We start from the raw sequence: 112352 nt of genomic DNA, 5'->3' as shown, positions 1-112352 counted from the left end.
CGGTGACCTCGCCGACGACGCGGGCCCAGTCGGTGTCGCTGGAGACGTCGAGCCGGTGGTACTCGACGCCGTCGGCGAAGCCGTTCGCCTCGCTGCGGCCGGTGGCGATCACGGTGGCGCCTTCGCGGGCGAAGGTGTCGGCGATGGTGCGGCCGATCCCGCGGCCGGCGCCGGTGACGAGGGCGACCTTGCCCTGCAGTCGGTTCATGGTTCCTCGCTCGAAGCTCGAATGGTGTTCGCCCAGCTTCGCCCGTCGCGGGGGCCGCCCGGTCGCTCAGTGTGAGACGGGGATGTGTCATTTTGCGACACCGCGTGGCAGGGGCCGCCGCCGTGGTGATGCTGGGGGAACCGGCGGCCGGACAGGTGCCGGAAACCCCTGCGACCTCGCTGCTGAAGCGGGAATCCCCTCCAGGAGAGCCCATGACGTTGCACGAGCCGACGGACCTGCTCAGCGAGATCTACGCCGGGTGGGCGGTCGAGATGAACCGCCACCCGGACATGTCGGTGGAGCTGCTGCGGATCGTCTTCGACGACTGGCAGCGCGCGACCGCGGAGCCCGAAGGCGTGACCTACGCCCACACCGAGCTCGGCGGCGTGCCGGGTGTGTTCGTGACCCCCGAGGGCGCCGACAGCGACCAGGTGCTGCTGTTCTTCCACGGCGGCGGGTTCGCCCTCGGTTCCTCGGCCAGCCACCGGAAACTCGCCGGCCACCTCGCGAAAGCCTGTGGTGCCACCGCGTTCGTCGCCGACTTCCGCCTCGCGCCCGAGCACCCATACCCCGCGGCGCTCGAGGACGGCGTGCGGGCCTTCGACGCGCTGGTGGCCCGCGGCCACCGCGTGCAGGACATCACGCCGGTCGGCGACAGCGCCGGCGGCAACCTCGCCGTGGCCACCGTGCTGAAGCTGCGTGACCTCGGCCGCGAGCTGCCTTCGCAGGTCATCACGCTCTCGCCGTGGCTCGACATGGAGAACACCGGCACCACGATCGAAACCAACGACGCCACCGACTTCCTCATCGCCCGCGAGGGCCTGCAGGCCAACATCGACCGCTACCTCAGCGGCGGCGCCGACCCCACCGACCCGCTCGTGAACCCGCTCCACGCCGACCTCTCCGGCTTCCCGCGCCTGTACCTCAGCGCCGCGGACACCGAATCGCTCTACGAGGACAGCGTGCGGTTCCACGCACTGGCGACCAAGTGCGGCGTGGACGTCACGTTCGTCGTCGGCGAGGGCATGCAGCACGTCTACCCGTTCCTGGCGGGCCGCCACCCGCGGGCGGACCAGGAGATCCGGACCATCGCGGACTGGTACCGCGCGGGCCGCTGACCTTTTTCCACCACGCTAGAAGGGACCACCATGCCGTCCACACAGGACACCAGCTTCGACGCCATCGTGATCGGCGCCGGTTTCTCGGGCCTCGCGATGCTGCACCACTTCACCCAGCTCGGCCTGCGCACGGTCGTGCTCGACTCCGCGGACGGCGTCGGCGGCACCTGGTACTGGAACACCTACCCGGGTGCCCGCACGGACAGCGAGTTCTACTACTACTCGTTCTCCTTCTCCAAGGAGGTCCGCGAGGAGTGGACCTGGAAGGAGCGCTACCCGGCGCAGCCGGAGGTGAAGGCGTACCTGGAGTTCGTCGCGCGCCGCCTCGACCTGTACAAGGACATCCGGTTCGGCACCACCGTCGAGAAGGCGGTGTACGACGAGGCGGCCAACACCTGGACGGTCACCACCGCCGACGGGCCGGCGCTCACCGCGAAGTACCTGGTCAGTGGCATGGGTGTGCTGTCGGCGCCGAACCTGCCCGACATCCCGGGTGCGAGCACGTTCGCCGGCGAGAGCTACCACACCTCGCGCTGGCCGCGGGATCGCGAGGTCGACCTGCGGGGCAAGCGCGTGGGCGTGATCGGGCTCGGCGCGTCCGGTGTGCAGCTCGTGCCGGTGGTCGCCGAGACCGCGGGTGAGCTGTTCGTGTTCCAGCGCACGCCGAACTACGTCGTCGCGAGCTCCAACCGCGTGGTCGACGAGGAGTGGATGGCCGAGGTCAAGGAGAACTACGACGAGAGCTTCGAGCGGGCCTTCGACCACGGGTTCGCCGTGCCGTTCGTGAAGCCCGAACTCGGCGCGAAGGACGCGAGCCCCGAAGAGCGCGAGCGGGTGTTCGAGCAGGGCTGGGCCGAGGGCGGCTTCCACTTCATGCTCGAAACGTTCAACGACCTCGCCGTGGACCAGGAGTCCAACGACCACGCGTCGGACTTCATCCGGCGCAAGATCCGCGAGACCGTCACCGACCCGGCGACCGCGGAACTGCTGTGCCCCAAGGACTACCCGTTCAACGGCAAGCGCCCGCCGGGCGGCCACGGCTACTACGAGGCCTACAACCGCGAAAACGTCCACCTGATCGACATCAAGTCCGCGCCGATCGACGAGATCACGCCGCGGGGCATCGTCGTCGGCGGGCGGCCCTACGAACTGGACGTGCTCATCTTCGCCACCGGCTTCGACGCGATGACCGGCACGCTGACGCGCATCGACATCGTCGGCCGCGGCGGCGAGGTCCTGCGCGAGCACTGGGCCGACGGCCTCAAGACCAACCTCGGTGTCTCCGTGCACGGGTTCCCGAACTTCTTCATGATCCTCGGTCCGCAGACGCCCTACGCGAACCTCCCGGTGGCCATCCAGGCCGGGGTCGGCTGGATCGCCGACGCCGTCGAGTACGCCCGCGAGCACGGCATCGAGCGGCTCGAGTCCACGGCCGAGGCCGAGCGCGAGTGGGCCGACGAGGTCCGGCGCGCGGGCTCGGCGACGATCATGGCCAGCGGCGCCAAGGCCAACGCGTGGTTCATCGGCGCGAACATCCCGGGCAAACCGCTGGAGTTCAACGTCTACATGGGAGGGGCGGACGCGTACTTCCGCCGCTGCGCGGAGGTCGCCGACGCCGGTTACCCCGGGTTCGTGTCCGAGACCGCCAACGCCTGACCAGGAGGGATTCCCATGCCCCGCTTGGCGGGCAAGACGGCGATCGTCACCGGCGCTTCGTCCGGGATGGGCCGGGCGACGGCGGAGCTGTTCGCCGCGGAGGGCGCGCAGGTCGCCCTCACCGACGTCGATGCGGCCAACGGCGCGGCGGCCGCGGCCGGAATCGGGGCCGCCGCGCGCTTCTGGCAGGTCGACGTGCGCGACGAGAGCTCCATCGAGCGCGCGTACGACGAGATCGCGGCGCACTTCGGCAAGCTCGACGTGCTCGTCAACTGCGCCGGCGTGATCGGCGTGGACAAGCCGACGCACGAGGTGACCGAGGCCGAGTGGGACCAGCTCTTCGCGGTCGACGTGAAGGGCGTGTTCTTCTCGACCAAACACGCCGTGCCGCACCTCATCGCGAACGGCGGCGGCAGCATCGTCAACTACTCCTCGATCTACGGCCTGGTGGGCAACGACGAGTTCACGCCCTACCACGTGGCCAAGGGCGCGGTGACGATGCAGACCAAACAGGACGCGGCGATGTACGGCAAGTACGACATCCGCGTGAACTCCGTGCACCCGAGCACCGTGCTCACGCCGCTGGTGGAGGGTATCGCCGCCGCGTACGAGGGCGGGCTGCCTGCGTACGAGCGCATGATGACCGCCAACCAGTCCCTGCGCCGGCTCGGCCGCCCGATCGACGTCGCCTACGCCGTGCTCTACCTCGCCTCCGACGAAGCCTCCTGGGTCACCGGGGTGAACCTCCCCGTCGACGGCGGCTACACCGCGCGCTGAGCGCGCCGAGAAAGGACGACAACCATGACCGCACTGGCCGAATCCCCGGCCGGGGTCTTCGCCGGGCACGAGGTCCCGCTCGGGCTGTACCTGAACGGCGAGTGGACCCACCCGGGCCGCACGTTCGAGGTGCTCAACCCGAGCACCGGCCAGGTGCTGGCCGAGGTCGCCGACGGTGGCCCGGACCACGCGCTCGCCGCGCTGGAGCACGCGGTCGCCGCACAGGACGCGTGGCGGCACTGGTCGCCGCGCCGGCGCGCGACGCTGCTCCACCGGGCCCACGCGCTGCTGCTCGAGCGGGCCGACGCGTTCACGGACGTGATGGTGCTCGAGAGCGGCAAGCCGCGCGCCGAAGCGGCGGGGGAGTTCGCGCTGTCGGCGGGCTTCTTCCTCTGGTACGCCGAGCAGATCGCGCACCTGCACGGCACCTTCGCCCCCGGTTCGCCGGGCGGCTACCGCGTGGTGACCACCCACCAGCCGGTGGGCCCGAGCTTCCTCGTGACGCCGTGGAACTTCCCGCTGCTGATGGTGGCGCGCAAGGGCGGCGCGGCGCTCGCGGCCGGGTGCACGGCCGTGGTCAAGTCGGCGAAGGAGACCCCGCTCACCGCGGCCCTGTTCGTGCGGACGCTGCACGACGCCGGGTTCCCGCCCGGCGTGGTGAACCTCGTGCACACCACCGACTCCGCGGCCGTGTCCGACGCGGTGCTCGCCGACCCGCGGCTGCGCAAGATCAGCTTCACCGGCTCGACCGGCGTCGGCAGCCTGCTGCTGGCCAAGGCGGCCAAGCACATCGTGAACTCCTCGATGGAACTCGGCGGCGACGGCCCGTTCGTGGTGCTCGACGACGCCGACGTGGACCTGGCCGTGCGCGAGGCCATCGCGTGCAAGTTCCGCAACGCGGGCCAGGCGTGCGTGGCGGCGAACCGGATCATCCTGCACCGCGCCATCGCCGAGGAGTTCACCGAGAAGTTCGTGGCCGCCACGAAGACGCTGAAGATCGGCGACGGGTTCGAAGACGGCGTCGACGTCGGCCCGATCATCACGCCGGTGCAGCTGGAGCGCGTGCAGTCGCTCGTGGACACGTTCACCGCGGCCGGCGCCGAACTGCTCGCCGGCGGCCGGCGCGTGGAGTCGGCGGGCAACTTCTACGAGCCGACCGTGCTGCGGCTGGGCGAAGCGGATCCCGCGCTGTGCAACCAGGAGCTGTTCGCGCCGGTCGCCGCGCTGTTCACCGTGGACTCCGTGCGCGAGGCGCTGGCCTTCGCCAACGACACGACCTACGGGCTCGCGTCGTACCTGTTCACCCGGGACCTGTCGCGCGCGTTCGCGATCGCCGAACGGCTCGACTTCGGCATGGTCGGCATCAACCGCGGCATCATGGCCGACCCGGCCGCCGCGTTCGGCGGGGTCAAGGAGTCGGGGCTGGGCCGCGAGGGCGGGCACGACGGCATCTACGAGTTCCTGGAGCCGAAGTACCTGGCCGTGACCGTGAACGAAGAGGAGGCAGGCGAATGAGCACCGGAGCACTGGGGCTGCTGCGCCAGCCGAAGACGGTCCTGTTCGGACCCGGGCGCCGCGCCCAGCTGCCGTACCTGCTGGAACCGCTGGGCAGCACCGTGCTCGTGTGCACGGACGAGCGGATGGCCGGCAGCGCCGAGTTCGCCGGCATCCGCGACTCGCTGAGCGCCCAGGGGCTCGACGTGCGGGTGTTCTCGCGCGTCGAACCGGACCTGCCGCGCGAGAACGTCGAAGCGCTGCTCGCCGAAGTCGACGGCGGTGAGATCGACGTGGTGCTCGGCGTGGGCGGCGGCAGCTGCCTCGACTTCGCCAAGGTCGCGTCGATCATGCTGCGGCGCGGCGGGAACGTCGCCGACCTCTACGGGGAGAACCTCGTCGAAGGCCCGGGCTTGCCGCTCGTGACCGTGCCGACCACGGGCGGCACCGGCGCCGAAGTCACCTGCATCGCGGTGGTCTACGACGCGGACAAGGGCATGAAGGTCGGCGTCGCGAGCCCGTACCTCGAGCCCTGCGCCGCGGTCGTCGACCCCGAGCTCACGCTCACCTGCCCGCCCGGCCTGACCGCGGCGACGGGCGCGGACGCGTTGTCGCACCTGGTCGAATCGTTCACCGGCCGGGAGAAGCACCCGGACCCCGGGCACCTGGACCGGCACCTCTACGCCGGCAAGAACGTGCTCACGGACATGTACGCGCTGCGCGGGTTCACGCTGCTCAACAGCTCGCTGGAGCGCGTGGCGAAGGACCCTTCGGACCTGGCCGCGCGCACCGACACGATGCTGGGCGCGCTGAGCGCGGGCATGGCCATCAACACCGCGGGCACGGCGGGCGCGCACGCGATCCAGTCACCGATCGGCGCGCTCACGCACACCGCGCACGGCTTCGGCGTCGGCGCGCTGCTGCCGTACGTGATGCGCTTCAACCTGCCGGTGCGGGAGGCGGAGTTCGCCGAGATCGGCGTGGCGTTCGGGATCACCGATCCGGCGCTGTCGCAGACCGCGCGGGCGCACGCGGCCATCGAGCGGATGGAGGAGATCCTCGGTGTCCTCGGTGTGCCGCTGAACCTGCGCGACCTGGGTCTCGAACCCGACCAGTTCACCTACGTGGCCGAGCAGGCGATGCTGGCCACGCGGCTGACGGCCAACAACCCGCGCGACCTCAGCGAGGCCGCGATCGTCGAGATCCTCAAACGCGGGTACGCCGACGACCGCACGTGGTGGGAGCTGTGACGGACCGGCCCGTCGCGGTGGTCGGCACCGGGGCGATCGGCGTGGGGTTCCTGGTGCTCTTCGCCCTCGCCGGCGTCCCGGTCCGAGCGTGGGACGCCGACGCGGCGGCGTTCGACCGCGCCCGCGCGGCCGTCGACGACCGCGTGGCGCTGCTCGGAAAACACGGCCTGCTGCCCGAGAAGCTCGGGGAGATCTCGTACCACGAGGACCTCGCCGACGCGGTCGCCGGCGCGGCGCTGGTGCAGGAGTGCGCGCCCGAGGACGTGGCCGTGAAACGGGCGCTGTTCGCGGAGCTCGCCGCGCGCACCGGCCCGGAGACGGTGCTCGCCAGCTCCAGTTCGGCCCTGGTCCCGAGCTCGTTCGGCACGGGCCTGGGTGGGCGCGTGCTCGGCGCCCACCCGGGCAACCCGCCGTACCTGCTGCCCGTGGTCGAGCTGATCCCCGCGCCCGACACGCGCCCGGAGATCCTCGCCCGCGCCCGCGAGGTGTACGAGCGGGCCGGGCTGAAACCCGTGCTGGTGCGCCGGGAGGTCGAGGGGTTCGTCTTCAACCGCCTGCAGGGCGCGCTGCTGCGGGAGGCGTACTGCCTGCTGCGCGACGGCGTCGCGTCGGTCGACGACATCGACGAGGTGGTGCGCAGCGGGCTCGGCCTGCGCTGGAGCGTGCTCGGGCCCTTCGAGACCGTCGATCTCAACACCCGCGGCGGCATCGAGGCGCACGCGGCGCGGATGGGCCCGGCGTACGCGCGCATGGGTGCGGAACGCGGCCAGCACGACCCGTGGACCGACGACCTCGTCGCGCTCGCGACGGAGCAGCGGCGGGCCCTCGTGCCACTGTCCGAATGGGACGCTCGCGTGAGCTGGCGCGACGAGCGGCTGATGCGGTTGCGGGCCGCGCTGCGCCGGGAGGGCTGACGTCCGGCGGCCGGTCAGGGCCCGGCGCCGGGGTCGGTGGTGGTGTGCGGCAGGTCGACGAGCGTGAGCACGTGGTGCGCGACGCTGCCGGCCGGAGCGTAGAGCCGCACGGCGCCGCCGGCGCTCGCGTCGCCCGGTGACCGCCCGTCCGCGGCGGCCCGGTGCAGGACCGCCACCGCAGCGCTGGCCAGGTGGCTCACCGAGGTCAGGTCGACGGTGAGCTCGTGGGTGCCGCCGAGGGTGAGCCGGTGCAGTTCGCCGGCGAGCCGGCCGCAGCTGGTCGCGTCGAGCGGGCCGTGGACGGCGACGCGGTTGCCCGCGGCGTGGGGCTGGTCGAGCAGGACCAGCACCTCGGGCGCCGGCTCGGGCCGGCGCGGCTCGCCGTGGTGGATCTCGTCGGTGGTGATCAGCCGCGCCGGGTGCGCCAGCCGGCGGTGCACGGTCGCGGTGGTGCCGTGCTCGCCGCGATCGATCACGAGCTCGTCGACGAGGGTGCGGGTCATGGCGAGCCCGAGGCCGTGGTCGCGGCGGAACTCTTCACTGCCGGGGCGCGCCCGCTCGCGCCAGCGGCCGTCGTCGGCCACACCCAACCGCGCGACGCCGTCGGTCCCGAGTTCGGCGGTGATGGTCACGGTGCCGTCGAGCGTGTCGGGGTGGCTGTGCTCGGCGGCGTTGGTGACCAGTTCCACGATCGCGTGCGCGAGCGCTTCGACGTCCGCGTGACCCGCGTCGTGTTCGTGGAGCCATTTCGCGACGGCCTCCCGGGCGGGGCGCAGAGCGCCCAGGTCGGCCGCCAGCGACAGCCGCAGCGGCGCCGGCGGGCTCACGCGCTGCGCGGCGAGCAGGGTGATGTCGTCGCTGTGCCCGGTCTCGCGCACGAGCAGTTCGAGGGTCTGCGTGCAGAGTCTCTCCACAGTGGACAGGTCCGGGTGTTCGAAGGCCCGGCCGGCCACGCTGTGCGTGGCGACCTGCGCCAGCTCGACCGTGGCCGCGGCCGGGGCGCGCCCGGGACGCTCGACGATGCCGTCGCTGTAGAGCAGCACCACCTCGCCGGGTCCGAGGCGGTCCGTGGTGACGGTGTAGCCGGCCCCCGTGCCCAGCGGGCCGCTGCGTCCCGCCGGCAGGTAGCGACCGGCGTCCCCGTTCACGGCGAGCGGCGGCGGGTGGCCGGCCGAGCAGACCGACAGCGTGCCGTCGGCGGGGTCGAGCACGACCACGCACACGGTCGCGGCGTGCGCGCGGCGTTCGCGGCGGGCCATCCGTTCGGCCGCGCCGATCGCGGCCAGGACGTCGCCGGTTTCGTCGAGCCGGTCGTGCAGCAGCGCCCGCAGCTGGCCCATGGCCGCCGACGCCGCCACGCCGTGCCCGACGACGTCGCCGACGACCAGCGCGACCCGGCCGCCGGAAAGCGGGACCGCGTCGAACCAGTCGCCGCCCGCGCCGGTCTCGCTGTCGGCCGGCAGGTAGCTGCCCGCGATGCGGACCGCGGGCAGCACCGGCAGTCCGGGCGGGAGCAACTGCTACTGCAACGCGGTGATCACGTCACGCGCCCGCTCGTAGCGCTGTTCGGCCTCCGCTGCCTGCCGCTGCATCCGCCGCTGCTCGAGGACCTGCTCCGTCGTGTCGACGCTGTAGCACGTGAGACCGACGACGGTGCCGTGCTCGTCCACCCGCGGTGACACCGTGAAGTCGAAGTACGCCTCGTCGAGCACGCCGGAACCGGGTTCGCGCTCGTACTGGAACCGCCAGGCCCGGGCCACCTGCGGGACGCCGGTCGCGTACACCCGGTCGAGCATCTCGAACAGGTGCTGGCCGACCACTTCGGGGAAGGCGTCGTACACCGACGTGCCCACCAGCCGGTCGCGGCCCATCGTCGTGCGGTAGGCGGCGTTCACCGCGATCACCTCGTGGCGGGGCCCGGCCATACCGATCAGCAGGATCGGGATCTCCTCGAAGACCCCGCGGACGTCGCCGGCCTCGCCGGTGACGACGGCGGGATCGTCGTCGGTTTCTCGCTGCACCGGTCCTCCCCGGTTGTCGGGCGACGGCGGCCGCCGGGTTCGCGGACACGAGGAGACTACGCCGGAAGCGGTGGGGTGAAATCGGACGAGCCGCGTGCGCATTCGGTGGGAAAAGAACCGGATGTGTCAAATTGACACGCCGGAGTCTCAGAGTGACCGGCGCCGGCACACCTGTGGTGACTGACACTTTTGCCGACTCGGGGGCGGAAAATCGGGAAGGCGAACAATGGCGATCAAGAAGAGGAACGCGCTGGTGGCGCTTTCGGCGGCACTGCTGCTCGGCGGCTGTGCCACGGGTGCGCCCGCGGGCTCCGGCAGCGGCGACGCGAGCAACGCGGCGCAGCAGCAAAAGGTCGGGGTGGTGGGCACCCAGGACCAGATCCAGGACGTGAAGAAGTTCTGCGGCACCAAACCGCTGACCGTCGCGTTCGCCGACGGGTTCGGCGGCAACTCGTGGCGCAAGATCACGCGCAAACTGTTCGAAGAAGAAGCCGCGAAGTGCCCGAACATCACCAAGGTGCTCTACACCGACGCGCAAGGTGACACGCAGAAGGCGATTTCGGATCTCAATTCCCTCGTCGCGCAGAAGGTGGACGTGATCGTCACCTTCGTCGACGGCGGCGAAGCGCTGCTGCCGACGATCAAGAAGGCGACCGCGGCCGGCGTGAAGGTCGTGCCGTTCGTCGGCTCACCCGGGGGCACGCCGGGCAAGGACTACGTGGACTTCGTGTCCGAGGACATCAAGACCTACGGCTCGGCGCTCGCGGAGTGGACCGTGAACGCCATGCACGGCAAGGGGAACCTGGTGATGCTCGGCGGTATCGCCGGCAACTCCTACTCCCAGGGCGTGTACCAGGGCGTGCTCGACGCGGTGAAGAAGCACCCGGACGTGAAGCTGCTCAACACCGACGGTCCCGTGGCCACCGACTGGGAACCGGGCAAGACCCAGCAGGTCGTGGCCGGGCTCATCACCAAGTACGGCCCCATCGACGGGATCGTCTCGGACTACGGCGGCGGCTCCGTCGGCGGGGTGCGCGCCTTCATCGCGGCCGGCAAGCCGCTGCCGGTGTGGTCGGCCAACGACTCCAACGAGTTCGGCTGCCTCTGGTACCAGTACAAGGCGAGCCAGCCGAGCTACCAGATCGCCACGGAGTCCTCGCGCAACTGGATCGTGACCGTCGCCCTCCACAAGGGACTCGCGGCCGCCAACGGCATCGCGGACGACGAACCGTCCACTTACGACCTCAAGATCATCGAGGACTCGACCGACCCGGCCAAGCAGCCGAAGTGCGAGAAGTCGCTGCCGCCGGACGCGATCCTTTCCTCGGGGCTGTCGGTCTCGGACCTGCAGGCGCTGTTCAAGTGACCACCCGGCCGCCGGCAGGAGCGAGGGACGCAACACCATGACGAAGTTCGAAGCACCGCTGGTCGAAGATCCCGCCGTGGCCGTGGCGGCGCCCGCCGCACTGGCCCTGACCTCGATCTCGAAGTCGTTCGGCCCGGTCAAGGCGCTGACCGGCGTCGACCTGGAGATCCGGCCCGGTGAGGTCCACGCGCTGGTCGGTGAGAACGGTGCGGGCAAGTCCACGCTGATGGCCGTCGCGTCGGGGGTGCTGGCCCCCGACGCGGGCACGGTCGTCATCGGCGGCGAGGCGCTCGCGTCGGCCTCGCCGCAGCGGGCCCGGGAGCTGGGCCTGGGCATCGTGCGCCAGGAACCCGCGCTGCTGCCCGACCTGACGGTCGCGGAGAACATGGCCGTGGCGGTCGGTTACGGGCGCGTCGGCGGGCTGCGCCGGGCTCCGGCGTGGGCGCAGGACCAGCTCGACCCGTGGGGCATGGGCATCCGCGCCCGCAGCCGCGTGGCGGAGCTGAGCGTGGAGCAGCGGTTCGTGGTCGAGATCGCGAAGGCGCTCGCGCTCGGGCCGAAGGTGCTGATCCTCGACGAACCGACCGAGCACCTCAGCCTCGACGAGGTCGAGACGCTGTTCGACCGGGTCCGCGAATGCGTGCGCGCCGGCGCGGCCGTCGTGTACATCTCGCACCGGATCCCCGAGGTGAAGCTCATCGCCGACCGGATCACGGTGCTGCGCGACGGCGCCGTGCGCGGCACGTTCGCGGCGTCCGAAGTGGACGAACAGCAGATCGTGGAGCGCGTGATCGGCCGGGCGCTGGAAACGGTGTTCCCGCCCAAGGGCGGCGGCACCGGCGACACCGAGCTGCTGCGCGTGGCGGGCCTGTCCGGCGCGGACTTCTCCGAAGTGGCGTTCACGGTGCGGCCGGGGGAGATCGTCGGATTGGCCGGGGTGCAGGGCAACGGGCAGAGCTCGGTCCTGCGCGCGCTGGCCGGGCTCGGACCGGCCACCGGGACGGTGCGCGTCGCCGGCCGGCCCGTGCGGCTGGGCAGCAACGCCTCGGCCGCCCGGGCCGGTGCGGTCTACGTCCCGGCCGACCGGCACGGCGAAGGTGTCTTCGGCCCGCTCGGGGTCGGGGAGAACACCGTGCTGGCCACGCTCGAGGACGTCGCCACCGCGGGACTGGTGTCGAGCCGGCGCGTCGAAGCGGTCGCGCGCGCCGAAGTCGACCGGCTCGGCGTGAAGACCCCCGGGGTCGCGACGCCGATCTCCGCGCTTTCGGGCGGCAACCAGCAGAAAGTCGTGCTGGCGCGGGCGTTGCTCGCGCAGCCGCGCTTGCTGCTGGCCGAGGAGCCGACGCAGGGGGTCGACGCGGGTGCGCGCGTGGACATCTACCGCATCCTGCGCGAAGCGGCCGACGCCGGTGCGGCCGTGGTGCTGCTGTCGTCGGACGGCGTCGAGCTGGAAGGGCTCTGCGATCGCGTGCTCATCATGTCCCGCGGCTCGATCGTCGCTGAGCTGGCGGGCGACGAGGTTCAGGAGGCCGCGATCACGCAGGCGGCGCTGACGGCCACCACGGTCCGGGCGCGCGTCGCGGCGCGGGCGGGCCGGTGGCTCACCGCGCACCGGTGGCTGCGCGGCGACCACACCCCGGCCGCGGTGCTGACGCTGGTGTTCCTCCTGCTCGGGCTCGTCGTCGGCAGCGGGAGCGCGAGCTACTTCTCGGAGTTCAACCTGTACAACCTGTTGTTCGCCGCGGCCCCGCTGATCCTCGTCGGCACGGCGCAGCACGTGGTGGTGCTCGGCGCGGGCATCGACCTGTCGGTCGGGCCGCTCATCGGGCTCCTGGTGGTGATCGCGTCGTTCTGGGTCGTCGCCGGGGGACCGGCGGGGATCGGTTACGCGCTGATGTTCGGCGCCGCGCTGCTCGTCGGCGTGGTCAACGGCGTGCTCGTCACCAAGTTCCGCGTCAACGCCGTGGTCGCCACCCTGGCGACCTACATGGCACTGCAAGGGGTGTACCTCACGCTGCGCAGCACCCCCGGCGGCGTGTTCCCCGACGGCGTCACCGCGCAGATCTCCCTGCGCGTCGGTGTCCTGCCGGTCGTCACGATCGGCGCGGTGGTGCTGATCGTGGCACTGGAGTGGGCGCTGCGGCGCTCGCGCTGGGGCGTGGAACTGCGGGCGGCCGGATCGAACCGCACGGCCGCCGAACAGCTCGGCATCCGCGTGGGCCGCACGCAGCTGCTGTCCTACGTGGCCTCGGCCCTGCTGTGCTTCCCGGCGGCGGTGATCGTGATGGCGCAGATCGGCATCGGCGACGGGCGTCCGAGCCTCACCTACACGCTCTCGTCGATCACGATCGTCGTGCTCGCCGGGGCGAGCGTGTTCGGCGGGCGCGGGTCGTTCCTCGGCGTGCTGGCGGCGGCGCTGCTCGTGCAGCAGCTGGTGACGGCGTCGCCGTTCCTCGGGCTCTCGCAGGCCTGGTCGTACTGGCTGCCGGGGCTCATCACGCTGGGCGCGGCCCTGCTGTACGCCCGGCTGCGCGGCGGAAGGAGCCGGGTGTGAGCACACCGTCCGGAGTGGACCGGTTCCGGACCCGCCTGGTCGGCGGCCGGTCCACCGCGATCTGGGTCGCGTGCGTGGTCCTGTTCGCGATCAGCCCGCTCGTGGCCCCCGGCAGCCTCGGTGCGGCGCCGATCCTGAGCATGCTGCCGTTCGCGGCGGTCCTCGCGATCGCCGCGGCCGGGCAGACGCTCGTGGTGCAGCAGCGCGGGCTCGACCTGTCGGTACCGGGCATGATCGCGCTCGCCGCGGCGCTCGGCACCGGGCTGCCGCAGAACCACGGCTGGCCCGTGTTCGCGGCCGTCGTCGCCGGCGTGCTGGGCCCGGCGCTGGCGGGCCTGGTCAACGGCTTGCTGGTGACCGTGTTCCGGGTGATGCCGCTCGTCGTCACGCTCGGCATGAACGCCGTGCTGCTCGGCACGGTGTTCGCGCTGGCCGGCGGAACCCCGGCGGGCGCGCCGCAGTCGCTCAACCAGTTCGCGCTCGACCGTACGGGCGGCGTCCCGAACACGGCGCTCATCGCGATCGTGGTCGTCGGCGTCACCGGGGTCCTCGCGCAGCGCTCGACGTTCGGCCGGCGCCTCACCGCCGTCGGCGTCAGCGAACGCGCGGCCGCCGCGACCGGCATCCGCGTGCCGGCGCTGCAACTGCTCGCCTACGGGTTCGCCGGTCTCTGCTACGGCCTGGCCGGCGTCCTGTTGGCCGGCTACACGAAAACGCCACCGCTGTTCCTCGGCGACTCGTACCTCCTGCCCACGGTCGCGGCCGTGGTGCTAGGCGGCACGGCGCTCACGGGCGGGCTCGCGAGCGTGGTCGCCTCAGGCGCCGCGGCGCTGTTCCTGACGCAGCTCGGCCAGCTGCTGCGCGCGGTCGGCTGGCCCGACTCGACGCAGCTGGTGGCGCAGTCCGTGGTGCTCGTGGCGGTGGTGCTGGCCCGCGAGCTCGTGCCCGTGCTGGTGCGCCGGCTGCGCCGGCCCCGGCCCGTGGCCGCGGCGGTCTGACGGTGAACCGGGCCCTGCCGGCTCGCGGCCGACTCCGGTCAGGCCGTGAGCCGGTAGGCCTTCATCTTGCGGTACACGGTCGCGCGCGAGATGCCGAGGATCTCGGCCGCCTTGCCGCGGTTGCCGCCCGCCTCCTGCAGCGCCCGCTGGATCGCCTCCAGCTCCATGCGCTCGATCATGGTGAGCGGCTGCGCCTTCTGCAGGGCGCGCGGCAGGTCGGCCGGCTCGACCGGGCCCTTGCCGCGGCTCTTGACCGCCTGCGTGAACACCGTCTTCAGCTCGCGGACGTTGCCGGGCCAGTGGTAGGCGCGCATCAGCTCGAGCGTCTCGCGGCTCGGCGCGAGCCCCGTGCCGGGCGCGGCCGCGAGTGCGAACGCGTGCCACAGCACGGAAATGTCCTGCGGCCGCTCGCGCAGCGGCGGGACCCACAGGTGCGCGATGCCGAGCTTCAACGCGAACGCCTCGGCCGCCGCCTCGTCGGCCCCGGTCAGCGTCAGCACCACGGGCCCGCTCGCCGGCGTCGACTCGACCACCGACCGCAGCCCGGCGAGCACCTTCTCCTCGAGCGTCCCGACACCCCGGATCACCAGGGGCTCGGCCCCGGCGAGCCGGCCGGCCACGTGCTGCAGCCAGGCCTGCGCGCCGGACACGTGCGCCTCGGCGGCGTCGACGATCCGGCCGCCGCGCGCGTGCACCTCGGGCCGGAACGGCGCGCCGAGCGCGAGCGACGTCTTCCCGGATCCCGGCTCGCCCGCGACGATCAGCGGCGTGCCCGCGTCGCGGTGCGCCGCCACCTCACGCGCGACCCGCAGCCAGCCGGACGAATGCCCGGCGAGCTCGTCGCGCCGCGGCCGCTCGGGCGCCGGTGCGGTGCGGGGCGCCGGTGTCTCGCGGGGGAGCAGCACCACGATGCGGTTGCCGGGGTCGAGGTTGGTCACGGAAATCGTGGCCGGGCCGTTCGACAGCGGCACGGAGTGCTGGCCGTCGCGCACCCCGTCGTCGCACAGCTCGCGGATCAGCCCGATGTCCTGAGTGGACAGGCTGCCCGCGGGCGGGTTCTGGATCAGCAGGCCCTCGGGCCCGAACGCGAGCACCGGCGCGGACTGCGCGCGGGTCGCGGTGAGGAAGGCGTTGAACGTGTGCCGGGCCGAAGGCTGCTCGACGTCGAGCACGTGCTGCTCCAGCTGCGTCGTCACGGACCGCAGCAGCGGGCGCAGGAAGTCGGTGCCCGGGCGGACGTCGCACGAGATCGTGACGACGGCGAGCAGCTTCCCGGTCGCCGGGTGCAGCACGGGCGCACCGGTGCAGACGGCGTTGCGGTACAAGTCGGCGAAGTGCTCGGCCCCGCGGATCTGCACGCTCTTGCCCGTGACCGCCACCGTGCCGACGCCGTTGGTGCCCACGGCGTTCTCCGCCAGCACCGCACCGCGCGACGTGCCGATCCGGTCGAGGTGGGCGGCCGCGGACGTGTCGTGGCACCAGCGCTGCAGGATCCGGCCGCTGGAGTCGGCGAGCAGCACGGCCAGGCCCGTGCCGTCGAGGCTGTCGGAGAACCGGGCCAGCGGGGCGCGGAAGACCTCGAGCAGATGCGCGTCGAGCAGGTCTTCGCCGACGTGCGGAACGTCGGTGACCATGTCGGGGGTGCCGATGGCGAGCTGTGAGCGCTGCCAGGAGCTCATGAGCTCGACGTCGTGCCACCGTTCGGGCGCCGGCGAGGCGAAGAACTCGTCCTTGGCGCGCTGGATGCGGCTGTCTTCGTCGTCGTGGGCCACGGTCGGACTCCCTGGGGATGGCCGTCGCGTCCGGGCTCGGCGCACGGCTCACGCCGGCGCCCCGACCCTGGTGGTGCTGGCGACGTCGGCAGTAAGGTGGGTGGCGGGGATCGTAATACGATCAGACAATCATACGAGGGGGCGGGCGTGAACACAAAGGTAACTGTTCCGAAACCGGGATGTCACTCACCGAACGGGAACGAGGTCTGCTGCTCATGAGCGTCGAGCGGCACGCCGCTCCGCTGCGCCAGCAGGTCGTCCGGCAGCTGCGGAGCGAGATCCTGGACGGGGTGCGCAAGCCGGGGGAGCGGCTCGTCGAGACCGCGCTGTGCGAGGCGTACGACGTGTCCCGCACGGTGGTGCGCGAGGCCCTGCGCCAGCTGGAGTCCGAAAGCCTCATCACCCTGCGGCCCAATCGCGGGCCGATCGTCACGGTCCTCACGCCCGAGGACATCGAGGCGCTCTACGAGGTGCGCCAGAACCTCGAGGGCCTCGCGGGCGAGAAGTTCGCCCAGCGGGCGTCGGACGACGACGCCAAGGCGCTGGTCGAGCAGCTCGACCGGATGGAGGCCGCGTTCCCCGCCGGCGACGTGGTCTCCCGGGGCCGGGAGAAGGACGAGTTCTACCGCCTGCTGCTCGAAGGCGCCCACAACCCGGTGCTGGCCGACCAGCTGCGCGGCATCCACTCGCGGATCAGCATCTTCCGGCACTTCGCGTTCGTGGACGACCGGCGCGCCGAGCTTTCGCTGCGCGAGGTGCGCGCGATCGTCACGGCCGCCGCGGTGCACCGCGATCCCGTCGAGGCGCGCCGCGCGTGCGAGGAGCACATCCGGGTGGCCGGCGAGCTCGCCATCGTCGAGTACGAGGCCCGGCGCGAAGGCGGCTCGGTCGCGGTCTGAGGCCTCCGCCGTGGCATCATGGCCTGAACGGAACACTGTTCCGTTCAGGAGGGAGAGCTGCCGGTGAACGAGGCGCGCGCCAAACGGGCGGACGCCCGGCGCAACGAGGCGTCGCTGCTGGACGCGGCGGCCGCCGTGTTCGTCGCGTCGGGGGTCGACGCGCCCGTGCGCGACATCGCCGCCAAGGCGGGCGTCGGCATGGGCACGATCTACCGTCATTTCCCGACGCGCGCGGACCTGATCATCGCCGTCTACCGCCACCAGATCGAGGCGTGCGCCGAGGCGGGTCCGGCGCTGCTGGCCGGCAGTCCTTCGCCGCACGCCGCGCTGGGCCGCTGGATCGAGCTGTTCGTCGACTTCCTGGTCACCAAACACGGCCTCGCCGCCGTCCTGCAGTCCGACGAGGCCGGTTTCGAGGCCCTGCACACCTACTTCCTCGACCGCCTGCTGCCGGTGTGCGCGGCGTTGCTCACCGCGGCGGCCGAGTCCGGCGAGATCCGCGCCGACGTGCAGGCCTACGAACTCCTGCGCGGCGTCGGCAACCTCTGCATCGGCGCCGAAAACGACGAGCGCTACGACGCGCGCCGGCTGGTGTCCCTGCTCGTCGCCGGCCTGCGGCGGGCGGCGTGACCGGGCCACTGGACCGGCTCGTCTAGACTCGGCCGTCATGACCGGGTCGACGACCATCCCGCACCGCGAGAAGCTGCTGCGTGAAGGGATGCGCCAGCTCTACGCCCACGGCTTCCACGGGACCACGATCGACGGGATCCTCGAGGGTTCCGGCGTGCCGAAGGGCTCGTTCTACCACCACTTCGGGTCGAAAGAAGCCTTCGCCAAGCAGGTGCTCGCCCGGTACATGCAGTTCCAGCTCGACCAGCTCGGCGAGTGGAGCGGCCGCGCCGACCTCGCGACCCCCGCGCTGCTGTCGGGCTACTTCCGCGCGATGGCCGAGCGGTTCGTCGGTTCGCGCCACGAGCGCGCCTGCCTGGCGGGCAAGCTCTCGACGGAGCTGGCCGCGGGGCACGAGGCGTTCCGCGCGCAGCTCGCCGAGGACCTGGGTGTCTGGAAAGGACGGATCGTCGAGCTGCTGCGCACCGGCCAGCGCCGCCACGACGTCCGCGAGGACCAGCCGGCCGAGGTGCTCGCCGACGCCGTGCTCGCCTTGGTGCAAGGCGCTTTCGTCGTCGCCCTGGCCTCGCGCGACGACGCCTCGCTGGCGTCGGTCGCCACGGCGCTGGAACTCCTGGTCGCGGCCGGCTGAGTCCACAGTGGACTCCTCTGCGGTCAGAACACGAGCACACTCTGTGGGGCCGGCTGGAGCGTGCCGACCCGCACGGACTTGATCGGGAACTGCGGCACCGGCACCTTCTGCCCGTCGGTGCCGATCAGGTCGACGGTGATCGTGCCCGCGGTCCCGGGTGGGGTCAGCTCGAAGTTGTTCGCGACCAGCGCGTCGGGGTCGGCCTTGTCGCCGAGGGTCCACTGGACGCCGGCGAACGCGGCGGTGCCGGGCTTGAGCGTGACACCCGTCGGCGGGCCGGGGATGTCGACCTCGCGGATCGGGAGGTCCAGCGGTGAGCCGTCGCCGCCGAGGAACCGCAGCTCGGGCGAGCCCGACAGCTGATCGTGGACGTGCCGCGGTTCTCGAGCGTGAGCAGGGCGACGCTCTGATCGGGCTGCAGGGTGAGCTCCGCGTGGAAGTCGGCGGCGGTCGCGGGCTTGGCCGTCTTCGTAACCTGCGCAGGCGGTTTCGCGGTCGTCGCAGTGGTGGTGCTGGCCGGTGCGGACGCCGGCGCGGTGGCGTTGCGGGCCACGAGCTGGTCGGGGGAAGCCGAACCGCCGGTGGTGCCGGCACACGCCGTGAGGGACACGGCGAGCGCGGCGAAGGAGACGACGGTGGCCACGGTCGTGACGCGCATGGGGGAAGCCTTTCTCGAGCTGCCGGATCGTGCCGTCCGGTTCACCGCCCATCACGGACTCCGCCGGAAAACGGTTCACCGCAACGGTTTCCGCAGGTCACCGGGCGCGGGTGCGCCGCTCGCCCGGCCGGAGGACAGCGCACGGGCGCGACCAGGTGCGACGCGCCGGTGGACCGGGCCCACGCGGTGAACTCTCGCGAAGGGGCCTACGCTGAGCGCCATGGCGGATCGCGCGCTGTGCCTGGAGCCACTGGAGCTTTCCGGGCGGGAACGATCGGTCCTGCGGAGCGTTGCGGTCCGCGGGGCGAAGTCGTCGTTGTACTGCGAGCTGCAGGCAGGGCACGGCCAGGAGCACGTGGCGGGCGTCCGCGGTGACACCGGCGCCGGCCCGGCGTGGTGGCTGCGCTGGTGGCCCGGCCGTCGCGTGCTGGAGACCCGGGCGGAGTGCGGGGCCGTCGCCGAAGACGGTGCGGCGTGCCGTGTGCCCGGTGGCCACGAGGGCGGGCACACCTTCGACCTCGCCGACGTCGCCGCCGCCGAAGAGCTGGCCGACGCCGGGTGGCCCGGCGGGTCTCGGTAGAGTCGCCGGTCATGCGTGAAGGCTTCCAGGACGACCTCGACCTGCTCGACGATCGGCTCGCTCGCATGGGTGAGGCCGCGGCCGAGGCGATGCGCCGGGCCACGCGCGCGTTGCTCACCGCCGACTTGCAGCTGGCCGAGCAGGTCATCGGCGCCGACACCGCCCTCGACGACCAGCGCGCGGCGTGCGAAGAAGACGCCTACGCCCTGCTCGCGCTGCAGGCCCCGGTGGCCGGCGACCTGCGCGGCGTGCTCGCGGTCGTGTACTGCGCCGAGAAGATCGAGCGCATGGGCGACCTCGCCGCGCACATCGCGAACACCGCCCGGCGCAGCCACCCCGACCGCACCGTGCCCGCCGACCTCGAGCCCGTCTTCGCCGAACTCGGCGACGTCACCGCACGCATGGCCGATCGCCTCGTCGAACTCATCCGCAGCGGCGGCGAAGAGGGCGGGTACCGCGAACTCAGCCGCACCGACGAAACCGTCGACGCCCTGCACGCCAAGGTGCTGGCGACCATCACGTCGGCGGACTGGGAGCACGGCCAGCGCACCGCTGTCGCCGCCACGCTGCTGACGCGGTTCTTCGAACGGTTCGCCGACCAGACGGTCTCGGTGTCGAAGCGGCTGGAATTCGCGGCTACGGGCGCTCTGCCGCACTGACTTTCGCTACGACTGTCCTTTGTGGATGGACGCGACGTCGCTTTCGTCGACCGCACGCCGGCGAATCGGCGCACCGCCGCCCGGCCTCGGCTTTCCGCGCACGATCGAAGTGGCGAGCCCGGGCTCCGTACCTCGGGATGTGCCGACCCCGTTGTAGGCGAGCTGTCGCGGCCAGGCGAGCCACGCGCGCGACTGTCCGGTGTGGACGATCAGCGCCCGTGAGGTGGCCGCCGGGGCTGGCCGGGGTGGGGGCGCCTCGGGCGGCGCGGGGTCGGTGGCTGGTGCGGGCCCGGCTGGCCCGAGGTGGGCCGCGGTACGGGCGGGAACTGCCGGGTCGGGGTGGTGGCGCCGGGCTGGCGGCGGGGCAGGCCCGGAGCCGGGCGGGGGCCGCGGGCGGCCGGGCGGCGGTCGGCCGACGGGCGGGTGCGCGTGAGGACGGTCGGCGCGGGGGCGGGGCGCGGGATCACGTCGGTGGGGTCGTCGGGCCGAGGGGTGGCGCCCGGACCGAGGAGGCGCGCCGGGACTCGACCGGCGAGCCGGGTGACCAGGTCGGTCACGGGGGCGAGCGCGTAGCGGTGCAGCAGAGCCGCGACGCCGGCGCCGAGGCAGAGGCCGACGAGGACGTCGTGCGGGTAGTGCGCGCCGACGAAGGTGCGGGAGAAGCCCATGGCCGCGGCGAGGGCGCCGAGCCAGGGCCACACGTGGCGCCAGGCGAACACGACCCCGACGACGGCCGCGGCGGCGATCGTGGAGTGGTTGCTCGGGAAGGACCAGTCGCCGGGTGGCGGGCACTCGCCGGCGATCGCCGAAGCGGGCAGGCCTCGGCAAGGGCGTTCTTCGTGCACGAAGCTCTTCACGACCTCGCTGACGACGTACGCCACCACGGTGCCGATGGGCGCCAGCAGCGCGAGCGCCATCCGCTCCGCGCCGCCCTCGGCGCGGGCGCGCCACCAGACCCAGGCGAACAACGGCACCACGAGGGCCAGCCCGTAGCCCGTGTACGCCAGCACCAGGCCCTGCACCCAGCCGGGCGTCGAGACCCCGAACGCCGTGATCGCGTCGTACAACCCGCTGCCCGAGCCGGTGGGGCGCAGCGCGATCGGCATCCAGCTCTCCTTACCCGGCACGTCAGCTGCCGGTAACCTCGTGTTCACCTTGATCTTGAGGTTACCGATGCGCCGACCCGCCGTGGCAATGCCCTCGGCGTCGTCCGCTTCAGTCCGCTGTGGACCGTCCGGTGCGCGGGAAACGCCGAGGTAGCCGCGGTTCCGGGGTCAGCCCAGGCACGCGCGCACGGCGGTGACGAGCCGCGTGGCCCGGGCGTCGCCGTGGCCGACCATGCGGTTGGCGACGTAGGCGAAGGCCACGCCGTGCTCGTCGTCGCCGAAGGCGAACTGGCCGCCGGCGCCGTCGTTGCCGAAACTGCGGGCGCCGAGCATCGGGCGGAACGCCGAATCGAGCAGGAAGCCCGAACCCCAGCGGGCGCCCGCGTCGAACCCGAACCAGTCCGGCCCGGCCGACACCTCGCGCACCGCGTCGGTGACCGTCTCCCGGGTCAGCAGACGCGGGCTGCCGTCGATCCCCGTCACCGCCGCCGCGTACACGCCCGCCAGCCCGGTCGCCGACGCCGTCGCGCCCGCGCCCGGCAGCTCCATGCCCAGCAGGGCCGGGTCGTTCCAGCCGCGGGGTTCGTCGAGGCCCGGGAACGCGAACGCCCCGTTCATCGTGACGATCCGGGTCAGGATGTGCTCGGGCGGCGGCATCGGGGGCCGGCCTTCGGCCTCGACGAGCAGCGCGCGCTGTGCCAGCTCGGCCGGGGGCAGGCCCAGCCACACCCGGAGCCCCAGCGGTTCGCCCACGGCGTCGCGGAAGTACCCGCCCACGGTCCGCCCGGTGATCCGGCGGACGACCTCGCCGAGCAGGAACCCGAAGACGTGCCCGTGGTAGGCGTAGGTGGATCCCGGCTCCCACAACGGTTTCTGCTCTTCGATCGCGCGGATCACGGGCGTCCACCCGGCGATCTCCCCGAACGGCACGGTCCGGTCGAGCACCGGCAGCCCGGCTCGGTGCCCGAGCACCATCCGCGCGGTGATGCCCGCCTTGCCGTGCTCCGCGAACTCCGGCCAGTAGCGGCTGACCGGTGCGTCGAGGTCGAGCCGCCCCTCCTGCGCGAGCAGGTGCGCGGCGAGGCTCACGATGCCCTTGGCACACGAGAAGACCGGCACCACCGTGTCGCGCTCCCACGCCCGGGCGGTGGCGGGGTCGGCGACCCCGCCCCACAGCTCGACGACCTTGCGCCCGCCCGCGAAGACCGTGACCGCGGCGCCCAGTTCGGGAAAGTCGGCGAAGTTCCGGTCGAACGCGTCGGCGACGGCGCCGAACCGTTCGCCGGCTTCCCCGTGGTAGGTCGTGCTCACCGTGTGCTCCTCGATCCCTCGAACGCCGCGCCGGACAGTACGGGCCGCGTCACCGGGCCGACCACCGAATTTGCCGCCGGTCACCCGGCGGTGCCAGGATCCGCGCATGCCGACCTTCGCCGCTGCCGACGGGACCGCGCTCGCCTATCGGGTACTCGGCGCAGGCATCGGCGATCCGGTCGTCTGCCTGCCCGGCGGCCCGATGCGCGCCGGCGCGTACCTCGGTGACCTCGGCGGGCTCGCGGCGCACCGGCCGCTGCTCGCGCTCGACCTGCGCGGCACCGGGGAGTCGGCGGAACCCGCGGACCCGGCCACGTACCGCTGCGACCGCCAGGTGGCCGACGTCGAAGCCCTGCGCGCGCACCTCGGCGCGGACCGGCTGGAGCTGCTCGGCCACTCCGCGGGCGCGAGCCTGGCGGTGAAGTACGCGGCCGCGCACCCGCACCGCATCGGGCGGCTCGCGCTGATCACCCCGAGCGCACGGTCGCTCGCCCTCGACCCGTCACCCGGTGAACGCCGCCTCGCGGTCGCCCGCCGGTCGGCGGAATCGTGGTTCCCGGAGGTTTCCCTGGCGTACGAAGCGATCGCGAACCGCCACGCCACGAGCGCCGACTGGGCCGCCGTCGCGCCGCTGTACTACGGCCGCTGGGACGCGGCGGCGAAGGCGCACCACGCCACGGAAGCCGTGCAGCGCAACGGAAAGGCGGCCCGGGTGTACAACTCCGAGGGCGCGTTCGATCCGCTGCGCACCCGTGCCGGACTGGCCGGGGTCACCGCCCCGGTGCTGGTCCTCGCGGGCGCGCTCGACTGGATCACCCCGCCCGGCGTCGCGTCCGCGGTCGCCGCGCTGTTCCCCGACGCCGCCCTCGAGGTGCAGCCGGGCGCGAGCCACTACCCGTGGGTGGACGACCCGGCGGCCTTCACTGCGACCGTCGCGAAATTCCTCGCCTGAGCGCTACTTGTCGGTGGTCTTGCTGCAGGTCACCGGCTTGCCCGGCGCGGGCGCGCTGGCCTTCGCGAGCACCTTCGACCCGTCGAGCAGGATCCGGCACGACAGCGTGGCGTCGCCGGTCGGCGTGGCCGTGACCTTGGCGTCGCGGCCCGCGCTGATGATCACGTCCTGCTTCCACGGCAGCCCGAGCGGTCCCGTGAGCTGGTGGTCCGACGAGTCGTCCTGGTAGCGGTCGACCGACTGGGAGTACGTGATCCCGGTCGTCGTGCCGCTGCCGGTGACCTCGTAGCTGATGGCCCAGGACTTCCCCGTGGGATTGCTGCAGCCGGCGAGACCGAACGCCGCGGCGAGCGCGACCGCGGCGGTGAGTGCCTTCTTGATCACGCGGCGAGCGTACTGGTGGTCCGGCTCGCCCGCTGGTGGGCGGAAAGGGCAGGATCGGGGGTATGACGGAGTCGAGTGAGCTCGCGCGGACGCGGCGTTCGCTGCACGGCGTGGCCGAGTTACTGCTGGCCGGACCACAGTTCCGCACTTCCGGGCGGATCGAGCTGCGCGTGGCGGGGGAGGGGTTCGCGACGATCGCCGAGCCCGCGCTGACCGTCGACGGGCCGCGGGTGGTTACGCCTTCCGGGGCAGTCGATCTGCCCGGCCGTACTTATCGCGACGTGGCGGCGGAGATCGGCGTCGAGGCCGGCGACCTCGCCGACGTCTACTCCGACGGGCCCGGCGTGCGGCCCGGCGAGACGATCGAGCTCGACGCCGCCGCACTGGCCACCCTGCTGCGGGCGTTCGCCGCCGGGGACCGTGCGCTGCGGGAGTTCGCGCCCGAGGAGACCCCGGTGCTGTGGCCGGAGCACTTCGACGTCGCGATCACCGTCGGGCAGGTCAACTACGGCGTCTCGCCCGGCGACGGTTTCCTGTCCGAGCCGTACGCGTACGTCGGCCCGCACGAGCCGCGGCGGGGCGAGTTCTGGAACGCGCCCTTCGGCGCCGCGCACCCGGTGCGCGAGGTGCCGGACCTGGCGGCGTTCTTCCGCGAGGGCCAGGCGCTCGCGGGGTGAGGGCGTGTCGCTGACGTCCGAGCTGGCCGATCCGGCGAGCGTCCTCACGCGGTGGTGCGACCGCGTTTTCACCGGCACGCCGGCCGTGGCGGCGCACGTCGAGGCGGCTGTGCAGGACGTCCGGCCGGTGCGCCCCTCGGCGGCGCAGGTGCCGCGCCGGCACTGGGCCGAGATCGGCGGGGCGTTCGGGCAGCGGGTCGCCGACCTCGTCCAGCCCGCGCCGCCGTACTACTCGCTGCTGGGCTTGGTGAACGCCCAGTGGGCCACCGGCGCGTGGGCGCACCGCCAAGCCGCCGAGTACCCGACGCACCGCGGCCTGCCCGCGGAGTTCCGCGCCCGCGCGCTCGGCGTGCGGCCCGCCGCGACGACCTGGCTGGACCTCGGGGAACAGCTCGGCGGCGCGGTCGCCGAGCCGGTGCCCGGCGCCGCCGGGGTGTGGGCGGAGCTGTTCGGCCGCGCCCGCGCGTACCAGGAGCGGCACGCGCCGCCGGGCACGCTCGGGACACCGGGTGTCGAAGCCGGTCTCGCGCGGACGAACTGGGTCCTCTCGGCGTGTGAGGACGTCTACCGCTCGGGCGCGATCGACCCGCGGCTCGCGCGGGCCGTCGACGGTGGCGCGATGAGCGTCGACGCGTTGCGCGGCCTGGCCACCGCGGACCAGGTCACGGAGCTGGCCGAGCTCGCGAAGCGCCTGCACGACCGCGGCGCCCTGTGGGAGCTGCGGCGGCTGGGCGGCAACCCGCCCGAGGGTGAGCAGCTGGGCATCGCCGGGCCGACGATCGTCCCCGGCTGGGCCGACGGCGACGTGCTGCTGGGCGCCATCGACCCGGCGCGCGGGATCGGCGATGGCACCGCGACGCTGCTCGACGTGAAGACCGTGGCCGGCCTCCGCGACCCCGCGCGGGTCGGCCGGTGGCTGTGGCAGCTGCTGCTCTACGCGTGGCTGGACGTCGGTGACCTCTACCGGATCCGCGACGTCGGGCTGCTGCTCGCGCGCCACGGCACCGTCGTCACCTGGTCCGTCGACGAGCTGGCCGAGGACCTGCTCGGGTCACCGGACGTCATCGAGTTCCGGTGCGACGAGCTGCGCGAGCTCGCAGGCGGAATCCTCGCTTCGGCGGGATTGGCGTTTCCGGAGAGCTGACGTCGCGCGGAGCCCGCCCGGCGAAGCACACCGCCGCGACGACGATCACGCACCCGGCCAGCTGCAGCACCGTCGGGTCCTCGCCCAGCAGCATGATGCCGTAGACCACGGCGCCGATCGGCTGCAGCAGCATCAGCGTCGAGCCCGTCGCCGCCGACATCCGCGGCAGCCCGGCCGCGATGAGCAGCCAGCCGACGACCTGGCCCACGAGGGCGAGCGCGACCAGCCAGCCGAACACGGGCCACCCCGGCGTGAAATCCAGGCGGTGGAACGGCAGGCCGAGGACCACGGCGACGGTGCCGGCCGAAACCGTCGCGAGCAGCAGGGACCGGATCTGGGTGGCCGGGCCGCTGCTGAGGCGGATGAACAGCAGGTAGCACGAGTAACCGGCGCCGGCGGCGAGCGCGAGCAGGGCGCCCGACAGGGGATCGGAGCCGACGGCGGACTCGCCGAGGAACCCGCCGCTGAGCACGATGCCGACGAGCAGCACCGGCGCCGTGCGCAGGAACTGCCGGCCCGGGCGTTCGGCGAGGAACAGCAGCGCGAGCAGGGGCACGATGACGACCTGGACGCCGAGCAGGACCGTCGCGATCCCGGCGCCGACGCGCGGGATCGATTCGCCCCACAGCACGAAGTCGAGCCCCAGGCCCAGTCCGCCGAGCAGCGGGAACAGGACCTTCGAGCGAACGCCGGTGCGCCGCCACTCCCAGTAGGCGAGCACGCCCAGCACCGGCAGTGAGAACAGGCACCGCCAGAACGAGCTCGTCGCCCCGCTAGCCCCCGACACCTTGATGAACACCGACGACAGCGCGATGCAGAGACTGCCGGCCGCGGCGAGCAGCCGCGGGTCGACGCGTCCGGTGAGCACGGTGATGGGGCCGGCCACGGGGGGACGGGAGGGGAGCTCGGTCGTGGTCACCCGTCAAGCGTGGGGTGCGCAACTGTCAAGGACAAGCGAATGTTCCTGCGGGAAAATCAGTAGTATTCCTACTGTGTTCAGCCTGGACCGGATGCGCGCGTTGCACGCCGTCGCACAGCACGGCTCGGTCGCCGCCGCGGCCGCGGCGCTGCACGTCACGCCGTCGGGCGTGTCGCAGCAGCTGGCGAAGCTGGAGCGCGAGGCCGGCCAGGCGCTGCTGGAGCCGCGCGGCCGCAGTGTCCGGCTCACCCGCGCGGGCCGCGTCCTGGCCGCCCACGCCGAACGCGTGCTGGCCCAGCTCGCCCAGGCGCGGTCGGACCTGGAGCTGCTCAACGAGGAAGTGCTGGGGCCGCTGCGCATCGGCGCGATCCCGACGACCGTCCACGCGCTGCTGCCGCCGGCCCTCGCGACGCTGGCCTCCCAGCACCCGCGGCTGGAGGTGACGCTGCGCGAAGGGGAAGCCGAGCAGACCATCCCGCAGATCGTGACGGGCGAGCTGGACATCGCCGTCGCCGAGAGCTGGGCCGACCGCCCGACGGTGCTCCCGCCGACCGTCAGCGCGATCACGCTGTTCTCCGACGTCGCCGACCTGGTGCTGCCCGCGGGGCACCGCCTGGCCCACCGCCGCACCGTCGACCTCGCCGAGGTCGACGACGTGCCGTGGATCGCCTGGACGGCCGGCTCGGGCTGCTACGAGTGGCTCGTGCACGTGCTGCGGGCGCAGCAGCTGGAACCGAAGATCAGCTGCACCGTCGGCGGGTACCCGACGCAACTGGCGCTGGTCGCGGGAAACGCCGGGGCGGCACTGGTGCCCCGGCTCGCGCGCGGTGCGCCTCCGGCCGGCGTCCGCATCCTGACGACGCGGCCGGCGTTGTCGCGCACGATCATCGCGATCTGCCGCGCGGGCGAAGAGCAGCAACGCGGAGTGCAAGCGGCGCTGGACGCGTTGCGCGCGGCGTCGGCCCGGTTCGGGGCGGAGGTGCAGCCGGTGCGCTGAGGCCCTCCGGCCGTTCAGGCTTCCCGGCCGGGGTCGTTGGGGTGCGGTTCGAGCGGGGTGACGGCGAAGCTCATCCAGTCGTGCAAGGGAAGGGTGCCGAGGACGTTGCGGCGAAGGTCGGCTTCGTCGTCGGCTCGCCAGAGGCCGACGCTGCGCAGTTCGCTGACCGGGCGCCACAGCCGGCCGAGGTGGCTGGTGGCCGCGAGTTGCCCGGCCCGCACGGCTTCCGCGGCGCGGCGGCGGTCGACCTCGGCCGGGTCCGTGCCGTCGGGGATGGTGGTGGTGATCTCGACCAGGAATTCCTTCACGGCCGCCTCCTCTGTCCGGTGGCCTCGATCGTGCGCCGCCGCGCGGGCGGTGCGCCACGTCCGGATCGCTCCCACGTCGGAGGCCGCGCCTCACCCGGGGTCGGCCGCGAACGGGTCGGTCGAGGGGACCCAGGCCGCGGGGCCGGCGAGGTCCGGGAGATCGAGACCGGCCGTGAGGGCGGTGGCGACGGCGTGGACGGAGGCGCGAGCGTCGTCGCGGCGGGTGACGAGGGACCAGGTCCAGTAGGGCGCGGGCTCGGTGATCGGGCGGCGCACCAGATCGGGTGGCAGCGGGAGCGCCTGGCCCTTCGGCGAGTTGACCACGGGCCGCCGCAGGCGGCGGACGTGGTCGAAGAACGCGGGGCCGGTCACGCCGCCGTCGTCGGTCTCGGCCACCGCGGCGCCGGTGGCGCGGGCGAACTGGCCGGCGTAGAGGTTCCAGGACGACCAACTGAGCGTGTCGGAGTCCACGAGGACCACCGTGTCCCCGGCGGTCACCGGGGCCGGGTCGCCGGCGGGCGCGACCGCGTACAGGCGGTCCGCGCCGAGGAGGCGCGCGCCGAGGTCCTGCGCGAGAAGATCGGGCGACTGGATCCAGCACACGGCGAGATCGATGCTGCCGTCGGCGACGCGGCCGGCCTGGGCGTGGGACGGCAGCACCCACGTGTCGACCTGCACGTGGGCGACGCCGGCAGTGCGTTCGGCGAGGTCGGCCGGCAGCCAGTTCACGTACCCCAGCCGCAGTTTCTCGGTGCTCGCCAGCCCGGCGGCCCGTCGCCGGAGATCGTCGGCTTGCGCCAGCAGGGCTCGGGCACGGGGCAGGAGTGACTCACCGATCGTTGTGAGGGAGACCGAGCGGCGGTCGCGGTCGAACAGCCGCACGCCGAGATCGCGTTCGAGCGCCTTGATCTGCTGCGACAGCGACGGCCCGGCGATGTGCAGCCGTTCGGCGGCGCGGCCGAAGTTCATCTCCTCGGCGACGGCGACGAAGTACCGCAGCTGGCGCAGTTCCACCTCGGCATCGTAGTCACCCGGCGCTCAGGAACACCGGCGTGAGGGACACCTCCAGCCGCACCCGGCCGGCGTCGACGCGCGTCGCGACCGGTTCGCCGAGCGCGTCGACCGCGGTGGCGGCCGGCGCCGGCCACGGAAGGGTCACCGGCACGGGCGGGTCCTGCTCACCGTCGACCGGGTCGCGGTCGTCCCACAGCACGAACAGGGGCGCGCGGCTCGTGCGTTCGACCCGGAAGACGGAGGTGTCCACTTGCGACACCCGCTCGACGCCGGCCAGGTGCTCGGCGGTGCGGGCGAAGGCTTCGGCGGCGGGGTGCCGGACCTCCAGCGAGCGTTCGCGGTAACCGAGCAGGGGGAGTTTGCCGAAGAGCAGGTGCATCACCTGCAGCGGGTCGACGGGGCCGGGGACCTCGGGCGCGAGGTTCCAGTACGCCGTGCGCCGGATGCCGGCGGCCAGCGCGAGGACGGTCCGCATCACCAGCTGGCGGCACGCGATCCGGTCGCGCAGCGCGTCGAGCTCCGGCGGGCAGCCGTCGAGGAACATCTGCAGCCGCGGGGACAGCTCGGGCATGCGGGCGTACAGGGCGCGCATCGCGGCGCGTTCGGGGGTTTCCCGCGCCAGGCGTTCCTGCAGTTCGCCGGTGCTCTGCGTCGCGGGCGCTTCGGCGAACGCCGTCGCGAACGCCTGCTGCATCGCCGGCTCGAGCTCGGGGAATTCGAACGGCACCGGTCCGCCGTGCTCACCCGCCACGATCGGCTTGGGCTCGCCGTGGCGGGCCATCATGGCCGTCGCCTGATCCACAAAGGACGGCACGGCGCGCGGATCACCGTACAGGTGCGCGCTGAACAGGTCGAAGTGATCGCGCCCGGCGTCGACGAGGTGCTCGAAGAACGCCCGCGGCTCGCTGCCCTCGGCGCTGCTGAAGACGTCGTAACCGCAGCCGCCGAGGACGACGAGCGCGGCCGGGTCGGTTTCGCACACCGCCGCGTGGAACGCTTTCAGCTGCATCACGTACTCCTCGGCGCTGCCGGCCCACAGGAGCCCGGTGTTGCTGGGTTCGTTGTCGCACTGCCAGAACTTCACGCGGCCACCGCAGCGCTGCACGAGCCGGCGGACGAAATCGCCGTACGCGGCGGCGTCCAGCGCGGGCGAGGGCGGCAGGAAGTCGGTGGCGACCTTCGTGGCCCACGGGGAGCTGGAGCAGACGGTGAGCCACACCTCTTCGTCCCCGTCGAGCTGGGCCAGCAGGGCGTCGACGGCCGTCCAGTCGTGCTCGCCGGGCCGCGGCTCGACCTGGCTCCAGAAGACGTACGCGCGGACGAGGCCGGCCCCGAGCTTGCGCGCCTGCGGGACGAACTCGTCCGGCTCACCGAACAAGCCGTAGCTGATGCCCCGGACGACACCGAGGCGGATACCGGGCAGTGTCATGGGATCCCCCGTCAAAGTTTTGCTGATAAACTCGACTATATGAGATAAACTTCGAGTATGCCAGCAGAGCCGTCGATCTGGACGTTGCCCCCGCCGCCACCCCGCCAGCGCGCCCTCGGCCGCGACGAGATCGTGGCCGCCGCGATCGCGCTGGCCGACGAAGGCGGGATGGCCGCGGTCACGATGAAAGCCGTGGCCACGAGCCTGGGCCCGTACACCGCGATGGCGCTCTACCGCTACGTCCACAGCCGCGAAGGCCTCACCGACCTGATGCTCGACGCGGTCGTCGCCGAGGTCCCCGTCCCCGTTTCCCCGGGCGCCGACTGGCGCACCGACCTGCACGCCCTCGCGCTCGCCACGCGCCGGATGCTCGGCCGCCACCCGTGGTGCGCGCTGCTCACCCACACCCGCCCGCCGCTCGGCCCGCACCTCATGCGGCGCCTGGAGTTCACCCTCGCCGTCCTCACCACGCGCGGCGCCTCCCTCGCGGACGCCATGGCCTACGCCGCGCTCCTCGACCGCCACGTCCTCGGCAGCGGCGCGCAGGAGGCCGAAGAGGCCCGCCACGAACCCACCGGCGCGGCCTTCACCGCGGCCCTGGCGTCCGCCCGCGACCTCGCCGCCGCCGACGGCACCGTCCCCCTGCTGACCGAGTGGCTCACCCACCCGTCGGGCCCACCCCGCGACGCCCAGTTCGAACTCGGCCTGGGCTTCCTGCTGGACGGCATCGAAAGCCGGCTCCCCGCGCGGTGAAAGTCCGTGGCCGCCAGGCTCAGCTGCACCCCGTGGTGAACCGGACGCCACGCCGGCGAACACCGGGCGGTGGCGCGAGCCGGCTCCCTGCCTGGTGAAGCTCAGTTCCGGCGTTCGGCCGCCGGGCCGCGCCGGAGCGCGCGCCGGGCCGACCGGGCGGCGCCACCGCGCGGCGACGAGGTCCGCTGACGGCGGCTCCGTCCGCGGTTGCGGCGCGGGGCAATGCGCCCACTGCAGTGAAATCTGTCGGCGGCAGGAGCGCGCGAGCGGGCTGGGGGAGCGCGGTCAGGTTGATCGCCGGTGCGTTGCGCTACACCTGCGGCAATGAGAGTCGCTCGCCGAAGGCGACCGAGCCGCGGCTCTGGGGCGAAAAATGCGCCTCCCGCGGTGAAAATCCGTGGCCTCCCCGGCCGTGCGGCGGCTCGATCGCGATCGGACCGCCGCACGGCCGGGGAGGCCGCACCCCGTGGTGAACCGGACGCCACGCCGGCGAACACCGGGCGGTGGCGCGAGCCGGCTCCCCGTGCGGTGAAGCTCAGTTCCGGCGTTCGGCCAGCCATCCCGGGATCCGGCTGCGGGAGCTGAACCCCAGCTTCCCCAGGATGTGGTCCACATGCGACTCCACCGTGCGCCGGCTGATGACGAGCCGCTGGGCGATCTCCTTGTTGGTCAGGCCCTCGGCCACGAGTTCGGCGACCTCGAGTTCCCGCATGGTCAGCTCGGGCTCCGACGGTTCCCGCCCGACGGGCGCGGCGGGGGTCGGGGCGGCGACGTTTTCGCCCAGGAGGTGGGTCAGCGCGGGTTCGAAACCGGTCGCGGCTTCGGCGCCGCGTTTGAAGGCGGTGCGGTAGCGGGCGTCGCCGAGGGCTTCGCGGGTTTCGTGTTCGCAGGTGGCGTGCTGGGCGAGCGCGCGGGGCTGGCCGAGCAGCGCCTTGCCGCCCACCAGGGGCCACACGCGGTCGGAAACCCCGAGCCGTTCGGCGGCCAGTTCGGTGCGGCCGGTGGCTGCCGCGGTCCACGACAGCAGCTCTACGCACATCGCGGCGCCGAGGATGTCGTTGAACAGCCGGGCCGTGCGGACTCCGCGCAGCAGGTCCGATTCGGCGGCGTCGTGGTCGCCGAGCATCCACTCGGCCAGCGAACGCGCGTACAGCAAGTGGGTGCGGGCGCGCAGCTCGCCGGTGGAATCGCAGATGGAGAGTCCCCGATCCGCCACCTTCACCGCCGTGGCGGGGTCGCCGCCCCAGGACTCGGACTGGCTGACCGTCGCGAGGCTCAGCACCTTGATGCTGGTGAACCCGGGGATGGCCGCGAACCGTTCGCTCGCCTCGCGGAACAGCGCGGTCGCGTTGGCGAAGTCGCCCTGCAGGAAGTGGCACGCGGCGGTGATCATCTCGGTGTGGCCGAGCACGACGGCGTCGTCGTGGCGGCGGCCCCACTCGCCCGCCTCCTGGACGAGCGGCAGCGCCGCGCGCGGCTCGCCCATCAGGCACGCCGCGTACCCGCTGATCCACAGCGCCCGCGAGCGGTTCCGGCTCGGCCGTTCGTTGACGCCGAGTGCCCGCGCGAGCCACAGCCGCCCTTCGGTGAGGTGCCCGCAGTGCAGCCAGAAGAAGTGCAGCGTCACCACGAGGTCGAGGCCCGCGGTGTACCGGCCGGGAGTGCTGAGGTCGTGTTCGAGCGCGGTCCGCAGGTTCGCGTGGTCGCGCCGGGTGATCGTGTACACCTGCACCTGGTGCGCGCCGATGTCCCAGTCGCGCTCCGCGTTCGCTGCCAGGCGGTGGAAGTACTCGCTGTGCCGGTCGCGCATCGCGGCTTCGTCGCCGGCCTCGGCCAGCTTCTGCCGCCCGTACTCGCGGATCGTCTGCAACAGCCGGAACCGCGTCGGCGCGCGGTCGTGCGCCGTCTGCACGAGGGACTTGTCCACGAGCGCCGCCACCAGCGCGAGCACGTCGGTGCGCTCGATGCCGTCGCCCGCGCACACCTCCTCGGCCGCGTCGAGGTGGAACCCGCCCGCGAACACCGAAAGCCGCGACCACAGCAGACGCTGTCGCGGCGTGCACAGCAAGTAGCTCCAGTCGATCGTGCCCACCAGCGACTTCTGCCGCTCCGGCGCGACGGGGTTGCGGCTCAGCAGCTGGAACGTGTCGTCCAGCCGGTCGAGCAGCTCGTCGATCGACAGCGTGCGCACCCACACCGCCGCGAGTTCGATGGCCAGCGGCAGCCCGTCCAGGCGACGGCACACCTCGACGACCCCGGCCCAATTGTCGGCGTCGAGCGAGAAGCCGTTCGAGACGGCGGTCGCGCGTTCGGTGAACAACGTCACCGCGTCGAGGCTCGCGGCGTCGGCGAGGTCGCGCACTGGCGGCACCGCGAGCGGTTCCACGGAGTACACGCGCTCGCCTTCGATGGCGAGCACGTGCCGGCTCGTGGCGAGGATCCGGATGTCCGGCGAAGCCGCGAGGAGGTCGCGCGCGAGCCGGGCGCACGCCCCGGCCAGGTGCTCGCAGTTGTCGAGCACGAGCAGCACGCTCTTGCCGCGCAAGTACTCCGTGAGCCGCGCGGGCGGGTCGTCGTCGGCGTCGCGGATCCCGAACGCCGCGCTGACGGTCTGCGCGAGCAGGTCCGGGTCGTGGAGGTCGCCGAGTTCGATGAGCCAGGCACCGTCGGTGAACGTGTGCCGCACCTGATCCGCGACGCGCACGGCCAGCCGCGTCTTCCCGACGCCCCCGGCGCCGGCGAGCGTGACGAGCCGACTCGCGGAGAGCAGCCGGCGGATCTCGGTCAATTCCCGCTGGCGGCCGATGAAGCTGGTCAGCTCTGCTGGCAGCGTCCCCATCGAGACCACCTCCACGCGTCGGAGTGAGCGTACGTCGCGAGGTCGCCGATGTCAGGTTTCTCCGGTTGATCCGGGCAGCACCGAACCCCGTACCACGTCTTGTCTCCGTGGTACGGGGTTCAGCCGGGGCTCACTCGGTCGGGGGGAGAGCGAGCACCTCCTTTTTCCGCGGGATCGTCGGCTTTCTCCTTTCAGGCAGCCAGATCCGGTGCGGGCGGTCTGGTGTCCGGTGCGGGGGAGTGAAATGCTTCCCGGTCGCGTCCGGCCGGCTCGCAGCCGGGGCGCCAGGTACCGACGTGTGTCCACTGCCGGCCCCACCAGTGGCTGATCAGGACCGTGGACCGGAAGCAGACCGGGCACGGCTGGCGAGGAGTGTCTATCGCCATCGGGGACCTCCGTGTCGGGTTTGCTTCGGTTCTCAGACTGACGCACAGCCGCGGCCCGCACATCGGGAGACCTACGGAGAAACTACGTACGCAGGCGAGTGCGGCGGGGGTTCGGCAGAGGTTCACCGGCGCTCCAGCCGGCCGACAGGTCCGGGTCCACGAGACGGGGTGAAATCTCCCGGATCCGTTGAGGCAAGGGAGAAACCCACAGTGTCCACTTCTTCGCGTCCCCGCCGGGCGCTGGTGGCGGCCGTCGTCGCCGCAGGCGCGGCGGCGGCGGTGCTGTCGCCCGCCGCCGAAGCCGCGGCGGTGCCCGGTCCGGCCGGCTACACCTGGACCACCGACGCCGTCGCGCCCGGTGTCACCGTCCGCACCGGCCTGCTGACGCCGCAGCACAACAGTCCGTTCTGGACGGTCACGATCACCGCGCCGGCGAAGAACGTGCTCACGGGCGCCGCCACCACGGCCGAACTCGGCGACGCGCAGTGGGCCGGCGACACCGCAGCGCGGCTCACGGCGGCAGGCTACCCGGCGCGGCAGGACACCGTCCGCTGGCCTGGGTTCGCCGACACCCCGCACGGCGTCGAAGGGGTCCGCGTGCGCACTGGTTCCTACGCCACGCAGACGGACGCGACCGCCACCGCGGCGAAGCTCAAGGCGGCCGGCTTCAGCGCCGTCGCCGAGTGGACCGGGTACGACGCCGACCAGGCCCCGGACGCCGAACGCGTCCACGTCGCCGTGATCGACCGGAACCGCTTCCACGGCACCGTCGAAGCGACGCACGACGGCACCGTCGCCCAGCGTGAGACGACCTCGTCGATCGCCGCGAAGGCGGGCGCGTTCATCGCCGTGAACGGCGGGTTCTTCGTCACCGCCGACGCCGACGGGTTCCAGGGCGTGCCCGCGGGCCTGGCCGCCTACGACGGCAAGGTCGAATCGCTGTCCTCGGGCGCCCGCGCGGCACTCGTGCTCGGCCGCCACGGCGACGCGGCCATCGAGAACCTGACGTCGGCCGTCACGCTTCGCTCCGGCGCGGCGGCGCACGCGGTGAACGGTGTCAACCGCAAGCCCGGGGTGGTGCGCGACTGCGGCCGCCCCGGCCTGACCCCGACCACGCAGCCGCGGCAGGACTTCACCTGCACCACCGCCGACGAGCTCGTGCTCTTCACCACCGAGTTCGGGGCCGCGCTGCCGGCCGGCGCCGGTACCCAGGTCACGCTCGACCGCACCGGCCGGGTGCTGTCGGTCGGCGCCCGCGGCGGCGCGGTGCCGGCCGGCGGCTCGGCGGTGCAGGGCATCGGCGCGTCGGCCGGCTGGCTCACGGCCCACGCGGTCGCCGGTCGCCGGCTGACCGTCGACGAGCGCGTGCGCACCGCGGCGGGCAAACCGGTCGAGCTGCGGGCCGGTGACGGCATCGTCAGCGCCGCGCCGGTGCTGCTGCGCGACGGCCGCCAGGCCATCGACGCGGCCACGGAAGGCGTGCTCGACCCAAAGGACCTGTCGTTCGGCTACGCGTGGGCCGAGCAGCGCCAGCCGCGCACGATGGCCGGTCTCGACGCGCAGGGCCGGCTGCTGCTGGTCACCGTCGACGGCCGCCAGCCGGGCGTGAGCGAGGGCGTGACCCTCGAGGAGGGCGCGCAGCTGATGCGCAGCCTCGGCGCCGTCGACGCGCTCAACCTCGACGGCGGCGGCTCCACCGCCATGGCGGTGAACGGCGCGCTCGTCAACCACCCGTCCGACGCCACCGGTGAGCGGCCGATCGGCGACGCCGTGCTGGTGCGCTGACCCGCGGTCGCCGGGGCTCGGCCGCTGCCCATGGCCAGGCCCCGGCGCCTGAGTCCGCTTGACCGATCCGGTCGCCGACATCGATGTCAGCGTGGCCGATTCTTGTCTCACTTGTCTTCTTGACGGTCGGGTGCACGGCCGGGAAGCTTCCTGGCAACGTTGTCACCCGTCGACGTCGACGCCCCCGGCCCCGCGTCACGTGACGGACTCTGTCTCGAAGAGCGGGAGATCCCATGACGTTGGACCAGAGCGGCGCGCCCGGCGCGGAGTCGTCGCTGTCGAGACGGCACGTGCTGGCCGCCGGAACCGGGTTGCTGGCCGGGTTCGGGCTCACAGCCGTGCTGCCGGGCGTGGCGTCCGCGGCGTCGGCCGCCCCGGCGGCGACCGACGCGCGCACCCCGGCGGACCTCGCGCTCTTCCGGCCCGTGCAGGTGTCGTCCACCGACTACGCGGCCACGCCCGCCGAGTTCGCCGTGGACGGCCTCGCGCAGGTCGGCGTACAGGGTTCCGGCTGGCGCGCGGCCAAGGGCGATTCCCAGTGGATCATCGTCGACCTGCAGGCCCGCTGCGACATCACGTCCGTGGTCCTCACGTTCGAAGCCCGCCCGGGCGACCCGGCGTTCGACGCCGCGGGCTCACGCAGCCACACCACCGGCGCCGAGGTGCAGTCGAGCTACCCCGTGGTCTTCGACCTGGACGTCTCCGCCGACGGGCAGGCCTGGCGCACGGTGCACTCGAGCGACGCCGGGACCGGCGGCGTGGTGACCGTCGCGCTGGACAAACCGGTCAGCGCGCGCTGGGTGCGGCTGACCTCCGGCAAGCTCTCGACCACGAACCCGTTGGGCCTCAACGGGTTCCAGGTCTTCGGCACGAGCCAAGGCGCCCGCCCCGCGGTGCAGGGCTGGACGTCGTGGCCGGTGCGCAACCACGACAACCCGCCGGCGCTCGCCGTGGCGGCCGACGGCACCGTGCCGCTGGAGTCCGGGTGGGCGCTGACCATGCAGGACTGGGCGCCGAGCACCGACGGCGCCGTGCTGTCGGGTCCGTCGGTCGACACGCGCGGCTGGCTGCCGGCCACCGTGCCGGGCACGGTCCTGGGCTCGCTCGTCGAGCAGGGCCACCTGCCCGACCCGGTGTCGGGCATGAACAACATGCACATCCCCGAGGCGCTGTCGCGGCACTCGTGGTGGTACCGCCGTTCGTTCGGTGTGCCGCGCGGGCTCGACACGCGCGCCGGCCGCTACGTGTGGCTGGAGTTCGACGGCATCAACCACGCGGCCGACATCTGGCTCAACGGCAAGCACGTCGGCTCGGCGTCGAACCCGTTCGGCCGGGCCGTCTTCGACATCACGTCGGCGCTGAGCGGTGCCGGTGACCAGAACCTGGCCGTGAAGATCACGCCGATGCCGTTCCCGGGCAGCCCCGGGGACAAGGGCCCGGCCGGGCTGTCGTTCGTCGACGCGGACAGCACGATGTTCACCAACTCGCCGACCTACCTCGCGGTGTCCGGCTGGGACTGGATGCCCGCGGTGCGCGACCGCGCGTCCGGCCTGTGGGACCACGTGCGCCTGCGCTCCACCGGCGCCGTCGTCGTCGGGGACGCCCGCGTGGACACCAAGCTGCCCAACCTGCCCGACACGAACGCGGCGGAACTCACCATCACCGTTCCGGTGCGCAACGCCAGCGGCGTCACGCAACGCGCCAAGGTCACCGCCGAATTCGACGGCGTGAGCGTCTCGGCCACGGTCACCCTCGCCGCCGGCGAGGCGGGCGCCGCGACGTTCGCCCCGGCCGACTTCCCGCAGCTGCGGCTGAAGAACCCGGAGCTGTGGTGGCCCAACGGCTACGGCGACCCGGCCCTGCACGACCTCACCCTCACCGCCGCGATCGGCGCGGCCGTGAGCGACCGCCGGGCGGTGAAGTTCGGCATCCGCAAGATCGACTACCAGTACGACGTGCCGATCGTGCCCGTGAACGGCGTCGCCGAGCAGACCGTGGACTTCGCCCCGCAGACGGCCCGGTACGTGCGGCTGCAGTGCGACCGCCGCGCCACCGGCTGGGGCTTCTCGTGCTGGACGCTGTCCGTTGTGGACAGTGCGACACCCGGCACGGACCTCGCGCAGGGCAAGCTCGCGACCAGCTCGTCGGTCGCGGACGGCAACCCGCCCGAGAACGCGGTGGACGGCAACCCGGGTACGCGCTGGACGTCGGAGTACGCGGACGACCAGTACCTCCAGGTCGACTTCGGCTCGGCGGTCACCTTCGACCGCGTGCAGATCGCGTGGGAGACCGCCTATGCCCAGACGTTCCGCATCCAGGTGTCGCAGGACGGGACGACCTGGACCGACGTCACCTCGGTCGACAACTCCGCCAAGCCGCTGACGATCATCGTCAACGGCGTCAAGGTGTTCATCCGCGGGGGCAGCTGGGGCTGGGACGAACTGCTGCGCCGCATGCCGGCCGAGCGGGCCGACGCCGTGGTCGCGATGCACCGCGACATGAACTTCACGCTGATCCGCAACTGGGTCGGCTCCTCCTACCGCGAAGAGCTGTTCGCCGCCTGCGACAAGTACGGCATCCTGCTGTGGAACGAGTTCTGGGACGGCTGGTCGACCGACCCGGCCAACCACGACGTCTTCCTCGCTCAGGCGAAGGACACCGTGCTGCGCTACCGCCACCACGCGTGCGCCACGGTGTGGTTCGGCTGCAACGAGGGCTCCCCGCCGGCCGCGCTCGACCAGGCGCTGCGCGAGATCGTCACGGGCAACACCGACCTGCTGTACCAGAGCAACTCCGCGGGCGGCGTGATCACCGGCGACGGTCCGTACCGCTGGCTGGACCCGGAGCAGTACTTCACCGGCGAGGCCACGGGCGGCAAGTCCGGGTTCTGGAGCGAGATCGGCATCCCGACGGTGTCGGTGGTCGAGAGCATGCGCAACCTGGTCGGCGAAGGCGACCCGGGCTGGCCGATCGGCGCGCCGTGGTTCCTGCACGACTGGTCGACGCAGGGCAACCAGTCGCCGCAGGGCTACCTGGCGGCGATCGACGCGCGGCTCGCGCCGTCGTCGAGCCTGGAGGAGTTCTGCCGCAAGGCGCAGTTCGTCAACTACGAGAGCATGCGCTCGATCTTCGAGGCGTGGAACTCGAAGCTGTGGAACGACGCCACCGGCGTGCTGCTGTGGATGTCGCACCCGGCGTGGCACAGCACGGTGTGGCAGACCTACGACTACGACCTCGACGTCAACGGCAGCTACTACGGCTCCCGCAAGGGCTGCGAGTCCCGCCACGTGCAGGCCGACCTCTCGACGTGGCAGGTGCGGGCGGTCAACCACACGCCCGCGGCGCTGACCGGCCTCACCGTCACCGCGCGGCTGCACGGGCTCGACGGCACGGCGCTCGGCGCGCCGCAGCAGCAGAAGCTCGACGTGGGCCCGATTTCGGCGACGCCGGCGTTCACGGTGCCGTTCGGCGCGGACCTGCCGGCCCTGCACCTGCTGCGGCTCACGCTCACCGACGCCAAGGGCGCGGTCGTCTCGGAGAACACCTACTGGCGTTACCGGACGGACACCGCGATGCGCGCGCTCAACCAGCTCGGGCGCACGCAGCTGGACACGAGCCTGCGCGCGGCCGGAAAGGACGGCTACACCGCGACGATCCGCAACACCGGCAAGACCGTGGCCGCGATGGTGCGGCTGTCGCTGCGCGAGAGCAACGGCAAGGACCGCGTGCTCCCGACGCTCTACGGCGACAACTACTTCTGGCTGCTGCCGGGGGAGTCGCGCACGGTCACCGTGGCCCCGCGGAAGTCGGTCAAGTCGCCCCGCCTGCAGGTGGAGGCGTACAACGTGCCGGCGAAGCTGAGCTGACTCCCCGGTGCCGGAGCCTGTCCGCGAGGTGGCTCCGGCACCGGGCTTCACGTAACGCGGGCTTCAGGAAACTGCCGCCCGCAGCCGTTCGGTGAACGTCTCCGTGTCGAGCCCGTCGGTGAGGTGCGTGGTGTACTCGCCGTCGGGGTTCAGCACGTAGGTGATGGCGGTGTGCGGCACGGCGTAACCGTCGGGATCCGCCGGATCGTCCTTGCGCCGCGCGAAAACGCGGAACGAGCGCTTCGCGGCGTCGATCTGCTCCGGCGTGCCCGTGAGCCCGGTGAACCGCGGGTGGCCGGTTTCGAGGTAGGCGCGCATGACCTCGGGCGTGTCGCGGTCCGGGTCGACGGTGATGTACAGCGGCCGGATCTGCTCCGCGAGCGGACCGAGGCCGTCGAGCACGGCCGAGAGCCGCCCGAGCGCGCGGGGGCAGACCACGCGGCAGTGCGTGAAGCCGAAGAACACCGTGATCCACCGGCCCCGGTAGGACTTTTCGGTCACCGGCGCGCCGTGGTGGTCGACGAGGCTGAAGGTGGCGTCGATCGGTGTCACGGCGGGGCCTCCTCGTCGCGGGTCTCGGCTGTCCGGTGTGGACAGCCGCGGCCGGCCCGCCGATCACCACGGTACTCCGGCGGGTGACTCGGGTCCGGTGCGAGCGGGTGCTGATCGTGCTGCGCCGCCGCCGGCGAGGTTTCGTCAGCCGAGACTGTGCAGCACGGGCAGGATGCGGAAGTCGACGGTGTCGTGGTCGATCGTGGTGTGGACGGGGGAGTTCGCCAGCTCGGACACGAGCCCGAGGGTGCTCGCCCGAGCGTGCTCTTCGCTGTCCCACGCGACTACGTCGATCACGGCGCCTTCCTCGTCCTGCGTGATTCGCCGCCACCGGAAGCCGGGGCGGGTTGTGAGGTAGGTGTCCACATCAGCGTTGGCGGCGACGAAGTCGTCGCCGGTCAGGTCTCCGGCGAGGCGGAACCTCGTGATCTCGAGCGCTTCGGTCATCGGTCCAGGTTGCGGCGCGGCGCGGCGACGGAAAAGGAGCCGGCTTCCTGGGTGCGGCACACCCCGGGCTGATTCAAGCACTTGACTTAACTCGCGCCCGTCCGGTTGACTGATCACGAACCGGTCCGGGGGTGCGGGGAGGAGCAACGGTGGGCGCAGCGGTCGGGAGGGTGGCGAGGGCCGGGCCGACGCGGGAGCGGATCCTCGCGACGGCCGAGCGGCTGTTCGCCGAGCACGGGGTGTACGCCGTGTCGAACCGGCAGATCAGCGAGGCCGCGGGGCAGGGCAACAACGCCGCGGTGGGGTACCACTTCGGCGCGAAGGCCGATCTGGTGCGGGCGATCGCGCGCAAGCACGCCGGGTGCATCGAGCTCACGCGCACGCGCATGGTCGAACGGGTGGGTGCGGACGCGATCGCCCGTGACTGGGTCGAGTGCCTCGTGCGGCCGGTCACCGACCACCTCGCCCAGCTGCCGGGCCCGACGTGGTTCGCACGCTTCGCCGCGCAGGTCATGACCGATCCGGCGCTGCGCGGGATCCTGATCGAGGAAGCGCTGAGCGCCCCCGCGCTGCACCGCATCCTCCACGGGCTCGACACCTGCCTGCCGCACCTGCCCGCCGACGTTCGCGCCGAACGCGACGACATGGCGCGCCAGCTCATGGTCCACACCTGCGCCGAACGCGAACGCGCGGTGGCCGAAGGCGCGCCGACCCCGCGTTCCGATTGGCACGCCGCCGGCACCGGCCTCGTCGACGCCATCGTCGGGGTCTGGCTCGCACCGTCCACATCAGACTGACGAAAACCGTTGCGGAGGAACGCATGACGAGCACCCTGGACCCCGCCGGCCCCGAAGCGGACGGGATCCCGGACTTCCCGATGGCGCGCGCGGCCGGCTGCCCGTTCGACCCGCCGCCGCGGGCGCGGGAGCTGCAGGACGAGGCGCGGCTCGCTCGAGTGCGCCTGTGGGACGGCAGCACGCCGTGGCTCGTCACCCGTTACGCCGACCAACGGGAGCTGCTCGCGGACCCGCGGGTGAGCGCGGACATCACGCGGCCCGGTTACCCGAGCCCCGCGCCGCTGCCGCCGGGCGGGCCGGCGGTGAGCTTCATCCTGATGGACAACCCCGAGCACGGGCGGCTGCGCCGGATGGTGACGGCGCCGTTCACCGTGCGCCGCATCGAAGGGCTGCGCCCGGCGGTGCAGAAGATCGTCGACGACACGCTCGACGAGATGCTCGCCGGGCCGAACCCGGTGGACCTCGTCGAGGCCTTCGCGCTGCCGGTGCCGTCGCTGGTGATCTGCGAACTGCTCGGCGTGCCCTACCGCGACCACGACTTCTTCCAGGCCAACAGCAAGGTCATCATCAAGCGCGACGCCGAGCCGGCCGAGCGCGCGGCCGGGCACCGGGCGCTGCTGGACTACCTCGACGAGCTGATGGGGGAGAAGCTCGCGCGCCGCGGGGACGACCTGCTCTCCGGCCTCGCCGACCGCGTCGAAGCGGGAGAACTGACGCGGAACGAGGCCGCGCAGATGGGCGTGCTGCTGCTGATCGCCGGCCACGAGACCACGGCCAACATGATCGCGCTCGGCACGCTGACGCTGCTGAACCACCCGGACCAGCTCGCCGTGCTCCGCGAGACCGACGACCCGAAGGTGATCGCCGGCGCCGTCGAGGAACTGCTGCGGTACCTGACGATCACGCACAACGGCCGCCGCCGCGTCGCGCTGGAGGACATCGAGCTCGCCGGGCGGACGATCCGCGCCGGCGAAGGCCTGATCATGGCCAACGACATCGCCAACCGCGACGCCGCCGTGTTCCCGGACCCCGACGGGCTCGACCTGCGCCGCCCGGATTCGCGCCGGCACGTCGCGTTCGGCTTCGGGGTGCACCAGTGCCTCGGGCAGCCGCTCGCGCGGGTCGAGCTGCAAGTCGTGTACCGCACGCTCTACCGGCGCGTGCCGACGCTCGCCCTGGCCGGTGATCCGGCAGGAATCCCGTTCAAGCACAACGGATCCGTGTACGGCGTGTACGAGCTGCCCGTCACGTGGTGATCCGCAGGCCCTCCAGCACCACGTCGAGGTAGGGCTTCGCGGTCCGGCCCGTTTCCGGGTCCTTCGGCAGCGCGCCCACGAGCGTCAGCACTTGCGCCGCCGTGACGTCGGGCCGGACGTGGCCCTCGGCGCGGGCGCGGGCCAGCAGCCGGGCGAAGCTCGCCTTCATGGGCGCGCACGTGACGGCGACGGGTGAGCCGTCGTCCGTCACGTGGCCCGTCAGGCCGGGGTACTCGGTGGCGGCGCGGTCGTAGCGGCGCAGCCACTCCGGCAGCCGCGCGCCGCCGTCGGGGGCGTCGAGCAGTTCGCGGGCGTGGGCGTCGAGGACGTCCGCGCTGTCGCGCATGATCGCGGCGAACACGTGCTCGCGCGAGGGGAAGTGCCGGTACAGCGTGCCGCGGCCCACGCCGGCCTCCTGCGCGACGACCTCCAGCGGCGCGTCCGTGCCCAGCCGCGTGAACACGTCCTTCGCGGCCGCGAGCAGCACGTCGTAGTTGCGCCGCGCGTCCGCGCGCTGCCGCTTCTCCGGGGTGACCACGGCCCGAGTCTAGCCACTATCCGGACGCCGTGTCCGCTATCACCGTGACAATCGGACATGGTGTCCATATCGTCGGGAGCAGGAAACGGACACGACGTCCGGATGGAGAGGAGATCCGATGGCTCCCACGATTGCCGTCGTCACCGGCGCCAGCCGCGGCGCGGGCAAGGGCATCGCCGTGGCGCTGGGCGCGACCGGCGCCACGGTCTACGTCACCGGCCGCAGCACCCGTCCCGGCGACTCACCGCACGGCGGCACCATCGCCGAAACCGCCGCGCTCGTCGACGCGGCCGGCGGGACGGGTGTGCCGGTGGCCGTCGACCACGCCGACGACTCGGCCGTCGCCGCCTTGTTCGCCCGGATCACCGGCGAGCACGGCCGGCTCGACATCCTGGTCAACAACGCCGCCAAGGTCCCGGCCCCGAGCACCCCGGGTGGTTTCTGGGAGAACCCGATCGGCGCGGCCGACCTGATCACCGTCGGCCTGCGCTCGCACTTCATCGCGGCCTACCACGCGGCTCCGTTGCTGATCGCGAACGGCCGGGGCCTGCTCGTCACCACCGGCCACTACGGCGCGGTGTCCTACCACCAGGGCCCCGCGTACGGCGCGCAGAAAGCCGGCGCGGACAAGATGGCCGCGGACATGGCGAAGGACCTGCGCCCGCACCACGTCGCCGCCGTGTCGATCTGGATGGGCGGTTTGCGCACCGAACGCGCCGAAGCCCACCTCGCCACGCTGCCGCCGGGGGCGCGAACGGCACCGCGAGAGTCGCCGCAGTTCACCGGCCGCGTCATCGCCGCGCTCTACGCGTCGCCCGATCTGCCGGCCTACTCGGGCCGCGCCCTCATCGGCGCGGAGCTCGGCGCCGAACTCGGGGTGACCGACGTGGACGGCACGGTCCCGCTCAGCCGCCGCGCGGAACTGGGTGCGCCGCCCGAGCTGCACCCGTCCCTGCTCGGCTGACGAGCATGCCAGACTCGCCCGGTGACTTCGGACGTGATCGGCGCCGGTACCTGGCAGCTGGGTGATCTCACGGTGAACCGCATCGGCTTCGGGGCCATGCGGCTGCCGCAGTACGGGCAGGCGTTCGCCCCCGACGCCGTGCCGCGGGACCGGGACGAGGCGATCGCCGTGCTGCGCCGCGCCGTCGAGCTCGGGGTGAACCACATCGACACCGCGGCCTTCTACTTCTCCCGGCTGCGCTCGGCCAACGAGCTGATCGCCCGCGCGCTGGCGCCGTACCCGGCGGACCTGATCATCGCGACGAAGGTCGGGCCGGGCCGCGACCCCGGCGGCGAATGGCTGCCGATGGCCCGTCCCGAGCAGCTGCGCGGCCAGGTCGAGGAGAACCTGCGCCAGCTGGGCCGCGACCACCTCGACCTGGTGAACCTGCGGACGTCGGGCGCCGGGTCGATCACCGAGCACTTCGGCGCGCTGGCCGAACTGCGTGCCGCGGGCCTGATCCGGCACCTCGGGATCTCCAACGGCCGGCCCGAGCACCTCGCCCAGGCGCGGGCCGTGGCGCCGGTCGTGTGCGTGCAGAACGCGTACGGGCTCGGTTACCGGCCCGGGCAGGACGCGGTGGTCGACGTCTGTGGTGAGCAGGGGGTCGCGTTCGTGCCCTTCTTCGCGATCGCCGGCGCCGGCCGGGAGGCGGGGACCGGTGGCGCGGAAGACGGGGAGGTGCTCGCGATCGCGCGGGCGCACGAGGTGAGCCCCGCGCAGATCCGCCTGGCGTGGGCGTTGCACCGGGGCCCGCACGTGCTGGTCATCCCGGGCACCGGCACCACCGCCCACCTGGAGGACAACGTCGCCGCGGGTGGCGTCCGGCTCGGCGTGACCGAGCTGGCGCGCCTCGACGCCGTCCACCGCACCGGGGCGTGACCCGGAAATTTCCGAAAGCCGCGGCGCGGCTGTCGAGTTACGGTCAGGCTGTTCGTCATCCTCTTCGACCGACCTCGAGCAGGTGACTGGAGGACACGTGCAGTACATGCTGTTGATCTACAACTGCGAACGCCCGGAACCCGGCGACCCCGGGTTCGAGGACGCGGTCGCGCGGGTGAACGCCTTCGCCGACGAGTGCCGTCGGCGCGGGGTGTGGGTGGACGGTAAGCCGCTGCACGGGGAGGCGACGGCGACGACCGTCAGCGTCCGCGACGGGCGCACGCTCATCACCGACGGCCCGTTCGTCGAGACCCACGAGCACCTCGGCGGCTACTACGTGCTCGACTGCCGCAACCTCGACGAAGCGATCGAGCTGGCGGCGCTGTGCCCGATGGCGGCCGACGGTTCGATCGAGGTGCGCCCGATCGTCGGGGTACCCGGGGTGGACCACGCGCCGGTCGAGGCCGGTCAGCCCGGCGTCTCCGCCGAATGACCCGCCCATGACGGTGGCCGCTGCGGCGGACGCGGTCGAACGGGTCTACCGCGCCGACCGAGCCCGCATGCTCGCCGCGCTGATCCGCGTGCTCGGCGACTTCGAGCTCGCGGAGGACGCGTTGCAGGACGCGTGCGCGCAGGCGCTGCGCAAGTGGGAGGCGGTGCCCGACGACCCGGTGGCGTGGCTGCTCACCGCCGCGCGCAACAGCGCGATCGATCGGCTCCGCCGGGCCCGGCTCGGCCGGGAGAAGCTCGCGGCGCGCGGACCGGACCCGGAGGTGGTGCCGATGGCCGGCTTCGGCGAACACCGCCTGCTCGAGATCGGTGACGAGCGGCTGAGCCTGATCTTCACCTGCTGCCACCCGGCGCTCGCCGAGCAGGCGCGCGTGGCGCTCACGCTCAACGCCGTCGTCGGGCTCACGGCCGGGCAGATCGCGCGGACGTTCCTCGTCGGCGAAGCGACGCTCGCGCAGCGGCTGGTGCGGGCCAAGCGGAAGATCCGCGACGCCGGCATCACGTTCGAGGTCCCGCCCGACCACCTGCTGCCCGAACGGCTCTCCGGTGTGCTCGCGGTGCTGTACCTGATCTTCACCCAGGGCTACACCGCGGCGGCCGGCTCGCCGGAGCACAGCGCGCTGCGGCGGGAGGCGATCCGGCTCGCCAAAGTCGTCGCCGCGCTGATGCCGGACGAACCCGAGGCCCTCGGGCTCGTCGCGGTCCTGCTGCTGCACGATTCGCGGGCAGCGGCGCGGCACAGCGCGACCGGCGACGTCGTGCTGCTGGAGGACCAGGACCGCTCGAGGTGGGACCGCGCCGAAATCGCGGAGGCACTGGGGTTGCTGGATCGCGCGCTGCGCTTCGGTGAGCCCGGCCCGTACCAGCTGCAGGCCGCGATCGCCGCCTTGCACGCGCAGGCGCCGTCGACGGACGAGACCGACTGGGCCGGCATCGCCGCGCTCTACGCCCGGTTGCTCGCCGTCACGCCGTCGCCGGTGGTGGCGCTCAACCACGCCGTCGCCGTCGCGATGGCCACCGGGCCGGCCGACGGGCTCGCGCTGATCGACGGCATCGACGGGCTCGAGCAGTACCACCTGCTGCACGCCGCGCGGGCCGACCTCCTGCGCCGGCTCGGCCGGCGCGCGGAGGCGGCCGCCGCGTACCGGCGGGCGCACGAACTCGCCCACACCCCCGCGGACCGGCGGTTCCTCGCCGGCCGCCTGCTGGAACTCGACCGCGCCGGCACCGAACCCGGCGCCGAACCCGACACCGAGGAGCACCGGTGAGACTGTCCATCCTGGACCACGGCCACCGCCGCCGCGCGAAGCTGTTCCTGTCCGCCACGTCCGCGATGTCGCGAGTGGACAGTCCCGACATCGTGCTGACGCTGTTGTACCGCCCGGACTTCATGTCGCGGGCGCTGCTGGACCTCACGGCTCCGGCGATGCGCGGCCCGTCGCACTGGACCGCGGGGGAGCGCGAGTTCCTGGCGATGGGTACCGCGAAGCTGCACGAGTGCCCGTTCTGCGCCGTCACGCACGAGGAGCTCGTCCGCATCGCCGGCGTCGGCGAGATCGACCCGGAGCGCCCGGAGTCCGCGCGGCCGGAGCTGCGGGCGGTGCGCGCGTTCCTCGACACCGTTTCGGGACCGGGCGGCGAGCCGGACGCGACGCTCGTCGCCGGCGTGCCGAAGGACGCGGTGCTGGAGGCGTTGCGGGTCAACCTGGTCTGGGACGTCGTCAACCGCTTGGCCAACGCGTTCGGCTTCGTCCTGCGCGACGGGCAGCTGCACAGCGGCACGCGGTCGCTGCACCGGTTCGGCTACCGCTTCCCGGGCTTCCTGCTCGCCGGCGGCACCGCCGCGGATCACGGTGACGTGGTCGAGAACCTGCGCCACAGCGTCCTCGACGCGGCCGGGGTCACCGACCGGGCGCTCCGGGTGGCGCTGGTGGCCGGCGACCCCGTCGGCGAGCCCTGGCAGAGCTACGCGGAGCAGGTGCGCGGCGCGTCCTACCGCGTGACCGACGAGGAGATCGCCGCACTGGTCGCCGCGGGGCACAGCGAGGACGAGATCTTCGAGGTCACGGAGGCGGCGGCCGTCGGCGCGGCGCTGCGCGCGTACGACGCGGGCCGCAAGGCGATCGACGGCTAGCGGGGTGTCTGATAAAGCCTTGGCCCAGGTGATCGCGGCGTGAAGGATGGCTGCGGAGCGGTCGACGATGGTCAACTTGTCATTGCGAGTGGCTAGGCCGCGCCACTGGTTGAGCAGGTTGAAGCGCCGTTCGACCATGTTGCGACCGCGGTCGTCGACCGGGTCGGACACCGGCGGACGACCACCACGGGAACGGCCGATCGCGTGGTCAGGCGGCTCGGCGAGCAGATCCAGCCGACCACGCTTGCCGGTCCGGACCGGCAACAAGTCCTCGATCAACGCCCACTGCCCATCCGACAACAGCTGAAACCACGACACACCCACACAAATCTCAGCAACCAACCACAACTCTTGTCAGACACGCCCTGGCGGGGTGCGTCCGCTGTGGCCACAGCGTCGACTGCGTCCACTCTGTCCACTTCGGACGTACCCCGCTCCCGGTCAGGCGGCCACCGGCTGCCAGGCCGCCCGGCCGAGGAACGCCAGCAGGCGGGTCTGCTCGCCGGCGCCGGCGGGCGGGGTGAGCTCCGGGCCGAAGAACCCGGGCCGCCGGACGGCGTGGGCGCGGGCCCAGTCGAAGGCCGCCGCGATCGTGTCCGGGTGCAGCCGCACGTCGGCGCCGAGCGCGTGGCCGATGTCCCAGGCGTGCGCGACGAGGTCGGTGGTCAGCAGGCTCACGATGCCCGCGATCGGGACCTCGCCCAGGCCGGGCAACGTGGTGGTGCGGGCCAGCGCCTCCGGCGTCAGCGCGGCGAGGGCCGTCTCGCGCGCCTCGCGCCACGTCGTCAGCGGGTCGTCGCCGGCCAGCGGCGCGGGGTGCGGCGAGCCGGGCGCGCCGGAGTGTTCGGCGTAGTCCTCGCCGAGCGCCCAGGCGCGCAGCTGGCGCTGGCCCCACACCGCGTGGCCCGCGACGTCGCGCACCGTCCACTCGGTGCACGCCGAGCGTGCGGTCCAGCGGTCGGCCGGCACTGCGGCGAGCACGGCGTCGAAGTCGTCCTGGGCCTGGCGGTAGAGCTGCATGGTGTCCATCGTCCGTCCTTTCGAGGCGGGGTTGTCACCCCGAGGACGAACGGGCCCGGCCCGGCTCGACACCACCTCACGGCGAGGCGGCGAGGAACACGAACGCCGCCAGCAGCACCAAGTGCACGCAGGCCTGCAGGCGCGTCGCGCGCCCCGGGACGATCGTGAAGCCGCCGATCACGACGGTGATCACGAGCAGCACGATCTGCGTCGGGTCCAGGCCCAGCACGAGCGGGCCGCTGAGCCAGATCGACGCGAGGGCGATCGCCGGGATCGTCAGCCCGATGCTGGCCATCGCGGAGCCCAGCGCGAGGTTGAGGCTCACCTGCACCCGGTCGCGGCGCGCGGCGTTGGCGGCGGCGATCGTTTCGGGCAGCAGCACGAGCAGCGCGATCACCACGCCGACGAACGACTGCGGGAACCCGAGCGCGGCGACCCCGGCCTCGATCGCCGGTGACTCGACCTTCGCGAGCCCGACCACGGCGACCAACGCCACCAGCAGCAGGACGAGGCTGAGCGCGGTTTCGCGGCCGCTCGGGCGGCCCGAGTGCTCGTCGGCGTCGTCGAGCACCCTGCCGTCTTCGCCGACCGGCAGGAAGAAGTCGCGGTGGCGCACGGTCTGCGTGACCACGAAGACCCCGTACAGGATCAGCGACGCGATGGCCGCGAACCCCAGCTGCGCCGGGGAGAACTCCGGGCCGCGGCGCGACGTCGTGAACGTCGGCAGCACGAGGCTGAGCGTGGCGAGTGTCCCGACGGTCGCGAGGGCCGAGCCCGTGCCTTCGGCGTTGAACACCGCCGTCTTGCGCCGCAGCGTGCCCAGCAGCAGCGACAGGCCGAAGATGCCGTTGGCCGTGATCATCACGGCGGCGAACACCGTGTCCCGCGCGAGCGACGCCGTTTTCGCCCCGCCCGACACCATGAGCGTGACGATGAGGGCCACCTCGATCACCGTCACGGCGACCGCGAGCACCAGCGAACCGAACGGCTCGCCGACCCGGTGCGCCACCACCTCCGCGTGGTGCACCGCGGCGAGCACGGCCGCCGCGAGCACGACGGCCACGACGATCACCGGCACCGTCCCGAGCACGAGGCCCCACGTGATCACGAGCGTCACCACCGCCACCACCGGGGCGATCGTGGTCCAGCGCAACCAGGGCGAACGCGTCGGGACAGCCATGGAGCGAGCTTCGCAGATCCGCCGGTTGACCGCTTCCGGAACGCGTGCCGGGGGTCGCCGACCGCGCGGACGGGCTCCCGAACCAGGCACCGTATCGGCCGTCGATCCCGGATCGCAAGGCCTTTCACCTGCTGAGTCCTGTTAAAAAACCGCTTCTTGACACCTGGTGAGCCACTCTGTTCAACGCAGCGAGTTGGAAAAACAAATCCACTGGGAGAACCGATGGCCTACGTGTCCGACAGCGCCCCCACCCTGCGCGTGGAGGGGAAGCTCGCCACCTACGCGTACCGCGATTTCGGGCAGCGGACGGCGAGTCCGCCACTCGTGCTGCTGCAGCGCTTCCGCGGCACGCTCGACCACTGGGACCCGGCGTTCCTCGAGCCGCTGGCCGCCCGGCGCCGGGTGGTGCTCTTCGACAGCGCCGGCGTCAACGAGAGCTCGGGCACGGTGCCGGACACGATCGAGGGCATGGCCGCGGCCGCCGCCGACTTCCTCGAGGCGCTCGGGTTCACCGAGGCCGACCTGTTCGGCTGGTCGATGGGCGGGTTCGTCGCGCAGCTCGTGGCGCTCGAACACCCCGGGCTGGTGCGCCGCCTCGCCGTGACCGGCAGCGGCCCTGGCGGTGGTGTGCCCGGTGTGCCGGATCTCGACCCGCGCGTGCCCGCGATGATGACGGCCGAGACCAACACCGACGACGAGTTCCTCTACCTCTTCTTCGGCCTGGGCGAAGCCGCGCAGCAGGTCGGCCGCGAGTCGCTCGCCCGGCTCGAACCGCGGCTGAACGAGTCGAAGGCCGACGTCTCGGCCGAGGCGTGGGGCAACCAGCTCCGGGCGATCCTGCGCTGGGGCAGTGGTGAAGGCGCCGCGTGGCCACGGCTGCGGGAGCTCGAAATCCCGGTGCTCGTGGCCAACGGCGCGCACGACGTGATGGTGCCGTCGGTGAACTCGTTCGCCATGGCGCAGCGACTGACCGACGCGACCACCGTGTTCAACAGCGACGCCGGGCACGCCTTTCTCTTCCAGCACCCGGACGAGTTCGCCCGCGTGGTACTCGACTTCCTCGGCTGAACTCCGCCCCCACCAATCCCGGAAAGACAATCCCCGACAGACGAAGGAGTCCTGACATGACCTCACCCCGGGTCGCCCTGGTGACCGGTGCCGCGCAGGGCATCGGCCGCGCGATCGCACTGCGGCTCGCGAGCGACGGGTTCGACGTCGCCGTGAGCGACCTCCCGCACGCCGAGGAAGCGCTTACCCGCGTCCGCAAGGAGGTCGAAGCGCGGGGCCGCCGCGCGGCTGTCGCGTTCGCCGACGTCTCCGACGCCGCCCAGGTCGCGCGGGTCGTGGAGACGGCGGTCGCCGAGCTGGGCCGCCTCGACGTCACGGTCGCCAACGCGGGCGTCGCGAAGCTCGAGTCCATCCTGGACACCACGCCGGAGTCGTGGGACCTGACGTTCGCGGTGAACACGCGTGGGGTGTTCCTCACGTGGCAGGCGGCCGCGCGCCAGTACCTCGCTCAGGGCGGGGGCGGCAAGCTGATCGGCGCCGCGTCGCAGGCCGCCCACCGGGCGGCCGCCGCGCTCCCGGCGTACTCCGCGAGCAAATGGGCCGTGCGCGGCCTCACGCAGGCCGCGGCGCAGGAGTTCGCGCCGCACGGCATCACGGTCAACTCGTACGCGCCCGGCATCGTCAACACTCCACTGTGGAGGGAGGTGCCGGAGGTGTTCCAGGCGCTCGTCGACACCATCCCCCTCGGCCGGGCCCAGGAACCCGAGGACGTCGCCGACCTCGTGTCGTTCTTCGCCTCGCCGGCCGCCGGCTACCTGACGGGCCAGACCGTGATCGCCGACGGCGGCATGATCTTCTCCTGAACCGTTTCCGCTGACGTCCACAAAGGAGTGGCACGGTGACCATCGCACCGTCCGCGGCCGACCTGCTCGACCAGGTGGCCGCGCTGCAGACCGAAGAGGGCTACGCCGAAAACGGCGACGTGCGGATCCACTACCGCACCTACGGCTCCGGGCCCGCGATCGTGTTCCAGCACGGGTTCCCCGACACCGAGCTGAGCTACCTGCACCAGATCGCCGAGTTCGCGCGCGACCACCGCGTGATCACGCCGACCCTGCGCGGGTTCCCGCCCAGCTCCGTGCCGGCCTCGCCCGAGCGCTACCCGATCCCGGAGCTCGTGTCCGACGTCGGGGCCGTGCTGGACCACCTCGGGGTCGAGCGGGCCGTGCTGGCCGGGCACGACTGGGGCGGCGTCGTGCTGCAGGCCTTCGCGCTCACGCACGCCGAGCGCGTGACCGGCCTGGTGATCCTGAACTCGCCGGTGCTGCAGCCGTTCCTGCAGCTGGTGCACAGCGACGCGGAGCAGCAGCGGCTGTCGGAGTACACGATTCCGTACCTGGCCTACGAAGAAGGCGACGACAAGAACATCGACCACGTCGTGCGCCACATCCGGGATCCGTGGTGGCGGTCGCGGATCGCCGCGTACCTGGCGGCGTCGCCGATGCACGGCATGCTCAGCTACTACAAGATGGGCTACCCGGCCCCGCCGTACGGCCGGCCGGTGCCGGAAGACGTATCCGCGTTCGTCTACCGCGTGCCGGCGCTGATCGTGTGGGGCCTGGCGGACCCGTACTTCTCGCTCAAGCACCTCGCCGGGCTGTGGGACTGGTTCGCGCAGTCGTACCGGTTCGTTTCCGTGCCTGGCGCGGGTCATTGGGTCCACCAGGACGCGCCGGCGAAGGTCAACCGCGAGATCCGCTCCTGGCTCGAGCACGGCCTGTCCTGAGGCGTGTTTCCGGCACTGGGGTCGCGGGTTACCCCGGCGGGGAAAGGGTGAGCCCCGGGTTCACCGACCCGCGACCCCAGGGGAGCGCGCATGCGCATCGGCTACACGTTGATGACCGAACAGGCCGGGCCGAAGGACCTGGTCGGCCACGCCGCCTCGGCCGAGCGGGCCGGGTTCGACTTCGAGGTCTGCAGCGACCACTTCTCGCCATGGCTCGCCGAGCAGGGGCACGCGCCGTACGCGTGGAGCGTGCTCGGCGCGGTGGCGCAGGTGACCGAGCGGGTCGACCTGATGACGTTCGTGACCTGCCCGATCATGCGCTACCACCCGGCCGTGGTGGCGCAGAAGGCCGCGACCGTCCAGCTCCTGTCCGACGACCGGTTCACCCTCGGCCTCGGCGCGGGGGAGAACCTCAACGAGCACGTGACCGGACAGGGCTGGCCGCCGGTCAACGTGCGCCACGACATGCTCGCCGAAGCCCTGCAGATCATCGGCGGCCTGTTCGACGGTGGTTCGTTCAGCTACGAGGGCAAGCACTTCCGCGTCGACTCGGCCCGGTTGTGGGACCTCTCGCCGCGCCGCGTGCCGATCGGCGTCGCGGTGTCGGGGAAGCAGTCCGTGCACCGCTTCGCCCCGCAGGCCGACGCGATGATCGCCGTCGAACCCGATCCGGGCCTGTGCGGCGAGTGGGACGCGACGCGCCTCGGCCCGCCGATGCGCAAGATCGCTCAGCTGCCGGTGGCCTGGGACCCCGACCGCGGTGCGGCGATCCGCCGCGCGCACAGCCAGTTCCGCTGGTTCGCCGGCGGCTGGAAGGTCAACTCCGAGCTGCCCGGCCCGGCCGGGTTCGCGGGCGCCACGCAGTTCGTGCGCGAGGAGGACGTCGCCGGGAGCATTCCGTGCGGTCCCGACGTGGAGCCCATCCGGGAGGCCGTGCGGCAGTTCGCCGATTCGGGCTTCACGGACCTGGCGCTCGTCCAGATCGGCGGCGAGCACCAGGACGGCTTCTTCGAGTTCGCGGAGCGGGAACTGTTGCCGGCACTGCGCGCGGGTTAGCTCTAAGACTGACTGAGGTTGTTGACAGTCTTGGGCTCCTGATCTAGGGAGGCCTATGGCTGAGCGAGTGTGGAGTGAGAAGGACCTGGTCAGGCGCGCGAACCGGCGTCTGGCCGTTCTTCGTCACGCCGAGGAGGTCAGCGGGAATGTGGCGGCGACGTGCCGGTACTTCGGGATCAGCCGCACCATCTTCTCTCGGTGGAAACGCCGGTGGGAGGATGAGGGCGTGGACGGGCTGAAGGACCGCTCGAGCGCCCCGTTGCACTGCCCGACCATCACCCACCCCGAGGTGGTTGAGAAGATTATCCATCTGCGGCAGCACTACCACTTCGGCCCGCTGAAGATCGAGATGTATCTGCGTCGCTACCACGACGTCGAGATCGCTGCCTCGACGATCTACCGCATCCTCAAACGCCTGGGCATGAACCGCTTGCCCGCTTCGCAGCGCTACCAGCGCCACCAGAAGCGGTGGAAGCGCTACGAGAAACAACGTCCGGGCCACCAGCTGCAGATCGACGTCACGTTCGTCGAGCCGATCACCACCAGCACCGACCAGCGCAGGCGGAAGTTCCACCAGTACACCGCGATCGACGACTGCACCCGCCTGCGCATCCTGCGGATCTACCCGCGCTCGGACCAGAAGACCGCGATCCAGTTCCTCGACTACGTCCTGTCCCGGCTGCCGTTCCAGGTCGAGAAGATCCACACCGACAACGGTGCGCCAGTTCCAGACCGCTTTCCACTGGCACGTCCTGGACCAGGGCATCGGCCATGTCTACATCCGGCCCGCAACGCCACGGTTGAACGCCAAAGTGGAACGCTCCCACCGCATCGACGCCGAAGAGTTCTACCGCCCGCTCGACGGCGTCCTCCTCGGCGACATCGGTGCCTTCAACGAGAAACTCAAGGAATGGGAGGACTACTACAACTTCCACCGCCCTCACGGCGGCCTCGCCGGCCAGACCCCGTATGAGAGGCTGCTACAGAAGACCCAACCCCACGCCCAACCTGTCAACCACCAACGACAGCAGCACAGCTAGCGGCTACAGCGAGGGGCGGTGCACCGCGGGCAGTTTCGCCAGCGCGGTGCGCACGCCCTCGGCCACGCGCGGGTGCCCGAGCGGCAGCGGGGCCGGGATGCGGTCGTCCGGGGTGTCGGTGGTGTGCGCGACCAGCTCGACGTCGATGCCGGCGTCCCGCAGCCGCGCGATCTCGTTGCCGTGCGCGGCGAGCCAGCCTTCGTCGGCCGCGAGCGCATCACCCGGACTGACCACGCCCTCGGCGGCCGGGTCGACCAGCAGCACCGAGCGCACGTGGTCGCGGTGCTCGTGCGCGAGGCGCAGGGCTTCGCCGGCGTCCGGGCCACTCGCGACCACGTCGGCGAGGTGCCGCGCGTCCGCCGGTGCGGCCAGCGCCAGCGCGGCCTCCCGGGCGCCGCTCTCGACCGGCAGGCGGCACCAGAAGATCTCGTGGTCGGCGGCGAGCGGACGCCAGGTGGGCGGGAGGTCGTCGTGCTTGGCCTCGCCGGCGGGGTCGAGCACGACGAGCCGCCGCGCGCCGGGCGTGCCACCGGTGACCAGCGCCGGGCCCTCGGCGCGAACCGGGTCCACCGTCGGGTTCTCGGGCATGGGGCACTCCTTCCTGTCCGTTCTGGCGGGTACCCGTCGCCGGCCGTGAAAAACGCGGCGATTTCCGCGTCGCGGCCTGGGGTATCCGCCGGTCATGAGCCGAAGTCGTGGAAAGATCGAGGTCTCGGCCCGGGTACGGCTCGAAGGCCCGCAGGACCTCGCGGAGCAGTACACCCCCGGGGTGGCGGAAGTCGCGAAGCGCGTGGCCGAGGACCCGTCGGCCCTCACCCGCGAAACGGTGAAGGCCAACTCGGTCGCGATCGTGTCCGACGGGTCCGCGCTGCTGGGCCTCGGCGACCGCGGCCCGGCGGCGGCGCTGCCCGTGATGGAGGGCAAGGCCGCCCTGCTGAAGCGCTTCGCCGACGTCGACGCGTGGCCGATCTGCCCGGTCAGCCGCGACCCCGACGACCTGGTGCGGACCGTGAAGGACCTCGCGACGTCGTTCGGCGCGATCAACCTCGAGGACATCGCCGCGCCGCGCTGCTTCACCGTGGAGCGGCGGCTGCACGACGAGCTCGACATCCCGGTCTTCCACGACGACCAGCACGGCACCGCCGTCGTCGTGCTGGCCGCCCTGCACAACGCGCTCAAGCTGACGGACCGCGAACCCGGCGACACGTCGGTGGTGATCTCGGGCGCGGGCGCGGCGGGCAGCGCCACCGCGCGCTTGCTGCACGAGGCCGGCTACCGGCGCCTCGTCGTCTGCGACAGCGAAGGCGTGCTCCACCCCGGGCGGGACCTGGTCGGGGAGAAGCGGTGGCTCGCGGAGAACACCAACGCCGGCGGCGAAGCCCGCGGCAGCCTGCGCGACGCGGTGGCCGGGGCCGACGTGTTCGTCGGGGTGAGTGCCGGTGGCCTGCTCAGCGAAGAGGACGTGGCCGGCATGGCCGGCCGCGCCGTCGTGTTCGCGCTGGCCAACCCCGACCCCGAGATCGACCCCGGCGTGGCCGGGCGGCACGCGGAGATCGTCGCCACCGGGCGCAGCGACCACCCGAACCAGATCAACAACGTGCTCGTGTTCCCCGGCGTGTTCCGCGGGCTGCTCGACTCCGGCGCGCCGCGCGTGACGTCCCGCATGCTGCTGGCGGCGGCCCGGGCGCTGGCCGACGTCACCGAACCCGAACTCGACGCGCGGCGGATCGTGCCGAGCGTGTTCGACGAAGGGGTGGTCGAGGCGATCGCCGAAGCCGTGGCGGGGGCCGCGAAGGAAGACTGACGTCAGCCGGACGGAAATCCGGCGAAGGGGGCGGCCGCACTCCTGCCGCCCCCTTCGCCGGGCCGGGCGGGCGGACGCACCCCACCGCGTGTCCGCCTGCCCGGTTCTCAGGGGTGGCGGAGCAGGGCGGCGAACCCGTCGGGGAGGTCGATCCGCTCGTCCATCACCACCACGTCGGCGCCGACGGCCACCGCCGCGTACGGCAGCGCTTCGTCGGCGCGGTGCTTGGCCGGGTGCTCGGCGCCCAGCGCGGCGAGCCGGGGCTTGGCCACGCCGACCTGGGTCGGTTCGGTCCCGGTGAGCACCTCGGTGTCGCCCGGCTCGCCGACCAGCAACGTGGCGACGTTCGCCTCGGCCAGCGCCGCCGTCACAGCCTGGAGCCCGCTGACCGCGAGGCCGGACCCGCGTCCGACCTCCGCGCGGAACCGCTCGGCCAGGTCGTCCAGCTCGACGAGGTGGCGGCCGGTGAGCAGTTCGTGGACGCGTTCGTCGAGCTCGTCGCGGTCCGAGCCGGCCGCGCGGCCGCCCGTTTCGGTCTCCTGGGTGATCGAGCGCACCGGTTCCGGCAGCTGCTCCCGCAGTTCGGCTCGGGCCTGGACCTCACCGGCGAGCACGACGAGCCCCGCGCCGGTCCGTTCGACGGTCTTCGCGACGTGCGTGGCGACGTCTTCGAGGTTGCGCCGCACGGTTTCGTCGCTGTGCGCCTGGATCGACCGGTGCGCCGGCCCGCCGCCGCGGACCTTGTGCACGTCGTCGTCGCGGCCCCGCACGGTTTCGGACCGCGTGGTGCCGTCCGCGTGGTGCACCTCGACCTCGGCACCCACGCGGTCCACGAGCACCAGGACGTAGTCGGGGACGTCTTCGGTGTGGGTGACCACGGGCAGGAAGTAGGGCAGGTCCGAGTACCGGGCGTCCTGGCCGGCGGGCGGCGCCGCGAGCCGGCGGTCGGCGACGATCTTCCCGTTCGCCGCGATCAGGCTCCGGCCGGCGCGGCCGACGGGCGGGGGACCGGCCTCGGCGGTGCGCAGGACGACGTCGACGGTCTCGGGGTCGGCGTTCTGCTCCGACAGCGCCGCCTCGATCTCCTTGAGCCGCAGGCGCAGCTGCTTGCCGGCGTCCTCCGTGTCGTGCGAGTCGTCGAAGTGCACGGACACGAACGGCCCCGTGGTGTCGGTCAGGGGGCGCAGGGCACGGGTGTCCACAGGGGACTCCTTTCAGTTCCTCGACGGCAGGAGCTCCTGGACCTTCGTCTTGAGGCCCTGGGCGACCAGGTGCCAGGCGTTCGGATCGCCCTTGAGCACCGATTCGGTCATGGACTTGAGCTGTTCGACGGTCGCGTGCGGCGGGATCGGCGGCACTTCGGGATCGCAGCGCACGTCGAGCACGGTCGGCACGTCGGCGGCGAGTGCCGCGGCCCAGGCGTCACCGAGCTGCGCGGGGTCCTCGACCGCCACGCCGCCGAGCCCGATGCCGCGTGCGAAGTCCGCATAGGACACTTCGGGCAGCGACTGCGACGGCTCGAACTTCGGCGCGCCGCCCATCGCGCGCAGTTCCCACGTGACCTGGTTGAGGTCGCCGTTGTGGAACACGCAGATCACGCACCGCTGGTCGCGCCACAGCTCGCGGTAGCGGGCGATCGTCAGCAGCTCCGCGAGGCCGTTCATCTGCATGGCGCCGTCACCGACGAGGGCGACCACCGGGCGGTCGGGGTGCGCGAACTTCGCGCCGATCGCGTAGGGCACCGCGGGCCCCATCGTCGCGAGCGTGCCCGACAGCGAGCCGCGGATCCGGCCGCGGATGCGGAGGTTGCGCGCGTACCAGTTGGCCGTCGACCCCGAATCGGTGGTGACGATGGCGTCCTCGGGGATGCGCTCGGACAGCTCGTGCACGATGCGCATCGGGTTGATCGGCGACGCTTCGAGCATCGCCTGGCGGGTGACGGTGTCCGTCCACTCGGTCACGTTCTTCTCGACGCGCTCGCGCCACGCGCGGCCGGTTTTGCGCTCCAGCAACGGGATGAGCTGCTCCAGGGTGCTCTTCGCGTCGCCCAGGAGCGTGACCTCGGTGGGGTAGCGCAGCCCGAGGAACCGCGCGTCCAGGTCGATCTGCACCGCGCGCGCCTGCCCGAACGGCGGCAGGAACTGGCTGTAGGGGAAACCGGAGCCGACGATCAGCAGGGTGTCGCAATCGCGCATCAGCTCGTAGCTCGGGCGCGTGCCGAGCAAGCCGATGGCGCCGGTGACGTAGGGCAGGTCGTCGGGCAGCACGTCCTTGCCCAGCAACGCTTTCGCCACGCCCGCGCCGGTCAGCTCGGCGACCTCGCGCACCTCGGTGACGGCGTTGCGCGCGCCCTGGCCGACGAGGATCGCGACCTTCTCGCCGGCGTTGAGCACTTCGGCGGCTCGCGTCAGTTCCTCGTCGGGCGGGACGACCTTCGCGTGCGGGTGGCCTGGCGGGCTGGAGGGCACGTGCTTGAACTCGTGTTCCGGTGGCTCGTAAGGCAGTTCCTGCACGTCGGCCGGGATGATGACGGCCGTGGGGGCGCGCTGGGCGAGCGCGGTGCGGATCGCGCGGTCCAGGGCGTTGGGCAGCTGCTCCGGCACGTTGACCTCGACGAGGTATTCGCTCGCGACGTCCTTGAACAGCGCTTGCAGGTCCACTTCCTGCTGGTAGCTGCCGCCCATCGCGCTGCGCGCCGTCTGCCCGACGATCGCCACCACCGGCACGTGGTCCAGCTTCGCGTCGTAGAGCCCGTTGAGCAGGTGGATCGCACCGGGCCCGGACGTCGCCGCGCACACCCCGACCCGCCCGCTGAACTTCGCGTACCCGACGGCCTCGAACGCGGCCATCTCCTCGTGCCGCGCCTGCACGAACCGCGGCTCGTTCTCCGCGGCCCCGAACGCGGTGACGAGTCCGTTGATCCCGTCACCGGGATAGCCGAAGACCTGTTCGACGTCCCATTCGCGCAGCCTGGCCAGCACGTAGTCCGCAACGCTTTGACTCATGCGGCCCGGGTACCGCGGTGCCCGTGCCGGCAAACATCGTCCTGGCGCCGGATTTTGCCTTACGCGCAACAGATCCGCGCGGTGCCCGGTGGCGCACACCAGCCCGGTCTCGACCACGCCCGCGCTCACCGCGGCAGCAGTCTCGTTCGTGGCGAACGCGGTGCCGTGACCGCTCAGCTTTCGTCGTGCGAGCGCCGGCGCAGGATGAGCCGCAGTACGATGATCAGCCCGAGCACGCCGGCGAACACCGGCACCGGGTTGGCGCGCACGGTGTCGGCTCCGTGGCGGAACTTCGCCGCCGCGGGTTCGCCGACCACGCCGCCGACCTTGGCCTCGGCCTGGTCGAGCCGCGCGTCGATGCCGTGGGCGATCTTCGGGCGCACGTCGAGCTTCTGCTCGAGAGTGTCGAGCGTCTGGGCCAGCTCGGCGCGTGTCGCGTCGCGATCGACGCGGACTTCCTCCGGCGTCTCCGGGAACTCGCGGTTCACGAGCGCACCTCCTGCCGCACGACCTCGACGTCCTCGCGGACGCCCTCGATGGCTTCCTCCGGCACCGGTGGGGCCCCGCGTTTGAGCTGCGTGCGCCCGACCAGAGCCGTCACCCCGGCCACCACGAACAGCACCCCGGCGACGACGAGCGCGGCCGCCCAGCCGGGCAGCACCAGCGCGAGCGCCATGATCGCAGCGGCCACGAGCGCACCGCCACCGAACAGCGCCACCAGTCCGGCCGCGCCGAACAGCCCCGCGCCGACACCCATCCGTGTGCTCTTCTCGCGCACCTCGAACACGCCGAGGCGGACCTCGTCGCGCACGAGCCGTTTGATCTGCTCGGTGAGGTCGGACACCAGTTCCCCGAACGACCGCTCCTCCGGCGGCTTCGCGGGCACTTCCTCGATCACCACACACCTCCCAGGTCGCAAGGTCGCCTCGAGCCCCGGGTTCCCGTTGTGCCCGCGGCTCAATCGGACGTCGCGCGGTTCGTTTCGAGCGCGGCCCACACGCCGTCGAGGTCGTCGTAGCGCGCGTCGGCGGGCAGTCCGCCGAGCGGGCCGAGGACGTCGTCGCCACCGCCGGAGGCGGTGACGTGCCGGAGGAGCTCCTCGCGGCCGCACGGGTACGGCGCGCCGTCGAGGTAGCCGGCGAGCGTCTTGTGGTCCGGAAAGGACATTCGCACCTCCTTGGTCGTCCGCGCCGGGTACCCCCGGGCCGGGCCGGGATAACCGGAAGGCCCGGCGGTGCTGTGGCGGGCGCCGGGTGGTTGGTGAGTTGCCGCGACGGCGCGTCGTTCGTGCCGGGCAGACGCTCAGCCGACCACGACGGTGTGCTCACCCGCGGGCAGCAGCTCTCCGATCACCGGATACCCGGGCACCTCGCCGGCCACCAGCAGGCCGCCGGACGTCTGGGCGTCGGCCAGGAGGAGGGCTTCGGTTTCGTCGATGCGGTTGGCGTCGAGGTGCGGGCGGACCCAGTCGAGGTTGCGCCGGGTGCCGCCGCTGACGTGGCCGGCGGCGAGGGCTTCGCGGGCACCGTCGAGGTAGGGGACGGTGGCCGGGTCGACGCGGGCGGTGACGTGGCTCGCGCGGGCCAGCTTGTGGAGGTGCCCCAGCAACCCGAAGCCCGTCACGTCGGTCGCGCACACCGCGCCCGCGGCCAGCGCCGCGCGGGAGGCGTCCGCGTTGAGGGTCGTCATGGTGGCGATGGCGTGCTCGAAGCGTTCACCGGTGGCCTTGTGGCGGGAGTTGAGGACACCGGTGCCGAGCGGTTTGGTCAGCGTGAGCGGCACGCCCGGGCGGCCGGCGTCGTTGCGCAGCAAACGGTCCGGGTCCGCGACGCCGGTGACGGCGAGGCCGTACTTGGGTTCCGGGTCGTCGACGCTGTGCCCGCCCGCGAGGTGGCAGCCCGCGGGGCCGCAGACGTCGAGGCCGCCTCGCAGGACCTCCGTGGCGAGTTCGAACGGCAGCACGCCGCGCGGCCAGCCGAGCAGGTTCACCGCGACGACGGGCGTGCCGCCCATGGCGTACACGTCGGACAGGGCGTTGGCGGCGGCGATGCGGCCCCAGTCGTACGGGTCGTCGACGACGGGCGTGAAGAAGTCGGTCGTCGCGATGAGCGCGGTGCCGCCGGAGAGGCGGACGGCCGCCGCGTCGTCCCCGTCGTCGAGGCCGACGAGCAGCTCTCCGGCCGGGTTATCCGGGGATTTGCCCGTGAGGCCGCGCACGACGTCTTCCAGTTCGCCGGGCGGGATCTTGCACGCACAGCCGCCGCCGTGCGCGTACTGGGTCAGCCGGTGCTCCACCCGCCCCATCGTGCCCGGGCTGCGCGCGGGCCGCGACCTTGGCAGGATGACGGCATGCTCCAGGGAGGCGTCTCCGGCCTGGTGGCCGGCGCGGTCTTCAAAACCGCCGGGTGGCAGACGCTGTCGCCGGCGGGTTCGATTCCCGTCCGCCTCCGCCAGGAGCTCCTCCGGTGACTGATCCGCGCCGGGCCGTTCCCCGCACCGACGCGCTGCTCGCCGACCCCCGCATCGCCAAGGCCGCCGAGACGCTCGGGCGCGGCCTCGTGAAGTCCGTCGTCACCGCCGCGCAGCAGCGAGCGCGCGAGGGTCGGCTCGCGCCGGCCGACGTCGTCGACGACGTGCTCGCGCACCTGCCGGGGCAGGCGTCTTCGCTGCGGCCGGTCCTGAACGCCACCGGCGTCGTCGTGCACACCAACCTCGGCCGGGCGCCGCTGTCGGCCGCGGCGGTCGAGGCGGTGACCGCCGCGGCGGGGTTCACCGACGTCGAGTTCGACCTCGAGACCGGCCGCCGCGCCCGCCGCGGCCGGGGTGCGCTGGCCGCGCTGGCCGACGCGGTGCCGTCGGCCGGCGGTGTGCACGTGGTGAACAACAACGCGGCCGCGTTGCTGCTGTGCGCGCTGGCGCTCGCGCCCGGCCGCGAGATCGTGGTCAGCCGCGGCGAACTGGTCGAGATCGGCGACGGCTTCCGGATCCCCGACCTGCTGGCCTCGACGGGCGCGCGCCTGCGCGAAGTCGGCACGACGAACCGCACCCACGCCGCCGACTACGCCGCCGCGATCGGCCCGGAAACCGGGTTCGTGCTCAAGGTGCACCCCTCGAACTACCGCGTCACCGGCTTCACGGCGGAAGCCTCCGTCGCCGAGCTGGCGGAGCTGGGCGTGCCGCTGGTCGTCGACATCGGTTCCGGCCTGCTCGCGCCCGAGCCCCTGCTGCCGGGCGAACCCGACGCGGCCACCGCGCTGGCCCAGGGCGCCGACCTGGTCACGGCGAGCGGGGACAAGCTCCTCGGCGGCCCGCAGGCCGGGTTGCTGCTCGGGGACGCCGCGCTGGTGGAACGGCTGCGCCGGCACCCGGCGGCGCGCGCGGTGCGCGTGGACAAGCTGACGCTCGCGGCCCTGGAAGCGACCGTGCGAGGCCCCCGACCGCCGGTTCAGGCTGCCCTGCGCGCCGCGCTGCCGGAGTTGCGCCGCCGCGCGGAGGAGCTCACCGCCGCACTGCGGTCCGCCGGGATCGACGCGGAGGTGGTCGACTCGACGGCGGCGGTCGGTGGCGGGGGCGCACCCGGGGTCGAACTGCCGAGCGTCGCGGTCGCCCTGCCCGCGCGCTACGCCGAGGCGCTGCGCGCCGGACAGCCCCCGGTCGTGGGCCGCGTCGGGCGGGACCGGTGCCTGCTGGACCTGCGCACCGTGGTGCCCGCCGACGACGCGAAACTCGCGGAAGCGGTGCGCCGGTGCGGGTGATCGCCACGGCCGGCCACGTGGACCACGGCAAGTCCACCCTGGTGCGGCGGCTCACCGGGATGGAGCCGGACCGCTGGGCGGAGGAACGCCGCCGCGGCCTGACGATCGACCTCGGCTTCGGGTGGACCCGCATCGGCGCCGAGGACGTCGCGTTCGTCGACGTGCCCGGCCACGAGCGGTTCGTGCCCACCATGCTCGCCGGCGCCGGTCCGGTGCCGGCCGTCGTGTTCGTCGTCGCCGCGGACGAGGGCTGGAAACCGCAGTCGGCCGAGCACCTGGCGGCGCTGCACGCGTTCGGCGTGGACCGCGGGCTGCTCGTGGTCACCAAAGCGGACCGGGCGGATCCGGGACCGGCGACGGCCCAGGCGCTGCACGAGCTCGCGGCGACTTCGCTGGGCACGGTGCCCGCCGTCGCGTGTTCGGGGACCACCGGCGAAGGGCTGGGCGACGTGCGGGCCGCGGTGGGAGAGCTCGTCACGGGGCTGCCGGTACCGCCCGCGGACGCCGACGTCCGGCTGTGGCTCGACCGCGTCTTCACCATCCGCGGCGCCGGCACGGTCGTCACGGGGACTCTCGCCGCGGGCACCATCACCGCCGGTGACGACCTCGACCTCGGCGGGACGACGGTGACCGTCCGGGGCATCGAGTCACTCGGCGCGGAGCGCACCACCGTCAGCGGCGTCGCGCGGGTCGCGCTGAACCTCCGTGGCGTCGCCCGCGAACAGGCCCGCCGCGGCCACGCGCTGCTGACCCCGGGCGCGTGGCTCACCACCTCCGAGGTCGACGTCCGCCTCCGCGGCGCCGCCTCGGCGGACCTGCACCGCGAACTCGTGCTGCACTTCGGGACGGCGGCGGTGCCGGTGCGGGTCCGTCCACTCGGGACGGACACCGTGCGGCTGACCTTGCGCAGTCCGCTGCCCCTGCGCGTCGGCGACCGCGGCTTGCTGCGCGACCCGGGTGCCCACCTCATCCCGGCCGGCGCCGACGTGCTCGACGTCCGCCCGCCGGAGCTCCGCCGGCGGGGTGCCGCCCGCGCCCGCGGTGCCGAACTGTCCGGCGACCTGGCCCTGGCGTACCTGCGGCGCCACGGTTTCGTGCGGGCCGCGGACTTCCGCGCCATGGGCCTGCCCCCGGCCGGCGATCGCGTCGGCGACTGGCTGGTCGACCCCGACCACTTCGCCGGCCTGCGGTCCACGGTCCGCGACGAAGTCGCCGCCTGGACCCGCGCGCACCCCGTCGCCGCGGGCATCCCGGAAGAGGCCTTGCGCCACCGGCTGGGCCTGCCGTCCGCCGACCTCCTGGCCCCGCTCGTGGCCGGGCTGGAGACGTCCGCCGGACTCGTCCGCCTGCCCGGCACGGGTCTCGACCCCGCCGTCGCGTCCGCGCTCGCCCTGCTCGACAAGGACTTCGCGGCACACCCCTTCCGCGCGCCGGAAACCGACCACCTGCGCGAACTGGGGCTGGGCCGCCGCGAACTCGCCGCCGCCGTGCGCCACGGCCGGCTCACCCCGATCGCCGACGGCGTCTACCTCGCTCCCGGCACCGAATCCCGCGCCGCGGAAGCGCTCGCCGGCCTCGAGCTGCCCTTCACCGTCTCCGCCGCCCGCCGCGCGCTGGATTCCACCCGCCGGGTGATGGTGCCGCTGCTGGAACACCTCGACGCGGCCGGCGTCACCGAGCCCCTGGGTGACGGAACCCGACGGCTGCGCTGACGAACCCGAAAGTGGTTGACCGGTCGCCGCGGTGGGTAGCCGCGCGCGGAGGGGTCCACCGGAAGCGGACCTGCGCCCCGCTCGCGAAGGGTTTATGTTGGCACGCATGGGTGTCCGGCAGTGGCTCGAGGGCTGGCCCGTCTACCGGCAGCTGACCGGTCCCGACCGGCTGGCGCGCGGCGCGGCGGCCAAGTCCCGCGGGTCCGAGGAGTGGCACGCGCGCACCGGCGACGCCGATCGCGTCGTGAAGTCCATCTGTCCCTTTTGCGCGGTCGGGTGCGGCCAGAACGTCTACGTGAAGGACGGCCGGGTCACGCAGATCGAGGGTGACCCGGACTCGCCGATCTCGCGCGGCCGCCTGTGCCCCAAGGGTTCGGCCAGCAAACAGCTCGTCACCAGCCCGAGCCGGGTCACCGAGGTGCTCTACCGGCGGCCCCACGGCACCGAATGGGAACGCCTGCCGCTCGGCGAGGCGATGGAGATGATCACCGAGCGGGTCCTGCGCACGCGCGCCGAAACGTGGGAGGAGACGGACGAAAAGGGCGTGCAGCTCAAGCGCACGCTCGGGCTGGCCAGTCTCGGCGGCGCGACGCTGGACAACGAAGAGAACTACTTGATGAAGAAGCTCTACACGGCGCTCGGCGCGATCCAGATCGAGAACCAGGCCCGTATTTGACACTCCGCCACGGTTCCCGGTCTGGGGACCTCCTTCGGTCGTGGTGGCGCCACGACGTTCCTGCAAGACCTGGTCAACGCCGACTGCATCGTCATCCAGGGTTCGAACATGGCCGAGGCCCACCCCGTGGGTTTCCAGTGGGTGATGGAGGCGAAGGCCCGCGGGGCGAAGATCATCCACGTCGACCCGCGGTTCACGCGCACGAGCGCGGTCGCGCACACCCACGCGGCGCTGCGCGCGGGCTCGGACATCGCGTTCCTCGGCGGGCTGATCAAGTACGTCCTCGACCACGAGCTGGACTTCCGCGAGTACGTGCTCGCCTACACCAACGCCGCGGCGATCCTGCGCGAGGACTTCCGCGACACCGAGGACCTCGACGGCCTGTTCTCGGGTTACGACCCGGAGCACAAGCAGTACGACGTGTCGAGCTGGGCCTACGAAGGTGTGCAGACCGTGCCCGCGGCGGGCACCGGGGAGGCGGAGCTCCCGGGTGAACAGCAGCACGGCGGCGAAAACCACCAGACCTCGGCCCGCGCCGAGTCGTACGGCAGCGGCGGCGCGGCCGTCGGCGGGAAGCCGCACCTGGACGAGACGCTGCAGCACCCCCGCTGCGTCTACCAGGTCCTCAAGCGCCACTTCTCGCGGTACACGCCGGAAGCCGTCGCGGACATCTGCGGTATCCCGGTGCGCCAGTTCCTCGAGATCGCCGACGCGGTCACGAAGAATTCGACCCGCGAGCGCACCACAGCGTGGGTGTACTCCGTCGGGTGGACGCACCACACGGTCGGCGCGCAGTACATCCGCACGGCGTCGATCCTGCAGACCCTGCTGGGCAACATCGGCCGTCCGGGCGGCGGGATCCTCGCGCTGCGCGGGCACGCGAGCATCCAGGGCTCCACCGACATCCCGACGCTGTTCAACATCCTGCCCGGGTACCTGCCGATGCCCCACGCGCACCAGCACTTCGGGCTCGCCGACTACGTCGCGACCGACGCCGGCGCCACCGGGTTCTGGGGCAACATGGACTCATACATGGTCAGCCTGCTCAAGGCGTACTGGGGCGACGCCGCCCAGCCGCACAACGAGTTCTGCTTCGGCTACCTGCCGAGGCTGACCGGTGAGCACGGCACGTACGCCACGGTCCGCAACCAGCTCGAAGGCACGTGCAAGGGCTACTTCCTCGTGGGCGAGAACCCGGCCGTCGGGTCGGCCAACGGGAAGATGCAGCGGCTGGGCCTCGCGAACCTCGACTGGCTGGTGGTGCGCGACCTGCAGATGATCGAGTCGGCGACGTTCTGGAAGGATGGCCCGGAGATCGAGACCGGTGAGCTCTCGAGCACCGAGATCGGCACCGAGGTGTTCTTCCTGCCCGCCGCCGCGCACACGGAGAAGGACGGCAGCTTCACCAACACGCAGCGGCTGCTGCAGTGGCACCACAAGGCCGTCGAACCGCCCGGCGAGGCGCGCAGCGACCTGTGGTTCTACTACCACCTCGGCCGCCTGATCCGCGAAAAGCTGGCGGACAGCACGGATCCGCGGGACCGTCCGGTGCAGGACCTGACGTGGAGCTACCCGACGGAGGGCCCCACCGCCGATCCCTCGGCCGAATCCGTGCTGGCTGAGATCAACGGCCACGGTCCGGACGGCCCGCTCTCGTCGTACACGCAGCTGACCGACGACGGGTCCACCGCCTGCGGGTGCTGGATCTACTGCGGCGTGCGCGCCGGCGGGCACAACCACGCCGCCGACCGGAAACCCGGTTCCGAACAGGACTGGGTGGCGAGCGAGTGGGCGTGGGCGTGGCCGGCGAACCGGCGCACGCTCTACAACCGCGCGTCCGCCGATCCGGCCGGGAAACCCTGGAGCGAACGCAAGAAGTACGTGTACTGGGATCCGGAGCAGGGCCGCTGGACCGGGCCGGACGTCCCCGACTTCGAGGTGACGAAACCGCCGGATTACGAGCCGCCCGCGGGCGCGAAGGCCCAGGACGCGATCGGCGGCACCGACCCGTTCATCATGCAGACCGATGGCCGCGCGTGGCTCTACGTGCCCGCCGGGCTCGCCGACGGTCCGCTGCCCGCGCACTACGAACCGTTCGAATCGCCGGTGGACAACCCGCTGTACGCGCAGCAGGAGAACCCGGCGCGCCAGACGCTCGACGCGCCCTCGAACCCGTACAACCCCGCACGCAGCCCGGCCTACCCGTACGTGTTCACCACCTACCGGCTCACCGAGCACCACACCGCCGGCGGGATGAGCCGCACCCTGCCGTACCTGTCGGAGCTGCAGCCGGAGTTCTTCTGCGAAGTCTCCCCGGAGCTCGCCGCCGAACGCGGGCTGGAGCACGGCGGCTGGGCCACGCTCATCTCGGCCCGCACGGCGATCGAGGCGCGGGTGCTGGTGACCGCGCGGATGAAACCGCTCAAGGTCCGCGGCCGCACGATCCACCAGGTCGGGCTGCCCTACCACTGGGGCCCGAACGGGCTCTCGCGCGGCGACGCGGCCAACGACCTGCTGAGCGTCGTGATGGACCCGAACGTGCACATCCAGGAGGCGAAGGCGGCGACGTGCGACATCGTGCCCGGGCGGCGCCCGCGCGGGCCGGCGCTGCTGGAACTCGTCGAGAAGTACCGCAGGAGGGCGGATGGCTGAGTACGGCACGCAGCCGCGGATGGGCTTCTTCACCGACACCACGGTGTGCATCGGCTGCAAAGCGTGCGAAGTCGCGTGCAAGGAGTGGAACGACGTGCCCGGCCGGGAGCTCGACCTGCTCGGCACGTCCTACGACAACACCGGCGACCTGGGTGCCAACGCCTGGCGGCACGTCGCGTTCGTCGAGCAGCCCACGAAACCCGCCGTGGACCTCGGCATGCCGACGGTGGGCGCGCCTTCGCAGGACGGCGATTCCGAAGAACCGGGCGTGCGCTGGCTGATGTCGAGCGACGTGTGCAAGCACTGCACCCACGCCGGCTGCCTCGACGTGTGCCCGACGGGCGCGCTGTTCCGCACCGAGTTCGACACGGTCGTGGTGCAGCAGGACATCTGCAACGGCTGCGGTTACTGCGTGCCCGCCTGCCCGTACGGCGTGATCGAGCGGCGCGAATCCGACGGCCGTGCGTTCAAGTGCACGCTCTGCTACGACCGGCTCGGCGCGGGCCTGGAACCGGCGTGCGCCAAGGCCTGCCCGACCGACTCGATCCAGTTCGGCGAGCTCGACGAGCTGCGGACGCGGGCCGACGCCCGGGTGACCGAGCTCCACGAATCCGGCGTGGGCGAGGCCCGGCTCTACGGCCGCGACCCCGACGACGGCGTCGGCGGAAACGGCGCGTTCTTCCTGCTCCTGGACGAACCGGAGGTCTACGGCTTCCCGCCGGACCCGGTCGTGCCGACGAAGCACCTGCCGCAGATGTGGAAACGCGCGGCGGCCGCGGCGCTCGGCGTCGCGGGCACGCTCGTGGTCTCGTTCCTGGGGCGGCGCCGATGAGCCCGCGCGCCGAACGGACGATGGTCGACCCGGTCGAGTTCACGTCGTACTACGGCCGGCCGATCCTCAAGGAGCCGGCGTGGAAGCAGCCGGACGTGCCGCTGTACCTGTTCCTCGGCGGCGCCGCGGGTTCGTCGGCGACGATCGCGAGCCTCGCCGGCCTGACCGGCCGGCCGGGCCTCGCGCGCGTCGGCCGGCTCGTCGCGGCCGCCGGTGCGGGGGCGAGCGTCGTGGCGCTGATCCACGACCTCGGCCGGCCGGCGCGGTTCCTGCACATGCTGCGCGTGCTGAAGCCGACGTCGCCGCTTTCGGTGGGGTCGTGGATCCTCGCGCCGTTCTCGGGCCTGGCCGCCGCGTCGGCGGGCTCGGCGGAAACGGGGCTGCTGCGGCCGATCGGGAAACTCGCGGGTGCCGCGGCGGGCGTCGCCGGACCCGCGATGTGCACGTACACGGCGGTGCTGCTGGCCGACACGGCCACCCCCTCGTGGCACGAAGCGCGGGGGCACCTGCCGTTCCTGTTCGCCGGCAGCGCGCTGACGAGCGGTGCGGGCGCGGCGTTGATCGCGGCCCCGCGGGACGAGATCGGGCCGGTGGTGAGCGCGGGCCTCGTCGGCGCGGCGGCCGAGCTGGTGGTGGCGCGGCAGCTCGAGCACGGGCTCGGGGTGGTTTCCGAGCCGTACCGGCTGGGCCGGGCCGGGAAACTGCTGAAGGCCGCTCGCGGCCTGACCGCGGCGGGGGCCGCGTTGTCGCTGGGCGCGCGGCGCAGCAAGGTCGCTGCGGTGGCGAGCGGGGCGGCGTACCTGGCCGCGGGGCTGTGCACGCGGTTCGGCGTCTACCAGGCCGGGGTGGCGTCGGCGAAGGACCCGAAGTACGTCGTGGTGCCGCAGCGGGAGCGGATGGCCGAGCGCGGGTAGCGGCAAGGGCCGGTGGGTACCCGGGCGGCCAGGAGGTGATTCCCGTGCCCGACTACCACCACAGCGCCACCGTCGACCTGCCGGCCGACGAGCTGTTCGCGTACCTGCGCGAACCCCGCAACCTGCCGCACTACTTCACCCAGATGACCGAGGCCGAACCCGAGGGCGGCGGGACCGTCCACGTCGAGGCCGACATCCACGGCGAGCACGTCGAGGGCGAGGCCTGGCTGCGGGTCGACGAAGGCACCCGCACGCTGTCGTGGGGCGCCGAAGGCCCGCACGACTACCGGGGCGAGCTGAGCATCGCCGAGGCCGGCCCCGCCGCGAGCCGCGTGAAGGTGACGCTGCGCAGCGTCCGCGAGGGCTCCGCGGCCGAGATCCAGCGCGGCCTGGAGGAGACGGTCGCGGCGCTGGCCCACACCGCGGTGGCCGACTCGGACGTCTCGGCGAGTGAACACGAGGGCGGCTGGACCCCTTAGCCGTGCTCCGGCCGCGGACACCACCTGGGAACAGAAGGGATTCGGCGATGACAGTCGCGCGCGACATCATGACTTCGGACGTCACCTGCGCCCGCGAATCGGACACGGTCTTCGAGGCGGCGGGCGTGCTGGCGCGCCTGGGGGTCGGCGCCCTGCCGGTGTGCGGCGAGGACGAGCGCCTCAAAGGGATGCTCACCGACCGCGACATCGTGGTGAAGGTCCTCGCGCAGGGCAAGGACCCCCGCGCCGTGCACGTCGGCGAGCTCGCCCAGGGCGAGGCCGTCACCATCGGCGCGGACGACGACCTCGAAGACGTGCTGCGGACCATGTCCGAGCACCGCGTCCGCCGGCTGCCGGTGATCGACGGCCACGATCTGGTCGGCGTGCTCGCCCAGGCCGACGTCGCCCGCGCGATGCCCCACCTCGCGGCGGGTGAACTGGTCGAGGCCCTGTCCTACGACTGACTGACGTGGCGAAGTGCCGGGTCCACCCCGGGCCCGGCACTTCACTCATCGGATGTCGTCATCGGACGGCACGTCGGGAGCGCGCAGATTCCATTGCACCGCTTCGGCTGCCGCGTCCGGACGTTCCTCCGCGAGCCGCTCGCCCAGGGGCCGCGGTTCGGCTTGCTCGCGGGGCGTCATGCCGTACTCGTCCACGCCGCTCCAGTGCTCCGGCGGGTCCATGCCCGCTTCGAGCGGGTCGGCCCGCAGTTCGTCCTCGTCGAGATCCGGCGCGGCGCTCAGAGCGGCCGGGTCGGACTCGGCGGCGGGCCGGTCGGGTTCGCTCACCGGGGACCTCCGTTCCTCCGTCGAGGAATTCCCGGTGGCGCACGGCCGAAACTCGCCGGATCAGCGCTTCTTGGTGTGGAAGTTCACCTGCACCAGCGCCGCGGCCAGCCGGGCCACGTCCGAGCCGGGCACGAGAGCGGAGAGTTCGTCCGGATCGGCGGGCAGCCCGGCCTTTTCGGCGCCGGTGAGAGCCCGCTTGTCGAAGTACGGGCGAACCCACGGCCACACCGCCTGGACCTCCTGGCAGAAGATCTGCGCGCCCGTCGGGCCGATGCGCGGGAACTCCGTGAGCAGCTTCTCGAGCTTCTTCACGGTCCCGCCCGCGGCTTCGGCGAGACCGCGCAGGTCGTCGCGGTAGCGCTCGCGCAGGAATTCCGCGCTGTCGACCAGGTAGCGGGCCGTGCTCTCGTCGTAGCGGACGTAGTGGCCGCGGCCCAGCGCGTGCACGCGGTCGAGCCACTCGGAGTCCCGCATGGCCTGCGGCGTCTTCCAGCCGGCCTGCCACAGCTCCTTCGCCGCCGCGACGGCGATGTCCGTGCCGATGCGCGCCGACATCAGCGTGGTCAGCACCAGCAGCTGGTACAGCGGCTGTGGTTTGTCGGCGAGCTTGATGCCGGCCTGGTTCGCGTGCGTGGTGCCGTACTCGGCCAGGACGTCGTCGACCTTGCTCATGCGGTGGCTCCTACTTCGGCACGCCGCGGCGCGCGCGCCGGGCGACGTGCTTGTCTTCGGTGATCCGGTCGATCATCACAGGGTAGTGCAGCTCGAACGCCGGCCGCTCGGACCGGATGCGCGGCAGCTCGTGGAAGTTGTGCCGCGGCGGTGGGCACGCCGTCGCCCATTCGAGCGAGTTCCCGAAGCCCCACGGATCGTCCACCTCGACGACCTCACCGAAGCGGTAGCTCTTCACCACGTTCCAGATGAACGGCAGCATCGACGCGCCGAGCACGAACGACCCGATGGTGGACACCGTGTTGAGCGTGGTGAACACGATCGTGCCGAACAGCACGTAGTGGAAGTGCGCGACGACGAAGTACGTGTCGTGCGCGTGGAAGTCCAGCGCGGGCGCGGCGAGGATGACGTCGGTGAGCCCGCCGAGCAGGAACGTGACCATGAACCCCGTGGACCACAGCATCGACGTCTCGAACGAGAGTGTGCCCTTCCACATCGTGCCGATCCGGTTGAAGAACTTGATCCCGGTCGGCGCGGCGATCAGGAACGTCAGGATCGAGAAGAACGGCAGCAGCACTGCACCGGTCGCGGACAGCGCGAAGAGCGCGGCGGTGAGGATGGGGAACGCAAGCAGGATGAGGATCCCGGTGAAGAAGATGTTCCAGGTGAACAGGGGCAGCCGGAACATCGTCATGCCGGGCGCGCGCAGGCGCAGGATCGTGGTGATCATGTTGACCGCGCCGAGGATCGTGCCCAGCCCGGACACGATCAGCCCCATGATCCACAGGACGCCGCCGACGCCGGGGGAGTGCACCGCGTCCGAGAGCGGCGTGTAGGCGGCCCAGCCCGATCTTCTTGGGATCGGTCGTGCGCACCAGGGCGAGGAAAACCGCGCCGCGAGGGGAGCGGCGCGGGCTGAGTTTGATCGGTTCCGCCCTGGTCCTCACCTCGGTCACGGCCGGCCTCCCGGGTTGGCGCACTGCACCCGCGACGGCTACCCGCCGGGACGCGGCACTACACACCTCACAGCTGGTTCCGGACCCCCGCTTCGTGCGGCAGCCGGGCGGTTTGCCGGGAAAGGTCACCTTCGAGCGCTTGCCGGGCGGTGGACCGGCGAAGGATCGGGAGCGTGGTGCGCTGCCGGACGTCCTCGATGAGAAACGCTGTGCCCGCGTACAGCGCCAGAGCGAAGATCGCGAACGCGACCCATCCGCCCGCCCGCTCGACGACCGCCGGCGCGCCGAACTGGTACGCCGCCGAGAGGGCGGCGCGGAGCGCGGACACGGTGAGCACGATCCCGAGCAGCGCCTTGCCCAGGAACGCGACGGCGATCAGCGGCACGAGCGCGATCGCGAACGCGCCGAGGTAGAACCCCAGTGCGACGCTGGTGTGCTGCTGCGGCGCCACGACGTACACGACACCCAGGCCGAGCCACGACGTCGCGAAGAGCCCGAGGGCGGCCGCCGCGCCGGTGTCGCGGGCGAGGAACGCCATCACGGCGGCGAGGAACTCGAGCGGGAAGACGAAGGCGGCGAGCAAGATGCCGGCCGTGCGCAGCTGGTCGCCGTCCACGAGGCCCAGCCCGATCCCGCCGAGCAGCGCCATGCCGATGCCGAAGCAGAAGAACCCCAGCGGCAACGGGCTCGCGTACGGCCGGACAGCCACCGCTGGGTGCGCTGGTTCGCTCATGCTCCCGGCGTACCCGGTGCCGGCGCGCCGAAACGCGTCCGTCCTCAGTGGACGGAGGTCAGCGCCGCCCGCGCCCGGTCGACGAACCCCGGCCCGGTCCGCAGCAGCGTGGCCGCGGGTGCCCGGTCCGCGATCGCCGGGTGGGGGAGGGAACTAGTGGCCTTGCGGCGGCCCATCACCTCGTCACCGAGGTCGCGCAACCGCGTGGCGCTGTAGCGCGCTTCGAGCCGGGCGAGGCCGGTTTCCCGCAGGTGGCGCCGGACCGCGCGGATCAGCTGCGAGAGCAGCCGCTCGAACCGGGTGTCCTGCGGGCCGAGCCCCTCGAGCCGGCGCATGACGTCGTCGGCTCCGGCGAGCGCCGGGCTGGGGAAGACGTGGGGCTCTTCGGCCACTTCGTGCCGCACCAGCTGGGCGATCAGGTGGTCGGCCAGCTCCCGGCGGTTCTCGGGGCTGCCGGGGCCCAGTTCGAGTTCGGTGCAGATGCGGCTCAGCATGAGGTGGTCCTCGCTCAGTACCGTGGCGAGGTCGGGGGTGTTCATCGAAATGCTCCAAGGGGGTTGCTGCACTTCGGGTACCCGCCGGGCGCGCACTCAACCGTCCCGGGTGGCCCGGGTCACCGCGCGATCTGGTTGATCGCCCGCGCGACGAGGTCCGGTTCTGCCACGGTCACCGTCAGCGCCGGGTGGCACACCAGCCCGAAGGGGTCCAGACCCGGCACCGCGCGGTGGAAGCGGATGCACACGCCGCGGGCCGTCGACGTACCCAGCGTCAGGCCGTGATCGGCGAGGGAGAGGCGGGCGCCGAGGGCGCGGGCCGCGTGGAACGGACCCGCCACCGTCGCGCCGGCGAGATTGGACAGTGCGGTGGTGACGACCCAGGGGCCCAGGCGGACACGCAGGCCCTCGGCGTCGAGCCACAATCCGCTCCCAGGCAGGAGGTGCCGCAGCGCCGGGTGCGCCGCGAAGCGCGCGAACAGCCGATAGTGAACGACGGTGTCCCGGGGTGCATCGTGCTGGGGCGCGTCGAGGACGGTGGCCGGTTCGCGGTCCATGGCTCCTCCTGGCAACGGTGTTGCCCCCGGCTACCCGGCGGGAATCGCTGAAAAACCGCGAGGAGCGGGCAGCTTGAGGGCCATTAGAGTCAGGGCGTGTCCGCCGCCGTGCTCGTCGCCGTCGACGGGGACGCGGATGTGTTGCGCGACGTCGGGCGCGAGTTGCGCGAGCGCTACGGGCGCCACTACCGCGTCCTCACCTTCACGACCCCCGACGACGCGCTGGCGAGCCTGAAGGACCTCGACGACGTCGCGCTCGTCCTGGCCGGACAATGGCTTTCCGGGATGACCGGCGGTGAGTTGCTCAGCCGCATCCGGCGCCTGCACCCGCACGCCAAACGCGGCCTGCTGATCGCCTGGGGCGAGTGGGGCGACCGGGAGACGGGTGAGGCGATCTTCGAGGCGATCGCCCGCGGGCACATCGACCACTACGTGCTCCGGCCGCTCGCCGCGCCCGACGAGGTCTTCCACCAAGCCGTCTCGAACCTCCTGCTCGAGTGGACGGAAGCGCGGCGCACCTCGCCGTACACGATCCACGTCGTCGGGGAGTCGTGGTCGGGCCGCGCCTACGAACTGCGCAAGGTGCTCGGGCGCTGCGCCATCCCGCACGCGTTCTCGCTGGCCGACTCCCACGAGGGCCGCGAGCTCATCGCCGAGGTCGGCGCGGAAGGCGGGCTCCCGATCGTCGTCTTCCCCGACGGCAACGTGCTGCGCAACCCCACCGACGCCGACATCGCCGTGGCGTCGGGCGCGCCGGTCGACCCGGAGCGCATGGAGTTCGACCTCGTCATCGTCGGTGCGGGGCCGGCGGGGCTGTCGGCGGCCATGTACGGCGCGTCGGAGGGGTTCGGCACGCTCGTCGTCGACGAAGGCGGCCTCGGCGGGCAGGCGACCTCCAGTTCGCTCATCCGCAACTACCTCGGCTTCCCGCGCGGCGTCAGCGGCCGCCGGCTGGCTCAGCAGGCCTACGACCAGGCGTGGGTGTTCGGGGCGAAGTTCGTGTTCATGCAGCGGGCGGTCGACCTCGAACGCGACGGTGAGGTCACCCTGACGCTCAGCAACGGCACCCGGGTGCGCTCCCGCGCCGTGCTGCTCGCGACAGGCGCCGCCTACCACCGGCTCGGCGTGCCCGCGCTCGAAGAGCTGAGCGGCGCCGGCGTCCACTACGGCGGCCCGGCCTCGGAGGCTCCGGGGGCGACCGACCGCGAGGTCTTCGTCGTCGGTGGGGGAAACTCGGCCGGGCAAGCCGCGCTGTACCTGGCCCGCTACGCCCGCCGCGTCACCCTGCTGATCCGCGCCGATTCGCTGGGCGCGGGGATGTCGCACTACCTCACGCAGGAGATCGCCGCGACGCCGCGGCTGGACGTGCGCCTGGCCACCGAAATCGTCGGCGGCGGAGGCGACGGGTGGCTCGACCACCTGGTCCTGCGCGACCGCCGGACCGGCGCGGAGGAAACCGTCCCCGCCGACGGGCTCTTCGTGATGATCGGCGCCCTCCCGCACACCGACTGGCTGCCCCCGGAAATCCGCCGCGACGACCGCGGCTTCGTCCTCACCGGCGCCGACCTCGACGGCTGCCCCTGGCCGAGCCCCCGCGCCCGCCTGCCCCTCGAAACGAGCCTGCCGGGCGTCTTCGCCGCCGGCGACGCGCGGCACAACTCGGTGAAGCGCGTGGCGTCCGCTGTCGGTGAGGGCTCGGTTGCGATCCAGGTGCTGCACCGGATGTTCGCCGCCGAGGGCCTGCAGCCGCGCGGGCGCCCCCAGGAACCCGTCGACGTGCTCGGCCGGTGAGTCATCGCCGGGGGAGCACGCAGAACTCGTTGCCCAGCCGCGAGACCCAGCATGTGGCACCTGTGCATTTCCGAGGTCAGAGGCGGTATCGGGGTGCCTATCGGATGCGACGTGTCCGTGGCCGGCAGGCATCGTCAAGTCCGGACAAGCGGAGTTCGAGTTCGGTCAGCGACTGCGCGGGTGCGGAGTCCGGCGCGGACAACGCGCGGGTCCTGCACCGGGGTTGGCCTGTTCGGTGTCGGCGACAAGTCCATCGCCGGATGCGCTGTGGCTCGGCATCTCGATGCATCCCGATCACCAATCGAGGTGGAGCGAAACCTCGTTCAGCCCTCGTGCGTGCCCGTGGCGGCTACGCCTGATAGTTCTTGGCGTCCATGAGGCAAAACCTGGCGGTCGAGCCCCTCAGCTCAGTACTAGGGCTGAACGCTGCGTGCGGGGCAGCGTTCAGCCAGGCTGGAATTGCGCAACGAACCGCTGACCGGCGTTGAACATCCAGGTTGGGGAGTTCTCGGAAGCGTGGTGGTAGCGGTGCGCTCTCGGCCGGTGAGTCACCGCCGGGGGAGGACGCAGAACTCGTTGCCCTGCGGATCGGCCAGTACGATCCACGGGTCGTCGTCCGGGTCGGCGAGGACTTTTGCGCCCAGGGTCACCAGGCGTTCGACCTCGTCGCGCTGGTCGAGGGTGCGCGGGGCGAGGTCCAGGTGCAGGCGGTTCTTGACCGTCTTGTCCTCGGGCACCGGCTGGAACAGCAGCGACGGGCCGTCCGGTGCCGTCAGCTCGACGTACGTGACGCCGTGGGCGTCGGTCCACCGGTGGGTCTTCGGGTAGTCCAGGGCTTCGCGCCAGAATTCCGCGAGCGCTTCCGCGTTCCGGCAATCCACGGCGATGGCGATGAGCCGGCTGGTCACGAACCTTCCCCTCAGGCGGTGGCCGGGCGTCGAGCCCAGGCGATCATCGGGGGCAAACCGGATGGGTGAAGCGCAACGACGGTGTCCACATCGGACACGATGAGCCCGCCGGCGGGACGAGGCGGGGGTCAGCGCCCCAGCGCGGTGGCCAGTTCCTTCTTCGTCATGCTGGAGCGGCCCTTGATGTTGCGCTGTTTGGCCTCGTTGTAGAGCTGGTCCTTCGTGGGCCCGCCCGGGCCGAGGCGCTTGCCCCCGCGTTCGCCGCCGCGTTGCTGGGGGCTCTTGTCGCGCAGGGAGGTCTTGCTGGCGGAGCGGGATTCGCCCGAACGGGCGCGGTTCTTGTTCACCGTCCGCGCGGCGATCTCCTCGGCGCGTGCTTCGCTCGCGCCCTGGTCCTGCTGCGACGACTTGATGTGCTCGTACTGACGTTCTCGCTTGCTGTTCCAGCTCTGCTGCGGCACGGCTCCTCCTCGTTCGTGCGCGAGTCGCGCGTGAGTGCTGTGCTGCGGATACCCGGCCGGCCGCCGGCCAAACCGGAGGTCAGCCGGAGCCGGACTGCGGGTCGCTGTCGTCGTGGGGGTCGTGCCCTGTTCGCCGCGCAGCGTCTCGCGCTGGACCTCTTGCGTGTCGCCGTAGGGGTCGTCTCGTTCGGGCGTTTCCGGTTCGGTCATCGGCAGCTCCTTCCGGCTTTCGGCGCCCGGCCGGGCGGGTACCCGGCGGGCGTGGCAGGACGACCGGCCAGCGCCATCTCGCTGTTCACCGCGATCGGGACCGGGCTGTGCCTGGTCGTCGGGCTGATCGCGCTCATCCGCCACTGGGCTCCCGGCTACCTGGCGATCTGGTGCGCCGCCCTCGCGGTGGGCGTGGCGGTGAACCTGTGGGCGGCCAAGGGCTCCGGCGGTGAGTGACCCGGCGGTGACTGGCTCAGTGCCCCTCGGCCGCGTCTTCCCGTGACTCGTCCGCAGTGGTGTCCCCCATCGGGTTCGGCCGCGACGCGCGCTCCTCCTGGGCGGCGTCCTTGGCGTCCCGGATCGCGTGGCGCACCTCGTCGAGCTGCTCTTCCAGGCGCTTCTCGTCGGCAGGCATCGTGAGCTCCCTTCCTGCCCCGGGGTTACCACTGCGCACGGTGCGTGAAACCGCGGTCAGCTCTGGGGCGGCGGCGGGACGTCCCCGCGCCACGTGCCGGTCTCGCGGCCGTCGCGGTGCTCGATGAACGTCTTGAACCGCTGCATGTCACCCTGCACCCGGCGGTCGAGGACGCCGAGCTTGTCGGCCGCGTTCTCCGCGAAGCCCTCGGGATCCAGGTCCAGCTGGGCGGTGATGCGCGTGGTCTCGTCGTCGAGGCGGTGGAACGTGATCACGCCCGCGTGGGTCGGCCCGGAGTCGGACGCCCACGCGATGCGCTCGTCCGGGTGCTGCTCGGTGATCGTCGCGTCGAATTCGCGCGTCACGCCGCCGATCGCGACCGTCCAGTGCGTGTGGGTGGCGTCGATCTGCCGGATCTCCTCCACGTCCGCCATGAACCGCGGGAACGACTCGAACTGCGTCCACTGGTTGTAGGCGGCGGAAACCGGGACTCGCACATCGACGTGCTCGGTGATCGTGCTCATGGTCGGCGTCCTTTCGTCGGTCGGCTCGGTTCCCTCGCGGCTTACCCGGACGAGCCGCCGCGAAACCGGCGGACCTGAGATCATGGCCGGCATGTCTACGCGCCGTTGGAACCCCGCAGAAGTCGCGCCGCCCCTCGGGCGCTACAGCCACCTGGCCGAAGTGCCGCCGGGACACCGGCTCGTGTTCGTCGCCGGGCAGCTCGGGATCCGCCCGGACGGCGAACTCGCGGGCGCCGACGCGGAAACCCAGGCGCGGCAGATCTTCGTGAACGTCGAAGCCGTGCTGGCCGCGGCCGGCGCCGGGCCCGGGCACCTCGTGAAGCTGCAGACGTTCGTGGCCGGTACCGACCACCTCGCGGGCTACCGGGCGGCGCAGGCCGATGCGTTCGCCCGGTGGTTCCCGGACGGCGACTTCCCGGCACAGTCACTGCTCGTCGTCGCCGCGCTCGCCGGGCCGGATTACGCGGCCGAGGTGGAGGCCGTCGCGGCGGTGCCGGGCCAGGACCCGCCGGGGTGACTCGCCGGATTTCAACCGCAGTGTCGGTTATCGTGGGTGGGCAGTGTCCGTGCGGCGCCCCGGTCTCCCGGCGTGAGCGGGGCACTGCGGTGCGCTTCGAGCTCGGCCCGTGGCGGTGGCTCCGCCGGCGCACCTTCGCCGAGACAACCACCTCACCGGGAGCACCGCATGGGCCTCATCCACCTCGAACTGTTCGCGACCCTCGACCTCGTCGGGCAAGCGCCCGGCGGCCCGGAGGAGGACCCGGTGGGGTTCCCGTTCGGCGGCTGGCAAGCACCCCTGGTGGACGAGGTCATCGGGAAGCAGATCGGCTCCGCGTACGAGGGCACGGACGCCCTCCTGCTCGGCCGGCGGACGTATGACCTCTTCGCGGCCCACTGGCCGCACCAGGAGGGCGGCCAGGACAACGAAATCGCCGTGCTTTTCAACCGCGTGCCGAAATACGTGGCTTCCCGCGGCAACCCCGAGCTCACGTGGGCCGGGTCCGCGCAACTCGGTCCGGACCTGCCCGCCGCGGTGCGCGAGATCCGGGACCGGCACGAGCACGTGCGGGTCGTCGGGAGCCTGAACCTGGTGCAGACCCTGCTGCGCGAGAAGCTCTTCGACCGGCTCGACCTCTGGCTGCACCCGATCGTGCTCGGAGTCGGGAAGAAGGTGTTCGACGGCGGCGAGGTACCCACGAACGTCACGCTCCTCGAACCGCCCGCGGCCGGCCCGAAGGGCACCGTGTTCCTGCGCTACGGGCTCGCGCCCGGCACGCCCGTGACGGGCGACATGAGCGCACCCGGCCGCGGCACCGAAGGCGGCTGACGCCGCACCGCTAGGCGGGCAGGAACTCCCGCAGGACTTCGGCCAGGCGTTCGGGCTGGTCCTCGGGCACGAGTGTCCACGAGTCGGTGATCTCGACGAGCCGGCCCTGCGGGAACAGCTCCGCGAGGCGCCGGCCGTGGGCGCGCGGCATCATCCGGTCCTCCGGTGCCCAGACGACCAGCACCGGGCGGTCGAAGTCGCCGAGCCGGGCCGTCCACCGCAGCAGCACCTCGCGCTCGGGCGTGGAGACGGCGAACTTCGCGAGGTCGCGGCGGATCTTGCCGTCGCGGGTGGCGGGGGCGAACCAGCTGTCGAGCACCTCGTCGGGGATGCCGTGTTTGCTCAGCCCGCCGTAGGCCTTTTCGTGGTGGCGGAAGAACTTCGTGCCCAGCAGGCGCATCAGCAGCCACACGCCGCCCGGCACCTTCGCCAGCTGCACCAACGGCCGCGCCGGAGGCGGCGGGAAGTTGTCGAACGCCTCGCACGCCACCAGCACCAGCCGCCCGACGCGCTCGGCGCGGCCCTCGGACAGCAGGAACTGCGGCCCGCCCCAATCGTTCAAGACCAGCGTGACGTCTTCCAGTCCCAGCCGTTCGAGCAGCTCGCCGACGAGCAGTGCCTGCCCGCGCTGCGACAGGTCGGCGTCCTCGCGCATCGGCCGCCGGTGCGCGCCCAGCGGCAGCGTCGGCAGCACGCAGCGGTAGTCCGCCAGCAGTGGCACGACCTTCCGCCACTGCGTCTCGTTCATCGGGAACCCGTGGGTGAACACGACCACGGGCCCGTCGCCGCCGGTGTCGGCGTAGTCGATCGGCCCCGCTGACAACTCGATCGTCGGCATGACACCTCCCACTAGAGCGATCGCTCTAGTGAGGCTAGGCGCCGGGGTCAGGCTTGTCGAGTCGCGCCGTGCTCGGCCTCGGCGGCGCTCAGCACGGCGTCGAGGAGACCGGGGAACCGCTGGTCCAGTTCGGCGCGGCGGAGGGTGACGAAGCAGCGCGTGCCGTCTTCGCGGGTGTCGGTGACCCCGGCGCCGCGGAGTGTTTTGAGGTGGTGGCTGAGCGTCGACTTCGCCACGGGGGCACGCAGCTCGCCCCACTTGCGCTCGGCCCCGTCCGCCAGCTGCCGGACCAGGCCCAGGCGCACGGGGTCGCTCAACGCGGTGAGCACCTCGGCCAGCGTCATGTCGCCGGCGGACGGCGGGGGAGTCGGGTGCCTCATCCCGTCATTCTACGGGTGTCGAACGACTGGTCTGGCCCTGTGCTACGTTCGACATTCGTCGATCATCGAATGAAGGAGCACACGTGAACCCGAGCGACCTGACCGGAAGCGTCGTGATCGTCACCGGTGCCGGGTCCGGCATCGGCCGCGCCACGGCGGAGGCGTTTGCCCAAGCGGGTGCGCGGGTCCTCGGCGTCGGGCGGCGCGCCGAAGCCCTCGCCGCGACCGCCGCGCTGCACCCCGCGATCGAGGCGCACGCCGCGGACGTGGCCGAGCCGGGTGCCGCCGAGTCCGTTGTGGACACGGCCGTCGGCCGGTGGGGCCGGCTCGACGTGCTGGTCAACAACGCGGGGATCTTCACCGGCATGTCCTTGGCGGACACGACTTCTGCCGCGGTCAGCCGGCTGTTCGCCGTCAACGTCGCGGCCCCGAGCCTGCTGGCGAGCGCTGCGCTGGAGCACCTCGGGCAGGCCCGCGGCGCGATCGTCAACGTGTCCAGCACCTACGGCCACCGTCCGCTGCCCGGAGCCGCGCACTACGGCGCGTCGAAAGCGGCGCTCGAGGCCCTCACCCGCAGCTGGGCGCTCGAACTGGCCCCGGACCGCGTCCGGGTCAACGCCGTCGCGCCAGGCCCGACCGAGAGTGAGGCATTGACGTCGGCCGGGCTGTCCGCTCAGGACGTCGAGCGGGTCAAAGCCGAAGAAGCCGTGCGCATCCCGCTCGGCCGCCGCGGCCGGCCCGCCGACATCGCCGCCTGGATCGTGCGCCTGGCCGACCCGCACGCGGAGTGGCTCACGGGCCAGGTCCTCGCCGTCGACGGCGGATTGGCGCTGGCCGGCTGAGCGCGGTCAGCTCGCCGACGCCTGCCGGTACACCGCTTCCGCGACGGGCCCCAGCACCGGGCCGCCCATCGTGTTCGGCTGGGACGGGTCGAGGCTGCTGTTCACCGAGACGACGGTGCCCGAGCCGGTGGCCGCGTCGAAATCGGCGAGCCACGGTCCGCCGCTCGAGCCGCCGCTCATGTCGCACGGTACGAGCTGCTGCGGGTCGCCGGGGGTGCTGCCGTGCTGGTCGGCCGTGGTGGTGCCCGTGCAGGACAGCAGTTCCTCGCCGAGTTGCGGGTGCGTGTCGGGGTAGCCGAACGTCGTGATGCGCGGCCCGGGCTGCCGGTCGAACGCCACCGGCTGGGCGCCCGCCACGTCGTTCACGTGCCGGCCGCCGACGGGGTCCACCACGAGGGCGGCCACGTCGTGGTGCGAGTCGGTCGTGAGGTCCTTCGGAGTCAGCACCGCGCGTACCGGGAACACGCCGAACGGGCGGTTCCCCTTGTCGTACCCGGGCACGAACACCATGGTCAGGTACGACAGGTCGGGCGCGCCGGGCTTCCAGACGCAGTGGCCCGCCGTGAGCACGACGTCGTGGTTCCCACTGCGGACCGACGTCGCGGTGCAGAAGCTGTCCAGGCCGTTGTCGCCGTGCACGAAGAAGAGCCGGCCGATGGTGCCCAGCGGTTTTCCGCGCCACGGCTGGGAAATCGGCCCGGTCGGTCCGAGGTCGTTGTCCTGGCCCACCTGCTTCATCCGCTGCGGCGTCCAGTACCGCACGGCGTCGGTGCGCTCCTGCGGGGTGAAGTTCACGACCGCGACGCTGTCGTCGGCCGAGGCCACCGCGGGCGCGAGGCCCGCCGAAACCAGGCTCACGGCCACGATCGCCAGTGCTGTCCGGGTCCTGCGCAAGGTCGTTCTCCTTCGTGCCGGAGTGGATCACTCAGGAGACGCCCCGCGGCGGACCGGGGTTGCGCGGCAAGATCACCTCGACCGGGTGATCGGGGCCCGCCAACGCGGACCCGGCCGGGTGGTCGCGGCACCCGGCCAGGATCGCGCCGTGGTCAGAGCGTGGCGTACAGCGCCCGTTCGAAGTCTTCGTACAGCTTCATGAACGGCGGCGGCACGAACGGCAGCGACTGGCTGTAGATCGCGCCCGTCACGCCCGTCTCGCGGTCGACCCAGAAGAACGAGTTGCACAGCCCGGCCCACGTCCCGCTGCCCGCGGCGCGCATGCCCGTGGCCCGCTCACCGTTGAGCAGCAGCCCGAGGCCCCACCGGTAGCCCGGTCCGGCGGCGAAGTCGTGCGTCGACGCCGGGTCGGCGGTGGTGATGTGCTCCGGGAACTTCAGGTCGCCGATCTGGTTGGTGAAGGCGGCGTCCACAGTGGACTTCTCGAGCACCTTCGCGCCGTCGAGCGTGCCGCCGCCCAGCAGCATGCGCTGGAACTTGAGGTAGTCGCGAGGCGTCGAGTACAGGCCGTGGCCGCCGGCCCAGTACTCGGGCACCTCGGGGATGTTGATGTCGGTCGCGAGCCACGCGCCGTCCTCGCCGCGGACGTGGATCGGCGCGAGGTTGGCGCGCTGCGCCGCGGTGGGGGCGAACGACGTCTCGGTCATCCCCAGCGGCCCGGTGATGTGCTCCGCGAAGTACTTGTCCAGAGTGGTGCCCGAGACGGCTTCGACCACCCGGCCGAGCCAGTCGGTGTTGGTGCCGTATTCGACGGTGGTGCCGGGGTCGGCGATCATCGGCGCGGTGAACACGACGTTCTGGCCCGACAGCACGTTCGGGGTGCCGGTGGCGGCCTCCCACTTGACGATGTCGGAGTTCCAGAACCAGTAGCTCAGGCCCGACGTGTGCGTCATCAGCTGCCGGATCGTCGCCTGCGAGGCCGGCTCCCGCAGCTGCGGCGTGTCGCCGTCGAACCCGGTCAGCACCCGGACGTCGGCGAACTCGGGGCGGTAGCGCTCGACGGGGGCGTCGAGCTCGATCTTGCCCTCGTCGGCCAGGCGCAGGGCGGCGGCGGTCGTGACCATCTTGGTCATCGACATGATGCGGAAGTGGGTGTCGGCCGACGCGGGGTCGCTGCTGCCGGCGGCGCGCGGGCCGGCCGCGCCTTCGTAGACGACCCGTTGCCGTCGGCCGCGATGGCGACGACGTTGGGCACGTCGCCGTTGTCCACGGCGTCGCTCAGGATCTTGTCGATCGAGGCGGTTGAACTCATCGTTGAGTCCCTTTCGGGGGTTGGTTTCGTGGGCTGTGCTCGGCACGGCGCAAGCGCCGGCCCCATTCTCGCGCTTTCGCGGCGAGAGTGGCTCCGAGGAGGGCCAGCGCGCCGGGCGGTTCGGCGGCCGCCGTGCGCACTCCGGACACCGCGGTCTCCTCCACGGCCGCGGCGAACTGCTCGAACATGCGCCGGCTGACGTCGCCGGCCAGTGCCCGGCCGAACTGCGCGATGCGGCCGGTCAGGTACACCTGCGCGGTGGCGCGCAGGCGGGTGCCGGCCGGGGTTTCCTCGGCCAGCAACAGGATGTCGGCCTGGGTGCGCCCGCCGCCGGCGTCTTCGCCCTGGCCGATCACGCGCAGCCGGTGCGCCGCGGCGTCGCGTTCGGTCACCTGCGCGAGCCCGGCGAACGACAGCCGGATCGGCCCGACGGCCACGCGGGCGCGGCCGCGGTAGCGGTCGTCGCCGAGGTGTTCGGTGATCTCCGCCCCGGGCAGGCACGCGGCGACGACGTCGAGGTCGTCGAGCACCCGCCACGTCTTCTCCAGCGACGCCGCGAGGTCCTGCGTGACCTCGACGGTGAACGTCGGATCCCCTTGCGGCAGCTCGATCTCGCGCACGCCGACGGGTTCGGGCGCGGTCTTCGCGCCCGGTTTGGCGGCGGTGTGCCCCATCAGCACGTGCTGTCCGCAGTTGCGCGGCGCCGGGATCCCGTCGCGGTGCGCGTTCGCGACCTCGGAGACCGCCGAGAGGATGTTGCGGTACCCGGTGCAGCGGCACAGCACACCTGACAGCTCGACCGGCAGGTCCTCCTCGGCCACGTCCGGCTTGCTCGCCAGCAGGTCGTAGGAGGACAGCAGGAACCCGGGTGTGCAGAAGCCGCACTGCAGCGCGTGGTGCGCGCCGAACGCCTCCTGCAGCGGGTGCAGGTTGTCCGGGCGGCCGAGCCCTTCGACGGTCACGATCTCCGCGCCGTCGAGCTGGCAGGCGAACAGCAGGCACGCGCGCGCCGCCGAGCCGTCGACCAGGACCGTGCACATGCCGCACACGCCGTGCTCGCAGCCGAGGTGCGTGCCGGTGAGGCCGAGGTGGTCGCGCAGCGCGTCGGCGAGCGTGACGCGCGCGGGCAGCGACAGCGTCACTTCGGTGCCGTTGACGGTCATCGTCACGTCGAGCGGTTCGCCGGCCTCCGCGCGGACGGGCCGGGGCAGGGTCATGCGGGTCCTCCTTCCGCGGCGCGCCGGGCCCGGGCGACTTCGCGCACGGCCAGCGCGGCCACGAGCCGCCGGCGGTACTCGCGCGAGCCGTGCGGGTCGCCGGCGGTGTCGACGAGGTCGCGGGCCAGCGCCGCCAGTGCTTCGTCGTCGAGACCGGTGACGTCGCGCGTCACCGGCCGGTCGGACACGCCGAACGCGGTGAGCACGGTTTCGCCGCCCGCCCGGGCCCGCGTGGCCACCCCGGCGAGCGCGAAGTCGCCGTGGCGGCGGGCGATCTCGGCGAACCCGAAGCCCTCGCCCGGCTGTGCGAGGGGGAAGCGCACCGCCGCGAGCACGTCCTCGGGCCCGATCGCGGTGGCCATGGCGCCGAGGAAGAACTCGGCGGCGGTGACCGTGCGCCGGCCCCGCCGCCCCGCGATCTCCAGCTCCGCGTTCAGGCAGCAGGCGAGGGCGGGCAGCTCGGCGGCGGGGTCGGCGTGCGCGATGCTGCCGCACACCGTGCCGCGGCTGCGCAGCTCGCGGTGCCCGATCCACGGCAGAGCCAGCCGCAGCAGGGGCACGGCCGCGGCGAGCGGGTGCTGCTCCAGCGTCCGCTGGCGCACGAGCGCGCCGATCACCAGCGCGTCGCCCTCGCGACGCACGTAGTCCAATTCGGACAGTGCCGAGATGTCGACCACAGTGGACGGGCGCGCCAGGCGCATCGCGAGGATCGGCACCAGCGACTGCCCGCCGGCGAGCACCTTCCCCTCGCCCCGGCTGCGCACGAGTTCGGCGACCGCGTCGTCGAGGGTCGCGGGCCGCACGTAGGCGAACGGGGCTGCTTTCACGGCTCAGCGTCCCTGGAACTTCGCGGCCCGCTTCTCGGTGAACGCGGCGACGCCCTCGGCGAAGTCGTGGCTCGCGCGCAGCATCGCGTACGCCTTGCGCTCCAGCTCGATACCGGTGTACAGCGGGCCGTCGACCCCCTTGTCGAGCACCTCCTTCGCGGTGCGCGCGGCCATCGGCGAGTAACCGAGCAGGGTTGCGACGACCTTGTCGGTCTCCGTGTAGAGGGCTTCGCGGTCGTCGGCGAGCTTGGCCACCAGCCCCCAGCCGAGCGCCTGCTCGCCGGTGATCCGCTCGGCCGTGAGGATGTGGAACTTCGCGCGCGACAGGCCGATCAGCCGCGCGAGCCGCTGGGTGCCGCCGCTGCCGGGGATCATGCCGAGTTTCATCTCCGGCAACGCGAAGCGGCTGCGCGGGGTCGCCAGGCGGATGTCGGTCGAGAGCACGAGTTCGAGGCCGACGCCGAAGCAGTAGCCGTCGATCGCGGCGACCACGATCTTCTTGCTGCGCGAGGGCGCGGTGACGTTGTGGCCCAGGTCGGTGAAGTCGACCGGCTCGACCTCCATGAACCCGGGGATGTCACCGCCCGAGGAGAAGTGCTCACCGTCGGACTTGAGCACGACGACCCGCACCTCGTCGTCGGCGTCGAGCTCGGTGAACAGGTCCGCCATGCGCTGGCGCATCTCCCACGTGATGATCGTGAAGCGGCCGTGGGACAGGGTCAGCTCCGCGACCTGCCCGTCGTGCGTGCGGTCCAGCCGGATCTCGCCTCCGGTGAGCGCCATCAGGCCTTCCTCTCCAGTAGTTCGTGCACGACGGTGCCGTGCAGGGGCAGGGACGTGACCTCGACGCCGAGCGCGTCGGTCACCGCGTTGGCGATGGCCACCGGCAGGCTCATGCTGGAGCCCTCACCGCAGCCCTTCGCGCCGAGTGCGGTGAACGGGGACGGCGTCTCGAGGTGGTCGCTGACCAGCGGGTAGCTCGCTTCCGCGCTGGTGGGGCACAGGTAGTCCATGAACGTCGCCGACGTCGGCTGGCCGGACTCGGCGTAGCGCAGCTCCTCGTAGAGCGCGCCGCCGAGCGCGTGGGCGAGGGCCCCGTGGACCTGGCCTTCGAGCAGCTTCGGGTGCAGGATCGTGCCGGCGTCGTGCACGGTGGACACCAGCTCGACCTCGACCGCGAGGCTCACCGGGTCGATGCGCACCGCCACCAGCTCGGCGACGAACCCGTAGCACAGGCTGGAGTTGATCTGGTCCCCTGTGGACGGTGCCTTGGCCTGCGGCGGGTTGAACGCCGCTTCTTCATACAGCCGCGCGGAAACCCCCTCCGGCAGCGAGCCCGGGTCCCAGTGCACCAGCCCGGCGGCGTGCCGGAACGCCACTCGCCGGCTCGGATCGTCGCGCCGGCACACGAATCCGTCGGTCAGCTCCAGCCCGCCGGGATCCGTGTCGAGCAGGACCCCGGCCGCGGTCCGGATCGTCTCGGCGATCTTGTCCGCCGCGACGACCAGCGCGCTGGTGAGCAGGGGCGCGAACCGCGAGGAGTAGCTGCCGGAGGTGATGGTCCACGGCGTGGTCGCGGTGTCCATTTCGACGATCGGCCGGACGGCTTCGACCGGCAGCCCGAGCCGCTGCGCCACGACCTGGCGCGCGACGGTCGCGTGCCCCTGGCCCTGCGGCACCGTCCCCAGCAGCACCGACACCACGCCCTGCGGGTCGACGCTGATCCGCACGTGCTCGGTGCTGCCCGACTTGCCGCGTCCGGCCGCCCGTTGTTCGGGCGGCGTCGCGAGTCCGACGTAGCCGATGTTGGTGGCCGACGGGTCGACGATCGTCGCGAGCCCGATGCCGAAGTACTCGCCGGCTTCGCGTGCCTGCCGCTGCCGTTCGCGCAGCTTCTCGTAGTCGGCGTTGCGCAGCGCCAGCTCGAACGCGCGGGGGTAGTCGCCCGAGTCGTACACACCCCCGCTGGGCGTGTGGTACGGGAACGCACCGGCCTGGATCAGGTTGCGGCGCCGGATGTCCGCGGGGTCCAGCTCGAGCTCGTGCGCGACGCGGTCCATGATCCTTTCGAGCCCGAAGTACAGCTGCTGCCCGCCGAACCCGCGGTTGAGGCCGGTGGGCGTCTTGTTCGTGACGACCGCACGGGCGCGGATCTGCACCGCCTCGATTCCGTACGCGCCGGTGATGTTGCCGAAGCAGCGGTAGAGCGTGCTCGGCTCGGGCGGGCGCAGGTAGGCGCCGACGTTGTCGATCAAGTCCGCGCGCAGCGCCTCGACCTTGCCGTCCGCGTCGACGGCGGCCTCGAACCGCATCCGCCGGTCCGACCCGGCCGAGCTGGACAGCAGGTGCTCGACACGGTCCTCGGTCCAGCGCACGGGCCGGCCGCAGTGCTTGCTGGCCAGCGCCATCAGCGCGACGTAGGGGTAGATCCCGGACTTGATGCCGAAGCTGCCGCCGATGTCCGCGGGCACGCGCAGCCGCACCCGCGACGTCGGCAGGCCCAGTCCCGCCGCGAGCACCGGCACCATCGAGAACGGACCGTGGAAGTTGGCCCACGCCGTGACGGCCGGGCCGTCGGCGTCCTCCTGCCACTCCGCGATCACGGAGTAGCACTCCATCGGCGCCGAGGTGTAGCGCGGGAAGCTGTACTCGCCGGTCACCACGTGGGCGGCGGTCGCGAACAGTTCGTCCACCGGGCCGAACGTGAACGTGCGGTCCGTGGCGACGTTGCTGCCGACTTCGTCGTGCAGCACGGGCGCGTCGCCGTCGATCGCCTTCACGGTGTCGACGACGGGCGGCAGCGGCTCGTAGTCCACCTCGACCAGTTCCGCCGCGTCCTCGGCCGTGTACCGGTCGGCCGCGACGACGACGGCCACGGGCTCGCCGACGAACCGCACCTTGTCGGTGCCGACGGGGTAGTAGCGGATGGGCGTCTTGAGCGAGAGCGGGAACGGCTTGAGCGCCGCGAGCACCTCGTCCGGGCCGAGCGCAACGGCGACGCCGGGGCGCGCGCGGGCGCGCGAGAGGTCCACCGAACGGATGCGGGCGTGCGGGTGCGGGCTGCGCACCACGGCCGCGACGAGCGCGCCGCGCATCGGGTCGAGGTCGTCGAGGAACCGGCCCTTGCCGCACAGCAGCGGGACGTCTTCGACGCGGACGGCCGTCATGCGCGCTCCTTCCCGGGCACGAGCCGCGCGAGCTCCCGGTAGTGGCCCGCGGTCAGCTCGCGGCGCAGGATCTTGCCGACGGCCGACTTCGGGATCCCGGCGACGGCGAGGTAGCGTTTCGGGCGCTTCAGCGACGGCAGCCCGGACTGCTCACGCGCGTAGGTCTCCACCTGGGCCAGGGTTTCCTCGGGCCGGCGCCCGTCGGCCGGCACGACGAACGCGGTGACGGCGCTGCCCCAGCGGTCGTCCGGGAGCCCCGCGACCACGATCTCGGCCACGGCCGGGCACCGCACCAGCGCGTCCTCGATGTCCTCCGGGTAGATGTTCTCGCCGCCGGAGTTGATCATGTCGTCGACGCGGCCCGCGACCCACAGGTCGCCGTCCTCGTCCTCGGTGGCGAGGTCACCGGTGAAGTACCAGCCGCCGCGCAGCGCTTTCGCGTCGGCGTCGGGCCGGTGCCAATACCCCTGGAACGCCTCCGGGCTGTCCAGGGAAACGGCGACCTGCCCGGGTTCTCCCGGTGCCACGAGGTCCTCGGGCGTCGCGCCCTCGGCCGGGCTGACCAGCCGGACGCGGGAGAAGACCCCGGCGCGGCCGGCACAGCCCGGTTTGCGGCGCACGTCGGGGCCGATCGTGAAGGTGTAGATCTCCGTGCTGCCGAAGTGGTTCACGAACACCTCGGGGTGCAGTTCGGCGTCGAGGCGTTCGGCCAGCGCCGGGGTCATCGACGCGCCCGCGTAGGCCAGGCGCCGCACCGACTTCGCGTCGGCCAGCCGTCCTGTGTGGACGAGCGACCAGTACGCGGTGGGCACCAGGTAGAGCGCGCTGATCGCCTCCTCGGTGATCAGCTCCAGCGACTCCTCGGCGTCGAACCTCTCCTGCGGCACCCACGTGCCCGCCGCGACGATGCTGGCGAGCAGCGCGCGCATGCCCATCGTGTGGAACATCGGCATCACGCCGAGCGTGACCTCGCCCGTGCGGTGCTGCGTCTGGATCAGGTGCGCGACCGCGGCCGCGTGCTCGGCGGAGTGCCGGCGCGGCACGCCCTTCGGCCGGCCCGTGGTGCCGGACGTGTAGAGCATGACGCTCGTGTCGCCCTCGGCCGGCTGGTGCTTCGGCGCGGGGGTGTCGAGCAGCCGCGCCAGCGGGGTCACCTGCCCGGGCGCGTCGAGCGGCTCGCCGGCGTGCGCGCGGGCGGGCAGTTCGTCGAGCCAGGCCACGGTCTGCTCGGTCGAGGTGTCCGTGACGAGAAGGGCGGGGGAGCAGTCACGCAGGCAGTAGGCGACGTCGCCGGCGTCGAACCGCGTGGACAGCGGCACCGAGATCGCGCCCGTCTTCTGCACGGCGAGGTGGAGGCTCGCGAGCGGCTCGCCACCGGCGAGGAGCAGGGCGACGTGGTCGCCGGGCCGCACCCCGAGGCGGGTGAGCGCGCCCGCCAGCCGGTCGGTTCGCTCGTCCCACTCCGCATACGTCATCGGGTGCCGGCCGCCGACCGCCCGGCGCTGCGGGTAGCGCTCGGCCGTCCAGCGGAAGGACCTCACCAAGTCCATCGGCGCACTCCTGGGTCGGATGGTCCGAATCGCATCGTCTGTTTCGGACTATGGGCGAAATTACGGTAGGGTCGGGGGCATGTCAAGCGGACGGTTGAGCACGACTTCGTACGTCGTGCTGGGGACGATCGGACTGCGTGGGCCATCCACGCCGTACGACCTGAAGCGCGCCGTCGGGCACTCGGTGGGGTACTTCTGGTCTTTCCCGCACGCGCAGCTGTACTCGGAACCGGAGCGGCTCGAGCGCATGGGCCTGCTCTCGGTCGAGACGGAGCAGACGGGGCGGCGCCGCAAGGTCTACAGCATCACCGACGAGGGCCGCGAAGCCGTGCGCTCCTGGCTCGCCGCGCCGACGCACGAGCACTTCGAGATGCGCGACATCGCGGAGATGAAGCTGTTCTTCCACGAACTCGGCGAGCCCGGCAACATCGCCAACCTCGCGCGCGAGCAGATCAAGCAGAACGAAGAACGCATCGCGGTGTACGAGGACATGCAGCGCCGCTTCGGCGCGGAGCCGAAGTACGCGCGCCGCATGATCCCGCTGCGCCTGGGACTCGAGATGGAGCAGGCGGCGCTGCGGTTCTGGCGGCAGATCGCGGAAGAGTACTAGCCCGGGGGTGTCCCTCCGGTGAGTCATTGTTGGCGTGAAGCCAAATCCGTGGCCGCCGCGCGGGCATTCTACTGTGGACACACATCGTCGCGGCCGTCCTCGGCGCCGGCGGCAGGAAGAGCCGCCTGAAAAATCCGTGTTTCGGCGCGGTTATTCGTCTGTTTCGTGCCCCGGCGGCGAAAATCGCCGTGGCACAGCGAATGCCGCCGCGCCGGGTGGCGTGGTCGCACCAGCATCTAATCCGGGCGCCTTACGGCCTGCAGCGCCGGTTCACCGGCTGTTCTCCGGGATGGACAACGCTGGCCGACACAACCGGGCGAGGTGGAAGATGGAGTTCAGACATCTGGAGGGTTTTCTCGCGGTCGCCGAGGAGCTGCACTTCGGGCGGGCCGCGGCGAGACTGCACCGGACGCAGCCGTCGCTGAGCCAGCAGCTGCAGCGGCTCGAACGCACGCTCGACGTCCAGCTGGTGGATCGCACGTCGCACGAGGTCCGGCTGACGTCGGCGGGGCGCGCCTTCGAGGTCGAGGCGCGCGCGATCATGGCGCAGGCGGAAAAGGCCGCGCACTCCGCGCGCGAGGCCGCCGCGGGCCGCACGGGCACGGTCCGCGTCGGGTACAACTTCCCCGCCGGGCAGCACATCCTGCCCCCGACGATGGCGCGCATGCACCTCGAGCACCCCGAGCTGACGGTCCGGCTCGAGGAGAAGCGCACGGGCTCGCAGCTGGCCGCGCTCGCCGACGGTGAGCTCGACGTCGCGCTCGTGTACGGGCACCCGGTCACCAGCGACTTCCGGTACCGGCGCCTGCTGAGCCTGCCGATGATCGCCGTCGTCGGGCAGGGCCACAAGTGGGTGGGCCGGCCGGGGGTCCCGTTCGCGGAGGTGGGCCGCCAGGCCTGCATCCTGTTCTCCCGCGACAATTGCCCGGCGATGTACGACGCGATCATGACGGCGGCCGAGCGCGCGGGGGTGCGGCTCAACGTGGCCCACGTCGTGGACGACCCCGTCGCCACGGGCATCCTCGTCTCCGTGAAGCCGCTGGTCGGGTTCGCGTCGGTGTCGCGCGGGCTCTTCGGCGGCGCGACGGCGGGCGGCATGCGGCCCGCGTGGGTGCAGCTCTACGACCCGGTGCCGATGATCGACCTGTACGTCGTGTGGCGCGACGGCGAGGAGCCCCACGGCCCGAGATCGGCCTTCCTCGACTGCCTCGACGCCGCCGGGCCGTTCCAGGTCCCCGCGCGGCCCGAAGCGCGCATCGCGTAGCGCTCAGGCGAAGAACTCCTCCAGCAGCCCGGTGATCGCCGCGGGCCGCTCGAGGCTGCTGCTGTGCCCGCAGTCGGGCAGGACGTGCAGCTCGGCGCCCGGGATGCGGGCGGCGAGCTCCCCGGCCTCGGCCGGCGGGGTCGCGACGTCGTCGGCACCCACGATCACCAGCGTCTTCGCGGTGATCCCCGCCAGCTCCGCCGTGACCGGCACGCGCCGGCTCACCCCCAGCACGGCCTGGCGCAAGCCGCCCCGGTCGACGCGGACCAGGCGGCTCACCCACTCGTCGACGAGCCGGCGCGAGGCCGGATCGGCGAGGAACGCCGGGCCGAACAGGATCGGCTTCACCCGGCCCAGTACCGCTCGGATCCCGGTCAGCTGCTGCACCCGGGCGAGCAGCTCGTTGCGCCGCGACTTCGCCGGCTCCTCACCTCGCGCGGTGGTGTCGAGCACCACGAGCGAACGCACCAGTTCGGGGTGGCGCGCGGCGAGCCGCAGCCCGACGAACCCGCCCATCGACAGCCCGACCCAGTGCACCGGCGCCACGCCGAGCTCCCGGATCAGGGCGACGGCGTCGGCGGTCAGCGTGTCCATGTCGTAGCCGCCCGGGGCGGGCGGGCTGTCGCCCTGGCCGCGCCAGTCGACCGTCACGCAGCGGTAGCGGTCGCGCAGCGCCGCCACTTGCGGGTGGAACATCCAGCCGCTGAACAGCAGGCCGTGGCCGAACACGATCACGGGGACGTCCGGCGTGCGGGTGTCGGTGTAGGCGATCGTGGCGCCGTCGCGCTCGAAGGTCGGCATGCTCACTCCTAGCGCACCGCGACCGGCAGCTCGGCCGGGCCGCGCACGTTGATCCGGCCGTTCCACCGCACGCCCTCGAGCTCGGGCGCGGCGAACCGCCGGGTGAACCGTTCGAAGGCGACCCGGGCCTCGAGCCGGGCCAGTGCCGCGCCGACGCAGTGGTGCACGCCGGCGCCGAAGGAGACGTTGCGGTGCGCGCCTTCGCGGTCGACCCGCAGCTCGTCCGCGTCGGCGCCCCAGAACTCCGGGTCGCGGTTGGCCGCGGCCAGGCAGGCGACCACCCAGCTGCCCGAGGGGATCACCGAGCCGCGCACCCGCACCGGCTCGAGCGTGATCCGCCGCATCAGGTGCACCGGGGTGTCGTAGCGGACGAGTTCTTCGACGGCGTTGGCCGCGAGCCCCGGCTCACCGCGCAGCAGCGCGTACTGCCCGGGGTGGCGCAGCAGCGCGAGGAGCCCGCCCGCGATGAGGTTGACGGTGGTCTCGTGGCCCGCGACGTAGAGGAACGCGACCTGCGCGACGAGTTCGTCCTCGCTCAGCACGTCGCCGTCGTCCTCGGCGGCGAGCAGTGCGGTGAACAGGTCGTCGTCGGACCGCCCGCGTTTCCACGCCACCAGTTCGGCGACCATCGCCTCCAGCTCGCGGCTCGCCGCGCGCGTGCGCGCCTGCAGATCGGGGCTGGCGAGCGGTTCCAGCCCGAGCGCGAGCGCGCCGGTCAGCTCCCGCAGCCGGTCGTGGTCGGCTCGCGGGATCCCGAGCAGTTCGGAGATCACGGTGAACGGCAGCGGGAACGCCAGTTCGGCCACCACGTCCGCGCGGCCGGCGTCGGCGATCCGGTCGAGCGCGTCGTCGACGAGCGCGGTGATCCGCGGTTCCAGCGCCTCGACCGCGCGCCGGGTGAACGCCTGCGTGACCAGCCGGCGAAGCCGCGTGTGGTCGGGCGGGTCGCGGTCGAGCAGCGCGAGCCCGCGCATCATCCGGTTCTCCTTGCCGAGCGTGCCGGAGTCGCTCTTCCAGCTCGGCAGCTTAGCGAGGTGCTGCTCGTCGACGGAGTGCCCGTCGCGCTGCAGCCGGGCCACGTCGTCGTAGCGGGACAGCAGCCAGAACCCGAGGGGGTGCTCGTGCGCGGGCGCTTGGTTCCGCAGCTCGGCGTAGTGCGGATAGGGGTCCTCGGCGAACCCGTCGGCGAACAGGTCGAAGACGTACGCGCTGCCGGTCACGGGTCAGCCCTGCGGCAGCTTGACGTTGCGCATGGTCACCAGCGCCGTGGCGCAGAGGGTCTCCTCGTCCCCGGCGACCGAGAACAGGTCCGCCGCCGCGACCGTCATCGTGGTCCCGGCCTTGACGACGCGCCCGCGCGCGATCACCTTCTCGCCTTTGGCGGGCGCGACGAGCTTGACGGTGTAGTCGACGGTCATGTTGACCCACCCGGCCGGCAGCAGCGTGCCGGCGGCGGACCCGGCGGCGAAGTCGGCGAGCGAACCGAGCACGCCGCCCTGGAAGAACCCGTTGTGCTGCGAGAGCTCCTCGCGCCACGGCTGGACGATCTCGACCTCACCCCGCTCGATCCGGCCGAAGGCGAACCCGAGGTGCTTCGCGGCGGGCATGCTCAGCACCACGGCGGTCACCGCCTGGGCGAAGTCGGGGTTGAGCTCGGTCATCTTCGGCGTCCTCTCGGGGTCGGGCGGCCACCGGGCGAAACTCCCGGCGAGGTGACGGGTCCTGGCTTCGGCGCGTTTCAGCTTGCCGCTGCTCGTCTTCGGCAGCTCGCCGTGCCGGGTCAGCACGAGTGCGCCCAGGGCCAGGTCGTGCTCGCGCGTGACGGCGGCGCGGATCGCGCCGGTGACCTCGGCCGGGTCGGCGTCGTGGCGGTGCTCGCGCCGGATCTCCGCGACGACCACGACCTTCTCGGTGTCACCGCCGGGCACGGCGAACGCGGCGACGGCCCCGGGCCGCACGGCGGGGTGCGCCGCCTCGACGGTGTGCTCGACGTCGTGCGGGTAGTGGTTGCGGCCGCGGACGATGATCAGGTCCTTGATGCGGCCCACGACGTGCAGCTCCTCGCCGGCGAAGACACCGAGGTCGCCCGTGCGCAGGAACTCGCGGTCCGAGCCGGCGCACCGGGCCCGGAACGTCTCCTCGGTCGCCTCGGACCGTTTCCAATAGCCCTGCGCCACGTGGTCGCCGGCCACCCAGATCTCGCCCACCTCGCCGGGGGCGCAGCCGGTCCGCGTGCCGGGCGCCACGATCCGCACCTCTTCGCCGGGCAGGACCGTGCCGGAGCCGGCGAGCTCACGGCCGCCGGCCTGCTCGGCGAGCCGGCCGTGGCCGAGCTCCCCGGGATCGGCGGCCAGCGTGCGCGGGCCGCGGTCCTTGCGGCTGCCGGTGACGATCAGGGTCGCCTCGGCCAGCCCGTAACACGGGTAGAACGCGGAGGCGGCGAACCCGGCCGGGCCGAACGTCGCGCTGAACCGGCTCAGCGTCTCCGGCCGGATCGGCTCGGCGCCGTTGAACGCGACCCGCCAGCAGCTGAGGTCGAGATCCGCCGGCACGCCGGTGCGGGCCGCCTGCGCCACGCACGCGTCGTAGGCGAAGTTCGGGCCGCCGCTGGTGTGCGCGCGGTAGCGGGAGATCGTCGAGAGCCACAGCGCGGGACGGCGGATGAACGCACCCGGGGGCATGAGGATGCTCGTGGCTCCGACGTACAGCGGCTGCAGCACGTTGCCGATCAAGCCCTGGTCGTGGAAGAACGGTGCCCAGCCGACCACAGTGGACTCCGCGTCGTGGCCGAAACCGTGGCGGATCATCGCCTGGTTGGCCACGAGGTTCCCGTGGGCGACCATCACGCCCTTGGGCTGCGAGGTCGACCCGGACGTGTACTGCAAGAACGCCAGCGAGTCCGGGGTCGCTTCGAACGGCGTGAACTGCGCGTCCGGCACCTCGTCGACGGCGAGCCACGCGAGGCCGCCGACCAGGCTGTCCACTTCGGACTTCATCGCGGCGAGCCCGGTCAGCCCGGAAAGCGTGAGCGCGGCGGCCGGTTCGCAGTCGCGCACGACACTTCGGGTGGCTTCCTGCACCCGGTTGCGCCGCGGCGGGTTCACGGGGACGGCGACGACCCCGGCGTAGAGGCAGCCGAAGTAGGCGACGATGAAGTCCAGGCACTGCGGGAACAGCAGGAGCGCGCGGTCACCCGGTGCGCAGTGCCGCGCCAGTCCGGCCGCGACGGCGAGCGCGCGCTTGTGCAGCGTGGCGTAAGTCAGCTCCGCGGTTTCGGCCCCGTCCTCGTCGACGAAGACGTAGGCCCGCCGGTCCGGCTCGCCGGCGGCGCGGGTGCGCAGGATGTCGGGCAGCAGCGTGCTCACTCCAGTGCCTCCGTGATCCGCGTCGCAAGGGCCGCGCGGTGGTGCTGGTGGAAGAAGTGGCCGCCGCCGAACGCGTGGCTCGCGAACGGCCCGGTGGTCACCGCCCGCCACGCCGCGACCTGGTCCGCGTCGACGATGGGGTCTTCCGTTCCGGCGAACGCGGTCACCGGGCAGCGCAGCCGGGGGCCGGGTTCGTGGGTGTAGTCCTCCGACAGCGCCAGGTCGGCGCGGATGAGCGGGAACGCGTAGCGCCGGAAGGTGGCGCTGGCCTGGGTCGCGCCGGTCATGCCGAGATCCGCGAGCGCGGCCGCGAACCGGGCTTCGGGCAACCGGTGGATCGGTGCCGTGCGGGCGGCCAGCTGCGGCGCCCGGCGGCCGGAGACGAACAGGTGCGCCGGCTCCCGGCCGGCCGCCCCGAGCGCGCGGGCGAGTTCGAACGCGAGCAGCGCGCCCATGCTGTGCCCGTACAGCGCGATCGACGCGCCGCCGAGGGCGAGGACCTGGGGGAGCAGCCCGGAGACGGCGTCGTCCAGCCGGCGCAGCGGCGGCTGCCCGGCGGCGTCTTCGCGGCCGGGCAGCTGGACGCGCACGGTCGTGATGCCGGGCCCGAACAGCTCGGGCCAGCGTGCGAACGACGCGGCGCCGGCCCCGGCGTGCGGCAGGCACAGCAGGAGCGTGCCGGCAGCCGGGCCCGCCCACCGCAGCCACGGTGGGTTCGCGACCGCGGTCACCGGGTCGCCCCGAACGACAGCGGCAGGCTCCGCGGGCCGCGGACGATGAAGCTGTGGTCCTGGTACTCGACCTCGGCGCCATCGAAGTCCAGGTCGAGGTCCAGCCGCTCGGTGCGCCGCAGCAGCTGCTCGACGGCGACCTCCGCCTGCAGTTCCGCGAGCAGGCCGCCGAGACAGCCGTGCATGCCGTGGCCGAACGCCAGGTGCCCGTGCGCGTCGCGGGTCACGTCGAACTCGTCCGGCCGGGCGAACACTTCCGGATCACGGTTGGCCGACCCGAGGCAGAGCAGCACCTGGTCGCCTTCGCGCACGAGCTCCCCGCCGACCTCGACGTCGCGGGTCGCCAGGCGTTTGGTGAGCTGCAGCGGGCAGTCGTAGCGCAGCATCTCCTGCACCGCGGCGGGCACCAGCTCCGGGCGCGCCCGCAGCAGCGCGGCCTGCTCCGGATGCCGCGCGAGGGCGTGGAACCCGTTGCCGAGCAACGACTTCGTGGTCTCGTTGCCGGCGACGAAGCACATCAAGCAGACGAAGATCAGCTCCTCGTCGGCGAGCCGGTCACCGCCGCCGGTCTCGGTGGCCAGCAGGCGGCTGATCAGGTCGTCACCCGGGTTCGCGCGGCGGTGCACCAGCACTTCGCCCAGGGCCGCGACGAAGTCCTCCACCACGGCGCAGACGTGCGCGAAGTCGTCGCCGCGCAGCAAGCCGGGTTCGAGCAGGAACCGCACGTCGTGAGTCCAGTGCCCGACGTGTTCGCGCAGCCCGGCCGGCAGCGCCATCCACTCGGACAGGACGGTGACCGGCAGCGGTGCCGAGAACGCTTCGATCACGTCCGCCCGCCCAGTGGGCAGCGCGCGGTCGAGCAGTTCTCCGGCGACCTTCTCCACGAGCGGCCGCAGGGCCGCGACGGCCTGGGCGGTGAACACGCGGTTCACGAGTCCGCGCAGCCGCGCGTGATCGGGGTTGTCGGTGAACACCAGTGATTTTCGGCCGAGCCGTTCGATCCGCGCCACGTCGGCGTCGGACACCCGGCCGGCCTGCTTGCGCACGAGCTGCGGGATCAGGTCGGCGCTGAACGTGCGGTCGCGCAGCACCGCCTGCACGTCGGCGTGGCGCGTGAGCACCCACGTGCCCAGTGTCTTGTGCACGGGCCGGTGTTCGCGCAGCCGGCGGTACTGCGGGTACGGGTCGGCGCGGAACTCCGCGCCGAGCGGGGTGAACCGGATCGTCGCGCTCATCGAGTGAAGTGCCCGTCGCCGTAGGGGGCGAGCACGAGCCGCAGCAGCCCGATCTTGCCCATGCGGAAGCCGACCGCGGAGAGCTTGAGGTAACGCTCGTAGCGAGCGACGACCTCGGGCCCGACCAGTGCGATGGCTTCGGCGCGGCGGGCGCGCAGCCGCTGGGCCCACTGCCCGCACGTCCACGCGTAGTCGAGCCGGCCGTTGTGCAGGGTCCGCACCTCGAACAGCCCTTCGGCGGCGGCGGTGATCTCCGCGAGCGTCGGGAGGTCCGCGTCGGGGAAGATCTCCTGCTGCATGAACGCGCTGGCGTCCGCGGGCGACATCGACGCGTACGCGATCGTCTGCAGCGACAGGACTCCGCCGGGGGTGAGCCAGTCGCGGCACCGGCTGAAGAAGTCCCGGTACACCCGGATCTTCTCGGCCGGCGACTCGTCGGGCCGGGCGAAGTGCTCGAACGCGCCGATCGAGATGATGCCGTCGAACCGCTCGGCCGGCTCGTAGTCCGTCCAGCTCTCCAGCCGCACGTCGGCCCCGGGGTAGCTGCGGGCGGCCACGAACGCCGCCTGCCGTTCGCTCAAAGTCAGGCCGACCGCGCGGGGCACGTGGTGTTCCTCGGTGGCGCGCCGCAGGATCGAGCCCCAGCCGCAGCCGATGTCGAGCACGCTTCGGGCTCGCGCGGCGCCGATCGCGTCGAGGTGGAACGCGAGCTTGCGCTCCTGGGCGGTGTCGAGCGTGTCACCGGCGCCGGCGCGCAGCGCGCACGAGTAGGTCAGCGAGGCGTCGAGGAAGAGCTCGAAGAACTCGTTGCCGACGTCGTAGTGGTGGCGGATGGCCTCCGCGGCCCGCTCGCTCGTCCCGGTGCTCACGGTGCGACGCGCTGCTGCAGCTGCTCGTGCAGGTACGCGGCGACCGCGCGCAGGGTCGGGTTGTCGAACAGCGTCTCGGGCGGCAGATCCACGTCGTAGTGCTCCTCGACCTCCGTCAGCAGCGCCACGGCGATCGCCGAATCGATGCCGAGGTGGTCGAAGTCGGCATCGGGGTCGACGGAGTCCACGGCGATCTCCAGCAGATCGGCCACGTACCGCCGGCAGAACCGGAGGATCGCGTCTTCACTGGTGTCCACTTCGGTCGTCCTCACGCTCGGGTGGCCGTGGCCACGGGGATCCGTTTGGCGGCGCGCCGGTCGGCGGCCGGGACCTTCACGTCCCAGACCAGCCCGCAGGCGGCCAGCAGCCTGATGAGCCAGAAACCGGGGTCGAGCCGGTACCAGTCGAGCCCGAAGGACGGCGAGTCCGGGAACGCGTGGTGGTTGTTGTGCCACGCCTCGCCCAGGGTGATCAAGGCGAAGATCCCGCCGTTACGGCTGTTTTCGCGGGACTCGTAGGGCCGGGTGCCGAACATGTGCAGGAAGGAGTTGATGGCCCAGACGATGTGCTCCAGCAGGAAGATCCGCACCAGCCCGCCCCAGAGCAGGCCGCTCACCGCGCCGGTCCAGCTCCAGGTCACCAGGCCGCCGGAGAGCGCGGGGAGGAGCAGCCCGAGCACGACCCAGTAGTAGTACAGGCGCGCTACGCGCACCAGCGGTTGGTTGCGCAGCAGGTCCGGGGCGTAGTGGACGATGTTGGGGTACTCGTGGCGGCGCATCCACAGGAAGTGCGAGTGCGCGAGGCCCTTGAGCCGGCCGGTGAACCCCGAGCCGGAAAGGTTCGGCGAGTGCGGGTCACCTTCGCGGTCGCTGCACTCGTGGTGGCGGCGGTGCAGTGCGACCCACGAGATCACGGCGCCCTGCCCGGCCATCGAACCGAGCACGGCGAGCACGACGGTCACGGACCGCGCGGCCTTGAACGTGCGGTGCGTGAACAGCCGGTGGTACCCGACCGTCACGGCCAGTCCGGTCAGCAGCCACATCACGAACAGCAGCACCACATCGGTGAGCCCGAGCGGGCGCACCGCGAGGAACGCGAGCGCGGCGGCGGTGCCGACGATCGGCAGGATGTCGAACAACAGGAAGTGGCGGCGCTGCAGCTTGTGCAGATACGGGCTGCTCAGCACTTTCCGGCGCGGCCCCGGGCGTTCGGAAACACCGCTCGGGTCGGGGAACTCTTCGTCAGGCGAAACGGGGGTGAGTTCTTCGGCGGACACGGGCCGAGGCTAATCACGGGGTGGCCACCGATGGCCGGTCGAGACGGGAGCGCATTGGCCCGATTGGTTTTGGTTATCGCGCGCCACCCGTGCGGGCAATCGTGCGGGACTGGGGCCATGACAACTGAGCTGAAGGCCCCTGCGGGCTTCGGAGCCGTGTTCGCCGCGATCGACCCGGACAACCCGGACTACGCACTCCTGCAGCGCATCGTCAGCGGCCTCATCCCGTTCGGCGCGCACGCCGGGGTCGAGGTCGCCGAGCTCGGCCCGAACCGCGCCGTCGTCGAGATCCCCGACGAACCGCACCTGGGCAACCACCTGCGCACCGTGCACGCCGGCGCGCTGTTCCTCGCCGCCGACGTCGCCGGCGCGTGCGCGTTCGTGGGCGCCATGGCGACCCGGCTTTCCGCCATCGGCTCGTTCGTGCTGCGCGATTCGCGCATCGCGTTCCGCAAGCCGGCCACCGGCCTGATCCGCGCGGTCGGCACGATCGAGCACGACGACGTCGAAATGCTGCTGGCGGCCCGGGGCGAGCAGCGCCTCGACGTCGACGGCCGGGCCCTGCTCTACGACGAGGCGGGCACCCTGGTGGGCAAGGTCCAGCTCGACTACGTCTGCACGCTCGTGCAGGAGGCGTGATGCCGGCCGAAGCGCCCGCCGGGCTCGAGCCGAGCACGGTCACCACGCCGGACGGGGCGCAGCTCGCGCTGCGAGTGCTGGCGCACTCCGACCCGGCCGCGCCGGTCGCGCTGATCCTGCCCGCGATGGCGATCAAGGCGAAGTTCTACCTGCCGCTGGTCAAGGCGCTGCACGCCGCGGGCCTCACCGCGGCCGTCGCCGACCTGCGCGCGCAGGGCGACAGCACGCCGAAACTGGGCGAGGGCCGGGGATTCGGCTACCGCGAACTGCTCGAAGTGGACCTGCCGGCCGTGACGGCCGAGCTGCGCAGCCGCTTCCCGCAGGCGCCGCTGCACCTGTTCGGGCACAGCGTCGGCGGTCAGCTCGCCCTGCTGCACGCCGCCGCCGAGCCCGACGGCATCGCCAGCGTGACGACCATCGGCACCGGATCCGTCTACTGGCGGTCCTTCCCCTCGCGGCGGCGGCTCTCGATCCTCGCCACCACGCAGTGGGTGGGCCTCGTGTGCCGCGTGCGCGGGAACTGGCCCGGCGGCGGCGGGATCGGCCCGATGACCGGCGGCGTGATGGCCGACTGGGTGCGCCACGCGCGCACCGGCCGCTACCGCCCGCGCGGCAGCTCCCGCGACTACGACCGGCTGCTCGCCGAGCTGGCCCTACCGCTCCTCGTGATCTCGCTGGACCAGGACCCGCTCGGTCCCGAGTCGACGGTGCGGTTCCTGTGCCGCCGGATGCCGGCCGCGGACCTGACGCGCTGGCACGTCGACGCCTCCTCCGGGCTCAAGCACCTCGGGCACGCGTCCTGGGTCAAGGACAGCGATCTCGTCGGCCCCGCGGTGGCCGCCTGGCTCACCTCGGGCAAGCAGCCCGAGTGAGCTGAGCCACAGACGCCTGGGTTCCAGGTGCGGTTCACGGCGCGTTCGCCTTGGCGGACGAGGATGACATCACCACAGGGGGCGGAGGTGGTGATGGAGTACCGGCACGTGCTGGCCTTCCTGGCGATCGCGGACGAGCTGCACTTCGGCCGCGCCGCCGCCAAACTGCACCTCACCCAGCCGTCGCTGAGCCAGCAGTTGCAGCGCCTCGAACGCACCCTCGGGGTCGAACTCGTCGCGCGCACCACCCACGAAGTGCGGCTGACCCGCGCCGGGGAAGCCTTCGAAATCGAGTCGCGTGAGCTCGTCCGCCAGGTCGAACAGGCGCGGCGATCGGCGCGCGAGGCGGCCGCCGGGCGTTCGGGCACGATCCGCGTCGGCTACAACTTCCCGGCCGCGCAGCACGTCCTGCCGTCGGTGATGGAGAAGATGCAGGCCGACTTCCCCGAAGTCGCGGTGGTGCTCGAGGAGAAGCGCACCGGACCGCAGCTGCAGGCGCTCGAGAGCGGTGCGCTGGACGTGGCGCTCGTGTACGGGCGCCCGGCCACCTCGAAGTTCCGGTACCGGCGGCTGCTGCGGCAGTCGCTCGTCGCCGTGGTGCGCCAGCGGCACAAGTGGGCCGGCCGGCCCGGCGTGCCCTTCGCTGAGCTGGCCGGGCAGCCGTGCGTGCTGTTCGAACGCGATCTGTGCCCGGCGATGTACGACGCGATCGTCCGCGCGGCCGACCAGGCGGGGATCGGGCTCGACGTCGCCCACGAGATCGACCACCCCGCCACGACCGAAATCCTGGTGACCGCGAAATCGCTCGTGGGTTTCGCGTCGGTTTCGCGCGCGATGCTCGCCGGCGCGGTCGCGGGTGGCGCGCGCACGGTTCCGGTTCCCCTTTACGATCCCGTGCCGACCGTCGATCTCTACGTGGTGTGGCGCGACAACCAGGACGAGGGGATGAGCACTTCTTTTCTGGAGTGCCTCGACGCGGTGGGACCGTTTTCCAGCCCGCCATTACGCAAGTCAATCAGGTCATGAGTTCCGGCCGGAGCGCGTTGACCCGTTGCTCCGGTGCCCGAAGAATTGTGGTGTGAGCACACCAACCTTGCCGAATGTGGCCAGGGACGAGGAATCGATCTACCACCAATTGTCCACAGTGGATTCTCCGGTGTTCGTGGTGCGCGACGAACGGGGGATCGCGCTGACCCCCGACGCGGAGCTCGCCCGGCGCGCGAAGGTGCTCGCGGCGGCACCGGCCGTGCGCCCGGACGCGCTGGGGGACCCGGAATTCCGCAAGGCGCACGGCGTCGGCCACGCCTACCACGCCGGCGCGATGGCCAACGGCATCGCTTCGGCGCAGCTGGTGATCGCGATGGCCCGGGCGGGCTTCCTGGCGTCGTTCGGCGCCGCCGGCGTGCTGCCGGCGAAGCTCGACGAAGCGCTCGCCGCGATCCGCCGGGACGCACCCGGCCGGCCGTACGCCTGCAACCTGATCCACAGTCCGAGCGAACCCGCGCTCGAACGCGCGACGGTCGACGCCTGCCTGCGCCACGAGACCCGCTGCGTCGAAGCGTCGGCGTTCCTCGACCTCACCGCCGAGGTCGTGCGCTACCGCGTCGCCGGGCTCGAGCGCGACGCGAGCGGTCGCGTCGTGGCCCGCAACCGCGTGATCGCCAAGGTGTCGCGCGCCGAGGTCGCGGAGAAGTTCCTGCGCCCGGCACCGGCCGCGCTGGTGCGGGCGGCGCAGGAGTCCGGCGCGATCACCGCGGAGCAGGCGCAGTGGGCCGCGCGGGTCCCCATGGCCGACGACATCACGGCCGAGGCCGACTCCGGCGGCCACACCGACCGGCGCCCGCTGGTCGTGCTCCTGCCCGCGCTGCTCGCCCTGCGCGACCGCGTGACCCGCGAACTCGGGTACGCGGTGCCGGTCCGCATCGGCGCGGCCGGCGGGATCGGCACGCCGGCCGCCGCGTCGGCCGCGTTCGCGATGGGGGCCGCCTACGTGGTCACCGGCTCGATCAACCAGGCCTCGGTCGAGGCCGACCAGTCCGACGCGGTGAAGAAGCTGCTCGCCGCGGCCGGAGTCGCCGACACGGAGATGGCGCCGTCGTCGGACATGTTCGAGCTCGGGGTCGACGTGCAGGTCCTCAAGCGCGGCACCATGTTCCCCGCCCGCGCCCGCCGGCTCTACGACACGTACCGCTCGGCTGCCGGTCTCGACGCGATCCCCGCGGCCGAGCGCGCGGAGCTGGAGCAGAAGGTGTTCCAGCGCTCGTTCGACGACGTCTGGGACGACTGCGTGCGCTACTTCACCGAGCGCGACCCGGAGCAGCTCGACCGCGCCGAGGGCAACCCGAAGCGGCGGATGGCGCTGGTCTTCCGCTGGTACCTCGGGCGTTCTTCGGGCTGGAGCATGGCCGCGGCGCCCGGGCGGGCGGCCGATTACCAGATCTGGTGCGGTCCGGCGATGGGCGCGTTCAACGAGTGGGCCGGTGGCACGTACCTCGCCGCGCCGGGGCACCGGCACGTCGCGGAGCTCGCCACCCAGATCATGCGCGGCGCCGCGTTCGCGGCCCGCGTCAGCCAGCTGCGCGCCGCCGGGGTCCGCCTGCCGGCGCGCTGCGCCACGTACGTTCCGGTCCCGCTGGGGGAGGCAACCCGATGACCGTGACCCAGGAGCTCGACCACGACGGACTTGCACCGGCCTGGCTGTTGTGCGGCGGCTGCCGGAAGATGGTGTACGGCAAGCGGTTCGCCCGCGCCGGGCGCGTGTGCCCGGAGTGCGGCCACCACGCCGCGCTGACCGCGGCCGAGCGGCTCGACGCGCTGCTGGACCCGGGTTCGGCCCAGCCGCTGGAACTCGTGGTGTCCGACAGCGACCCGCTCGGCTTCACCGACACCCGCCCGTATGCCGAGCGGCTCGTCGACGCGCGGGATCGCACCGGCCTGATCGAGGCGGTGCTGTGCGCCCGCGGCCGCGTCGACGGCACCCCGGTGGTCGTCGCGGCGATGGACTTCCGGTTCCTCGGCGGCAGCCTCGGCTCCGCCGTGGGCGAGGCGATCACCGGCGCGTGCGAGGTGGCGCTCGCCGAGCGCACGCCACTGCTGCTGGTCACCGCCTCCGGTGGCGCCCGCATGCAGGAAGGCGTGCTGTCGCTCATGCAGATGGCCAAGACCAGCCAGGCACTCGGCCAGCTCGACGAAGCGGGACTGCTCACCGTCTCGCTGGTGACCGACCCGACCTTCGGCGGCGTCGCCGCGTCGTTCGCCACCTCGACCGACCTGATCATCGCGGAACCCGCCGCCCGCCTCGGGTTCGCGGGGCCGCGCGTGATCGAGCAGACGATCAAGCAGACCCTGCCCGCCGGCTTCCAGACCGCGGAGTTCCTGCTGGAGCACGGCATCGTCGACCTGATCCGCCCGCGCGCCGCGCTGCGGGCCACGCTCGGCCGGCTGCTGGCGATCGCGACCCGCCGGCCCGAGCGCGTGCCGCCGGTGCAGCGCCCGGGACCCGGCGCGCTGATCACCGACCCGCAGCGGCTGCCGGAGCGCTCGGCGTGGGAGTGCGTGCGCGCGGCGCGCAAGCTCGACCGGCCCACGACCCTGGACTACGCCTCGCTGCTGCTGGAGGACTTCCACGAACTGCACGGCGATCGCCTGTCCGAGGACTGCCCCGCGCTGGTGGCGGGGCTCGGGCGTTTCGAGGGCCGGCCGGTCGCGCTCATCGGCACGCAGAAGGGCCACACGGCCGACGAACTGGCGCGGCGCAACTACGGGATGCCGAACCCGGCCGGCTACCGCAAGGCCGCACGGGTCATGCGGCTCGCGGCCAAGCTGGGGCTGCCGGTCGTCACGCTGATCGACACCGCGGGCGCGTATCCCGGCATCGAGGCCGAACGCCGCGGGCAAGCCGTGGCGATCGCGGAGAACCTCAAGCTGATGGCCGGCCTGCCGGTCCCCGTCGTCGCCGTGGTGACGGGCGAGGGCGGCAGCGGCGGCGCGCTCGCGCTGGCCTTCGCCGACGAGGTCCTGATGGCGGAGAACGCCGTGTACTCCGTGATCAGCGCCGAAGGCTGCGCCGCGATCCTGTGGAAGGACCCGGCGGCCGCGCCGAAGGCCGCCGAGGCGCTGCGCGTGGACGCGCGGTCGTTGCTGGCGCAGGGCGTGATCGACGGTGTGGTGCCCGAGCCCGAGGGCGGCGCCGGTGCCGATCACGTGCGGGCCGCCGCCGCGCTGCGGGCGGCGCTGGCCGAAAGCCTCGCGCGGCTCGTGCCGCTGGACCAGATGAACCTCGTGACGCGCCGCCGGGCCCGGTTCCGGGCCTTCGGCGCGGACAGCTCGGTGCTGCTCGACGACGCGCCGCACCCCACCAGAACGGACGACTCGGAGAGGGCCCGGTGACCACGACCGTGAACGGGAGCGCGAACGTCTTCGCGCCGCAAGACGTCGACCAGGTGGTGACCGCGTTGCGCGAGCAGGTCCTCGCGCTGTGCGCGGCCTCGGCGCGCCACCCCGGCGCCGTCCGGGTCAGCGCACAAGGGGTGGTGGTGGAGGTCGAATGGCCGGCCACGACCGGTCCCGCTGCGCCGGCGATGGTGCCGGTGCCGGTGCCAGTGCCGGTTGCCGCGCCCGGCGAAACGACGCCCGAGCCCGCGGCCGGGACGGTGCCGGTCTGCGCGGCGACGGTCGGCACGTTCTACCGCGCACCCGAGCCGGGTGCGAAACCGTTCGTGAGCGAGGGCGACACGATCACCACCGGCACGCAGGTCGGGATCATCGAGGCGATGAAGCTGATGATCCCCGTCGAAGCGGACCGCGGCGGCCGGATCGTCGAGTTCCGCGTCGAGGACGGCACGCCCGTCGAGCACGGGCAGCCGTTGCTGGTGCTGGAACCGGCGCCGTGATCGGGTCGCTCCTGGTGGCCAACCGCGGCGAGATCGCGGTGCGGGTGATCCGCACGTGCGCCGAACTGGGGATCCGGTCGGTCGTGGTGCACTCCAGCGCCGACCGCGACTCCACGGCGGTGCGGCTCGCCGACGAGGCGGTGCAGATCGGGCCGCCCGCGGTCAAGGACAGCTACCTCAACATCCCCGCCGTGATCGAGGCGGCGCGCGGCCGGGCCGTCGACGCGATCCACCCCGGTTACGGCTTCCTGTCAGAGAACGCCGACTTCGCCGAGGTCTGCGAGGCCGAGGGCATCACGTTCGTCGGCCCGCCGGCGAAGGTCATGGCGCAGCTGGGCGACAAGTCCAGCGCCCGCTCGCTCATGGCCGGCGCCGGGCTGCCGCTGCTGCCCGGCAGCCGCGACCCGCTGGGCGCGGCCGAAGCGGCGGCGCTGGCCGGCGAGATCGGGTACCCGGTGATCGTCAAGGCCGTCGCCGGGGGCGGCGGCCGCGGCATGGCCGTGGTGCGGTCCGCCGCCGAATTCCCGCGGGCGTGGGCGCAGACGCGGGCCGCCGCGCAGGCCGTGTTCGGCGACGGGCGGCTGTACGTCGAGCGCTACCTCGATTCGGCGCGGCACGTGGAGATCCAGGTGCTCGCCGACCGGCACGGCGCGGTCGTGCACCTCGGCGCGCGCGACTGCTCGCTGCAGCGCCGGCACCAGAAGCTCGTGGAGGAATCTCCGGCGCCGCTGCTGCCGCCGGAGCTGATCGAGGAGATGGGCGCCGCGGCCGTGCGCGGCGCCGAGGCCGCCGGGTACGTCGGCGCCGGGACGTTCGAGTTCCTCGTCGACGCGGACCGGCGGTTCTTCTTCATGGAGGTCAACTGCCGCCTGCAGGTCGAGCACCCGGTGACCGAGGCCGTGACGGGCCTCGACCTCGTGCGCGAGCAGCTGCGCGTCGCGGCGGGCGAGCCGCTCGGGTTCACCCAGGGCGACGTCCGCCTCACCGGGGCGGCCCTCGAATGCCGCGTCAACGCCGAGGACCCGGCCCGCGATTTCGCGCCCGCGCCGGGCGTGCTCGACGAGTGCCGGTTGCCGGCGGGCCCGTTCACGCGGGTCGACACCCACGCCTTCCCGGGTTACCGCGTGCCCGCGCTGTACGACTCCTTGCTGGCCAAGGTGATCGTGTGGGCGCCGGACCGCGACGCGGCGATCGCGCGCATGCGGCGCGCGCTCGGCGAGGTCGAGGTGCGCGGCCCGGGCGTCGCCACGACCGCGGAATTCCTGCGCGACGTGCTCGACCACCCGCGTTTCCGCGCGGCCGGGCACGACACGGCGTTCGTCGAATCACTCTGAGCCCCGGGAGGGAACCGTGCGGGAGTACACCGTCGCGCCGCTGGTGAAGCCGGCCGACGACGAAGGGTTCGCCGACGTCGTCCACGACAACGCCGAGCGCCGGCCCGGCGACGTCGTGTTCAGCCGCAAAACCGGCGACGGCTGGGAAGACGTCACGTGCGCCGAGTTCGCCGAAGTCGTGCGCGCGGTCGCGAAAGGCCTGCTGGCGGCCGGGATCGAGGCCGGCGATCGGGTGCTCGTGCTCGGCCGCACGAGCTACGAGTGGTCGGTGGCCGACTTCGCCGTGCTGAGCGTCGGCGCGGTCACGGTGCCGGTCTACCCCACGTCGTCGGCCGAGCAGATCCGCCACATCGTCGCCGATTCGCGGCCCAGCGCTTGGCTGGCCGAAACGCCACAGCAGCTCGAGCTCATCGGTGAGGTCGCCGGGGACGCCGCCGGCGGGCGGTGCTGGCTGCTCGGCACAGCGGCCGCCGAGCTGGCGGTGCTGGGCGCGCAGGTGCCGGCCGACGAGAGCGAACGCCGCCGGGACGCGGTGCGCGCGGACGACCTCGCCACCATCGTCTACACGAGCGGGACCACCGGTCCGCCGAAGGGCTGCCTGCTGACGCACCGCGCCGTCCTCTCGGCCGCGGCCAACGTCGTCGAGCTGCTCGACGCGGTGTTCCGCCGCGCGTCCGGCGATCCGGCGTCGACGTTGCTGTTCCTGCCGCTCGCCCACGTCTACGGGCGGGTGACGCAGTTCGGGTGCGTGTGGGCGGGGGTGCGCACGGGCCTCGTGGCGACGCCGGCCGACCTGCTGGGCGAGCTGCCGTCCTTCCGGCCGACGTTCCTCGTCGGTGTGCCGTACCTGCTGGAGAAGATCCGCAAAGCCGCGCGCGCCGTCGTCGGCGACGGCGCCTTCGGGGCCGTGGACGCCGCGGCGGTGGCGCTCGGCCACGCGCGGCGGCACGGCAGCACCGACGCACCCGAAGCCCCGGCTGGGTTCGCCGAAGCGAAGGAGCAGCTGCGGGCGTTGCTCGGCGGCCGGCTCGAGTACGTCATCGCCGGCGGCGCGTCGCTGGAACCGTCCACAGCGGACTTCTTCGCCGGCCTGGACGTCGAGGTGCTGGGGGCCTACGGGCTGACCGAGGCCTCGTCCACGGTCAGCATGAGCGCGCCCGGCGCGAACCGGCCGAACGCGGTGGGGCGGCCGGTGCCGGGCACCACGGTCGCGATCGCCGACGACGGCGAGATCCTCGTCCGCGGTGACCAGGTCTTCCCCGGGTACTGGCCCGACGGCGCCGGTGCGCCCGCGCCGTGGCTCGCCTCCGGTGACGTCGGGCTGCTCGACGACGACGGGTTCCTGCACATCACGGGGCGGCGCAAGGAGATCATCGTGACCAGCGGCGGCAAGAACGTCGTGCCGGCGCCGCTGGAGGATCGCGTGCGGCTGCACCCGCTGGTGAGCAACTGCCTGGTGGTGGGGGAGGGCCGGCCGTTCGTGACGGCGCTGATCACCCTCGACCAGGCCGGGCTGCGGCACTGGGCCGAAGCACACGGTGTGGACTGCACGGCCGGCGTGCCGGCCGACCAGCGGCTGCTGCGCGAGATCGCGACGGCCGTCGACGCCGCCAACACGCTGGTCTCCCGCGCCGAGTCCATCCGCCGGTTCGCGGTGCTGGGCGAGGACTTCTCCGTGGAGCGGGGCCAGCTCACGGCCTCGCTGCGCCTGCGCCGCCACGTGATCGAAGAGCAGTTCCACGAAACGATTTCCGGGCTGTACGGGAGCTGAGCACGCGGAAACGGTGACCGCCGCGGCGGTCACCGTTTTCCTTTTTCGTCAGGCGGCCGCGAGCAGGCAGAGGTAGTCGAAGTCCACTTTCGCGACGAGTGTTTCGCGGTCGTCGTGCAGCAGCGCTTTTCCGGTGAGCTCGAACTGCGCCGCCTCGCGCCCGCGCACGGCGCCGGCGAGTTCCGGGCCGGAAATCGTGCCGTGGGCCCGGATCCGGCCGTGCGCCGCGCGCAGGAACGTCGCCCGCGTGTCGCGCAGGACGAACGTGCGCACGTGCAGGATCCGCGGTGCGATCGCGCCCGAGAACGCCGCCGCGCACGCCACCTCCGCGGCGAGGAACTGCGCGCCGGCGTGGACCGTGCCGAGGTGGTTGAGCATCGTCTCCGCCGCGGGCACCTCGGCCACGGCCGTGCCGGCGGCGAGTTCGGTGATCCGCACCCCGGCCAGGTTCACGAACGGGACGATCGTGTCGATCGTGCGACGGATCTGCTCGTAGTCGGGGGTGGCCGGCCCGGCCAAGGCCATCAGGCGGGCCTGTGCGGCCGCGATTCCGTGGGTGGCACCGTTTTCCGCAACCATGGCTGAATTACGGCACGCCCGGCCTGCGAATCGGTGAACGAAGAATTAATGCGTGCCTTCTCCAGCCTTGCCGCACCGCCAATTGTTCACCGGTGATCGGGTGCGTAAATGACGTGATCGAAAGGCGAAATGCTGATCAAGGACAGGGGCCGGGC

The 112352-nt window shown here is 72.6% G+C and carries 107 protein-coding genes, 1 tRNA gene and 2 pseudogenes (1 of these 110 only partly in view); 57 read left to right on the top strand and 53 right to left on the bottom strand.

The features are described 5' to 3' along the window. On the bottom strand, nt 1–208 hold the beginning of the coding sequence (locus ACIA77_RS07380; protein WP_395884926.1) for an SDR family NAD(P)-dependent oxidoreductase. 512 nt of this gene lie to the left of the window's left edge; only the first 208 of its 720 coding nucleotides appear in the window; it begins with the start codon at nt 206–208; the stop codon falls past the left edge of the window. Between the two features lie 212 nt (nt 209–420). Between ACIA77_RS07380 and ACIA77_RS07375 the strand changes: the two genes are divergently transcribed. The 6 genes from ACIA77_RS07375 to ACIA77_RS07350 are packed head-to-tail and all read left to right on the top strand — an operon-like array spanning nt 421 to nt 7417. Next, entirely contained in the window at nt 421–1326 is a 906-nt protein-coding gene (locus ACIA77_RS07375; RefSeq protein ID WP_395884925.1) for an alpha/beta hydrolase, read from the top strand. A gap of 30 nt (nt 1327–1356) precedes the next feature. Next, on the top strand, nt 1357–2982 hold the full coding sequence (locus ACIA77_RS07370; protein WP_395884924.1) for a flavin-containing monooxygenase: 1626 nt from the start codon (nt 1357–1359) through the stop codon (nt 2980–2982). Nucleotides 2983–2997: 15 nt separating this feature from the next. Beyond that, nucleotides 2998–3759, top strand: a complete 762-nt coding sequence (locus tag ACIA77_RS07365) for an SDR family NAD(P)-dependent oxidoreductase (protein ID WP_395884923.1) — start codon at nt 2998–3000, stop codon at nt 3757–3759. 24 nt (nt 3760–3783) lie between these two features. Further along, a complete protein-coding gene (locus tag ACIA77_RS07360) occupies nt 3784–5274 on the top strand; it encodes an NAD-dependent succinate-semialdehyde dehydrogenase (protein ID WP_395884922.1) in 1491 nt (496 codons plus the stop codon). Next, nucleotides 5271–6503 (top strand): iron-containing alcohol dehydrogenase, encoded by a 1233-nt coding sequence (locus ACIA77_RS07355; RefSeq protein WP_395884921.1) that lies wholly within the window; start codon nt 5271–5273, stop codon nt 6501–6503. Before ACIA77_RS07360 ends, ACIA77_RS07355 begins: the two co-directional genes overlap by 4 nt. After that, the gene (locus ACIA77_RS07350) at nt 6500–7417 is read left to right on the top strand and encodes a 3-hydroxyacyl-CoA dehydrogenase (RefSeq protein ID WP_395884920.1); all 918 of its coding nucleotides are present in this window, start codon (nt 6500–6502) and stop codon (nt 7415–7417) included. The genes ACIA77_RS07355 and ACIA77_RS07350 overlap by 4 nt, the downstream gene beginning before the upstream one ends. A gap of 14 nt (nt 7418–7431) precedes the next feature. Here the strand turns inward: ACIA77_RS07350 and ACIA77_RS07345 are convergent, their stop codons facing one another. After that, a complete protein-coding gene (locus ACIA77_RS07345; RefSeq protein WP_395884919.1) occupies nt 7432–8934 on the bottom strand; it encodes a SpoIIE family protein phosphatase in 1503 nt (500 codons plus the stop codon). Nucleotides 8935–8937: 3 nt separating this feature from the next. After that, a complete protein-coding gene (locus ACIA77_RS07340; protein ID WP_395884918.1) occupies nt 8938–9438 on the bottom strand; it encodes a PAS domain-containing protein in 501 nt (166 codons plus the stop codon). Nucleotides 9439–9664: 226 nt separating this feature from the next. Between ACIA77_RS07340 and ACIA77_RS07335 the strand changes: the two genes are divergently transcribed. Genes ACIA77_RS07335 through ACIA77_RS07325 form a run of 3 tightly spaced genes read left to right on the top strand, consistent with a single transcriptional unit; the run spans nt 9665 to nt 14356 of the window. After that, nucleotides 9665–10804 carry a substrate-binding domain-containing protein gene (locus ACIA77_RS07335; RefSeq protein ID WP_395884917.1) on the top strand — a complete coding sequence of 380 codons (1140 nt, stop codon included), beginning with the start codon at nt 9665–9667 and terminating at the stop codon, nt 10802–10804. A 37-nt stretch (nt 10805–10841) separates the two neighbouring features. Beyond that, the gene (locus ACIA77_RS07330; protein WP_395884916.1) at nt 10842–13358 is read left to right on the top strand and encodes an ATP-binding cassette domain-containing protein; all 2517 of its coding nucleotides are present in this window, start codon (nt 10842–10844) and stop codon (nt 13356–13358) included. Further along, entirely contained in the window at nt 13355–14356 is a 1002-nt protein-coding gene (locus ACIA77_RS07325) for an ABC transporter permease (RefSeq protein WP_395884915.1), read from the top strand. The genes ACIA77_RS07330 and ACIA77_RS07325 overlap by 4 nt, the downstream gene beginning before the upstream one ends. A gap of 38 nt (nt 14357–14394) precedes the next feature. On the opposite strand, the gene ACIA77_RS07320 is transcribed toward ACIA77_RS07325, so the two are convergent. Continuing rightward, nucleotides 14395–16128, bottom strand: a complete 1734-nt coding sequence (locus tag ACIA77_RS07320) for a sigma-54-dependent Fis family transcriptional regulator (RefSeq protein ID WP_395884914.1) — start codon at nt 16126–16128, stop codon at nt 14395–14397. Between the two features lie 179 nt (nt 16129–16307). Between ACIA77_RS07320 and ACIA77_RS07315 the strand changes: the two genes are divergently transcribed. The 3 genes from ACIA77_RS07315 to ACIA77_RS07305 all read left to right on the top strand — a co-directional run bounded on the left by ACIA77_RS07315 (nt 16308) and on the right by ACIA77_RS07305 (nt 18288). After that, nucleotides 16308–17027, top strand: a complete 720-nt coding sequence (locus ACIA77_RS07315; protein WP_395884913.1) for a GntR family transcriptional regulator — start codon at nt 16308–16310, stop codon at nt 17025–17027. 63 nt (nt 17028–17090) lie between these two features. After that, the gene (locus ACIA77_RS07310; protein ID WP_395884912.1) at nt 17091–17657 is read left to right on the top strand and encodes a TetR/AcrR family transcriptional regulator; all 567 of its coding nucleotides are present in this window, start codon (nt 17091–17093) and stop codon (nt 17655–17657) included. 37 nt (nt 17658–17694) lie between these two features. Beyond that, complete coding sequence (locus ACIA77_RS07305; RefSeq protein ID WP_395884911.1) at nt 17695–18288, top strand: TetR/AcrR family transcriptional regulator; 594 nt, start codon at nt 17695–17697, stop codon at nt 18286–18288. 23 nt (nt 18289–18311) lie between these two features. Here ACIA77_RS07305 and ACIA77_RS07300 read toward each other — a convergent pair whose 3' ends face one another. Further along, entirely contained in the window at nt 18312–18884 is a 573-nt protein-coding gene (locus tag ACIA77_RS07300) for a DUF4232 domain-containing protein (RefSeq protein ID WP_395884910.1), read from the bottom strand. Between the two features lie 282 nt (nt 18885–19166). On the opposite strand from ACIA77_RS07300, the gene ACIA77_RS07295 reads away from it, so the two are divergent. Further along, entirely contained in the window at nt 19167–19526 is a 360-nt protein-coding gene (locus ACIA77_RS07295; RefSeq protein ID WP_395884909.1) for a hypothetical protein, read from the top strand. An 11-nt stretch (nt 19527–19537) separates the two neighbouring features. Further along, nucleotides 19538–20185: a phosphate signaling complex PhoU family protein gene (locus tag ACIA77_RS07290; RefSeq protein WP_395884908.1), complete on the top strand. Its 648-nt coding sequence runs from the start codon at nt 19538–19540 to the stop codon at nt 20183–20185. A gap of 209 nt (nt 20186–20394) precedes the next feature. Here ACIA77_RS07290 and ACIA77_RS07285 read toward each other — a convergent pair whose 3' ends face one another. Then, complete coding sequence (locus tag ACIA77_RS07285; protein ID WP_395884907.1) at nt 20395–21291, bottom strand: phosphatase PAP2 family protein; 897 nt, start codon at nt 21289–21291, stop codon at nt 20395–20397. A 168-nt stretch (nt 21292–21459) separates the two neighbouring features. After that, nucleotides 21460–22602 carry a serine hydrolase domain-containing protein gene (locus ACIA77_RS07280; RefSeq protein ID WP_395884906.1) on the bottom strand — a complete coding sequence of 381 codons (1143 nt, stop codon included), beginning with the start codon at nt 22600–22602 and terminating at the stop codon, nt 21460–21462. Between the two features lie 106 nt (nt 22603–22708). Between ACIA77_RS07280 and ACIA77_RS07275 the strand changes: the two genes are divergently transcribed. Further along, a complete protein-coding gene (locus ACIA77_RS07275; RefSeq protein ID WP_395884905.1) occupies nt 22709–23554 on the top strand; it encodes an alpha/beta fold hydrolase in 846 nt (281 codons plus the stop codon). 3 nt (nt 23555–23557) lie between these two features. Here ACIA77_RS07275 and ACIA77_RS07270 read toward each other — a convergent pair whose 3' ends face one another. Then, entirely contained in the window at nt 23558–23938 is a 381-nt protein-coding gene (locus ACIA77_RS07270; RefSeq protein WP_395884904.1) for a hypothetical protein, read from the bottom strand. A gap of 62 nt (nt 23939–24000) precedes the next feature. On the opposite strand from ACIA77_RS07270, the gene ACIA77_RS07265 reads away from it, so the two are divergent. Both ACIA77_RS07265 and ACIA77_RS07260 read left to right on the top strand, forming a co-directional pair. Further along, nucleotides 24001–24615: a hypothetical protein gene (locus tag ACIA77_RS07265; RefSeq protein ID WP_395884903.1), complete on the top strand. Its 615-nt coding sequence runs from the start codon at nt 24001–24003 to the stop codon at nt 24613–24615. A 4-nt stretch (nt 24616–24619) separates the two neighbouring features. Then, nucleotides 24620–25759, top strand: a complete 1140-nt coding sequence (locus ACIA77_RS07260) for a hypothetical protein (protein ID WP_395884902.1) — start codon at nt 24620–24622, stop codon at nt 25757–25759. On the opposite strand, the gene ACIA77_RS07255 is transcribed toward ACIA77_RS07260, so the two are convergent. Then, nucleotides 25677–26678 (bottom strand): DMT family transporter, encoded by a 1002-nt coding sequence (locus tag ACIA77_RS07255; protein WP_395884901.1) that lies wholly within the window; start codon nt 26676–26678, stop codon nt 25677–25679. The two genes, ACIA77_RS07260 and ACIA77_RS07255, sit on opposite strands and share 83 nt — an antisense overlap. 73 nt (nt 26679–26751) lie before the next feature. Between ACIA77_RS07255 and ACIA77_RS07250 the strand changes: the two genes are divergently transcribed. Next, entirely contained in the window at nt 26752–27675 is a 924-nt protein-coding gene (locus tag ACIA77_RS07250) for a LysR substrate-binding domain-containing protein (RefSeq protein WP_395884900.1), read from the top strand. Between the two features lie 14 nt (nt 27676–27689). On the opposite strand, the gene ACIA77_RS07245 is transcribed toward ACIA77_RS07250, so the two are convergent. From ACIA77_RS07245 to ACIA77_RS07235, 3 genes are all read right to left on the bottom strand, one after another. Next, nucleotides 27690–27983, bottom strand: coding sequence for a muconolactone Delta-isomerase family protein (locus ACIA77_RS07245; RefSeq protein WP_395884899.1), 294 nt, complete (start codon nt 27981–27983; stop codon nt 27690–27692). A gap of 90 nt (nt 27984–28073) precedes the next feature. Next, on the bottom strand, nt 28074–28997 hold the full coding sequence (locus ACIA77_RS07240; RefSeq protein WP_395884898.1) for a LysR family transcriptional regulator: 924 nt from the start codon (nt 28995–28997) through the stop codon (nt 28074–28076). A gap of 13 nt (nt 28998–29010) precedes the next feature. Then, nucleotides 29011–30426: a hypothetical protein gene (locus ACIA77_RS07235; protein WP_395884897.1), complete on the bottom strand. Its 1416-nt coding sequence runs from the start codon at nt 30424–30426 to the stop codon at nt 29011–29013. 57 nt (nt 30427–30483) lie between these two features. Here ACIA77_RS07235 and ACIA77_RS07230 point away from each other — a divergent pair, with 57 nt between their 5' ends. Beyond that, nucleotides 30484–31179, top strand: coding sequence for a TetR/AcrR family transcriptional regulator C-terminal domain-containing protein (locus ACIA77_RS07230; protein WP_395884896.1), 696 nt, complete (start codon nt 30484–30486; stop codon nt 31177–31179). Nucleotides 31180–31714: 535 nt separating this feature from the next. On the opposite strand, the gene ACIA77_RS07225 is transcribed toward ACIA77_RS07230, so the two are convergent. Continuing rightward, nucleotides 31715–34018 (bottom strand): LuxR C-terminal-related transcriptional regulator, encoded by a 2304-nt coding sequence (locus ACIA77_RS07225; protein WP_395884895.1) that lies wholly within the window; start codon nt 34016–34018, stop codon nt 31715–31717. Nucleotides 34019–34614: 596 nt separating this feature from the next. On the opposite strand from ACIA77_RS07225, the gene ACIA77_RS07220 reads away from it, so the two are divergent. Together ACIA77_RS07220 and ACIA77_RS07215 are read left to right on the top strand one after the other, a co-directional pair. Next, entirely contained in the window at nt 34615–36189 is a 1575-nt protein-coding gene (locus ACIA77_RS07220; protein WP_395884894.1) for a phosphodiester glycosidase family protein, read from the top strand. A gap of 233 nt (nt 36190–36422) precedes the next feature. Then, on the top strand, nt 36423–40055 hold the full coding sequence (locus tag ACIA77_RS07215; protein ID WP_395884893.1) for a discoidin domain-containing protein: 3633 nt from the start codon (nt 36423–36425) through the stop codon (nt 40053–40055). Between the two features lie 63 nt (nt 40056–40118). On the opposite strand, the gene ACIA77_RS07210 is transcribed toward ACIA77_RS07215, so the two are convergent. Beyond that, entirely contained in the window at nt 40119–40607 is a 489-nt protein-coding gene (locus ACIA77_RS07210) for an SCO family protein (RefSeq protein WP_395884892.1), read from the bottom strand. Between the two features lie 144 nt (nt 40608–40751). Beyond that, entirely contained in the window at nt 40752–41054 is a 303-nt protein-coding gene (locus ACIA77_RS07205) for a hypothetical protein (RefSeq protein ID WP_395884891.1), read from the bottom strand. A 149-nt stretch (nt 41055–41203) separates the two neighbouring features. Between ACIA77_RS07205 and ACIA77_RS07200 the strand changes: the two genes are divergently transcribed. Both ACIA77_RS07200 and ACIA77_RS07195 read left to right on the top strand, forming a co-directional pair. Further along, nucleotides 41204–41851, top strand: a complete 648-nt coding sequence (locus ACIA77_RS07200) for a TetR/AcrR family transcriptional regulator (protein ID WP_395884890.1) — start codon at nt 41204–41206, stop codon at nt 41849–41851. Between the two features lie 23 nt (nt 41852–41874). After that, entirely contained in the window at nt 41875–43107 is a 1233-nt protein-coding gene (locus tag ACIA77_RS07195) for a cytochrome P450 (RefSeq protein ID WP_395884889.1), read from the top strand. Here the strand turns inward: ACIA77_RS07195 and ACIA77_RS07190 are convergent. Next, on the bottom strand, nt 43097–43645 hold the full coding sequence (locus tag ACIA77_RS07190) for a TetR/AcrR family transcriptional regulator (RefSeq protein WP_395884888.1): 549 nt from the start codon (nt 43643–43645) through the stop codon (nt 43097–43099). The genes ACIA77_RS07195 and ACIA77_RS07190 overlap by 11 nt on opposite strands. A gap of 118 nt (nt 43646–43763) precedes the next feature. Here ACIA77_RS07190 and ACIA77_RS07185 point away from each other — a divergent pair, with 118 nt between their 5' ends. The 5 genes from ACIA77_RS07185 (at nt 43764) to ACIA77_RS07165 (ending at nt 48174) form a co-directional block, all read left to right on the top strand. Continuing rightward, nucleotides 43764–44609: an SDR family NAD(P)-dependent oxidoreductase gene (locus ACIA77_RS07185; protein ID WP_395884887.1), complete on the top strand. Its 846-nt coding sequence runs from the start codon at nt 43764–43766 to the stop codon at nt 44607–44609. Between the two features lie 21 nt (nt 44610–44630). Further along, nucleotides 44631–45530: an aldo/keto reductase gene (locus ACIA77_RS07180; RefSeq protein WP_395884886.1), complete on the top strand. Its 900-nt coding sequence runs from the start codon at nt 44631–44633 to the stop codon at nt 45528–45530. A gap of 97 nt (nt 45531–45627) precedes the next feature. Continuing rightward, nucleotides 45628–46023: a YciI family protein gene (locus ACIA77_RS07175; protein WP_395884885.1), complete on the top strand. Its 396-nt coding sequence runs from the start codon at nt 45628–45630 to the stop codon at nt 46021–46023. A 7-nt stretch (nt 46024–46030) separates the two neighbouring features. After that, entirely contained in the window at nt 46031–47308 is a 1278-nt protein-coding gene (locus tag ACIA77_RS07170; protein ID WP_395884884.1) for an RNA polymerase sigma factor, read from the top strand. Further along, the gene (locus tag ACIA77_RS07165; protein ID WP_395884883.1) at nt 47305–48174 is read left to right on the top strand and encodes a hypothetical protein; all 870 of its coding nucleotides are present in this window, start codon (nt 47305–47307) and stop codon (nt 48172–48174) included. The genes ACIA77_RS07170 and ACIA77_RS07165 overlap by 4 nt, the downstream gene beginning before the upstream one ends. A gap of 441 nt (nt 48175–48615) precedes the next feature. On the opposite strand, the gene ACIA77_RS07160 is transcribed toward ACIA77_RS07165, so the two are convergent. Together ACIA77_RS07160 and ACIA77_RS07155 are read right to left on the bottom strand one after the other, a co-directional pair. Further along, on the bottom strand, nt 48616–49203 hold the full coding sequence (locus tag ACIA77_RS07160; RefSeq protein ID WP_395884882.1) for a TIGR03086 family metal-binding protein: 588 nt from the start codon (nt 49201–49203) through the stop codon (nt 48616–48618). Between the two features lie 67 nt (nt 49204–49270). Beyond that, entirely contained in the window at nt 49271–50374 is a 1104-nt protein-coding gene (locus tag ACIA77_RS07155; RefSeq protein ID WP_395884881.1) for a calcium:proton antiporter, read from the bottom strand. Nucleotides 50375–50596: 222 nt separating this feature from the next. On the opposite strand from ACIA77_RS07155, the gene ACIA77_RS07150 reads away from it, so the two are divergent. From ACIA77_RS07150 to ACIA77_RS07130, 5 genes and pseudogenes are all read left to right on the top strand, one after another. Continuing rightward, a complete protein-coding gene (locus ACIA77_RS07150) occupies nt 50597–51442 on the top strand; it encodes an alpha/beta fold hydrolase (RefSeq protein WP_395884880.1) in 846 nt (281 codons plus the stop codon). Nucleotides 51443–51498: 56 nt separating this feature from the next. Beyond that, nucleotides 51499–52245 (top strand): SDR family oxidoreductase, encoded by a 747-nt coding sequence (locus ACIA77_RS07145; protein ID WP_395884879.1) that lies wholly within the window; start codon nt 51499–51501, stop codon nt 52243–52245. Between the two features lie 35 nt (nt 52246–52280). Next, the gene (locus ACIA77_RS07140; RefSeq protein ID WP_395884878.1) at nt 52281–53168 is read left to right on the top strand and encodes an alpha/beta fold hydrolase; all 888 of its coding nucleotides are present in this window, start codon (nt 52281–52283) and stop codon (nt 53166–53168) included. Nucleotides 53169–53258: 90 nt separating this feature from the next. Beyond that, complete coding sequence (locus ACIA77_RS07135) at nt 53259–54224, top strand: TIGR03557 family F420-dependent LLM class oxidoreductase (RefSeq protein WP_395884877.1); 966 nt, start codon at nt 53259–53261, stop codon at nt 54222–54224. 55 nt (nt 54225–54279) lie between these two features. Then, a pseudogene (locus ACIA77_RS07130) lies at nt 54280–55264 on the top strand (IS481 family transposase). Nucleotides 55265–55267: 3 nt separating this feature from the next. Here the strand turns inward: ACIA77_RS07130 and ACIA77_RS07125 are convergent. Beyond that, complete coding sequence (locus tag ACIA77_RS07125; RefSeq protein WP_395884876.1) at nt 55268–55852, bottom strand: hypothetical protein; 585 nt, start codon at nt 55850–55852, stop codon at nt 55268–55270. Nucleotides 55853–55946: 94 nt separating this feature from the next. On the opposite strand from ACIA77_RS07125, the gene ACIA77_RS07120 reads away from it, so the two are divergent. After that, a complete protein-coding gene (locus ACIA77_RS07120; RefSeq protein WP_395884875.1) occupies nt 55947–57068 on the top strand; it encodes an NADP-dependent malic enzyme in 1122 nt (373 codons plus the stop codon). Nucleotides 57069–57175: 107 nt separating this feature from the next. Here ACIA77_RS07120 and ACIA77_RS07115 read toward each other — a convergent pair whose 3' ends face one another. The 6 genes from ACIA77_RS07115 to selD all read right to left on the bottom strand — a co-directional run bounded on the left by ACIA77_RS07115 (nt 57176) and on the right by selD (nt 62377). Beyond that, nucleotides 57176–58270 carry a Vms1/Ankzf1 family peptidyl-tRNA hydrolase gene (locus tag ACIA77_RS07115; protein WP_395884874.1) on the bottom strand — a complete coding sequence of 365 codons (1095 nt, stop codon included), beginning with the start codon at nt 58268–58270 and terminating at the stop codon, nt 57176–57178. Between the two features lie 12 nt (nt 58271–58282). Further along, on the bottom strand, nt 58283–60073 hold the full coding sequence (locus ACIA77_RS07110; RefSeq protein WP_395884873.1) for a thiamine pyrophosphate-requiring protein: 1791 nt from the start codon (nt 60071–60073) through the stop codon (nt 58283–58285). Nucleotides 60074–60246: 173 nt separating this feature from the next. Further along, nucleotides 60247–60561 (bottom strand): DUF3618 domain-containing protein, encoded by a 315-nt coding sequence (locus ACIA77_RS07105; protein ID WP_395884872.1) that lies wholly within the window; start codon nt 60559–60561, stop codon nt 60247–60249. Further along, nucleotides 60558–60971, bottom strand: a complete 414-nt coding sequence (locus ACIA77_RS07100; RefSeq protein WP_395884871.1) for a phage holin family protein — start codon at nt 60969–60971, stop codon at nt 60558–60560. Before ACIA77_RS07100 ends, ACIA77_RS07105 begins: the two co-directional genes overlap by 4 nt. A 59-nt stretch (nt 60972–61030) precedes the next feature. Then, on the bottom strand, nt 61031–61240 hold the full coding sequence (locus tag ACIA77_RS07095) for a DUF2795 domain-containing protein (RefSeq protein WP_395884870.1): 210 nt from the start codon (nt 61238–61240) through the stop codon (nt 61031–61033). 135 nt (nt 61241–61375) lie between these two features. Next, nucleotides 61376–62377: a selenide, water dikinase SelD gene (gene selD, locus ACIA77_RS07090; protein WP_395884869.1), complete on the bottom strand. Its 1002-nt coding sequence runs from the start codon at nt 62375–62377 to the stop codon at nt 61376–61378. A gap of 54 nt (nt 62378–62431) precedes the next feature. Here selD and ACIA77_RS07085 point away from each other — a divergent pair. The 8 genes from ACIA77_RS07085 (at nt 62432) to ACIA77_RS07050 (ending at nt 71557) form a co-directional block, all read left to right on the top strand. Beyond that, nucleotides 62432–62526 (top strand) — tRNA-Sec (locus ACIA77_RS07085). A gap of 12 nt (nt 62527–62538) precedes the next feature. Further along, on the top strand, nt 62539–63828 hold the full coding sequence (gene selA / locus ACIA77_RS07080) for an L-seryl-tRNA(Sec) selenium transferase (RefSeq protein ID WP_395884868.1): 1290 nt from the start codon (nt 62539–62541) through the stop codon (nt 63826–63828). Next, nucleotides 63819–65540, top strand: a complete 1722-nt coding sequence (locus ACIA77_RS07075) for a SelB C-terminal domain-containing protein (protein WP_395884867.1) — start codon at nt 63819–63821, stop codon at nt 65538–65540. The genes selA and ACIA77_RS07075 overlap by 10 nt, the downstream gene beginning before the upstream one ends. 106 nt (nt 65541–65646) lie before the next feature. Continuing rightward, nucleotides 65647–68868, top strand: a complete 3222-nt coding sequence (gene fdh / locus ACIA77_RS07070) for a formate dehydrogenase (RefSeq protein ID WP_395884866.1) — start codon at nt 65647–65649, stop codon at nt 68866–68868. Continuing rightward, a complete protein-coding gene (locus ACIA77_RS07065) occupies nt 68861–69700 on the top strand; it encodes a 4Fe-4S dicluster domain-containing protein (RefSeq protein WP_395884865.1) in 840 nt (279 codons plus the stop codon). Before fdh ends, ACIA77_RS07065 begins: the two co-directional genes overlap by 8 nt. Next, entirely contained in the window at nt 69697–70614 is a 918-nt protein-coding gene (gene nrfD / locus ACIA77_RS07060; protein WP_395884864.1) for an NrfD/PsrC family molybdoenzyme membrane anchor subunit, read from the top strand. The genes ACIA77_RS07065 and nrfD overlap by 4 nt, the downstream gene beginning before the upstream one ends. Before the next feature lie 44 nt (nt 70615–70658). Next, a complete protein-coding gene (locus tag ACIA77_RS07055; protein WP_395884863.1) occupies nt 70659–71093 on the top strand; it encodes an SRPBCC family protein in 435 nt (144 codons plus the stop codon). 47 nt (nt 71094–71140) lie between these two features. Beyond that, a complete protein-coding gene (locus tag ACIA77_RS07050) occupies nt 71141–71557 on the top strand; it encodes a CBS domain-containing protein (protein ID WP_395884862.1) in 417 nt (138 codons plus the stop codon). A 45-nt stretch (nt 71558–71602) separates the two neighbouring features. Here ACIA77_RS07050 and ACIA77_RS07045 read toward each other — a convergent pair whose 3' ends face one another. The 6 genes and pseudogenes from ACIA77_RS07045 to ACIA77_RS07020 form a co-directional block, all read right to left on the bottom strand. Continuing rightward, a complete protein-coding gene (locus tag ACIA77_RS07045; RefSeq protein ID WP_395884861.1) occupies nt 71603–71884 on the bottom strand; it encodes a hypothetical protein in 282 nt (93 codons plus the stop codon). Nucleotides 71885–71944: 60 nt separating this feature from the next. Continuing rightward, complete coding sequence (locus ACIA77_RS07040; protein ID WP_395884860.1) at nt 71945–72556, bottom strand: endonuclease; 612 nt, start codon at nt 72554–72556, stop codon at nt 71945–71947. Nucleotides 72557–72566: 10 nt separating this feature from the next. Then, nucleotides 72567–73403: pseudogene (locus ACIA77_RS07035) on the bottom strand (cbb3-type cytochrome c oxidase subunit I); the annotation flags it as partial. Nucleotides 73404–73579: 176 nt separating this feature from the next. After that, nucleotides 73580–74245 (bottom strand): GPR1/FUN34/YaaH family transporter, encoded by a 666-nt coding sequence (locus ACIA77_RS07030; RefSeq protein WP_395884859.1) that lies wholly within the window; start codon nt 74243–74245, stop codon nt 73580–73582. Nucleotides 74246–74289: 44 nt separating this feature from the next. Then, on the bottom strand, nt 74290–74784 hold the full coding sequence (locus tag ACIA77_RS07025) for a hemerythrin domain-containing protein (RefSeq protein WP_395884858.1): 495 nt from the start codon (nt 74782–74784) through the stop codon (nt 74290–74292). A 74-nt stretch (nt 74785–74858) separates the two neighbouring features. After that, nucleotides 74859–75296 (bottom strand): hypothetical protein, encoded by a 438-nt coding sequence (locus ACIA77_RS07020; protein WP_395884857.1) that lies wholly within the window; start codon nt 75294–75296, stop codon nt 74859–74861. A gap of 96 nt (nt 75297–75392) precedes the next feature. Here ACIA77_RS07020 and ACIA77_RS07015 point away from each other — a divergent pair, with 96 nt between their 5' ends. After that, a complete protein-coding gene (locus ACIA77_RS07015; RefSeq protein WP_395884856.1) occupies nt 75393–77087 on the top strand; it encodes an FAD-dependent oxidoreductase in 1695 nt (564 codons plus the stop codon). A gap of 548 nt (nt 77088–77635) precedes the next feature. Here the strand turns inward: ACIA77_RS07015 and ACIA77_RS07010 are convergent. Both ACIA77_RS07010 and ACIA77_RS07005 read right to left on the bottom strand, forming a co-directional pair. Then, nucleotides 77636–77995: a VOC family protein gene (locus ACIA77_RS07010; RefSeq protein ID WP_395884855.1), complete on the bottom strand. Its 360-nt coding sequence runs from the start codon at nt 77993–77995 to the stop codon at nt 77636–77638. A gap of 128 nt (nt 77996–78123) precedes the next feature. Continuing rightward, nucleotides 78124–78456 carry a plasmid stabilization protein gene (locus ACIA77_RS07005; protein ID WP_395884996.1) on the bottom strand — a complete coding sequence of 111 codons (333 nt, stop codon included), beginning with the start codon at nt 78454–78456 and terminating at the stop codon, nt 78124–78126. Between the two features lie 261 nt (nt 78457–78717). Here ACIA77_RS07005 and ACIA77_RS07000 point away from each other — a divergent pair, with 261 nt between their 5' ends. Beyond that, nucleotides 78718–78903 (top strand): hypothetical protein, encoded by a 186-nt coding sequence (locus tag ACIA77_RS07000; protein WP_395884854.1) that lies wholly within the window; start codon nt 78718–78720, stop codon nt 78901–78903. A gap of 16 nt (nt 78904–78919) precedes the next feature. Here ACIA77_RS07000 and ACIA77_RS06995 read toward each other — a convergent pair whose 3' ends face one another. Further along, a complete protein-coding gene (locus ACIA77_RS06995; protein WP_395884853.1) occupies nt 78920–79081 on the bottom strand; it encodes a hypothetical protein in 162 nt (53 codons plus the stop codon). Between the two features lie 56 nt (nt 79082–79137). Next, complete coding sequence (locus tag ACIA77_RS06990; RefSeq protein WP_395884852.1) at nt 79138–79605, bottom strand: SRPBCC family protein; 468 nt, start codon at nt 79603–79605, stop codon at nt 79138–79140. Nucleotides 79606–79696: 91 nt separating this feature from the next. Between ACIA77_RS06990 and ACIA77_RS06985 the strand changes: the two genes are divergently transcribed. Continuing rightward, nucleotides 79697–80122 (top strand): RidA family protein, encoded by a 426-nt coding sequence (locus ACIA77_RS06985; RefSeq protein ID WP_395884851.1) that lies wholly within the window; start codon nt 79697–79699, stop codon nt 80120–80122. Between the two features lie 168 nt (nt 80123–80290). Next, a complete protein-coding gene (locus tag ACIA77_RS06980) occupies nt 80291–80932 on the top strand; it encodes a dihydrofolate reductase family protein (protein WP_395884850.1) in 642 nt (213 codons plus the stop codon). Nucleotides 80933–80942: 10 nt separating this feature from the next. Here ACIA77_RS06980 and ACIA77_RS06975 read toward each other — a convergent pair whose 3' ends face one another. Together ACIA77_RS06975 and ACIA77_RS06970 are read right to left on the bottom strand one after the other, a co-directional pair. After that, nucleotides 80943–81770 carry an alpha/beta fold hydrolase gene (locus ACIA77_RS06975; protein ID WP_395884849.1) on the bottom strand — a complete coding sequence of 276 codons (828 nt, stop codon included), beginning with the start codon at nt 81768–81770 and terminating at the stop codon, nt 80943–80945. Nucleotides 81771–81817: 47 nt separating this feature from the next. Then, nucleotides 81818–82150 (bottom strand): ArsR/SmtB family transcription factor, encoded by a 333-nt coding sequence (locus tag ACIA77_RS06970; protein WP_395884848.1) that lies wholly within the window; start codon nt 82148–82150, stop codon nt 81818–81820. Between the two features lie 83 nt (nt 82151–82233). On the opposite strand from ACIA77_RS06970, the gene ACIA77_RS06965 reads away from it, so the two are divergent. Continuing rightward, complete coding sequence (locus tag ACIA77_RS06965) at nt 82234–82992, top strand: SDR family NAD(P)-dependent oxidoreductase (protein WP_395884847.1); 759 nt, start codon at nt 82234–82236, stop codon at nt 82990–82992. Nucleotides 82993–82998: 6 nt separating this feature from the next. Here ACIA77_RS06965 and ACIA77_RS06960 read toward each other — a convergent pair whose 3' ends face one another. The 7 genes from ACIA77_RS06960 to ACIA77_RS06930 form a co-directional block, all read right to left on the bottom strand. Next, entirely contained in the window at nt 82999–83886 is an 888-nt protein-coding gene (locus tag ACIA77_RS06960; protein WP_395884846.1) for a trypsin-like serine peptidase, read from the bottom strand. Nucleotides 83887–84038: 152 nt separating this feature from the next. Continuing rightward, nucleotides 84039–85244 (bottom strand): serine hydrolase domain-containing protein, encoded by a 1206-nt coding sequence (locus ACIA77_RS06955; protein WP_395884845.1) that lies wholly within the window; start codon nt 85242–85244, stop codon nt 84039–84041. Continuing rightward, nucleotides 85195–86415: a 2Fe-2S iron-sulfur cluster-binding protein gene (locus ACIA77_RS06950; RefSeq protein WP_395884844.1), complete on the bottom strand. Its 1221-nt coding sequence runs from the start codon at nt 86413–86415 to the stop codon at nt 85195–85197. The genes ACIA77_RS06955 and ACIA77_RS06950 overlap by 50 nt, the downstream gene beginning before the upstream one ends. Beyond that, nucleotides 86412–87242, bottom strand: coding sequence for an FAD binding domain-containing protein (locus tag ACIA77_RS06945; RefSeq protein ID WP_395884843.1), 831 nt, complete (start codon nt 87240–87242; stop codon nt 86412–86414). Before ACIA77_RS06945 ends, ACIA77_RS06950 begins: the two co-directional genes overlap by 4 nt. A gap of 3 nt (nt 87243–87245) precedes the next feature. Continuing rightward, nucleotides 87246–88025 carry an enoyl-CoA hydratase/isomerase family protein gene (locus ACIA77_RS06940; RefSeq protein WP_395884842.1) on the bottom strand — a complete coding sequence of 260 codons (780 nt, stop codon included), beginning with the start codon at nt 88023–88025 and terminating at the stop codon, nt 87246–87248. After that, a complete protein-coding gene (locus tag ACIA77_RS06935) occupies nt 88025–90409 on the bottom strand; it encodes a xanthine dehydrogenase family protein molybdopterin-binding subunit (protein WP_395884841.1) in 2385 nt (794 codons plus the stop codon). The genes ACIA77_RS06940 and ACIA77_RS06935 overlap by 1 nt, the downstream gene beginning before the upstream one ends. Next, nucleotides 90406–91959, bottom strand: coding sequence for a class I adenylate-forming enzyme family protein (locus ACIA77_RS06930; RefSeq protein WP_395884840.1), 1554 nt, complete (start codon nt 91957–91959; stop codon nt 90406–90408). The genes ACIA77_RS06935 and ACIA77_RS06930 overlap by 4 nt, the downstream gene beginning before the upstream one ends. A gap of 79 nt (nt 91960–92038) precedes the next feature. Here ACIA77_RS06930 and ACIA77_RS06925 point away from each other — a divergent pair, with 79 nt between their 5' ends. Continuing rightward, on the top strand, nt 92039–92569 hold the full coding sequence (locus ACIA77_RS06925; protein ID WP_395884839.1) for a PadR family transcriptional regulator: 531 nt from the start codon (nt 92039–92041) through the stop codon (nt 92567–92569). 328 nt (nt 92570–92897) lie between these two features. Beyond that, on the top strand, nt 92898–93833 hold the full coding sequence (locus ACIA77_RS06920; protein ID WP_395884838.1) for a LysR family transcriptional regulator: 936 nt from the start codon (nt 92898–92900) through the stop codon (nt 93831–93833). A gap of 3 nt (nt 93834–93836) precedes the next feature. Here ACIA77_RS06920 and ACIA77_RS06915 read toward each other — a convergent pair whose 3' ends face one another. The 8 genes from ACIA77_RS06915 to ACIA77_RS06880 are packed head-to-tail and all read right to left on the bottom strand — an operon-like array spanning nt 93837 to nt 102110. Next, nucleotides 93837–94634, bottom strand: coding sequence for an alpha/beta fold hydrolase (locus ACIA77_RS06915; RefSeq protein ID WP_395884837.1), 798 nt, complete (start codon nt 94632–94634; stop codon nt 93837–93839). An 8-nt stretch (nt 94635–94642) separates the two neighbouring features. Then, the gene (locus ACIA77_RS06910) at nt 94643–95854 is read right to left on the bottom strand and encodes a cytochrome P450 (protein WP_395884836.1); all 1212 of its coding nucleotides are present in this window, start codon (nt 95852–95854) and stop codon (nt 94643–94645) included. Between the two features lie 3 nt (nt 95855–95857). Beyond that, entirely contained in the window at nt 95858–97999 is a 2142-nt protein-coding gene (locus ACIA77_RS06905; RefSeq protein WP_395884835.1) for an AMP-binding protein, read from the bottom strand. After that, entirely contained in the window at nt 97996–98730 is a 735-nt protein-coding gene (locus ACIA77_RS06900) for a thioesterase II family protein (RefSeq protein ID WP_395884834.1), read from the bottom strand. Before ACIA77_RS06900 ends, ACIA77_RS06905 begins: the two co-directional genes overlap by 4 nt. After that, nucleotides 98727–99965 (bottom strand): cytochrome P450, encoded by a 1239-nt coding sequence (locus ACIA77_RS06895; protein ID WP_395884833.1) that lies wholly within the window; start codon nt 99963–99965, stop codon nt 98727–98729. The genes ACIA77_RS06900 and ACIA77_RS06895 overlap by 4 nt, the downstream gene beginning before the upstream one ends. Continuing rightward, nucleotides 99962–100834, bottom strand: a complete 873-nt coding sequence (locus tag ACIA77_RS06890; protein ID WP_395884832.1) for a class I SAM-dependent methyltransferase — start codon at nt 100832–100834, stop codon at nt 99962–99964. Before ACIA77_RS06890 ends, ACIA77_RS06895 begins: the two co-directional genes overlap by 4 nt. Continuing rightward, nucleotides 100831–101091, bottom strand: coding sequence for an acyl carrier protein (locus ACIA77_RS06885; protein WP_395884831.1), 261 nt, complete (start codon nt 101089–101091; stop codon nt 100831–100833). The genes ACIA77_RS06890 and ACIA77_RS06885 overlap by 4 nt, the downstream gene beginning before the upstream one ends. 11 nt (nt 101092–101102) lie before the next feature. Then, complete coding sequence (locus ACIA77_RS06880) at nt 101103–102110, bottom strand: acyl-CoA desaturase (RefSeq protein WP_395884830.1); 1008 nt, start codon at nt 102108–102110, stop codon at nt 101103–101105. A 117-nt stretch (nt 102111–102227) separates the two neighbouring features. Between ACIA77_RS06880 and ACIA77_RS06875 the strand changes: the two genes are divergently transcribed. The 8 genes from ACIA77_RS06875 to ACIA77_RS06840 all read left to right on the top strand — a co-directional run bounded on the left by ACIA77_RS06875 (nt 102228) and on the right by ACIA77_RS06840 (nt 111618). Beyond that, complete coding sequence (locus ACIA77_RS06875) at nt 102228–102749, top strand: YiiD C-terminal domain-containing protein (protein ID WP_395884829.1); 522 nt, start codon at nt 102228–102230, stop codon at nt 102747–102749. Then, on the top strand, nt 102749–103621 hold the full coding sequence (locus ACIA77_RS06870) for an alpha/beta fold hydrolase (protein ID WP_395884828.1): 873 nt from the start codon (nt 102749–102751) through the stop codon (nt 103619–103621). The genes ACIA77_RS06875 and ACIA77_RS06870 overlap by 1 nt, the downstream gene beginning before the upstream one ends. A 93-nt stretch (nt 103622–103714) precedes the next feature. Then, complete coding sequence (locus ACIA77_RS06865) at nt 103715–104647, top strand: LysR family transcriptional regulator (protein WP_395884827.1); 933 nt, start codon at nt 103715–103717, stop codon at nt 104645–104647. A gap of 52 nt (nt 104648–104699) precedes the next feature. After that, nucleotides 104700–106274, top strand: coding sequence for a PfaD family polyunsaturated fatty acid/polyketide biosynthesis protein (locus ACIA77_RS06860; protein WP_395884826.1), 1575 nt, complete (start codon nt 104700–104702; stop codon nt 106272–106274). Next, nucleotides 106271–108010 carry an acetyl-CoA carboxylase, carboxyltransferase subunit beta gene (gene accD, locus ACIA77_RS06855; RefSeq protein WP_395884825.1) on the top strand — a complete coding sequence of 580 codons (1740 nt, stop codon included), beginning with the start codon at nt 106271–106273 and terminating at the stop codon, nt 108008–108010. The genes ACIA77_RS06860 and accD overlap by 4 nt, the downstream gene beginning before the upstream one ends. Then, on the top strand, nt 108007–108513 hold the full coding sequence (locus ACIA77_RS06850) for an acetyl-CoA carboxylase biotin carboxyl carrier protein (protein WP_395884824.1): 507 nt from the start codon (nt 108007–108009) through the stop codon (nt 108511–108513). The genes accD and ACIA77_RS06850 overlap by 4 nt, the downstream gene beginning before the upstream one ends. Continuing rightward, complete coding sequence (locus tag ACIA77_RS06845; protein WP_395884823.1) at nt 108510–109847, top strand: acetyl/propionyl/methylcrotonyl-CoA carboxylase subunit alpha; 1338 nt, start codon at nt 108510–108512, stop codon at nt 109845–109847. The genes ACIA77_RS06850 and ACIA77_RS06845 overlap by 4 nt, the downstream gene beginning before the upstream one ends. 16 nt (nt 109848–109863) lie before the next feature. Then, nucleotides 109864–111618 (top strand): AMP-dependent synthetase/ligase, encoded by a 1755-nt coding sequence (locus tag ACIA77_RS06840; RefSeq protein ID WP_395884822.1) that lies wholly within the window; start codon nt 109864–109866, stop codon nt 111616–111618. Nucleotides 111619–111666: 48 nt separating this feature from the next. Here the strand turns inward: ACIA77_RS06840 and ACIA77_RS06835 are convergent, their stop codons facing one another. Further along, on the bottom strand, nt 111667–112197 hold the full coding sequence (locus ACIA77_RS06835) for a PaaI family thioesterase (protein WP_395884821.1): 531 nt from the start codon (nt 112195–112197) through the stop codon (nt 111667–111669). Nucleotides 112198–112352 lie beyond the last annotated feature (155 nt).

Source organism: Amycolatopsis sp. NPDC051903 (genome assembly GCF_044452505.1).
In the GTDB taxonomy this organism is placed as follows: Bacteria; Actinomycetota; Actinomycetes; order Mycobacteriales; family Pseudonocardiaceae; genus Amycolatopsis.
The sequence above is the reverse complement of the archived record's forward strand: the minus strand, read 5'-3'. Positions and strand labels throughout refer to the sequence as shown.

Excerpts from the sequence above, each read along its gene's own strand:
- ACIA77_RS07120 (WP_395884875.1), top strand. The coding sequence starts at position 55,947 with ATGAGCCGAAGTCGTGGAAAGATCGAGGTCTCGGCCCGGGTACGGCTC.
- ACIA77_RS06865 (WP_395884827.1), top strand. The coding sequence starts at position 103,715 with ATGGAGTACCGGCACGTGCTGGCCTTCCTGGCGATCGCGGACGAGCTG.
- selD (WP_395884869.1), bottom strand. The coding sequence starts at position 62,377 with ATGGGGCGGGTGGAGCACCGGCTGACCCAGTACGCGCACGGCGGCGGC.
- ACIA77_RS07285 (WP_395884907.1), bottom strand. The coding sequence starts at position 21,291 with ATGCCGATCGCGCTGCGCCCCACCGGCTCGGGCAGCGGGTTGTACGAC.
- ACIA77_RS07330 (WP_395884916.1), top strand. The coding sequence starts at position 10,842 with ATGACGAAGTTCGAAGCACCGCTGGTCGAAGATCCCGCCGTGGCCGTG.
- ACIA77_RS07355 (WP_395884921.1), top strand. The coding sequence starts at position 5,271 with ATGAGCACCGGAGCACTGGGGCTGCTGCGCCAGCCGAAGACGGTCCTG.
- ACIA77_RS07150 (WP_395884880.1), top strand. The coding sequence starts at position 50,597 with ATGGCCTACGTGTCCGACAGCGCCCCCACCCTGCGCGTGGAGGGGAAG.
- ACIA77_RS07215 (WP_395884893.1), top strand. The coding sequence starts at position 36,423 with ATGACGTTGGACCAGAGCGGCGCGCCCGGCGCGGAGTCGTCGCTGTCG.
- ACIA77_RS07040 (WP_395884860.1), bottom strand. The coding sequence starts at position 72,556 with ATGAGCAAGGTCGACGACGTCCTGGCCGAGTACGGCACCACGCACGCG.
- ACIA77_RS07065 (WP_395884865.1), top strand. The coding sequence starts at position 68,861 with ATGGCTGAGTACGGCACGCAGCCGCGGATGGGCTTCTTCACCGACACC.
- ACIA77_RS07230 (WP_395884896.1), top strand. The coding sequence starts at position 30,484 with ATGCCAGCAGAGCCGTCGATCTGGACGTTGCCCCCGCCGCCACCCCGC.
- ACIA77_RS06995 (WP_395884853.1), bottom strand. The coding sequence starts at position 79,081 with ATGCCTGCCGACGAGAAGCGCCTGGAAGAGCAGCTCGACGAGGTGCGC.
- ACIA77_RS07145 (WP_395884879.1), top strand. The coding sequence starts at position 51,499 with ATGACCTCACCCCGGGTCGCCCTGGTGACCGGTGCCGCGCAGGGCATC.
- ACIA77_RS07370 (WP_395884924.1), top strand. The coding sequence starts at position 1,357 with ATGCCGTCCACACAGGACACCAGCTTCGACGCCATCGTGATCGGCGCC.
- ACIA77_RS07195 (WP_395884889.1), top strand. The coding sequence starts at position 41,875 with ATGACGAGCACCCTGGACCCCGCCGGCCCCGAAGCGGACGGGATCCCG.
- ACIA77_RS07050 (WP_395884862.1), top strand. The coding sequence starts at position 71,141 with ATGACAGTCGCGCGCGACATCATGACTTCGGACGTCACCTGCGCCCGC.
- ACIA77_RS07290 (WP_395884908.1), top strand. The coding sequence starts at position 19,538 with ATGCGTGAAGGCTTCCAGGACGACCTCGACCTGCTCGACGATCGGCTC.
- ACIA77_RS07170 (WP_395884884.1), top strand. The coding sequence starts at position 46,031 with ATGACGGTGGCCGCTGCGGCGGACGCGGTCGAACGGGTCTACCGCGCC.
- ACIA77_RS06975 (WP_395884849.1), bottom strand. The coding sequence starts at position 81,770 with ATGCCGACGATCGAGTTGTCAGCGGGGCCGATCGACTACGCCGACACC.
- ACIA77_RS06970 (WP_395884848.1), bottom strand. The coding sequence starts at position 82,150 with ATGAGGCACCCGACTCCCCCGCCGTCCGCCGGCGACATGACGCTGGCC.
- ACIA77_RS07110 (WP_395884873.1), bottom strand. The coding sequence starts at position 60,073 with ATGAGTCAAAGCGTTGCGGACTACGTGCTGGCCAGGCTGCGCGAATGG.
- ACIA77_RS07125 (WP_395884876.1), bottom strand. The coding sequence starts at position 55,852 with ATGCCCGAGAACCCGACGGTGGACCCGGTTCGCGCCGAGGGCCCGGCG.
- ACIA77_RS06925 (WP_395884839.1), top strand. The coding sequence starts at position 92,039 with ATGTCAAGCGGACGGTTGAGCACGACTTCGTACGTCGTGCTGGGGACG.
- ACIA77_RS06935 (WP_395884841.1), bottom strand. The coding sequence starts at position 90,409 with ATGACGGCCGTCCGCGTCGAAGACGTCCCGCTGCTGTGCGGCAAGGGC.
- ACIA77_RS07315 (WP_395884913.1), top strand. The coding sequence starts at position 16,308 with ATGTCACTCACCGAACGGGAACGAGGTCTGCTGCTCATGAGCGTCGAG.
- ACIA77_RS07375 (WP_395884925.1), top strand. The coding sequence starts at position 421 with ATGACGTTGCACGAGCCGACGGACCTGCTCAGCGAGATCTACGCCGGG.
- ACIA77_RS07155 (WP_395884881.1), bottom strand. The coding sequence starts at position 50,374 with ATGGCTGTCCCGACGCGTTCGCCCTGGTTGCGCTGGACCACGATCGCC.
- nrfD (WP_395884864.1), top strand. The coding sequence starts at position 69,697 with ATGAGCCCGCGCGCCGAACGGACGATGGTCGACCCGGTCGAGTTCACG.
- ACIA77_RS07335 (WP_395884917.1), top strand. The coding sequence starts at position 9,665 with ATGGCGATCAAGAAGAGGAACGCGCTGGTGGCGCTTTCGGCGGCACTG.
- ACIA77_RS06870 (WP_395884828.1), top strand. The coding sequence starts at position 102,749 with ATGCCGGCCGAAGCGCCCGCCGGGCTCGAGCCGAGCACGGTCACCACG.
- ACIA77_RS07275 (WP_395884905.1), top strand. The coding sequence starts at position 22,709 with ATGCCGACCTTCGCCGCTGCCGACGGGACCGCGCTCGCCTATCGGGTA.
- ACIA77_RS07295 (WP_395884909.1), top strand. The coding sequence starts at position 19,167 with ATGGCGGATCGCGCGCTGTGCCTGGAGCCACTGGAGCTTTCCGGGCGG.
- ACIA77_RS07135 (WP_395884877.1), top strand. The coding sequence starts at position 53,259 with ATGCGCATCGGCTACACGTTGATGACCGAACAGGCCGGGCCGAAGGAC.
- accD (WP_395884825.1), top strand. The coding sequence starts at position 106,271 with ATGACCGTGACCCAGGAGCTCGACCACGACGGACTTGCACCGGCCTGG.
- ACIA77_RS07365 (WP_395884923.1), top strand. The coding sequence starts at position 2,998 with ATGCCCCGCTTGGCGGGCAAGACGGCGATCGTCACCGGCGCTTCGTCC.
- ACIA77_RS07095 (WP_395884870.1), bottom strand. The coding sequence starts at position 61,240 with ATGTCCTTTCCGGACCACAAGACGCTCGCCGGCTACCTCGACGGCGCG.
- ACIA77_RS06950 (WP_395884844.1), bottom strand. The coding sequence starts at position 86,415 with ATGACCCTGCCCCGGCCCGTCCGCGCGGAGGCCGGCGAACCGCTCGAC.
- ACIA77_RS07160 (WP_395884882.1), bottom strand. The coding sequence starts at position 49,203 with ATGGACACCATGCAGCTCTACCGCCAGGCCCAGGACGACTTCGACGCC.
- ACIA77_RS07235 (WP_395884897.1), bottom strand. The coding sequence starts at position 30,426 with ATGACACTGCCCGGTATCCGCCTCGGTGTCGTCCGGGGCATCAGCTAC.
- ACIA77_RS07025 (WP_395884858.1), bottom strand. The coding sequence starts at position 74,784 with ATGAACACCCCCGACCTCGCCACGGTACTGAGCGAGGACCACCTCATG.
- ACIA77_RS06980 (WP_395884850.1), top strand. The coding sequence starts at position 80,291 with ATGGGCCTCATCCACCTCGAACTGTTCGCGACCCTCGACCTCGTCGGG.
- ACIA77_RS06940 (WP_395884842.1), bottom strand. The coding sequence starts at position 88,025 with ATGGCGCTCACCGGAGGCGAGATCCGGCTGGACCGCACGCACGACGGG.
- ACIA77_RS07205 (WP_395884891.1), bottom strand. The coding sequence starts at position 41,054 with ATGACCGAAGCGCTCGAGATCACGAGGTTCCGCCTCGCCGGAGACCTG.
- ACIA77_RS07030 (WP_395884859.1), bottom strand. The coding sequence starts at position 74,245 with ATGAGCGAACCAGCGCACCCAGCGGTGGCTGTCCGGCCGTACGCGAGC.
- ACIA77_RS06875 (WP_395884829.1), top strand. The coding sequence starts at position 102,228 with ATGACAACTGAGCTGAAGGCCCCTGCGGGCTTCGGAGCCGTGTTCGCC.
- ACIA77_RS06835 (WP_395884821.1), bottom strand. The coding sequence starts at position 112,197 with ATGGTTGCGGAAAACGGTGCCACCCACGGAATCGCGGCCGCACAGGCC.
- ACIA77_RS07225 (WP_395884895.1), bottom strand. The coding sequence starts at position 34,018 with ATGGGGACGCTGCCAGCAGAGCTGACCAGCTTCATCGGCCGCCAGCGG.
- ACIA77_RS06895 (WP_395884833.1), bottom strand. The coding sequence starts at position 99,965 with ATGAGCGCGACGATCCGGTTCACCCCGCTCGGCGCGGAGTTCCGCGCC.
- ACIA77_RS07020 (WP_395884857.1), bottom strand. The coding sequence starts at position 75,296 with ATGGACCGCGAACCGGCCACCGTCCTCGACGCGCCCCAGCACGATGCA.
- ACIA77_RS06930 (WP_395884840.1), bottom strand. The coding sequence starts at position 91,959 with ATGGACTTGGTGAGGTCCTTCCGCTGGACGGCCGAGCGCTACCCGCAG.
- ACIA77_RS06920 (WP_395884838.1), top strand. The coding sequence starts at position 92,898 with ATGGAGTTCAGACATCTGGAGGGTTTTCTCGCGGTCGCCGAGGAGCTG.
- ACIA77_RS07305 (WP_395884911.1), top strand. The coding sequence starts at position 17,695 with ATGACCGGGTCGACGACCATCCCGCACCGCGAGAAGCTGCTGCGTGAA.
- ACIA77_RS06990 (WP_395884852.1), bottom strand. The coding sequence starts at position 79,605 with ATGAGCACGATCACCGAGCACGTCGATGTGCGAGTCCCGGTTTCCGCC.
- ACIA77_RS06985 (WP_395884851.1), top strand. The coding sequence starts at position 79,697 with ATGTCTACGCGCCGTTGGAACCCCGCAGAAGTCGCGCCGCCCCTCGGG.
- ACIA77_RS07185 (WP_395884887.1), top strand. The coding sequence starts at position 43,764 with ATGGCTCCCACGATTGCCGTCGTCACCGGCGCCAGCCGCGGCGCGGGC.
- ACIA77_RS07360 (WP_395884922.1), top strand. The coding sequence starts at position 3,784 with ATGACCGCACTGGCCGAATCCCCGGCCGGGGTCTTCGCCGGGCACGAG.
- ACIA77_RS07265 (WP_395884903.1), top strand. The coding sequence starts at position 24,001 with ATGACGGAGTCGAGTGAGCTCGCGCGGACGCGGCGTTCGCTGCACGGC.
- ACIA77_RS06915 (WP_395884837.1), bottom strand. The coding sequence starts at position 94,634 with ATGCCGACCTTCGAGCGCGACGGCGCCACGATCGCCTACACCGACACC.